Raw genomic sequence first — 113,636 nt, forward strand, 5'->3', positions numbered from 1 at the left:
CCCACAAAGAGCGTGTCCATTCCTTCCTCCTAGGCGCTGCTGAAGGCTGCAGCATCCGGCGCCAGGCCGAACGAGGGCAAGGACATACGGACTTAGCTCCTTGATAGCCGCGAGATCGAGCGGTTTTCCTATCTGCGGAGCCTCACTCGGAGGCGACGTGCTCTCTCCTTGAAGGCGAACTCACCGCCTTCAAGGATATCGCAGACAGTTTTCCGGATGATCTGGTTCTCCAGACCACCGCTCACATAAGTGATCGGAGGAAGGCTGCCGGCCGGATGCGGCCCCGACTCCGCAACGATGATCTGATCGGCGTCGGTGTTGATCACCAGGTTGGCGTTGTGCGTGACCATGATGACCTGCCGCTTTCGTTTGGCCGAGATGAAGAGCCCGACGAGCTCTTCGAACACCGACTTGGGATCGAGATTTTCCTCGGGCTGATCGATGATCAGCGGACGGTCATCCCCCTCGTCCAGCGCCAGGTAAAGCAGCAGCAGTACGATGCCGCGAGTTCCTGGAGACAGTTTGCGGATGTCGATACCGTCATAGGAGATGCCGTATCGGATCTCCATGTGGTCCGTGCTGAAAAGCCAGAGGGCAAACCGCTTCAGCCAAGCGCGCATCTCGACTGTATCGCCGCTCGGAACTGGCGAATGCTGGAGCAAATCCTTCTGGTAGGTGTCACGGAATGCGCTCATCGCTGCGACCACATCCTCGGCGCTTCCGCTCTCCCATGCGGGTCTCAGCTGCGTGCGGGCAGCATCGATCAGTGCTCCCCGGCCGCGGAACGGACCCTGCTTGCGAAGGTCAAGAAGTCCCTCCTCGGCCGTACTCGCCCAACGATCGACGTCGGCCACGCGGGACACCGAGAAGGTGAGCTTCTTCAGCGTGCCGGGCGAAGTCGCTAAGCGCTCCATCAGGGGGCGATAGAGGTTCTCCAGCACCTTCTGTTCGGCGACGAGCGCGGCGAACGCGCGCTCATAGGCAGCGTCCCTTTCGAGGTTCAGCGTCTTGATCCTCTCGGCGGCGCCCTGCGCGTCGGCGAGCCTCTCCTTGGCCGCCTCGAGCGCTGCGGTTTCAATCGTGATCTTCTGCGTGAGCTCGCTATAGCGCCGCTGAATATCCCTGTCGGCGCTGATCAGGCTCTCAAGCCGAGCCATCTCCGCCTCAAGGAGGAGGAGCGGCAATGCGGCCAGGTCGGCATCGGCCGCGATCAAGGGGGCCGTCGGATCCTGTTGAGGAGGGGGCGGCGCGCCGCGAAGTCGCGAGATTTCTCCGTCTACCCAACTCACGTAGGCGACGAGGTTGTCATCGACCGTGCCCTTGTAGTCGAGCAGGAACGCGGCCCACTGCTCTTCGGTCATGAACCCCTCGCGGTGCCGCGCCATCATCGCCCTCAGCGCTTCGGGCGCGCCTGTCGCTCGCATGGCGCCCACCTCGGACTGCACCGCCAGGAAGGCCTGCCGCTGGGCGACTAGCGTCCGGTTCTTCGTCCGCAGAGCTTCAGCTGCACCGAACAGTGCGGTGTGACGCGCGACGTTGGTTTCGCTGTCCTTGGCGACGAGTTTGGCGCGGTCCGTCGTGTAGGCGTTGATGAGGTTCGTCTTCTGAAGGATCTGCGCGTCATACGCGCCCCTGAGCCTGTCCTTCTCATGCTCTAGGCCGATCCGCTCGGACATGGCGGCGATGGCGTCCACCTCCCTCTCCCGCGCGAGACTGTGGAGCCGTGTCCTCCCCTCGCGCAGCTCAGCGAAATCAACCGCTCCTTCCCGCGTGGAATACGGATGCGCCTCGAAGATCACTCGTTCGATCTCCCTAAGGAGGGCATCAGTCATCCCGTTCGCCGAGCAGAGCTCCTCTACGAACTGCTGGGAAAGATAGCGGGCACGGGGATAGTTCAAGGGGTCATCAGCATCTCGCCCGTCCAGGAAACGGGTCGCGCTATCGCCGCCCGCCCAATCGACGGTGATTGTCTCCGCTCCAATCAATGGGCGCGCTCTGGCCAGGAAGGAGGCGCTTACCCCCTTCTGATCTTGCCAAACCGTCGGAGATACGGCGTCGCATCCGGCTGCGATCATGTCGGCCAAGGCCGTCTTGCCGGAGCCCCGCGCACCAATGATCGCGACCAACCCCGGATTCAGCTGAATATCGGGGGTGACCATCCAGTCCGCCCCAACCGTTCGCACCGCTGAGATGACCTGAGAGGGCGTCGCAGCGGCGGGGGGTTCGGCTCCGACGTGCGCTCGCCCCGCCGGGTCGATGCAGGCTTGGCGAAGCGCGTCAAACTCAAGGCCGCCCTTAATCCAGGAGAAGCGGTTGCCGAACGGCGCTCCTACATCGTCGGCCTTGTGGGCGTCGCTCCCGTGAAGGCAGGGTTTCAGCCCATTGTAGCGCGATCGCAGCTCTTCTTCGTTCAACGCCTTCCGGCCGAGCCAGAAGTCGCGCTGGGCATCGCTGCTCGCAAAGATCACATGGGCGAAACGCTCGATCTCCTGGCGAGTCACCTGGTCGGCGGCCTCGCGAACTCCCGCAGTGCCGTCTCCCGAACCACCAGCGACAGCAATGAGGACGTTCGCACGCGCCCAAGCATCCTCGTCCCATACGGTGCGAAGCTGTTCGAAGCTGACCTTGAACTGTGTGGCGCCGTGCTCCAACGCCGCTCGCTCATCTAGTTGAGCCCCCTTGTCGCGACGCCCCAGCCGGATGAGCTCCGATCGCGTGCAGTCGAAGCGATCATCGAAGGCTTTAAACTCAAGCCGGGCTAGAAAACGCTGGATGCGTTCGACGTGGTCCTCGTCTTCGGGACTGACGAGCAGATGCATGTTGACGAAGCCGCTCTTCGCCGCGACGTGCAGGCGCAACTCGACGTTCGGAAAGACCAGCTGAACGTTCGGCAGACGCCCCTCATCCCGGCGCCTGCGAAGCACTTCCTCATAGGTGTCGGTGACGTAGTAGTCCGTGACGGCGACAGCTTCGATCAGAGGCGTAGCCGCCTCCAGCGCCGCAAGGTAGTTCTCCCAGGCGCTCGGCCCGCTGAACTGATTGTTCAGCACAGTCCCCGGCGCATGGATATGCGGCTCCCACCGACGCCACTCCGATCCCCGACCCAGCATTGCCCCTCCGAATGCGTTTTCCCCAATCTAATGCGTGTCTACGGGACAGGCGCAAGTTGAGACACGCAGTTCGCCACAACCGCTCGCGGGATGGCCCAGAGGAAAGTCGAGGGCCGAGCGGCGCCTGACAACCAGGTATCGGTGCGATCAGCCGAGGATGCCTACAGCGATCGGACAGTGATCCGACGGGTGTTCGTCTTCGGGAGCTCCGCCGTACCGATACTCCTCGAACGAGCCCGGAGCGACACGGGCCGTGGCCCGGCCGCCGGTGGCGATGAAGTCGATGAAATCCCGATAGCGCGCCTTGCAGCCCGCCGGGCGATCACCCGAGGCGAGAGTGAGGGTCGAACCTTCCGGATCGCCGTCGTTCAAATCGGCCAGAAACTCGTCGCCTCGACTGGCGAGACGGCGGTTCCAGTCGCCGAGCACGACGAAGGCCTCCCCCTCGCGGGCCCGTGCTTCCGTCCAGCCTTCGAGCACAGGAAGCTGGTCAAAGAGAACCGGGCAATCCGGGTCCGTCGGCGTTCGGCCGGAGTTGCATCCGGATTTCAGGTGAACCGCCAGGAGACGCAGGGGACGGCCTTGGGTCACGTTCACATCGACGCCCCAGCGCAGATCGGGGTTGCCCAGGGCCAGGCCGCTCAGGTCCGGGTTGCGGGTCCAGGCAACGCCCCTGCGGATTGCGAAGCCGACCGCCTGGTTCTGGATGAACAGGCCGGGCTGGCCCCGGCATTCGCCGCTGCGGGTGCTGGCAGGGCGTCCGGACATGACCACGTCGTAGACGGCGGGGTCGAACACCCGTTCCGCCGCGGCCTGGTTCTGGACTTCCTGGAAAGCAATGACATCGGCGCCGAGCGATTCGGCGTGGCGCCGGAGAAGAGCGTAGTCGGCCTCGGTGCGGGGGCTGCAGCCCTCCCCGTCCCGCTCCGCGAGATGCTCCATGTTCCAGCTTGCGACCTTCAGGCCGCCTGCCGGCGGGGTCACCCCGACGCAGCCGGACAGAAGCACGGCCGAGATCGAGAGCGCGATGAAGGGTTTCATGGTCAGGTCCTCGGCTGGATGGTGTGCGGCCCGGCCGACGGCGGGTCGGCGCGGAACCGCGGCCGGACGCGAGGTCGGTCGCGCATCGGCGCTCTGCCGTATCGCATCCCGCCGATTCACGCGACGCATCATCATCAGCCATGGGCGTCGATTGCGTCCGCGCTGGGAGACGCTAGGTTCGTCGCGACGGGTTCCGGCAAGATAGGGACCGACCGGGAGCCGGGGGACGTCTCTGGCGTCGGCGGCGGCCGGTCCTGAAACCCCGGGCTTCCTCGCAGAAGTTCCAGGCCCGTCCCCCATTCCTCATGCCGCCAGGATCGCCGCGGCCGTAGTGCTTTCCTGGAGACGGCGCTCTGCGATCAGCAGGTTGAACAGACCGTCGAGGCCGCGCCGCGCTTCCTCGTCGAAGCCGGCCTAGGCGCGCGGGCGGACATCGCTCTCAGTCCGGTCGCGTAGCTCCCTGTATGGCTCGCCCCGGTCGCCGGCTTCGGCACGGGACAGCACCTGAGTTTCGAACTGGGAGGAGACAAGGATCCTGATGTCGCGATAACGCAGCCCATTTTGGAGGGTGGCGCACGTCGCCCGCGCCGTCGACAGCACGCCCAGCCAGTCGTCCGTCTGGACGGTCACGGCGCCGGGCTGGTCCTCGGGCGAGACCGCATCCTTGAACATGCGGTCCAGCGTCTGGTCGAGCTCGTCGTGGGTCATGAGCGATGCTCTAGGCAGAGTCGGCGAGGGCCTTCCATCGCAAGGGTCGTTCATCCCCAACCGGAGGCTAGGAACGAAGTGCGGTCGATCACTAGAGTGCAGCCATGGCCTATACCGATGACGACGTCACAGAGATGCAGGACCGGTGCGACGACTGGTTGGAGCGGGAGGGCGCGCTAACGAACGAGCTGTTCCGGCTCCAGCTTCAGGTCCCCCGGGCTAGGGAGATGATGACCCACGGCGTCTGCCGACGGCTTTCCGACCTGAAGCACGGGCTCCAGCGGGTCTTCGAAGTGCTGCCGCCGCAGGAGGCCGAACCCACGCGTGAAGCCATCTGGGACGCCACCGCCTTCCTGCAGTCCTTCATCATCAATGTGTTCGGCGTGATGGACAACCTCGCCTGGCTCTGGTGTCTCGAAGCGGACGTGCGAGGCCCGAACGGACGCCCCCTCCACCGCAGCCGGATCGGTCTGACGCCCGACAACGAGGATCTTCGCGGAAGCCTCTCGGCGCGGACAAAGGCCTATCTGACGGGGACGGATGCCTGGTTCGGCTATCTGGAAGAGTATCGGCACTCCCTCGCCCATCGCATCCCTCTCTACATCCCGCCCAAACAACTCGACGACGCGGCCGCGGCGGAGTTCGCGAGGCTCGAGGCCCAGGTCGGCGGTCCGGACTGGGATTGGGGTCGTTGGCCGGAGGTCATCGCCGCACAGCGACGGCTCGGCGTCTTCGAGCCGGTGATGATGCATTCCTTCGGCGAAGGCGCGCGGCCCGTCCGCTTCCACGGGCAGATGATCTGCGACTTCGCGACCGTCATCGAAGTGGCCGAGCATGTTCTCGCCGACCTTCAGGGACGGGCTGCACCCGCCGATCGGGCGGGCTGAAGGACGAGTCTCGGATCTCGGTGGTGCGGGCGGCCGGGGTCGAACCGGCAAGGGCTTTCGCCCGACGGATTTTCGTACCACTTCGACTTTCGCCGCCGCCCTAAGGGCGTTCGTGGTCTGGACTATCCCTTCGTCATAGCCCGAAGGCCTTAGACGCCGCCCGTCTAGTCTCTACACCTTCCCGTCCGAAAACGGGCTTGGCTCGGGATCGCCATCTGACAGGGTTCCCCGACTTTGAGCGGTTCTACGTCCGGGATTTCCCCCGGCGCACTCAATCCTCAGCTTAAGTCCGTTGCGTCTACCAGTTTCGCCACGCCCGCCAGCCGAGCTGGCTCTATACCCGCGTTCGGGTCTCCGAGCCAAGGCGGGCCGCGCCCTTCAACCCTCGGCCTGCCGTCGCATATCTCCAGCCGAGCATCCCCTCTGATCCTCGCCCCTCGCATCGGCCGATACGTCCCCTATATCGGCGATATGCCGGAGCACCGCCGGCGTTTCCAGGTCCAGATTTGAGCTTCCTCGCCTCGTTGCCGCCCGCTCCGCCACCCCCGCAGCCGCCGGGTTGGATGCTCGTGGGGCCGCGCTTCTCGGGCTTCGTCCACCGACTGGGCATCACGGAGCAGCAGGCGGCCGACGGCCAGCGCAAGCAAGCAGGCGTCCGCGCCGCCCTGAACCGATGGTACTACGGCCATGGCGACGCGACGGAAAACAGCCTGTTGATCGGGTCCTGGGCCAAGAGCTTGAGGGTCGCGCCGCCGCGGGACATCGATGTCCTGTTCTGCATGCCGCTCGACATCTTCCATCGCTACGAGGCTCGCGCGGGCAACCGTCAGTCCCAGCTGTTGCAGGAAGTTCGCTCGACGCTGTCGAACACCTACCCCCAGACGGCGATCCGGGGCGACGGCCAGGCGGTCGTTGTTCCCTTCGCCACCATGCCGATCGAGGTCATCCCGGCGTTCCGCCTCGACAACGGCCAGTATCTGATCGCCGACGCCAACGGGGGCGGGTCCTATCGCGCGACCGATCCGTGGGCCGAACTCTCGGTGCTGGAAGCGTCGGATCGGGCCACCTTCGGTGCGACCCGCCGCCTGATCCGGATGGCGAAGCAGTGGCAGCGTCATGCCAATGTGCCGATCAAGTCCTTCATGCTCGAACGGCTGGCCGTCGCCTTCCTCGCGACCTGGCAGCATGCGACCGCGGGCTATGAAGACTGGATGATCCGCGACTTCCTCGCGTTCACGCTCCAATACGTCGGGGGCTCGGTGGAGATGCCCGGAACGGGGGAATGGGCGCCGATCGGCGACGCCTGGGCGTCCCGGGCGCGAACGGCCTTGGCGACCGCCGAGCGGGCCTGCCAGTATGAGGCTGTGAACGCCGACCGGCGGGCGGGCGCGGAATGGCGGTCCCTGTTAGGGCCCGCGATAGGACCTCTGTCATGACCGATGCCGCGATCCCGACCGAAAGCGATCCCCGCAACGCCATTCTGGCGGAAGCCCGCCGCCTGGCCGTGGACGCTCTGTATTCCGAGAAGGGCCATTTCGAAGCGGCCAGCGGCTGGCGAGGCCGCAACTACTGGCTCGGCGTTCCGGCCGCGCTGATCGGCGCCACCGCCGGCGCCACCATCCTGGCGGACATGGACCCGGCCGTCGGAGGATCCCTCGCGCTCGTCGGCGCCGCCATCACAGCCCTGATGACCTTCCTCAATCCGTCCGAACGGGCGTCACAGCACCATCGGAGCGGCGTCTCCTACGGCGTCCTGCGCCGCGCTCTGCGCCAGTTCATCCAGATCGATGTGCAGATGATGGACGACGCGGCGCTTCGCGCGCGCCTGTCCGAACTGACGGAAAAGATCGGCGCGTTGCAGGCTGAGTCTCTCCCGATCCCTTCCGGAGCGCACAAGAAGGCGTTCAAGTCGATCCAGGGCGGATCGGCCGAATACACCACCGAGGAGCTGGCGCTCGCGGGCGGCTAGAGGCCCATCGCATTCAGGAAGGCGCGCACCTGCCCAAAGGCGTCCGTCTGCCACTGCTCCGGTGTGCGGTCGCCCAAGGCTTCACTGGCCTCGACGAACTCCCGGACGCAGGTCGGCCCGTGGTCGTCGACCTCCCGGAACTTGCTGGCGATCTTCTCATAGCCTTGGAGAGCGCTGGCTCGCTCCATCAGAGGACGGCAGGCCTCAGCCAGGGCCTCGGGGCCGCCTGGATAGTTCCTGACGCAGTAGTAGATGTCATAGGCGTCCTTGCGCTTGAAGCGCCCGACAAGGGCATGGCCCTTCATGCCGAGAAGCGCCGGGATCGAGGCCACCGCGATCTTCACGCGGTTCGTCCCGGACCGTCCGGGCATCCGGTCTTCGATCTCGATCAGCGCCTGGAAGTCGATCGCCAGATCGGCTCCATCCGCCTTCTGGACGGCGAAGTCCTCGACCAGCGGTCGCTCCCGCTTCGGAACGACCGCGTCACGCGGCATCAGGAAGTCGACGACGACCTTGATCGGGGCGCCGCCGTCCTCGGCGGGGACCTCCCGGGTCAGCTGGAACGCCCGATCCTCCGGCCCCCGCTCGTAGCCTTGGGCCTGAAGCGCGTGGACCAGGTCCGCGTACTCGGTATCGGCGAGCGCGACGGGGTCGAGCGCGAGATCGATGTCGAAGGTCCCGACGTGGATCATGTCGTCGGGTTCGAGCAACAGCCAAGGCACGGCGCCACCGACCACGGCGAACTTGCCTTCATAGCTGCCGAGAATCTGTCCGATCTCGACCAGCGTCCGGCGGACGGCGGCGGTGCTGCGCGCGGGGTAATCCGCCGCGCTCTGCGGTTCAGGCTTCACCACTGCGACACGCTGGCAAGCAGATGATCCGCCGCCTCCTGTCCTCGTTCGCCACCCGCTCCGAGATCGAGGAAGGTTTGCAGCGGGCTGGTCGTCCAGAGGCCGGGAGCCGGCTGACGCAGGTCGTCGAACAGGTCGGCGTCGTCGGGGATCAGGATCTCGACGTTGGCGCCGCTTTCGACGGGCTTCAGTTGCAGGCCCTCGACCAGAGCCGGCAGGGCGTCAGGCTCGGCGATGAGGTAGGTCATCGGCACACGGGCATAGGGCGCCCACCAGTCGGCCGCCGTGAAGGACATGGCTGCGGCCCGGCCCGTTGGCTGGGCCTCGCGCAGGGCGTCGCGCAGCGCGACCTCCAGTCGCTGGCCGTGCAGGGTCGTGTAATAGCGCCGCCGCTCACCCACGGGTGGCTCGTAGCTCTCCCGCCAGCCTCGCAGGAGGCCCTCCCGATCGGTCAACTGAAGCCCCTCGGAGTCGGCCGTGGCCCATTCGCGCTCGATCAGTGCGCGCCGGACATTGCTGACCTGTCCCAGGCTGACCTTCGCGGCGTCGGCGAGGTCCGTCACCTTCCAGGCTCGACCGGGCGTCTCGAGCAGGCAGCGCAGGACACGGGCCGATTTCGGTGCGAACGGCGACTTGAGCTCGCGAGCGACCGACTTGGGCTTCTCGGCCGTTTGGCGATCGATATAGAGGCCGGGACCGACGATGCGGACGTTACCCGCGAGATCGAGCCAGCCCACGCCGGCCTCGTCGCACAGGCGTCGAGCCGCGTCCGCCATATAGGGCGCGCCGACCAATACGATTGACTTCACCCCTATGGTCTCGGCCGCATGAAGAGCCTGTTCGACGGCGCTGCGGATCGCGCGCGGTTGACCGGAGCTTTTCACTTCCATCAGGATGGTGAAGGCTCGGGATGCGATAGAGACATCGGCGATGATGTCCACGCGCGGGGCGTCGCCCAGCCCCTCGATGTCGAGGGACCGCAGTTCCACCGTGGGAACGACGGCGAGCACGTCACGCAGCTCCCTAGCCAGGGCGCGCTCGGTCTCTTTCACTGAAAGTTCCAGTTTCATCATCACGCTGAAATAGCCCATTTCAGTGAAATAATCAAGTTCGGTGATTCAGGGCTCGGATCAGACGGCATCCGCGTCCACCGATTTACGCTTCGCCGGTTTGGGCTTGCGGACGTTGATCGCGGAGGCGTCCAGCACGTTCTTGATGTGCGAGGCGTAGAACTTCTCGATCATCTCCACGCTGGTCCGGCAGTTTTTGGCGACCTGATAGATGTCCGCGCCCTCCATGAGCCGCATGGAGATATAGGTGTGCCGTAGACTGTAGGCCGTGCGGGGCCGTCCATCCCTGTCCTTCTTCAGGCCGAGCTCGTCGAGGATGGCGTTCAACAGCTCGCGCTGCACGAGGCCGAAGACGAGGTCGGTCGGCTGGCCGTTCTTGCGCTTGAGCACCCGTTCGAACGGTCGAACCGCACCGGGCATGCTCTTGCAGAAGCCCACCCCGCGCTTTCCACGGACTTCGATTTCCAGGATCCGCTCGCCGGTCGCCTCATCCTCGACGATGGACACGTCCCTGAATTCGAGCCGTTGCGCCTCGTCGGGACGCAGACCGGTGTTGACCATGAAGAGCACGAAGTCGTGGAACTGCTCGCACTCCTCGCGCCAGCGCTCCTTCTTCGGGTTCTTCGCGCGTTCGCGGGTCGCCTCGTAAAGGCGTTTGTACTCTTCCGGAGAGAACCAGGCGCGGTGGCTGACCTTGCCGGATGCCCGATACGGATTGCTCATGTCCGGAAGCGCGGCGATCCAGCCCTTGCGGTTGGCGGACTTCAGGATCTGTCGCAGGCAAACCATCTCATTGTGGAGCGTCTGGCGGCTCGGCCGTTTCCATGCCTTGGCCTTGCCGATGCGCTCGCGGCCACCGGAGACATAGCGCACGCGCTCCGGCTCCTCCGGCGGCGTGACCCGATGAAGCCTGTAGTCTTGAATGCGACCAGCCGAGACCTCCGAAATCGGCAAGTCGCCGAAGAAGGGGTTGAGGTAGATGCGGATCACCCTCCCCTTGCTGGCGACGTACTGGGCGTTCCGCTCGCCGAGCGTCATCGCCTCGTACTCTTTCTCGAACGCTGCGGCCGCCTCGCGGAACGTCTTCTCGCCGGGCCGCTTCGGTGAAGTCCGCTCGGGGATGACGATCGGTGTGTCCGGCGCCGAGGGCAGAGCGCCACGTCGCCGTAGCCGGTCTTCAGCGACCCGGTCCAGATACCAATCCTGCGCGAACTCGCGCGCGTAGGCGATGTTGGTTTCCTTGGTCGACTGGCGATGATTGCGACCACTCAGATAGGTCGCGCACTGCCAGTACCGGCTGTTCTCGCGTCGGTAGACGTGCAGCCGACCATCCATGAGCGTGTGGGACTCCACGACATGACCTTCCTGCCGCGAGCGGCAACTGTGTAAGGTATGTGTAAGTCAGTAACCGATCTAACCGATTGATTTAGATACGTAAATCTACGGTAGTGGGTTTTAAGTCTGCTGCGTCTACCAGTTTCGCCACGCCCGCTTGCTGGTCCGGCCCCTATAGACAGAACCGGTTCGGGTCTCCAAGCGATCTAATGCGCGGGGGCGGCCGGGGCGGAGGCCGCGGACTTCATGGCGCGGAAATCGACGTCGGAATCGGCGATCAGCCACAGCAGGCCGGCCCAGGCGGCGACGTTCTGGCTCAGTTGCGCCGGGTCGATTTTGTCCAGCGTGTCGTTGGCCGTGTGGTGCAGGTCGAAATAGCGGGTTCCGTCCTGGGCCAGACCGAAGAAGGGCACGCCCAGCGGACCCATCGGGCCGATGTCCACGCCGCCCTCCGTCTCGACCCGATCCGAGGCCAGGACGCCGATCGGATAAAGCACCCGCGTCGCCGCCTTCTGGAAGTCGGATCCTTGCGCGCCGGCGGGCAGGCGCAGGGCGTAGACGCGGTCGGCGCCGAAATCGCTCTCGCCCGCGATGACGTGCTTGTCCAGGGCCGCGCCCTGACCGCGCGCATAGACCGCGCCGCCGTTTCCGGTCTGGGGCGTCGGCTGGGACACCTCTTCCGAACCGTAGAAGATCACGCGCAGGGTGCGGGCCGGGCGGCGGCCGCTGTCGGCGATGGCCTTGGCGGCGGCGACGGTGATGGCGCCGCCCGCCGCGTCGTCGATGGCCCCCGTGCCCAGGTCCCAGCTGTCCATGTGCGAGCCCAGCACGATGATCTCGTCCGGCCGGGTCGCGCCCGGCAGATCGCCGATCACGTTCTGGCTGTGGGTCTGATAGGTGCGGGCGGTGGAGCTCAGGCGCATCCGCACCGGCTGGCCCATGGCGACCAGACGGCTGACCTGATCGGCGTCGGGCGCGGCCAGGGCGAAGGCGGGAATGGTCGGCTTGCCGTCGACATAGCGGGTCGAGCCGGTGTGGGGCAGACGGTTATCGTCCGAACCTACGGACCGCATGACGAAGGCCGCCGCTCCCTTGGCCGCCGCCACGCCGGGTCCTGCGCCGCGCACGCGGGTCTGGGGACCATAGCCCGAGCCGTCCTGCATGGCGTGCATCTGGCCCAGGTCGACATAGACGATCCTGCCGCGAACGGCTGCGTCGGGGGCGGCCTGGAGGTCTTCGAGCGAGGCGACCCGCACGATTTCGGCCTCGACCCCGCCGCGCGGCGTGGCGGGCGAATGGCCCAGCGCAGCGGCCGCCAGGGTCTGGGCGTTGTCGCCGACGATGGCGGCCGAGCTTTCGCCCCGCTCCCAGCCCACCAGCGGGAAGGTTTCGATGCGGACGTTCTGGAAGCCCTGGCTGCGCAGATAGTCGGCCGCCCAGACGGCGGCGTCCTGTTCGGACTTCGACCCCGCCGGCCGCGCGCCGAAGCGCGTGGTCAGTTGGGTGACGTAGTCCAGGGCGATGTTGGCGCGCATCGCCGCGTCGCGCACGACGACAGCCTGCTGAACGGTGGCCGCGTCCTGGGCGTGCGCCAGGGGCGCGAAGACGGCGAGGCCCAGCGCTAAGGCGCTGGCGGTCGGCAGACGACGGGACATGAGGGCAGGCTCCAGAACGGGAAGAACCGGACCCTATTCAGTGTCAGCCGTTCTGGAAATAGGGTTCGACGGCGCCCTGCAATTTGACCGTCAGGGCCTTGCCCTTGCGGTCGACGCGGTTGCCCAGGGCCAGCCGCACCCAGCCTTCGGAGACGCAATATTCCTCGACATTGGTCTTTTCCTCGCCCTTGAAGCGGACGCCCACGCCGCGTTGCAGCGCCTCGGCGTCATGGTGGGGGCTGGACGGATCGACCGAAAGGCGGTCGGGGGGCGTGTCGGACATGGCGCGGGCTCGGGGTCTCGGGAAAGGCGCGGTGATAGCGGCGCCCGGCGCGGATGCCAACCGAAAGCGTCGGCGGCGCAGGCCCTACTGGACCGTCTGGCGCGGTTGGGCGTTCGGGGCGCCCGAGGGCTGATAGGCCTGGGGACCGGCGGGCGCGGACGAGGTCGCGGCGGCGGGACGGCGCGCGGGCGCGGCCGCCGGCCGCTGGGCGGGGCGCGACGCCGCAGGACGGGGCGTCGAAGCACGGGGCGTCGCCGGGCGGGCGGCCTGAGCGGCGGGCGGCGTCGAGGCGGCGGGCTGGACGGCCGGGGTCGGCGCGGGCGGCGGGGCGGCGGCCTCGGCGGCGGCGGCGCGGGCGGCCATCTGCTGGGCCTGGAAGCGGGCGGCCAGCTTTTCGGTCAGTTCGCGGGCCTGGGCCGGCTGCATCTGCGCCATGATGGCGGCCAAGGTGCGCGGGCGCATGGCGGCGGCGACCGGCAGGCGGACCTTGTCCTCCAGCGTGGCCATGACCGGCGCGGCCTCCTTGGGACGCATGGCCGAATAGACCTGAACCAGCCGGTCGATCTCGGCCTTTTCGCGTTCGTCCACCTGGCCCAGCATCTGCCGCATCTCGGCCTTCAGGGCGGCCATGGCCTGAATCTTGGCGTCCAGCTTCTGTTCGGCGGCGACCATCAGCGGCAGGGTGGTGGCGAAATCCTGATCGCGAGCGTCCAGGGCTGCACGACGCTGGGACAGGGATTGGATGATCTTCAGTTCGGCCGGTGAAATCCCCGCCTGTTGAGCCAATTGTTCGGGCGACAGGGCGGCGCAGGTTCCCGGAAGCGCGGGCTTGGCCGGCGCGCCGACGACGGCGGGCGCGGTCTCCTCGGCCCAGGCCTTGGCGCCCTCGAACAGGCCCGGCGCCACGCCCACGGCGCGCACGGCGACCACCCCGCCGATAGCGATGGCGATCAGGGGCAGAAGGCGGGGGATGCGGGCCATGAAATGCGGTTCCGAACTCAGGCGGCGAACAGGTCGTCGTCCAGATTACGACGCGCGGCGTTGAGGCTTTGTTTGGCGGAATGGTTAGCGGATCGACCGGCGGTCAGGGCCTGGACGATGGCGGCGACATTGTCGCGGCCGGTCTGGACGGCCATCGGGGCGGAAGCGGCGGCGGCGCGGCGGGTGGTCGCCGGCCCGGTCAGACCCTGGATGCGCTCGGCCAGGGCGGCCATGCGTTCGGCGCGCGCCTCGTCCTCGGAGGCAGGGGCGGCGGGGGTCGGAGACGGAGCCGGGGCGGCGGATGGGGCGCGACGCGCCGCTTCCGCCCTCAGCGTCAAATCCTCCTCGCCGAGGCGGGCCGGGGCGGCGGTCGACACGGGCGCGCGGGCGATCAGGACTTCAAGCTGCGCCTTGACCTCGCGCGCCTTGATGATGCGGTCGTGCAGCAGATCGGTTTCCTGGCCCGAGGCGCGCAGAGTGGCCAGGGCGGTCTCGGCCCGGCCGGCGGCGGCGTTCAGTTCGGTCACGGCCTGGGCGAAGGCCAGTTGCCCGGTGCGCAGGGCAGACAGCTTGCGCTCCAGCTTGACGCCATAGCCGACCGCCGCGACCAGCAGCAGCATCAGCACCGCATCCATGATCATTCCGGCCATCAGGATTTTCCTCCTAGGCGGGCGGCGGTCTCGGGATTGACCGGCCCTTCCACGCGCACGGCGATGAACTGTCCCTTGCGGCCCATGCGGCCGGTGGTCAGGGGGATGGAGCCGGCGCGGATCGACACTTCCGAATCCGGCGTGGCGTTCAGCATCAGGGTGTCGCCGACCTTGAGATCCAGCACGTCGGACAAGGGCATCATCTGCTCGTCCAGCACCGCCCGCACCTCGGTCTCGGTGGTCCACATCTCGGTGGCCAGGTGGCCCTCCCAGATGTTGTCGCGGCCGAATTTCTCGCCCATGAACTGCTGCAGCAGCATTTTGCGGATCGGCTCCAGCGTCGCATAGGGCAGCAACAGCTCGATCCGACCGCCGCGATCCTCCATGTCGATGCGCAGCTTGATCAGGATCGCCGCATTGGCGGGACGCGCGATGGCGGCGAAACGGGGATTGGTCTCCAGCCGGTCCAGATTGAAATGAACGGGCGTCAGGGGCTCGAACGCCTGGCGGGCGTCGTTCAGCACGACCTCGACCATCCGCTGGACCAGCACCCGCTCGATGGTGGTGTAGGGCCGCCCCTCGATCCGCAAGGCCGCCGTGCCGCGACGTCCGCCCAGCAGCACGTCCACGATCGAATAGATCAGGTTGGAATCGACCGTCAGAAGGCCGTAGTTGTCCAACTCCTCGGCCCGGAACACCGCCAGTATCGCTGGCAGGGGGATGGAGTTCAGATAGTCGCCGAACCGGATCGAAGAGATGTTGTCCAGCGACACCTCGACATTGTCGGAGGTGAAGTTGCGAAGCGACGTCGTCATCAACCGCACCAGGCGATCGAACACGATCTCCAGCATCGGCAGGCGTTCGTAGGACACCAGGGCCGAGTTGATGATGGCGCGGATGCCCGAACGCTCCGCGCCGTCGTCATCGCCCAAGTCGAAGCCCAGCAGACTGTCGATCTCGTCTTGGTTCAGCACCCGTTCGGACAGGGCGTCGCCCGGATCGCCCAGGCCGCCGAACGGGTCCAGTTGCGCCGCGTCGCTCATGCCTATTGCACCAGCATTTCTTCGATCAGCACGGCGTCGACCTTGCCCGGCGCGGCGATCATGTTGACGCGACGGAGGATTTCGGCGCGCAGCTGATAGGTGCCGGCCGAACCGCTGAGGTCCTCGGGACGCAGTTCGCGCACGAAGCCGGTGAACATGTCCTGCAGACGCGGCATCTCCTCCTGAAGATGGGTCGCCACGGCGGCGTCGCGCATCTCCAGCGTCAGCTTCAGTTTCAGGAAGGTCGGGCGGCTGTCGGCCGACTGAATGTTCATGACCATGTCGGGCAGGGTGTAGAAGGTCACGCCGTCCGGCCCGGCGGCGATGACGCCCAGCGACGGGTCGGCCTCGCCTTCCTTGCCGCCTCCGCCGTGACCGCCGCCCTTCTCTTCCTTCTTTTCGGCCTTCTCCGCGCCATGCCCCTGCTCGGCGGCGGCGCCGCCGTGGGCCTCGGCCGGCTTGGGCTTCATCATGAAGAAGGCCGCCGCCCCGCCGCCGCCCAGCACCAGCAGCGCCACGGGGGCGATGATGAACAGCAGCGGCAATTTCTTCTTCTTGGGCGCGGCGGCGTCGCCATCGGCCCCCGCCGCCCCGTCCTGGACGGCAGGCAGGGCGGCGTCCGCAGCCGCGTCGCCCTTCTTCTTGCCGAACTTGAACATGCGCGCGCCCCGGAGACCCTCTCTGGGGGAAGATCGACCGGGTTTGGTTAACGCCGCGTTTACAATGGGCAGGATTTGCCGGGTCGCCCCCTGCCCGGCGCCGCCAGAACCCGCATTCCGCCTGGATTAACCCTGTTGGCACGGCCGTTGCGAGAATGCGGGCGAAGGAGCACGCCTCTCGTGGAAAACGCCGCCTACATCGGACTGTCACGGCAGATGACGCTGCGTCGCGAACTGGACATCGTGGCCAACAACGTCGCCAACGCCAACACCACCGGCTTCAAGGTCGAGCAGTTGATGCTCGGCGTCCAGGTGGGCCAGCGCGCCAGGAACGACAGCATCCGCCCCTCCGCCAGCTTCGTGCTCGACAACGGCGTCGGCCGCGACTTCGGCCAGGGATCGATGCAGCAGACGGGCCGCAACCTGGACTTCGCCATCTCGGGGGAAGGCGCCTTCTTCACCGTGCGCGACGGCGCGAACGGCCAGGCCTACACCCGCGACGGCGCCTTCACCCTGGACCCGGAAGGCAGGCTGACCACCAAACAGGGCCAGGCCGTGCTGGGCGGCGGCGCCGAGATCGTCCTGGACCCCGATCTGGGCGCGCCCAGCGTCGGCGAAGACGGCACGATCACTCAGAACGGCCAGGTCACGGGCCGGCTGTCGGTGGTGCGGTTCGAAACGCTGGGCGTGCTCGAAAAGGGCGGCGACAGCCTTTACCGCAACCGCTCCAACACCCAACCCATCGAGGCCGCGGACGCCCAGATCCACCAGGGCGCGCTGGAATCCTCCAACGTCAATCCGCTGACCGAAATCACCAATCTGGTCGAGATCAGCCGCGCCTACGAAAGCGTGTCCCGGATGATCGACAACACCAACGACCTTAGCCGCCGCGCCGTCGAGCGCCTCGGCAAGGCCGCCTAAAGGGAGCCCCAAAGATGCGCGCACTTCGCACCGCCGCCTCGGGCATGGCTGCTCAGCAGCTGAACGTGGAGGTCATCTCCAACAACATCGCCAACATGAACACGGTGGGCTTCAAGAAGCAGCGCGCCGAGTTCCAGGACCTGCTCTATCAGAACGTCGAACGGATGGGCGCGCAGTCGTCCAGCGCCGGCACCGTCGTTCCGACCGGCATCCAGATCGGCGCGGGCGTCAAGGCGGGCGCCGTCTATCGCGTCACCGAACAGGGCACGCCCCAGGCGACCGGCAATCCCTATGACATGGCCATCGACGGCAAGGGCTATTTCCAGATCACCCTGCCCTCGGGCGAAATCGGCTATACCCGCGCGGGCAATCTTCAGGTCAGCCCGGAAGGTCAGATCGTCACCGACGACGGCTACCTGCTGGAACCCGCCATCACCATCCCGCAGGACACGACCAAGCTGACCATCTCCAAGACCGGCCTGGTCCAGGTGACGCAGGACGGCCAGACCGCCCCGACCACCGTGGGGCAGATCGAACTGGCCAACTTCTTCAACGAAGCGGGGCTGGAAGCCATCGGCGACAATCTGCTGCTGGAGACGGCGGCCTCGGGTCCGGCCATCGTCGGCACGCCGGGCGACGTGGGCTTCGGCCAGGTGCTGCAAAACTACACCGAGGCGTCGAACGTGGACGCAGTCTCGGAAATCAGCGCCCTGATCGTGGCCCAGCGCGCCTATGAGATGAATTCCAAGGTCATCTCGACCGCCGACCAGATGCTGTCGGTCGCCTCGCAAGTGAAGAGCTGAGCCATGCGCCTGACCCGAACGCTCATCCTTTCGGTCGCCGCCTGCGCCTTCGCCGGCTCGGCATGGGCCGGCCCGATCGTGCTGCGCGCCAATCCGGTCGACGACGACGGCCGCGTCACCCTGGGCGATCTGTTCGAGGGCGCCGGGGCCGCCGCCGACGTCATGGTGGCCCAGCGCGTGGGTCCGTCCGTCGTGCTGGAGGCCGGTCAGCTTCAGGCCCAGGCGCGCCAGGCTGGTCTGGACTGGGCCAATCCCAACGGCCTGCGCCGGGTCGCCGTGCGTCGCGCCGAGGCGCCGGTTCAGGGCATGGCGGAGGCCCCCGCTGCGTCCGCCGCGGTCCAGCCGACCGCCCGCGCCGCCTATCGACCCGGCGCGGTCCAGCAGGTCATCGCCCGCAACGACATGGTGCGCGTCACCTATCAGGTAGGCGGGGTGAACCTGGCCGTCATGGGCAAGGCCATGCGCGGCGCCGGCCTGGGCGAACCCGTCGCCATCATGAACACTGCGTCCAACCGCGTCATCGACGCGGTCGCCTCCGGTCCCGGCCAGGCCGTCGCCGGTCCGGCCGCCGATGTCGCCCGCGCCGCCCCTCAACAGTTCGCCGCCCGCTAGGGACTCCCCGTCATGCGCAAGATCATCCTGACCATCGCCGCCATCGCCCCCCTGGCCGCCTGTTCCACCGTCGCGGAGACGGTGCGCGGCCCCGAACTGGCCCCCATCGGCTATCCGGCCGCCCTGGTCCCGGTGCAGCAGGCCTATCTGCCGGCGCCCCAGACCGCGCCCGCCAGCGCCAACAGCCTGTGGCGCGCCGGCGCCCGAACCTTCTTCGGCGATCAGCGCGCGCGGCATATCGGCGACATCCTGACGGTCAAGATCGACATCGACGACCGCGCCCAGACGCAGAACTCGACCCAGCGGTCGCGTTCCAACGACATTTCAGGCGGCGTCTCTCACCTGTTCGGTCTGGAAAGCAGCCTGGGCCGCATCCTCCCCGGCGGATTCGACCGTTCGAACATGGTCGGGATGGAGGGCGAATCGAAGTCGGCGGGAACCGGCTCGGTCAACCGGGCGGAGAAGGTGTCCCTGACCATCGCCGCCGTCGTCACCGATGTCCTCGCCAACGGCAATCTGGTGATCCAGGGTCGGCAGGAAGTGCGCACCAATCGCGAGGTCCGCGAACTGACCGTCGCCGGCATCGTGCGGCCCGAGGACATCTCCTCGGCCAATGCGATCAACCACACCCAGATCGCCGAGGCGCGCATCTCCTACGGCGGGCGCGGCGACATCAGCCGCGTCCAGTCGGCCCCGGCCGCCCAGAGCCTGGTGGAGCGGTTCAGCCCCTTCTGATCCGCCCGATTGAACCGTCCGCGGATAACCGCGTTTCGTCCTGCTGAAGCCTGTCGGGAGGACGTGCGGCTGTCTGATCTCTTGCGGTTTGGGGCCGGCCCGACGACATTGGGCCAGACGCGGCGATGCGCGTCGTCGGCGGGGGCTGGCGCATGATGCCTATGGTTTCGGCCCTGGCGGCCCTGGCGTTGCAGGCCGCTTCGGGGGGCTGGACCTGGAGCCTCTATGAAGGCGACGGCCCCTTGGTGTTGGCCAACGACATTCCCGACACGGCCGAACTGCGCGCCACGCTTCAATGTCAGCCCGGTTCCGGGGCCGTGACCGTCTCTGTCTACGGCTCGCCCGTCTCGGCCGGCTTCGCCCGCATCACCGCCGGCGGGGCGACGGCGGCCAGCCAGGCGCGGGTCGGGCGCGACGGCAAGCTGGAAGCCGGCATACCCGTCGGACACCCCGCCTTTTCGGCCTTCGTCGCCGACGGCCGCATGACCATAGCCGTCGGCGACGATGTCAGGTCGATCACGGTCGAACGCCCCCATATGGCCAAGCTTCGCCGCTTCGCCGACCGCTGCGCCGGATAGAAGAGATCAAGCATGCGCCTGTCCCGCCTGATCCCGTCCCTGATCGCCGTCTCCGCCGTGGCCGCCTGCGCCACCCATGCGCCGTCGCCGGGCGACGCTTTGTCCGGCGCGTCCGGCGCCCCCGCCGCCACGCCCGGCCTGGACTGGTTCATGAACCGCGACGGTTCGGAGGCCAGCCTGGCCTATGGGGTGGCGAACAGCGACGAGGTGAAGCTGCATCTGCTGTGTCAGGCCGGCACGGGCGCGCTGGAGGTCACGGCGTCCAGCGAGAAGCCGGGCCGGGAAATCCATCTGGAATCGGGCGGCGACACCGAACGCTATGCTGCGACATCGGAGCCGGCCGTCGTTCACGAAGGCGAGTTGCTGACCGCGCACGCCGCGACCAAGGACCCGGTCTTCCAGCGGTTCCGCCGCCTGGGCTGGATCGCCAACTGGGCCGACGGTGAACGCGAAGTCTATGTCGCCCACCCGACCGCCAAGGCCGGGATCGAACGGTTCTTCGCCGTCTGCGGTTGACGCCGCCCCAAGGCTAGGCTTGCACTGCGCCCCTGCACTGGAGGGCGCACGATGAAGATTTCCCACATGGCCTTGGCGGCCCTGCTCGCCTCGGCCTCGCCTGCATTCGTCCTGGCCCAGGCCGCGAGCGCTGCGGTCGCTGCGCCGTCGGACGCCGCACTGAACGTCCTGATCGCCGATTACGAGACCTATCTGAAGTCGGTCGACCCCTTCTCGGCCGGCGGCGAGGGCGACGTGGAGGCGATGGGCCGGGTTCCCGATCTGTCGCGCGCCTTCGAACTGGCCCAACGGGCGCCGCTGGAGGCGTTCGTGCGTCGGCTGGACGCCGTCGACCCGGCAAGTCTTTCCCACGCGGGCGCCATCAACCACGCCTTCCTGCTCTACAGCCTGAAACGCAGCATCGAAGGGCTGGACTACGACGCCGGCCGACTGGCGTTCGACAGCGAGGGCGGGCCGGGAACCTGGGCCCTGTATGTCGGGGGAAGCACGCGGCTGAACTCGACGGCGGAGGCCCAGGCCTATATCCGGCGCATCCGGGGCTTCGGCGGCATCTACGCCCAGACGACCGAAAATGCGCGGCGCGGCCTGGATACGGGCCTGATCCAGGCCAGGTCGGTGACGGAAAGCGCCGTAGCCCTGGCCCGCAACGACGTGGCGATAGCGCCCGACGCCGAGCCATTGCTGAAACCCTTCGACACCCTGCCCGCGACCGTGTCCCAGGCCGACAAGGATCGACTGAGGGTCGAGGGCGCCGCCGCCGTCGCCTCGGTCATCGTCCCGGCGCGTCAGGCCTGGCTGAGTTTCCTGGAAACCGACTACCTGCCCAAGGCGCCGGTCGAACCCGGCATCGGCGCCCGTCCGGGCGGCAAGGCGCTCTACGCCTATCTGGTGCGGGGCCACACCACCACCGACCTGACGCCCGACCAGATCCACCAGATCGGCCTGTCCGAAGTGGCCCGCATCCGCGCCCGGATGGAGACGGAGATGAAGGCGTCGGGCTGGACCGGCGACTTCGCCGGTTTCCTGAACTTCCTGCGCACCGACCCCCGGTTCTATGCCGCCAGCCGCGAACAACTGCTGGAAAAGGCGTCGGAAATGGCCAAGCGCGCGGACGGCGGCCTGCCGGCCCTGTTCGCCACCCTGCCCCGTCTTCCCTATGACGTGCAGCCCGTTCCGCCCCAGATTGAGGCGAACTACACCACAGGCCGCTACAACGGCGGGTCGATGCAGAACGGCGTGGCCGCCCACTACATCGTCAATACGTCCAAGCTGGACCAGCGGCCCCTCTATGAGTTGCCGGCCCTGACCCTTCACGAGGCCGTGCCCGGCCACCACATCCAGATCGCCCTGCAGCAGGAGGCGGCCGGCCAACCCTATTTCCGGCGGCAGGCCAATGTCAGCGCCTTCACCGAGGGCTGGGGCCTGTACGCCGAATATCTGGGCGAGGAGATGGGCTTCTATCGCACGCCCTACGAACGGTTCGGCCGGCTGTCCTACGAGATGTGGCGCGCCTGTCGCCTCGTGGCCGACACCGGCCTGCATTGGATGGGCTGGAGCGAGGAACAGGCGCGCGCCTGTTTCCGCGACAACTCGGCCCTGGCGCCGCACAATATCGAGACCGAGTTGCAGCGTTATATCGGTTGGCCGGGCCAGGCGACCGCCTACAAGATCGGCGAAATCCGCCTGCGCGAAATCCGCGCCAGGGCCGAGCGTGAACTGGGGCCGAAGTTCAATGTGCGGACGTTCCACGACGCGCTGCTGACCGAGGGCCCGTTGCCGCTGGACTTGCTGGACCGGCGCATGGACGCCTGGATCGCGGAGCAGAAGGCGATGTGAAACCTAGGCCCAATCCGGCTCGGGCAAGCCTTTCGACCGCAGGAATTCCGGGTTGAACAGCTTGGACGCATAGCGCGAGCCTGGGTCGCACAGGCAGGTGACGATGGTCTTGCCCGGCCCGATCTCCCGGGCCAGGCGCACGGCGCCGGCGATATTCACCCCGGCCGAACCGCCCAGCGACAAGCCTTCGTGTTTCACCAGATCGAACAACAGGGGCAGGAACTCCGCGTCCTCGATCCGGTAGACGTGGTCGGGCGTGAACCCCTCCAGATTGCCGGTGATCCGCGCCACCCCGATGCCTTCGGTGATGGACGAGCCTTCGCCCGACATTTCGCCCTTGCTGAACCAGTTGAACAGGGCCGCCCCCGCCGGATCGGCCAGGGCGATCGTCACATCGGGCTTCTTTTCACGCAGATAGGCCGAGACGCCGGCGATGGTGCCGCCCGAGCCGACCGCCGAGACGAAGGCGTCCACCCGGCCGTCCGTCTGGGCCCAGATCTCGGGGCCGGTGGCGGCGTAGTGAGCGTCGCGATTGGCGGTGTTGTCGAACTGATTGGCCCAGAGGGCGCCCGCCTCTTGGCTGTCGTTCAATTCGGCGGCGAGGCGGCCCGAATAGTGAACGAAATGATTGGGGCTGGAGAAGGGGGCGGCGTCCACCTCGACCAGGCGCGCGCCCAGCGAACGGATGGCGGACTTCTTCTCTTCGGACTGGGTGCGTGGAATGACGATGACCACCGGATGGCCCAGGGCCGCCCCGACCAGGGCCAGGCCGATGCCGGTGTTGCCGGCCGTCCCCTCCACCAGGGTTCCGCCGGGCTTCAGCGCGCCCGACGCCCGCGCGGTCTGGACGATGGACAGGGCCGCGCGATCCTTGATCGAGCCGCCGGGATTCAAGAACTCGGCCTTGCCCAGGATTTCGCAGCCCGTCTGATCGGACAGACGGTTCAGGCGCACCAGCGGCGTATCGCCGATCAGGTCGATGACGTTAGGCGTGACAAACAAGGCGAAGCTTTCGGAGGAGGTCGAAACGAGAAGGGATCAGGCGGCGGCCTGACGTTGGCCTAAGTGGATGCCGCATTCCACCTTGTCCATGCCCGACCAGCGTCCGGCGCGCGCGTCCTCCCCGTCCTGCACCGCCCGCGTGCAGGGCCAGCAGCCGATGGAGCGATAACCCTGCTCGACCAGCGGATGGCGCGGCAGGTCGTGATCGTCCAGCCAGGCTTCGACATCGGCGGCGTCCCAGTTCGCCAGCGGATTGATCCGCAACACCCCGTCCAGAACCTCGAACGGCTTCAGCGCCGCCCGCGTCGCGGCCTGATAGCGTTTGCGTCCGGTGATCAGGGCGTTGAACCCGGCCGTCGCCCGCGCAAGCGGTCGCACCTTGCGCAGATCGCAGCAGGCGTCGGCGTCGGTCTTCCAAAGGTCGTCGCGGGCGTCCAGCATCGCCTTCTCCCCGGCGTCCGGCGCAACCAGACGCACGTCGGTCAGGCCCAGGACCTTCGTCAGCTGAGTGCGATAGGACAGGGTCTGCAAAAAATGTTGTCCGGTCTCTAAAAAAACCACCGGAACGTCGAGATTTTGTCGAGCAATTGTATCGAGCAGCACCGCCGATTCCGCGCCGAACGAAGAGATGGCGCCGACGCGCAGGCCCAGCGCCGGGTTCAGCGCCGCCTTGACGATTTCGCTCGCGTCCTTGCCCTCCGTCTCGCGGTTCAGCCGGTCGGCCAGCGCCTTGAGGTCGGGATCGTTGGAGGCGGCGCGACGGCGGCGCCAGATGGTCGGCGCGGGGTCGGCCGCGGGCTGATAGGCGGCGCTGAAGGCCTGGTCCATCCGCGCCCAGGCGGCGGCGTCCGCGCCCTCGCCCAGTTCGACGCCGTCGAACCCGGACCGGCGCAGGTGCCGCGCCTGGTCCGGCAACAACTTGCCCGCCGCGATCAGCCGCCCGGCATAGCCCCGCTCGCGCAGGATGGCGGCCAGGGAGAAGCCGCGCCCGTCGCGGAAGGCGTCGAACTCCAGCACCAGCACGTCTTCATCGGCGGCGGCGGCCTCGACCTCGTCCACCGGCGTCGCGACCGACAGGCGCAGACCGTTCTGACGGCCTTCAAGCGTTTGCAGCATCGAGAGTCTCGTAGATGGCGTCGCGGAAGGGATCGGGACCGACGCGGCGGACCGTGTCGATGAACCGTTCGCCCTCGGCGCGGATTTGCAGATAGCGGTCCAGCGTCCGCTGGATGGCGGGCGCGACCTCGTGCGAAGGCAGGCTCTTGCCGACGATGTCGCCCAGCGCCGCCTGTTCGTCGGGCGAGCCGCCGACGGTGATCTGGTAATATTCCTCGCCCTTGCGATCCACGCCCAGCACGCCGATGTGGCCGACATGGTGGTGTCCGCAGGCGTTGATGCAGCCGCTCATGTTTATGCGGACCGGCCCCAGCTTCTCCTGATAGTCCATGTCCGCCAGCCGCTTGGACAGGGCCTGGGCCACCGGGATCGAGCGGGCGTTGGCCAGGCTGCAATAGTCCAGGCCCGGGCAGGCGATGACATCTGTCGCCAGATCGGCGTTGGCGGTCGCCAGTCCCGCCTCACGAAGCGCGCGCCAAACGGTCGGCACGTCGTCCAGCTTCACATGAGGCAGGACCAGGTTCTGCTCGTAGGCGGCGCGCACTTCGTCGAACGAATAGCGTTGGGCCAAGTCCGCCACGGCGTCCATCTGGTCCGCCGTGATGTCGCCGGGCACGCCGCCGACCGGCTTCAGCGACACCACCACCAAGGCGTAGCCCGGCTGGCGATGACGTCGTACATTGTTGCGCGCGAACCGGGCGAAGTCGGGATCGGCCAGCAGGGCGCGGTCGAACGGGGCGCTGGTCTTCGGCAGGTGCTCGAACGCGGGCGGGGCGAAATAGGCCCCGATGCGCGCCAGTTCGTCATCCGGCACGCGCAGGTCTTCGCGGCGCAGCGCAGCGTAGTGTTTGTCCACTTCCTCGCGGAAGGCGTCGATGCCCAAGGAGGCGACCAGGATCTTGATCCGCGCCTTGTGGATGTTGTCGCGTCTGCCCAGCAGGTTCCAGGCCCGCAGGATGGCGGTCAAATAGGCCAGCAGATCCGCCGCCGGAACGCTGGAGGCGATCTCCTGGCCGATATGGGGCAGACGCCCCTGCCCGCCGCCGACGAAGACGCGGAAGGCGGTTCCGCCGTCCTCGCCCTTGACGATCTGCAGGCCGACGTCGTGGGTGCGGATCGCCGCCCGGTCCTTCTCGGCCCCGATCACCGCGATCTTGAACTTGCGCGGCAGGAAAGAGAACTCGGGGTGGATGGTGGACCACTGGCGGATGATCTCGCACCAGGGACGCGGATCCTCGATCTCGTCGTCGGCGGCGCCGGCGAAGACGTCGGTCGTGGTGTTTCTGATGCAGTTGCCCGACGTCTGGATGGCGTGCATCTCGACCTCGGCCAGATCGCTCAGGATCGCCGGCAGATCGGTCAGGGCCGGCCAGTTGTACTGGATGTTGCAGCGGGTGGTGAAATGGCCATAGCCCTTGTCATAGGTGCGGGCGATATGGGCCAGACGCCGCATCTGGCGGCTGCTCATCACGCCGTAAGGTATGGCGACCCGCAGCATATAGGCGTGCAGTTGCAGATAGACGCCGTTCATCAGCCGCAGCGGCTTGAACTCGTCCTCGGTCAGGGCGCCGGACGCGCGGCGTGCGACCTGATCGGCGAATTCCTCGACCCGTTCGCGCACCAGGGCGCGATCGAACTCGTCATACCGATACATCAGCCGAGTCCTCCGGCGACGCTGTGGCCCACGGTCGGTCCGGCCGAGCGGATGCGCTCCTTCAGCCGGTCGCGGCCCGAGGGGACATGGCCGTCCACCTCGACCGCATAGGGATTGACGAAGACATCCGGGCGCCCCGCCAGCTCGGCCAAGACGATGTCGGCCGTCGTCTCGTCCAGCACGGACGCCTGGTCGATGCGGTCCACCGGCTGATTGTCCAAGCCCGCATAGATGACGCGCCCGTCCGACAGGCGGTTGGCGGTGACGATCTTCATGCCGCGACCTCCGCGCGCACATCCAGCTGGGCAGCGGAAAAGGCCGCCGTCTCGCCGACGAACAGCAGGGCCGGGCCGGTCAGACCGGCGCCGCGCACCAGGGCGCCCAGGCCGTCCAGCCGGCCGGTCACCACCCGTTCGTCGGGGCGGCTGCCGTTCTCGACCAGGGCCACGGGCGTCGCTGGCGAACGGCCCGCTTCGATCAGCCTGGCCGCCGTCTCCTCGGCGCGGTCCGCGCCCATATAGATGGCGAGGGTGTGGTTGGGCGCCGCCAGTCGAGTCCAGTCGGCCTCGACGCCCCCCGGCTTGGCCTGGGCCGTCACGAAGGTCACGGCCTGGGCGTGGTCGCGATGGGTCAACGGAACGCCCGCCGAGGCCGCGCAGGCCAAGGCCGCCGTCACGCCCGGCACGACGAAGACCGGCACGCCCGCCGCCCGCATGGCCTCCAGCTCCTCGCCGCCGCGCCCGAAGACGAAGGGGTCGCCGCCCTTCAGCCGGACGACGCGATGACCGGCCTTGACCTCGGCGACCATCAGGGCCTCGATCTGGTCCTGGGGCACGGAATGATCGCCGCGCGCCTTGCCGACATACAGGCGTTTGGCGTCGCGCCGCGCCCGCGCCAGCACGGCCTCGGGCACCAGCCGGTCGTGGATGACGACATCGGCGTCCTGCAGCACCCGCAGCGCCTTCAGCGTCAGCAGTTCGGGATCGCCCGGCCCGGCCCCGACGATATGGACCACGCCCTGTTCCGGCGCGGCCACGTTCAGCAGGCGCAACATCTCGCGGCGCGCCTCGGCCGTCCGACCCTCGGCCGCCAGGGTCGCCGCCGGGCCCCGGAAGGCCTTTTCCCAGAAGCGACGGCGGGCCATGAAATCGGGCACGCTGGCCTTGACCGTGTCGCGCAGTTCGCGCGCCAGCCGCGCCACATGGGCCAGACCGGCCGGCATAACGCCCTCGATGGCGGTGCGGATGTCGCGGGCCAAGATCGGGGCCGATCCGCCGGTCGCCACGCCGATCACCACCTCGTCCCGGTCGATCAGGGCCGGGGTCTGGAAATCGCTCAGATGCGGCTTGTCGACCACATTGATCTGGGCGCCCGCCGCACGCGCCAAAGCGCCCAGCCGGGTCAATTCGTCCGCATCGTCCAGGGCCATGAAGACCAGGCGCGCGCCCGCCAGGTCGCCAGCCTCTGGCGAACGCAGAATCGGCTCCGGCGCCGCCAGAGGCGTTTCGATCTTGGGGGGCGCGCCGTCGGGGGCGAACCACACGACGTCGGCCGGCGTGTTCAGGAACAGTCGCAACTTCGCCAGGGCGGGTTCGCCGCCGCCGATGATGATGACCTTTGCGGCCTCCAGCGGGATGGAGGCGAGAAATACGCGCATCGTCTTGCTTTCAGGGCCGTCGAAAGGGGAAGAAGGGACGACGGCAGGTCGGGAAGCATCGGCGCGATGATCCAGGGCCGCAAACCAGATTGCCTTTGTCTCGCTGATAGGTTTTCTAACGGCGATGGCCCGTCCCCTGCTCCCGCTCAACGCCCTGCGCGCCTTCGAGGCCGCTGCGCGTCATCTGAACTTCTCGCGCGCCGCCGACGAGCTTGCGGTGACGCCGGGCGCCGTCAGCCAGCAGATCCGCCTGCTGGAGGACATCGTGGGCGGGCCGCTGTTCGTGCGCGAGGCGCGGGGCCTGCAACTGACCGATCTCGGCCGATCCTCCGTGCCCCTGCTGCGCGAGGGCTTCGAACGGCTGATGGACGCCTCGGCCCTGTTACGCGAGCCGCCGCGCCGGAAACAGGTGTCGATCAGCGTCGCGCCCGGCTTCGCCTCCAAGTGGCTGATGCCGCGCATGGACGACTTCCACACCGCCCATCCCGAGATCGAGCTGTGGATTTCCGCCGACATGGAGACGGCGGACCTGTCGGAGGGCAAGATCGACCTGGCCGTCCGCTACGGTCCCGGCGACTATCCGGGCCTGACGGTGGACCGGCTGATGACCGAGACGGTGCTGCCGGTCTGCGCCCCGTCGCTGATGGACGGCGACAAGCCCATCCGCAAGCCCGCCGACCTGATCGGACACACCCTGCTTCACGACATGTCCAACGACGGCGACCCCAGCCGTCCCGACTGGGCCATGTGGCTGAAGGCGCGGGGGGTGCGCCATCCCGATCCGCGTCGGGGGTCGCGCTTCAACCAGTCCAGCCTGCTGATCGAGGCGGCGGCGTCCGGGCGCGGCGTGGCCCTGGCCAAACGCACCCTGGCCCAGGCGGACCTGGCGTCGGGGCGGCTGGTCGCCCCCTTCCCGGATGGGTCGGAGGCGGTCGGTTTCGCCTATTACGTCGTCCAGCCGCGCGACCGTCCACCCTCGCCCAGCGCCACCGCCTTCGTCGCCTGGCTGAAGAAGCAGGCCGTGGATCACGACAACACCATGGGCCAACTCTAGGAAATAAGGAGGCTGTCATGGCCGATGGAAAACCGGCGCGCCTGGCCGTGCTGATCGACGCGGAAAACGCTTCGCCGCGCATCGCCGAGGCGCTGTTCACCGAAATCGCCACCCTGGGCGAGGCGTCGGCGCGGCGCGTCTACGGCGACTTCTCCAGCGCCCAGATCGCCGGCTGGACCAAGGTCCTGGCCCGCTGGGCCATCCAGCCCCAGCAGAATTTCGCCAACACCAAGGGCAAGAATTCGGGCGACATCGCCCTGGTGATCGACGCGATGGACCTGCTGCATTCGGGCCGGTTCGACGGTTTCTGCCTGGTTTCTTCGGATTCGGACTTCACCCGGCTGGCGGCGCGCATCCGCGAGGAGGGCGTGGACGTCTATGGCTTCGGCGAACAGAAGACGCCCGAAAGCTTCCGCCAGGCCTGCACCCGCTTCATCTACACCGAAAACCTGACCACCCAGGCCGAGCCGGATGGCGACGCCGGCAGGAAGACGTCCGCCGAACCGGGCCCGGCCAAGCGCAAGCCGTCCGAGGCGGCGCGGCTGATCGCCTCGGTCATCGCCGACATGGACGAGGACGGCGACGGCTGGGTTCCGGCCGGCGCCATTGGCAACCGGTTGCGCAACGCCTATCCCGACTTCGACCAGCGCACCTATGGCTACGCCAAGCTGTCGGACCTGATCCGGGCGACGGGACGATTCGAGGTCGAGACCACCGCCCCGGGCGGCATGCGGATTCGCGACCGGGCCTGAAAGGCGCCGGTCAGGCCCGCGCGGCGCGGCTGGCGGGAACGCCCAGCGCCTGGAGCGCGGTCGCGGCGATATGGTCGGCGTTCAGACCGGCCTGGGCGTACATGGCGGCCGGGGCGTCCTGGTCCTGGAACACGTCGGGCAGGTTCAGGGTGCGGATTTTCAGCCCCGCATCCAGCGCGCCCTTTTCCGCCAGCAGTTGCAGCACGAAGGCGCCGAAACCGCCCATGGCGCCCTCTTCCACCGTGATCAGGGCCTCGTGCCCGCGCGCCAGGCGCAGGATCAGGTCGGCGTCCAGCGGCTTGGCGAAGCGGGCGTCGGCGACGGTGGCCGACACGCCCTTGGCGGCCAGCAGGTCCGCCGCCTTCAGCGATTCCTGCAACCGGGTGCCCAGCGACAGGATGGCGACGGAGGTTCCTTCGCGCACGATCCGGCCCTTGCCGATTTCCAGCGGGGCGGCCAGTTCGGGGATGTCCACGCCCACGCCGTCGCCGCGCGGATAGCGGAAGGCGCTGGGGCGGTCGTCGATGGCCAGGGACGTCGAGATCATCGCCGCCAGTTCCGCCTCGTCCGAGGCGGCCATCAGCACCATGCCGGGCAGCGCCCCCATGAAGCCGATGTCGAACGACCCGGCGTGGGTGGCGCCGTCCGCCCCCACCAGCCCGGCCCGGTCCATGGCGAAACGCACCGGCAGCGACTGGATCGCCACGTCGTGGACGACCTGGTCGTAACCGCGTTGCAGGAAGGTGGAATAGATGGCGCAGACCGGCTTCATCCCGTCCGCCGCCAGGCCGGCGGCGAAGGTTACGGCGTGCTGTTCGGCGATGCCGACGTCATAGGTCCGCTCGGGGAAGGCCTGGCCGAACAGGTCCAGACCCGTACCCGACGGCATGGCGGCGGTGATAGCCACCACGGTCGGATCGACCTTGGCGTGTTTGATCAGCTCGGTCCCGAACACCTTGGTGTAGCTGGGGGCGTTCGAGACGGCCTTGGCCTGCTTGCCCGAGACCACGTCGAACTTGACCACCGCATGGAGCTTGTCGGCGCTGCTCTCGGCCGGGGCGTAGCCCTTGCCTTTTTGCGTCACGACATGGACCAGCACCGGCCGGTCCTCTATGGCGGCCGCCTTCTTCAGGATCGGCACCAGATTGTCCATGTCGTGTCCGTCGATGGGACCGACATAGTAGAAGCCCAGCTCTTCGAAGAAGGTGCCGCCCGTGACCATGCCGCGCGCGTATTCCTCGGCCTTCTTGGCCGCCTGGCGGAAGGGGCGCGGCAGATGCTGGGCCACGGATTTTCCCAGCCGGCGCACGTTCCGATAGGCGCCGCCCGACACCAGCCCGGCCAGATAGGCGCTCATCCCGCCCACCGGCGGGGCGATGGACATGTCGTTGTCGTTCAGGATGACCATCAACTGGCCGCTGGTCGCTTCGGCGGCGTTGTTCATCGCCTCATAGGCCATGCCCGCCGACATCGACCCGTCTCCGATCACGGCCACGACGCGGTTCTTCTCGCCCTTCTGATCGCGCGCGGCGGCGAAGCCCAGGGCGGCGCTGATCGAGGTCGAGGCGTGAGCGGCGCCGAAGGGGTCGTATTCGCTCTCGGCGCGCTTGGTGAAGCCCGACAGGCCGCCGCCCTGGCGCAGGGTGCGGATGCGGTCGCGCCGTCCGGTCAGTATCTTGTGCGGATAGCACTGATGCCCGACATCCCAGATCAGGATGTCCCTGGGCGTCTCGAACACATGGTGCAGGGCCGTGGTCAGTTCGACCACGCCCAGGCCCGCGCCCAGGTGTCCGCCCGTGACCGACACGGCGTCGATGGTTTCGGCCCGCACCTCGTCCGCCAGCTGCTTCAACTGGGCGATGTCGAAGCTCCGCATGTCGGCGGGGACCCTGACGGTGTCGAGTAGCGGAGTGTCGGGCATTTAGGCGTAAGAACCTTGGAGAAGTCTGCGGATCAACCCGCAGGTCGGCCGGATGTTTCGTATCAGGACCGGCGCTTTAGCACAAAGTCCACGCTGGCCCTGAGGATTTCCGCCTCTTCGCCGAACGGCTCCAGGTGGGAGCGGGCCTGCCGCGCCAGATGCGCGACCCTGTGCCGCGCCGCCTCCAGCCCCAGCAGGGTGACGAAGTTGGTCTTGCCCAGCGCCGCATCCTTGCCGCCCGCCGCCTTGCCCATCTCCTCGGCCGAGCCTTCGGCGTCCAGCAGATCGTCGACGATCTGATAGGCCAGGCCCACGTCGTGGGCGAAGCTGATCAGGGCGTGGCGATGCGGGGCCGAGGCGTCGGCGACGATCAGCGGAATCTCGAACGCATAGGCGAACAGGGCGCCGGTCTTCAGCCGCTGCATCCGCGCCACCCCGCCCAGGTCGTCGCGCACGCCCAGAAGGTCGATCATCTGGCCACCCGCCATGCCCCGCGCGCCCGACGCCAGCGACAGCCGCGCCGCCAGTTCGCAGCGCACGGCCGCGTCCTCGTGCGTGTCCTCGTGCAGGAGGATGTCGAAGGCGGCGGTCTGAAGCGCGTCGCCGGCCAGGACCGCCGTCGCCTCGTCATAGGCCCGGTGGACGGTCGGGCGGCCGCGCCGAACATCGTCGTCGTCCATGCACGGCAGATCGTCGTGAACCAGGCTGTAGGCGTGGACGCATTCCAGGGCGCAGGCCGCGCGCAGCACCGAGCGTTCGTCGATGTCGAACAGCCGCGCCGCCTCCAGCGCGAAGAACGGCCGCAGCCGCTTGCCCGGCCCCAGGGCGGCGTAGCGCATGGCCTCGGTCAGCCGCGATTCCGGCCCCTCGGCGCGCGGCAGCAACTCGTCCAGCGCGACCGTGACCAGATCGGCGATCTCGCCCACGCGGTCGATCACCGCCTGTTCGGGCGAATTGGCGGCGATGACGCGGTTCAAGAGGACCGACCGCCCTTCGCCAAGCCGGGACGACGAAGGTTCATTCGAACGACGCCGCCTCGACGCCCCTGGCCTGGCCGTCGGGGCCGACCACGATCTTCTCGACGCGCAACTGGGCCGCCTTCAGCCGCGCCTCGCAATGCGCCTTCAGCCGCGCGCCCTCCTCGTAAAGGGCGATGGATTCCTCCAGCGGGGCCTGGCCGGATTCCAGGCGGGACACGATGGTCTCCAGGCGTTTCAGGGCGTCTTCGAAACTGAGGTCTGCGGGAATGGCGGGGGCGGCGTCGGTCATGACGCGGACCCTAGAGGGGGTCGCCGCCCGCTTCAACGCCCGAAGCGGTCATCGCTTCTCGTAGCGACGCTGGGACCAGTATTTGAAGCCCTGGTTCTGCACCAGTCTCCAGCCGTCGCCCTTCAGGGCGCGGCCGACCATATGGTTGAAGTAGCCGTGGGCGAAGACCAGCACGTCCTGGCCGCCTTCGGCCCGCGCGATCAGTTTTCGCGCCGCCTGCGCGGCGCGCGCCTCGGCCTGGGCGCGGGTCTCCTGGCCGTCGTGATGGTCGAAGGCGTGCCACCAGAAACGCGACACCACCCCCCACCATTTGGGCGACAGCCTGATCCATTCGGGAACCGGCGGCGGCGGCAGCGGCGCCTCGATGAACATGACGTCCGACATCACCTCGCGCCCGGCGGCGACGGCGGCGGCGGTCTCCTGGGCGCGCTGGCGGGTGGAAGCGTAGATGGCGCCCGCACCCTGGGCCGCCGCGATCAGTTCGGGGGGCGGGGTCTGGCCGGCCAGCAGGCCGCCGACCTCGTATCTGGCCCACCAATCGCCATACTGGCGCGCCGTGATCAGGCATTTGCGCGACAGGGCCGGCTCGCCGTGCCGCGTCAGGATGATGGCGCCGGGCCGGACGCCGGCCATGGCGCCGACCGAAGGCGCGGCGGGAGACGAAGCCGCCGGCGGTTCGGTCGAATCGAGGGACAGTGCGGGGGCTGACATGACAAGCGGACGGACCTTTGATTTCAAGGCTTTATGCGTCCTCAGTCCTCCCCAAGCGCGGCGACGTGTGCGGCCGGCGAACGGCCCGATCCTTCAAGGTGGTAGCCCCCCTCGCGCGCGGATACAACCTTGCCTGAACACCTCTGTCGCGCGGCGCGCACGACGGCGCGGGCGGCCTGTGCGAAATCCCGCCCCCCGGGCGACGGAAGCGCCTTGCGCCCGGCCGATCGCGAACCGATGTGCAGGGCGACCAGACATCCCCAGGAGAGCGCCATGAAGGCTATCGGCACGACCGGCCCCCGTCCCGCGACCGACCCCGCCGCCCTGACGGCGTTCGATGCGCCCGAACCCGTTTTGCGGCCGCGCGACCTGCTGGTTCAGGTGGAGGCCGTCAGCCTGAACCCGGTCGACGCCAAGGTCCGCAACAGCCGCCAGCCCGAGGCGGGTGAGACCAGCATACTGGGCTATGACGCGGCCGGCACCGTGATCGGCGTCGGCGAAGAGGTCAGCCTGTTCAAGGTCGGGGACGAGGTCTTCTACGCCGGTCAGATCGACCGTCCCGGCTCCAACGCCGAACGGCAGGCGGTGGACGAACGGATCGTGGGACCGAAGCCGACGTCCCTGACCTTCCCCGAGGCCGCCGCCCTGCCCCTGACCGCCATCACGGCTTGGGAGTTGCTGTTCGACCGGATGAAGGCCGGGCGCGACGAAGACGAGACCCTTTTGGTGCTCGGCGGGGCCGGCGGCGTCGGCTCGGCCCTGATCCAGATCGCGCGGGCCGCCACCGGGCTTCGGGTCGTCGCCACGGCTTCGCGGCCCGACACCCGCCAGTGGTGCCTGGACCTGGGCGCCCACGCCGTGATCGACCACTCCGGCCCGATCGATGAAGCGCTGAGCGCCGCCGGCGAGCGGCCGCCCCGCTACATCGCCGCCCTGACCCATACCCAGTCCCACTTCGAGGCCCTGGCCCGCGCCGTGGCGGCGCAAGGGGTGATCGGCGCCATCGACGACTTCAGGGGACTGCCGATCGAGCTGCTGAAGCCCAAGGCCGCCGGCTTCGTCTGGGAGTTCATGTTCACCCGGCCGGTGCAGCATACGTCGGACATGATCAAGCAGCACGAACTGCTGGCCGAGGTCTCGCGGCTGGTCGACGCGGGCGCGATGCGGAGCACCCTGACGGAAAACCTGGGACCGCTGTCGGTCGAGACCCTGCTGGAAGGCCATCGTCGGCTGGAGAGCGGGACGACCATCGGCAAGATCGTTCTGGACGGCTTCTGACCCCTCGCTCTAAGGGCGGATCATGACCGCGCCCGTGATCCGCCCCGCCCACCCCGACGACGCCGCAGCCTTGGGCGCCTTGGGCCGCCAGACCTTCGTAGACACCTTCGTCACGGGGTTCGGCATTCCTTATCCGCAAGCCGATTTGAACGCCTTTCTCGACGCCAGCTTCGACCTGGAGCCGACCCGGAGGAAGCTGGCCGAGCCGGGCTGCGCCTGGTGGGTGGCCGAACGCGACGGCGAACTGATGGCCTTCGCCAACGCCGGCCCCAACGGCCTGCCCCATCCCGAAGCGCGGACCGGCGATCTGGAGTTGCGCCGTCTCTATGTGGCCAGGACCGCCCAGGGCCTGGGCCTGGGCACGGCGCTGCTGACCGTGGCGCTGGGCTGGATGCGGACGAACACCGCAGGCGCCCTGTGGATCGGCGTCTGGAGCGGCAACGCCAAGGCTCAGCGCCTTTACGCCGCCCACGGCTTCGAAAAGGTCGGTGAATACGACTATCCTGTCGGCGCCTGGCGCGACCGCGAGTTCATTCTGCGCAGAGGCTGAACCGATTGATCTTCCAGCCGCTAGGCCTGCATGGGCGAGATTCGCATCGGCACGTCAGGTTGGGCCTACAAGGACTGGAACGGCCCCTTCTATCCAGACGAGGTCAAGGCCAAGGATCGCCTGGCCCATATTTCACGCCGCTTCACGACGCTGGAGATCAACGCCAGCTTCTATCGCATGCCCACGGACAAGGCGGTGGCCGGATGGCGCGAACAGACGCCAGACGATTTTGTCTTCGCCTGGAAGGCTTCGCGTTACATCACCCATAACAAGAAACTGACCGACCCGGCCGACAGCCTGGCCTATATGTTCCAACGGGCCGAGGGGCTGGACGGCAAGTTGGGACCGATCCTGTTTCAACTGCCGCCCAATCTGCGACGGAACGACCAACGGCTGACCGACTTCTTGAAGGCGCTGCCGCACAGGGGTCGCTTCGCTTTCGAGTTCCGCCATTCCAGTTGGCATGACCCCGCCGTGCTGGACCTTTTGCGCGACCATGGCGTCGGCTTCTGCATCTCCGACCATCACGACGCGCCTTCGCCGTGGGCGGCCACTGCCGACTTCGTCTATCTGCGCGGGCATGGCCCCGGAGGGCGGTACCATAGCCGATATGGCGAGGCCGCCCTCAAGGACTGGGTCGATCACATTGGGCGCTGGCGCAAGGACCACGACGTTTTCGTCTACTTCGACAACGACATCAAAAGCGCGGCGCCGGCCGACGCCCAGCAACTGATCGAAATGCTGTCGCCGACCTGATAGGGTCTGACCCATGCTGCTGCCGTTTTTCACCGCCCTGCGCGACGCCAAGGTTCCGGTGTCGATGAAGGAATGGCTCCATCTGATGGAGGCGTTGGATCGCGATCTGGCGGGGCGGGAGGTGGAGACCTTCTATCATCTGTCGCGCGCGGTCCTGGTCAAGGACGAGAAACACTATGATCGGTTCGACCAGGTCTTCGGGACGGTGTTCAAGGGAGTCGAGACGGTCGGGGCGGGCCAAGACCCGACTGCGGACATCCCCGAGGACTGGCTGCGGCTGCTGAACGAGAAATATCTGACCGACGAGGAAAAGGCCCAGATCGAGGCCCTGGGCGGGTTCGACAAGCTGATGGAGACGCTGAAACAGCGGCTGGAGGAGCAGAAGGAACGCCACGCCGGCGGCAACCGCTGGATCGGCACGGGCGGGACCAGTCCCTTCGGCCACGGCGGCTACAATCCCGAGGGCGTTCGCATCGGCGGGCCGGGAAGGCATGGCCGGGCGGTCAAGGTCTGGGAGAAGCGCGAGTTCAGGAACCTGGACGACACGGTCGAACTGGGCGCCCGCAACATCAAGGTCGCCCTGCGTCGCCTGCGGCGCTTCGCACGCCAGGGCGCGGCCGAGGAACTGGACATCGACGGCACCATCGACGGCACGGCTCGCCAGGGGTGGCTGGACATTCAGATGCGGCCCGAGCGGCGCAATACGATCAAGGTCCTGCTGTTCCTCGACATCGGCGGCTCGATGGACGGTCACGTCAAGCTGGTCGAGGAACTGTTCTCGGCGGCCCGGACCGAGTTCAAGAACCTCGAGTTCTTCTACTTCCACAACTGCCTCTACGAGGGCGTCTGGAAGGACAATCGGCGCCGCCACACGGAAAAGATTCCGACCTGGGACCTGCTGCACAAATATCCGGGCGATTGGCGGGCCATCTTCGTCGGCGACGCGACCATGTCGCCCTACGAGATCACCATGCCCGGCGGCTCGGTCGAGCACTGGAACGAGGAGGCCGGGGCCGTGTGGATGAAGCGGGCGCGGGATCAGTGGGAACGATCGGTCTGGCTGAACCCGGTCCACGAACGCTATTGGACCTACACCGCCTCGGTCGGCCTGCTGCGCGAGGTGATGGACCAGCGAATGTATCCGCTGACGCTGGACGGACTGGACAAGGCCATGCGGGCCCTGACAAGGTAGGCGACGCGCCGGGGCGAGCCGCAGGCGCGACACAGGGGTTCGACCGATGATCGCCGCCGCCTTCGCCCTTGTCCTGATGCAGGAGGCCGCGCCTTCCGTGGTGTGGGAGACCTCCGCCGCCGAACCGCCGGCGACCGCAGCAACCGCCGTCGCACCGGCCACGCCGCATTCCGTGCCCGCCTGGGGCCTGGCCGATCCGTTCGGGTTCGAGCGGGCGCGGTGCAGTCCGCTGGTGCGCGGCGCGAAATCGATGGAAACCTGCCAGACCGAAGTGCGCGCGCAACTGGCCACGGCTCTGGGGCCGGACCTGCCCGAGGCGCTGCGCCCCGCCGGCATGGCCGGAGACTGTCAGATGATGCAGGCGTCGGCCGGCGGCAGCGCCTATTCGATCCAGTGCGGGCCGCAGTCGCGGGCGGCCAGCGCGCCATCCGGGCTGCGCGAGATGGACTGCCGTCCCCGCCCGGTCGAAGGCGGCTTCAGTTCGGAATGCCGCCCCGTCGATGAAACCGGCAAGAAGGGGCTGTCGCTGACCCTTTGGGGCGACAAGAACGACTGACCACACATGGCGAAACGCCGCCCGCTTTCGCGGACGGCGCTTCCCGTATTCGGCATGTCAGGCTGAGATCAAGCCTTGTCGCGCAGGCTGTCCTTGGCGCCGCCGACGGCGTTCTGGACCTTGCCTTCGACCTGGTCGGCCTTGCCTTCGGCTTGGAGCTTGGTGTCGCCGGTCATCTTGCCGGCGGCTTCCTTCACCTTGCCGCCGATATTCTTGGCGGCGCCTTCGATGCGGTCATGATCGGCCATCGTCTTGTCTCCTGATCCAGCGCCGCCGGGACAGCGGCGCGCGTTGATCAAAAAACGGAAACGCCAAAGCCTTGTTCCGTAAGGCTCAGCTTGGCCGACGCAGCCAGACCGCCACGGCCCAGGCGTGCGAATCGTGGCGCAAACGGGACAGGGCGACGGTCGGATCCAGCCATACCAGCGTGTGATCGTCCTCGCACTTGGCGGCCGGATCCTCGGCCACGACGCGGGCGGTCCAGAAACCGCCGACGTTGTTCACCGGCTCCTCGGTCGAGCGCACGAAATACTGCCCGGCCTCGGCGATTCGGTTCAGGGGCGCGATCGTCAGCCCGGTTTCTTCCAGGAACTCGCGCCGCAGGGCCTCGACCTCGGTTTCTTCCAGGTCCAGCCCCCCGCCCGGCAGGTCGAAATAGGGGCCGGACGGCCGCTCCACCCGCACGCAGGCGATCAGCCCGTCGCGTTCGGCCACGCCGAAGGCGACGGTGCGATGGCGGTAGTCGATACCAGGCTTTCGGACGCCGAACTGAAGCATGACGATGTCGACCTTAAAGGTCGAAGGCCAGCCTGGCGCGCACGCCCTTGTGAGCGCCGTCGAATTCGACCGCCGAGCGCAGGCCCGAGGCCATGGCCGAGATGATCTTGGCGCCCAGGCCCGTGCCCTTCGGGGCGCCGTCGCCCATGCCGGGACCGTCGTCCTCGACCGTCAGGACGACGCGATTGTCGCCCTCATGCTCCAACAGTATGCGGATTTCGCCGCCCTGGCCGGGGGCATAGGCGTATTTGACGGCGTTCGTGACCAGTTCGGTGACGATGACGCCGATGGAGACGGCCTGATCCGTGGTGACGGAAAGGGGCGCGGCCTTCAGCTTCAGGCGCGGCGAACCCTGATCCGGCCCGATGGACTTGGACAGTTCGTCGATCAATCCGACCAGATAGTCGTCCATGGCCACGCGGCTCATGTCGCCCGAGGTGTAGAGGCGTCGATGCACGTGGGCGACCGCCTCGATCCGCGCCTGGGATTCGCGCAGGGCCTCCTTGGCGGCATGGTCGGCGATATGGCGCATCTGCAGCGACATGAAGCTGGACACCAGTTGCAGGGAGTTGCCGACCCGGTGGTTCACCTCGCGCAGCATGGCCTCGGCCCGGTCGCGCGCCAGACGAATCTCCTCCTGCGCCTGGTCGTTCTCGCGTTGAAGGCGCCGCCGCAACAGGGCGTCCTCCAGCGCGGCGCGCAGCAGGGAGGTGAAATCTTCGGACACGTCCTTGATGACATAGTCGGCTGCGCCGGCGCGCAGGGCGGCCACGGCGATCCGCCCGTCCTGGGCGCCCGTCACATAGACGACCGGCGGCGGCGCGCTCAGCGCCAGGATGTCGGGCAGCACGTCCAGCCCGTCGCGCGTCGGCATATAATGGTCCAGGGCGCAGACATCGTACTCATGCCGCTGCAACAGCTCCAGCCCCGCATCGCCGTCCGGCGCGCAGGTGACGGCGTAGCCGTGGCGCCCCAGCTCCTTCTCGACCAGCCGGGACAGGCCCCGGTCGTCGTCGATGTAAAGCAGGCGGATCAGCGGGTTCGCCTCGATCACTCGATCTCCGGCGCCTGGATCACCGACAGGAACAGCCCCAGTTGGCGGATCGCGCCCGCGAAGGACTCATAGTCCACCGGCTTGGTGATGTAGACATTGCAGCCCAGGTCGTAGCAGCGCTGGATCTCCACCTTGTCGTCCGTCGTGGTCAAAACCACCACGGGGGCGCGCCGCAACCGCTCATTGCCCTTCACCTTCTCCAAAATGTCGGTTCCCGACATATCCGGCAGGTTGAGGTCCAGAAGGATCAACAAAGGCCCATTGGCCAGGATTTCGTCGCTGAACAGATAATCCAGCGCCGCGCCGCCCTCATCGAAATGCTTGATTTCGTTGTTTATGTTCGCGCGACGGATGTTCTTTTCGATCAGCTTGGCGTGACCGTGGTCGTCTTCGACCATGATGATTTTGACAGGCTGCGTCACGACGCGACTCCAGGTTCGGCTACGATCAGTCGTTTGGGGAATTTCAGCAGGAAAGTCGAGCCCTTGCCAAGCTCGGATTGCACGTCGATCGTGCCGCCCAGCCGCCGGACGCTGTTGCGTACGAAGGCCAGGCCCAGCCCCTCGCCCGCGCGATCCTGCCGGCCGGACCGCCGAAACAGCTCGAAAATCCGCTCATGATCGCGGGGCGCGATGCCGCGGCCGTTGTCGGCGATGCTATAGACGACCCAGCCGCCCGGCACGTCCTCGCCCGTGACGACGATTTCGCCCGGCCGGTCGTGGTCCAGATATTTGACGGCGTTGTCGATCAGATTGCCGATGATCTGCTCCATCGAAATCCGGTCGCTTTCGATTTCAGGCAGGGGCTGAACCTCGATGCGGGCGCCCGAGGCTTCGGTCTGGTGATGGACGCTCTTGGCGATGCCTTCCGCCATCGCCGTCATGTCCAGCGTCTCGGGCAGCAGATTGCGCCGGCCTTCGCGAGACAGCTTCAGGATGGCGTTGATCAGCCGGTCCATCTTCTCGGTCGAGGCGCGGATGAAGCCGATGGCCTCCGGCACGTCCTCGCGGACGGCGGTGACGACCTCGGCGTCGACGGCGCGCGTCTTCTCCGCCTCTTGGATGGCCTTGTCGATGACCTTGCCGGCCTGCTCAAGCTCGGAGGTGTAGCCCATGACGTTGACCAGGGGCGCGCGCAGGTCGTGGCTGACGATATAGGCGAAGCGCTGAATCTCCTCGTTGGCGCGCATCAGATCCCCGGTCCGTTCCTTGACCTTGTCTTCCAGGCTGGCGTTCGCGGCGTCCAGCACGGCGCGGGCGCGTTCGATTTCGGCGACATAGCGCCGAACCATCCAGGCCGACAGCAGCGCCAGCAGGATCACCAGAACGCCGGCGATGGCGTTCATCGCCACCGTCAGCAAGGCGAACCGTTCCGACCGCTTCTGGAGGTCGGCTATCTTGCCGGACTTCAGAACGTCGAAGGCCTCGATGGCGATCCTCAGATCGTCCATGTAGCGTTTGCCCTCGCCCGAGCGCACGGTCTGGATCGACTGGCCGATCCGCCCCTGGGCCGCCAGGGAGATGGTGCGATCCATCTCGGCCCATTTCAGGCCGGCGAGGCGATGGATTTCGTCCACCGCGCCCCTCAACGCCGGATCGGCGACGGCGGCCTGGTCCAGAAGGGCCAGGGCCGGCTGCATTTCCTCTCGCGCAATGCGGTAGGGCTGCAGGAAGTCCCCGCGTCCGGTCAGCAGGAAGCCGCGCTGGGCCGTTTCCGCGTTCAGCATGGAGATCAGGGTGGTCCGCGACGCTCGCCGCATCTGCTGGTCGTGCTCGATGGTGCGGTTCACGGCCGCCGTCCGCTGGATCATCACGAAGGTCGTGGCGTTGACCAGGATCAGCAGGCCGAAGGCCAGGATCAGAGTGGCCGACATCGACCGCGCCAGCGACGGCGTGCGTACGAAATTCTGAAAGCGCGACCATTGCCGCCGAGCTGTGGGGATCATGGCGCGAAGCTTTAGCGGGACGCGATCCGGCGTCAAACCTCATTATGGCAAGGCGGCCGGCGCCCGCGTCGCGCTCAGACTTGGCCCAGGGTCCGCAGCCGGGCCTTGGGATGGATTTCGTTCTGGCTCATGACCACCGTCTGGCCGCGGAAGCGTTCGATGATCGAACGAACATAGGGCCGGGTCATGGGGCCGGTCAGCAGCACCGGGTTCTCGCCCGACATGGCGATACGCTCGAAGGTGTCGCGCACGGCGCGGATGAAGTCCTGAAGCCGCGACGGGGCCATGGCCAGTTGCTTGTCCTCGCCATTGCCGATCAGGCTTTCAGAGAAGGCGGCCTCCCATTCCGGCGACAGGGTGACGATGGGCAGCGCCCCCTCCCCGTCCTTGTTCTGCCAGCACAGCTGACGCCCCAGGCGCGCGCGGACGTGTTCGACCAGGGTCGTGACGCTGGAACTGTGCGGCGCCGCCTCCGCCAGGCCTTCCAGGATGGCGGGCAGATCGCGGATCGACACCTTCTCGCGCAACAGGGCCTGGAGCACCCGCTGCAGGGTCGTGACCGTGACCACGCTGGGGATCAGTTCCTCCACCAGCTTCTTCTCCTCGGCGCCCAGGTCCTTCAGCAGCTTTTGCACCTCGGCATAGGACAGCAGGTCCGCCATGTTCTCCTTCAGGATTTCCGTCAGGTGGGTCGTCAGAACGGTGGACGGATCGACAAGGGTGTAGCCTCGGAACGTCGCCTCTTCCCGCAGGCCTTCCTCGATCCACGTCGCCGGCAGGCCGAAGGCGGGCTCGCGCATATGTTCGCCGGGCAGTTCGACCTGACGTCCAGACGGGTCCATCGCCATCAGATGGCCCAGGCGCACCTCGCCCGCCCCGCTCTCCATCTCCTTGATGCGGATGGCGTAACCCTGGGTCGGCAGGCGCATATTGTCCAGAATGCGGACCTGGGGAATGACGAAGCCGTACTCCTGGGCCAGCGACCGGCGCAGGGCGCGGATCTGGTCGGTCAGCCGCCGTCCCTCCAGGTCGTTGATCAGGCTGAGCAGCGAATAGCCCAGCTCGATCTTGACCTCGTCGATGGTCAGGACGTTGGCGATCGGCTCCTCGGCGTCCTCTTTGGGGTTGGCGGCGGCCTCGGCGGCGGCGCGCTCGGCCTCGGTCGGCTGGGGCTTCAGCCGGTTGCGGCCCAGACGCCAGGCCATGAAGCCCGAACCGATGGCCAGGGCGGCGAAGGGGATCAGCGGCATTCCGGGGATCAGGCCGATCAGGCCCGCCGCCCCCGACACCACGCCCAGCGACACGGGGTTGGTGGCCAGCTGCGTCACCAGGGCCTTGTCCGCCGTGCCCTCCACGCCCGCCTTGGACACCAGGAAGCCGGCGGCGATGGAGATGATGATGGCCGGAACCTGCGTCACTAGGCCGTCGCCGATGGTCAGCTGGACATAGGTGTTGGCGGCCTCCATCGCCGGCATGCCGTGCTGCAGCGTGCCGATCAGAATGCCGCCGATCACATTGATGAAGGTGATGATCAGGCCCGCGACCGCATCGCCGCGCACGAATTTCGAGGCGCCGTCCATCGCGCCGAAAAAGGTCGATTCCTGCTCCAGCTCCTTGCGGCGGGTCTTGGCCTGGTCCTCGGTGATCAGGCCCGACGACAGGTCGGCGTCGATGGCCATCTGCTTGCCGGGCATCGAGTCCAGGGTGAAGCGGGCGGACACTTCGGCGATCCGGGTCGATCCCTTGGTGATGACGACGAAGTTCACCACCAGGATGATCGAGAAGATGATCACCCCGATGATGAAGTTGCCGCCCATCATCAGCTGTCCGAAGGCGTTGATCACCTGGCCGGCGGCCTCGTGCCCCTCCTGGCCATGCGTCAGGATCAGCCGCGTCGAGGCCAGGTTCAGCCCCAGGCGGAACAGGGTCGAGACCAAGAGGACCGTCGGGAAGATGGCGAAGTCCAGCGGCCGCTTCATCATCACGGCCGTCATCAGGATCAGCACGCTGGACACCAGCGAGATCGCCAGCAGCAGGTCCAGAAGCATCTTCGGAACCGGCAGGATCAGCAGCATGATCACGCCGATCACGCCGACCGCCATCAGCACTTCGCCGCGGTTCAGCCAGCTCAGCACATCGCGCCCGGTCGGCCGCGCCATGCCGTCCTTCATCAGGACGGGCGCGTCAGTCACGGCCCATCGCCCTGAAGACGCGGCGGGTCGCCTCGGAGATCACGGCGTCCCGCTGGTCCTCCGTGGCGTGGGCCGCGCCGGTGAAATAGGTCGCCAGCACGATGGGCGAACCGGACAGGGGAATGGCCATGCCGATGTCGTTGCCGGTCCCGTTAGCCCCCGTGCCGGTCTTGTGGGCGATGGTCCAGCCCGCCGGCGCGCCGGCCCTGATGCGGTTCGGGCCGGTCGGCGAGGCCGTCATCCAACCCTGGATCATCTGGTCGTGCTCGGGCGTCAGCCGGTCGCCGAAAGCCAGTTCGCGAATGTTCGCCACGGTCTGGTCGGGCAGACAGGTGTCGCGCGGGTCGTTGGGCAAGGCGGTGTTCAGGTCCGGCTCCAGGCGCGAGATCAGGGTGGTGGTGTCGCCGAACCTGGGCCACCACGAACGCCATACGGCGATTCCGCCCATTTCGCGGATCAGGATATTGGCGGCCGGATTGTCGCTGACCTCGACGGCGGCCTGCATCAGTTGGCGGATCGTCAGGGTGCGGCCGACAGCCCTTTCGGTCACGGGCGCGTGGGGGATCAGGTCGGCGCGCACCACCGCCACGGCGCGGTCCAACTGCTCCTCGTCCCGCTGAACCCGCTCCAGCGTGGCCGCCGCGAGGAAGGCCTTGAACGTCGAGCAGAAGGGGAACCGCTCCTGGCCCCGCCAGGAGACGCGGCGCTGACTGCCGATGTCGAACGCCGCGACGCCCAGCCGTCCGCCATGGCGCGCTTCCAGATCCGACAGCAAAAACTCGGGCTGGTCGTCTTCGGCCTCGGGCGTGTCGCGACGCGGATAGCAGCCGGCCAGCGCCAGCGCGCCCGCGCCGCCGATCAGCGTCCTGCGATCAAAGCCCCGCCGCATCCGTCAGGCCGCATAGCCCGAGGCCGCGACCCCGCTCTGCGGCGCCGGGATGGCCGCGCCTTCGTCGGCGTATTCGTTCAGCTTGTTGCGCAGGGTGCGGATCGAGATGCCCAGGATATTGGCCGCATGGGTGCGGTTGCCCAGGCAGTGGGTCAGGGTGTCCAGGATCAGCGTCTTCTCCATCGCCGCCACGGTCTGGCCCACGAAGCTGCGGGTCACGGCGTCCGCCGCCTGGGCCGCGCGGGCGGCGACGCCGCCTTGCGGCGCCTCATAGGCCCGGCCCGCCGTCAGGGACCCGCCCGTTCCCGACAGCGGCTGGCCGTCCGGCAGACGGATGGCGTCCACGTCGATTTCGGGTCCGGTCGCCAGCAGCACCGCCCGGTGCATGGCGTTTTCCAGTTCGCGCACATTGCCGGGCCAGCGATGGGCGGCGATGGCCTGGCGCGCTGCGGCCGACATGGGGCGCGCCGGCACGCCGTTGGCGGCGGCGTATTTCTTGATGAAGTGATCGGCCAGCACGCCGATGTCGCCCGGCCGCTCGCACAAGGACGGCAGGCGCAGGTTCACCACGTTCAGCCGATACAGCAGATCCTCGCGGAACGTCCCTTCGGCCACGGCCTTGGCCAGGTCGCGGTTCGAGGTGGCGATGATGCGGATGTTGACCGAAACGGGCTTGGAGCCGCCCACGCGGTCGATGACCCGTTCCTGGATGGCGCGCAGCAGCTTGGCCTGGAGCCGGGCGTCCATCTCGCTGATTTCGTCCAGCAGCAGGGTGCCGCCGTCCGCCTCTTCGAACTTGCCGATGCGGCGCGCGACGGCCCCGGTGAAGGCGCCCTTCTCGTGGCCGAACAGTTCGGATTCCAGCAGGTTGTCGGGAATGGCGGCGCAGTTGACGCTGATGAAGGGCTTTTCAGACCGGCGCGAATGTTCGTGCAGATACCGCGCCATCACCTCCTTGCCGACGCCGCTTTCGCCGGTGATCAGGATCGAGGCCTCGGAGCGGGCGACCTGATCGGCCAGTTGCAGCACGGCCTTCATCGACGGATCGGCCGAGATCATCGGCTTTTCGTCGTCGGCGACGGCCGACAGGACGGCGGCGATCAGCTCGGCGTCGGGCGGAAGCGGGATGAATTCCTTGGCTCCGGCCTTGATCGCGGCGGCGGCCTCTCGCGCATCGGCGTCGACGCCGAAGGCCACCACCGGAATGGTGATCCGCTCGGCCTCGTTGGCGGCGATCAGGCCGGCGATGTCCAGTTGATAGTCGACCATCAGCAGGTCCGCGCCCTGCCCGCGCCGCAACTGCTCGGTCGCCTGATCGGCGCGTTCGACATGGTTGACCTTGGCGCCGTGCGCCATGGCCATCTTGACCGCCGAAGCGAGCTGGCCGCTCAGTCTGCCTACCACCAGAAGACGCATCGTTCTTCTCCTCTAATCGCTGTTTCGAACCGCGTCGCCCGTCAGGCGCCGCTGTCCTCGGTCTTGATGATTTCCGTCATGGTCACGCCCAGACGATCGTCGACGACGACGACCTCGCCGCGCGCGATCAGGCGGTTGTTGACGAAGATGTCGATGGCCTCGCCGACCTTGCGGTCCAGCTCCAGCACCGAGCCCTTGTTCAGTTTCAGCAGTTGGGCCACCGACATGTGCGACTTGCCCAGCACGGCCGAGATGTTGACCGGCACGTCGAAGACGGTGGCCAGGTCGGCGGCGGTCTTTTCGCCCGCGTCGTCGATGGGCGGCGGGCCGGAAAGGGCGGAGAATTCCTCCAGGGCCAGGTCGTCGGACGCCATCAGAACATGCTCCTGTCGACGGGAAGGGTTTCGGCGTGTCCGGCCTCCGCCGCCAAGGCGGCCGTCAGGGCCTCGGCGACGCGCTGGGCGGACATCTGCGGATCGTGGTCGGCGCGGCCGTCCGCCCATTCCAGCTGGAAGGCGGCGGGATGCAGGCCCGGCTCGTCGCGGAAGGCGACCGCCCCGGTGAAGCCGCTGTCGGCGCAGGCTCGTTCGATCAGGCCCCGCGCGGCCTCGTCCAGGTTCGAGGCGCGCACCACCAGGCGCGGCGAGGCGTCGATCTCCTGGGCCAGGATTTCCAGCGCGGCCTTCAGCGGCGCCTGGGGAAAGCGCTCCAGCGCGGCGCCGGCGATGGCGCGGGCGGCGGCCAGGGCCAGGGCGGCCGACTGCTCGCGATGCGCCTGGGCCGCCGCCCGCAGGGTCGGCATGGCCGCAGCGGCGGCCTGGGCCACGCTGGTCAGGGCCAGGGCGCGGATGTTCTCGATCTCGGCCAGGGCTTGCTGACGCGCCTCCAGACGCCCTTGCGCCACCAGGGCGTCGACCTCGGCGGGGAGATAGGCGCGCTTGGCGGGCGTCCAGGCGCCGGGGCGCACCACGGCGCCGTCGGCGTCGAACTCGGTATCGAAGGCGAAGGGGCGGCGATGTTCGGCGGGCGCGGTCATGTCAGTAGATCAACTCGTCGTCTGCGCCCTGGCCGGCCAGCATGATGTCGCCCTTGGCGGCCAGATCCTTGGCCACCTGGACCATCGCCATCTGGGCGGCGTCGACATCCTTTAGGCGCACCGGGCCCATCGATTCCATGTCCTCGCGCATGATCTTGGAGGCCCGCTCGGACATGTTGGAGAAGAACATCTCGCGCAGTCCCTCGGAGGCGCCCTTCAGCGCCAGGCCCAGCGAATCCTTGTCCACGCTGCGCAGCAGGGTCTGTATGCCGCCGGGGTCCAGCTTGGACAGGTCCTCGAACACGAACATCAGGGCCCGGATGCGTTCGGCGGATTCCCGGTTTCGCTCTTCGAGGGCGCCGATGAACCGGGCCTCGGTCTGGCGGTCGAAGCTGTTGAAGATGTCGGCCATCATCTCGTGGCTGTCGCGCTTCGACGTGCGGGCCAGGTTCGACATGAATTCGGTGCGCAGCGTGGCCTCGATCTTGTCCAGGATCTCGCGCTGCACCGGCTCCATGCGCAGCATCCGCTGGACGCATTCCAGGGCGAAGTCCTCGGGCAGGCTGGTCAGGACGCGGGCGGCGTGGTCGGTGCGGACCTTGGACAGGATCACCGCCACCGTCTGGGGGTATTCGTTCTTCAGATAGTTGGCGAGCACCGCCTCGTTCACATTGCCCAGCTTGTCCCACATGGTGCGGCCGGCGGGACCGCGAATCTCCTCCATCAGACCGTCGACGCGATCCTTGGGCAGAAAGGCGCTGAGCAGCTTCTGCGTCTGTTCGTAGCTGCCCATCACCGAGCCGGAGCCGGACAGGCCCGAGACGAATTCGATCATCAACGCCTCGACCGCCTCGGCCGTGACATTGCCCAGGGTCGCCATCGCCTGGGAGATCTCCTTGACCTCGTCGTCGTCCAGCCGCTCCCACAAGGCGGTGTGCTCCTCGCCCAGCGCCAGGAGGATGACGGCGGCCTTCTCCGGCCCCGTCAGCTTGTTGGGGTCCTCGACGGCGGACTTCTTGTTGACCAGCTTCGCCATCAGCCTTCGGCCACCCAGGTGCGCAGGATGCCGGCCGCCTCATCGGGATGCGACTGGACGAAGTCGGCGACCTTCTTGACCGAGGACGCCTTCACCTGACCCTCGATGCGGGCGATGTCGATCTTCTGCTCCATCTCGCTGGGCGGGGGCAGCTGGACCATCTGCGGCTGGCCGTCCGGCCCGATGATGGTGGTCGTCACCGGCGTCACCGACGCCCCTTCGGACGAGACCAGCGCCGGCAGGTTCGTTCCGCCCGCCGCCGTCTTCAGCAGCGGTCGCAGCACGAAGAAGATCAGCAGGACGCCGGTGATCAGCAGAACCAGCAGCTCCACGCCCCGCATGATGTCGTTCTTGGAGAAGTCGAACATCGAAGAGGCGCCGTCCAGCCCGCCGGCGACGCCGGTGTCGTGGTTGAAGCGGACGTTGACGACCTCGATCTTGTCGCCGCGGCTTTCGTCGATGCCGGCGGCGGCGGCGACCAGCGACTTGATCTGGTTGATCTCCTCGGTGGTGCGCGGGGCGTAGGTCGCCTCGCCCTTGCCGTCCTTGGCCGGCGTCCACTTGCCGTCCACGGCGACGGCGACGGCCAGCTTCTTGACCTCGCCCGGCTCCTTGGTCGTGGTGGTGGTGGTGTTGGAGATTTCGTAGTTGGTGGTCTCGGCGTTCTCGGCGTTGGTCGAGCCGACTGGGGTCGTCGCCGGCGCCGCGCCGCCGGGGATGTTGTTGGTCGCCGTCACCCCGCCATCGGGTTGGCCGGTCGTGTCGCTGGACTGGGAGCCGTTGGTGGTGGTCGAGCGCACCACCTGGCCGTCGGGATCGAACTTCTGCTCCTGGGTGGTCGAACGGCTGTGGTCGATGTCGGCCGTCACCTGCACGCGCGCGGCCCCCACGCCGACAACGCCCTCGACGATGTCCTTGATGCGGGCCTGAAGCTGGGCTTCGGTATTGCCCTTGGCCTCCTCGGCCGAGGCGGAGTTGAAGCCCTGGTCGTCGCCGCCGGCGGCCAGGGTGCGATTGTTCTGGTCGGCCACGGTGACGCGGTCGGGCTTCAGATTCGGCACGGACGACGCCACCAGATTGCGGATCGCCCGCACCTGGTCGCCGGTCAGATCGCGTCCGCCAACGCCGACCAGGACGGCGGCGGTCGGTTCTCCGGCGGCGGAGGTGAACATTTCGCGGCGCGGCATGGTGATGTGAACGCGGGCGGCGGTGATGCCGCGCATCGACATGATGGTCCGCGACAGCTCGCCCTGCAGGGCGCGCTGCTCGTTCAACTGCTGCTGGAACTCGGTCTGGCCCAGGACCGATTGGTTGTCGAACAGCTCGTAGCCGACCGAGCCGGACGTCACCAACCCCTTGCCCGCGACCAGCATCCGGGCCGCGCCCACCTCGTCGCGATTGACCATGATGGTCGAGCCGTCGCCCTTGGACGAATATTTGATGTTGGCCTGATCCAGGGCGGCGGTGATCTCGCCCGCCTCGCGCAGGTCCAGGTTGGAATAGAGCAGCGCGTCCGGGGCCTGGCCCATGCGCAGCATGACGGCAACCAGCACGGCGGCGACGCCGGCGGCGACGCCGAGCACCGCCGCCAGGCGGCCGATCCCGAACTTCTGCAACGCCGCCGTAAAGCCGCCCACGCGATCCCGCCCCAAACTCGCGGGAAATGCTCGCGCCCCGCTAGGCAGAAAATGCCGCCTGGATGGTAAACGTCGCGTTAAGAGTGAGGCTTGGCCGGCCGCCGCTCCAGTTGGGACAATACGGCCGGCGCCCCGGACGGCAGCGGCGCCTGGGGATCGCGCAGCCAGGCGGCGACGTCGCGATAGACGATCTCCGCGTCCAGATCGCGATCCAGCAGGTGCCAGCCGTGCGGATACCAGGCGGTCCGAAGCATTCCGCCTTGCGCTTGGGCGCGACGCAGGGCCGCGCGCATCTGATCGGGCTTCACCACCTCGTCGTTGGCGCCGTACATCAGTATGGCGTCCCCGCGGATGCGGCCCAGAGTCCGCGCCGAGGTCTCCATCAGGTCGACCAGGCCGTAGATGGTGTCGAACCGGGTCGCCAGAATGCTCATCGGATCGCGCCCGTTGCGGACCAGCTCCAGCGTATTGGACGAGGCGTGAATGCCCCGAGTGATGAAGGACGGCGGCTCCAGCGCCACATTCCCCAGCGCCCGCGCCGCCAGATTGATCGCCAGGCTGTTGAACGGCCCCTGCGACGACCAGCCCCAGACGCCGGGCGCCAGCAGGACCACGCGATCCGCATCCGGCGGATCGTCGGAGGCGAAGGCGGCGACCGCCACCGAACCGCCCATGCTTTCGCCCACGACGGCGACCACGGCGCCGGGATGGCGGGCGCGGGCCATGGCCACGGCCTCTCGCACATCGTCGGTCATCCGCCGTCGGCCCGCCCAGACGCCTCGCCCCGGCGCGCCGCCGAAGCCGCGCTGATCGAAGGCCCAGGTCTCGATCCCCTGTTCGGCCCACCACGGCCCGGCCAGGCGAAAACTGGCGTTGTGATCGTTCATGCCGTGCAGGGCCACGATCACCGCCCAGGGCGCGCGATCCTTTGGTCCCCATTGCAGCAGCGGCAGTCGCGCGCCGTCCGACATGACGAGGGCCTTGTCCTCGACGTGCGGTCCGACGAAGCCCGGCGGCGGCGTCAGAGGCGGCTGGATATGGGGCGCGGCGCAGGCGGAAAGGGCCAGGGAGGCGGCCAGCGGCGCCAATCTTTTCAGATCAGGCCGGCGAAAGCCGGGACCGAGCACTTTGGACGAAAGGCGGTCAAACAGCGTCGTCATCGTTCGTCCCACGCACAGCCTCGCTAAAGAACCGGGTCCCGGCTTTCGCCGGAATGAGCGGACATTGAAGGGGCGAGGATCCCGCGCACCCGTTCCCGCAGATAAGGCACGACCTCGGCCTCGAACCACGGGTTCTTCCTCAGCCAGGCGGTGTTGCGCCACGATGGATGCGGCAGGACCAGAACATCTGGCGCATGGTCGCGCCAGGCCCGCACCGTCTCGGTCATGTTGCGCCCCGCCCGCCCGCCCAGCGCCCAGGCCTGGGCGTAGCCGCCGACCAGCAGAGTCAGCGCCATGCGCGGCAGGGCCTCCAGCAACTGCGGCCGCCACAGGTCGGCGCACCGTGTCGGCGGAGGATGGTCGCCGCCTTTCGGGGCCGTGCCGGGATAGCAGAAGGCCTGGGCCGCTACGCCGATGCGGCGGTCGGCGTAGAAGGTCTGGTAATCCACGCCCATCCAGTCGCGCAGCCGGTCGCCGGACGGATCGGTGAACGGCAGGCCGCTTTCATGCACTCGACGCCCCGGCGCCTGGCCGCAGATCAGCAGGCGGGTCTCCGCAAACACCCGAACCACCGGACGCGGCGTATGCGGCAGCACGCCGGCGCAGGCGCGACAGGCGCGGATTTCGTCCAGAACGGCGTCAAGATTTCTCACGACCCGCTCATCCCCGCGAAAGCGGGGACCCAGATCTTTGGGCGCTCCGTTTTCGCCGATCTTCAGCGATATCGATCCCAAACGCCTTGCCTCACAAAGGACTGGGTCCCCGCTTTCGCGGGGATGAGCGGGAAGTTTAATCCTCGATCTCGTCGTTCGCCGCCGGCGGACGACGGCTCAGCGCCAGGGCGGTCTCTTCGGGCGTGGCCTGACGCAGGCGCGTGACGCCCTTGAAATCGTCGGGATCGACCGCCTTGCCCTTCTTGGTGATGGTCAACTGGCCCTGGCGCATCAGGCCCAGGGCTGCGGCGCGCACCTTGGGCAGCATCCGCCGCCACTGTTCGGGCTGTAGCGTCTTGGCCACTTCGGCCGGCTCGATGCTCTGGCCCGGCTCCAGCGAGGCGATTTTATTCAGGATTGCGGTTTCGATCGGATCGCTCATTGCGCCTATATGCTGCACCGCACGCCCAGAAGTAAGGCCGTTACCTCTATGCCGAAGAAAATCACCATCACCGAAGGCGAATTCGCCGGCTGGCAGACCTACGACCTGCACGACACCTTCGACACCGTGGTCGGCCCCTTCTACGGCCGGCCCGACCCCGACGGCCAGATGCGCTGCGCCTTCCGCGCAGAGCAGAAGCACATGAACGCGGGCGGACGGATGCATGGCGGCTGTCTGATGACCTTCGCCGACATCGCCATGTTCCAGATCGCCTATCAGGAGATGGAGGGCGCCTCGGGCGTCACGGTGCAACTGGACTCCACCTTCATCGACGGCGGCTATGTCGGCGAACTGATCGAGGCGACCGGCCAGGTGACGAAGGCGGGCAAGAGCCTGATCTTCGTGCGGGGTCAGATCACGACGGGCGAGCGACTGCTGATGACCTTCTCGGGCGTGATCCGAAAGTTCACGCCGCGCGGCTGAACCGCGTCACGACCGCCAGCAGAAAGGCGAAGGCCGCCGCCGGCCACAGGGCCGCCAGCCCCAGCCGGCCGAAGGTCAGGGCTCCCACGACCGCGCCGCCCGTCAGCCCGGCCCACAGGATCAGATAGGGGCCGAACCCCCAGCGGTCGCCGCCCATGACCGCCGCCGCCAGGCTCTGACCCAGCTTGACCAGCGTGCCGGTCATATAGGTCAGGCTGACCGCCACCTCGCCATTTCGCAGGAAGACCGAATTCTCGGCCGCCATCGCCATGACCATCAGGCCGATGGCCACGGGCTTATGGCCCGCCCAGGACGCCAGCGCTGCCAGCGTCAGCAGGCCGCCCTCGAACGCCAGCACGCGGCTGCGCGAACGTCCCTGCCGCCCGCGCGCGATCAGGGCGCCGAAGAAGGATCCCATGACGAACAGGATCAGAATGCCGGCCAGGCCGCCCGCCGCCGCCCATCGCCCTTCGGCCAAGCTGGCCGCCAGACGGGTCGAGTTGCCGCTCATGAACGAAACGAACACCCCGCCCAGTTGCAGAAAACCCAGGCTGTCGACATAGCCCGCCAGCACCGCCAGCGACAGCGCCAGCGCCCGATGGGGAGGCGGCAGGGCGCGCACGGCGGCTCAGACCCCGGCCTTGGCCGCCGGCCGCGCGCGGCAGGTGTCCAGCCAGCGCGCCAGGTTTTCGAACTCGGCCGGCGGGCTGTATTTGACCACCCGTGCGAAATCCAGCCCCACCACGCCCACGATGTCGGCGATGGTGAACCGGTCCAGCGCCAGGAAGGTCCGGGTCGCCAGATGGGCGTCCAGCGTGCGCATGAACCGTTCGGCCGACAGGCGGTTGTATTCGGCGACCTGGGGCATCTGGGTCGCCTCCAGCGCCGCCAGCGCGGGGTGGGTGTGGCGCACGTTCAGCATGATCGGCGTCGCCAGATAGAATTCGCACCGGCGCGTCCACATCTCCACCTCGGCCTGTTCCAGCGGGTCCCGGCCGAACAGGTTCGGCTCGGGATGCAGCGCCTCCAGATAGCGGCAGATGGCGATGGATTCCGACAGGATCGTCCCGTCGTCCAGTTCCAGCGCCGGCAGGTGGGGCACGCCGACGCGATCGCGGAAGGCGGGCTTCTTGTGCTCGCCCGTCATGATGTCGATCTCGACCATCTCCACGTCGGCCACGCCCTTCTCGGCCATGACCCAGCGCACCCGTCGCGGGTTCGGCGCACGATTGGAGGTGTAGAGTTTCATGACCCGGCCTCGTCGGCCTTCAAGGCCGTCGATCCCAAGGCTAGCCCCCGAAGACGGCGGCGGGCAAGGCGCCCACGACGGCGGCGGTCATCAGCGTGGCCAGGAAGCCGGCGAACAGCCCCTTCCAGATCATGCCCAGCACCTCTTCGCGTCGTTCGGGCATCAGCACCGACAGGCCCGTCACCGTGATGCCGACCGAGCCGATATTGGCGAAGCCGCACAACGCATAGGTCATCAGCATCCGCGTCCGCTCCGTCATCTCGGCGGCCGGCACCTTGCCCAGGTCGATGAAGGCGACGAATTCGGTCAGGGTCAGTTTGACGCCCAGCAGCCAGCCGGCGACATCGGCGTCCTTCCACTCCACGCCGATCAGCCAGGCGACGGGAGCGAAGACCCAGCCTAGCATCCGCTCCACCGTCAGCGGCGCGTCGAACACCGTGAAGCCGCCCAGCATGACGTTGACCAGGGCCACCAGGGCCACGAACACGATCAGCACCGCCGAGATGTTCAGCACCACCATCAGGCCGTCGGACGTGCCCTTGACGATGGCGTCGATGGCGCTGTCGTACTTCAGCGCGGAATCGTAGTCGGCCACCGCCCCGCCCATGCCCGGCTGTTCGGGTATGATGATGCGCGCCAGCAGCACCCCGGCCGGCGCCGAGACGATGGAAGCGACCAGCACATGGCCCGCCGCATTGGGCAGGACCGGCGCCAGTATGGTCGCATAGGCCACCATGGTCGAACCGGCGACGGTGGCCAGGCCGACCACCATCATCAGGAAGATTTCCGACCGGGTCAGCTTGTCCAGATAGGCGCGGATGACGATGGGGCTTTCGATCATGCCCAGGAAGATGTTGGCCGCCACCGCCAGGGCCGAGGCGCCGCCCAGACCCATCGTCTTCTGGAACAGAAAACCGAAGCCCAGGGTGATCCACTTCAGGATCCGCCAGTGCCACAGCAGGGCCGAAAGCGCGGAGATCACCAGGATCAGCGGAAGCACCTGAAAGGCGAAGGTGAAGAGGGCGCCCTGGTTCTGCACCGCATAGGGCTGGTCCCCGCCCGCCAGATAGCCGAAAACGAACTTGGTGCCCTCGGTCGTGGCGACCGCCAGGCCGTCGACCGCCCCCGTCACCGCCGCCAGAACGGCCTGGGAGCCAGGAATGGCGAACAGAGCCAGCACCAGCAGGGCCTGGACCGCGATGGCCCCGATGGTCAGCCGCCAGGGAAAGGCGCGCCGGTTCTCGGAGATCGCCCAGCAGACGGCGACGATGACGACCACGCCGAGCAGGCTCTGGAGGTTCAGAATACTGAACATGAAAGACGACCCCCGTATCCGGCGCGTCGGCCGGTCCTCATTCGCTTCAATGACAAACCAGCGTAGCTGGCAAGCGAAACGAAAAAAGGGCGGCCCCTCCAGGACCGCCCTCATCTTGTCTTCGCGCGCAGGTTTAAAGCTGGCCGCGCACCAGCTTGCCGTAGTGGTCCATCAGGTCCAGCGACAGGGCGCCGGGCGTGAAGCGGTATTCGCCCGCTTCCGCGACCGGCGTCACCTCGACGGCGGTGCCGGTCAGGAAGCATTCCGAGAAATCGGACAGTTCTTCCGGCAGGATGTCGCGCACCACGACCTCGACGCCCTTTTCCTGGGCGATCTCGATCACGGTCTGGCGGGTGATGCCGTCCAGGATGTGGTCCACCTTGGGCGTATGGATGACGCCGTTCTTGACGAAGAAGACGTTGGCGCCGGTGGCCTCGGCGACATAGCCGCGCCAATCCAGCATCAGGGCGTCGGCGAAGCCGCGCCGCTCGGCCGCATTCTTGGACATGGTGCAGATCATGTACAGGCCCGCCGCCTTGGCCGTGGTCGGCGCCGTCGTCGGATCGGGCCGGCGCCACTTGGACCATTCCAGGCGCAGGCCGCGCTTCTTGACCTCGGGGTCGAAATAGCTGGGCCAGTCCCACACGGCGATGGCCAGATGGACCTTGTTGTTCAGGGCCGAGACGCTGGTCTGCTCCGGCCCCAGATAGGCGACCGGGCGCACATAGCAGTCGGTCAGGCCGTTCTTGGCGCAGGTTTCGTTGCACAGGGCGTCGATTTCGGCGACGCTGTAGGGTATCTCGAAATCGAGCAGGTTCGCGGACCGCTTCAGGCGCTCCGAATGCTGGGTGAGCTTGAAGATTTCGCCGCCATACATACGCTCACCCTCGAACACCGACGAGCCATAGTGGAGCGCGTGGGTCAGAACGTGCGTTTTCGCTTCCCTCCAAGGAATGAAATCGCCATTCACCCAGATCCAGCCGTCACGATCGTCGAAAGGAACGAAGGCCATTGAAATACGTCTCCCGCGAAACTGACGGTCTTAGAGCCTCACGAATCGTTCAGGTCAACGCCCGGAGCGGGGGAAACGTCGTATGAGCATGACGGAATCGCGTCCGCATGGCCGTTCCGGCCCCATCGCGGGGCCGGGTGTGGGTCGCCACCTGCTGATCGTCGACGACGACGACCGCATTCGCGAGCTGCTGAAGGAATTCCTGGCGCGCGAGGGCTACCGCGTCACCGGCGCCGCCCACGCCGCCGCCGCCAAGCGGATGATGGAGTTGATCGAGTTCGACCTGGTCGTTCTGGACGTCATGATGCCGGGCGAGAGCGGCCTGGACCTGACCACCTGGGTCCGCAACAAGGCCGAGTTGTCCAAGACGCCGGTGCTGCTGCTGACCGCGCGCGGCGATCCCGAGGATCGGATCGAGGGCCTGTCGCGCGGCGCCGACGACTATATGTCCAAGCCGTTCGAACCGCGCGAACTGGCGCTGCGCATCGACGCCATCCTGCGCCGCACCGGCGGCAAGCCCATCGGTCCCAAGGAGATCAAGCTCGGCGCCGCCGTCTTCGATATGGAGCGGCTGGAGCTGACGCGCGACGGCGCCCCCCAGCGCCTGACCGAAGCCGAGGCGCAGCTGCTGAAGACCCTGGCGCTTCACGCCCATGCGCCGGTCGAGCGGATGAGCCTGTCGCCCGACACCGCCGACATCACCGGCCGCGCCGTCGATGTCCAGGTCACGCGCCTGCGCCGCAAGCTGGAGACCGATCCCAAGAACCCGCGCTATCTCCAGACCGTGCGCGGCGTCGGCTATATGCTGGCGCCCGACTGATCGATGCGGCTGCTGCCCGCCTATCTGTGGCCGCGTTTCCTGAAGCGGCGCCTGCCGACCTCGCTGTGGGGCCGGTCGCTGCTGATCATCGTCCTGCCGGTGCTGGTCATGCAGATGGCGGTGACATGGGTCTTCTTCGACGCCCACTGGCAGACCGTGACCGCACGCCTGTCCGAAGGCCTGGCCGGCGACATCGCCTGGGCGGTCCAGAGTTATGAGGACGATCCCACTCAGGCCAACCTGGACAAGCTGGCCGACCGGGCAGAGCGGTCCATGTCTCTGTCCATCGTGCTTCAGGAAGGCCGCACCCTGCCGACCGAGACGCGGCGCGGGGCCATCGGGGTGGTGGACCGGGTGCTCGACCGCGCTCTGGATGCGCGGCTGGACCGGCCCTACTGGTTCGACACGACCCGCTACCCCGCCTATGTCGACATCCAGGTCCAGGAGCCGCAAGGGGTGCTCCGCATCATCGCCCCGCGCGAGCGGGCGGTGGCGACCCAGGCCCATATCTTCGTCCTGTGGCTGGCGGTGGCGACCGTCCTGCTTATGGGCGTCGCCATCCTGTTCATCCGCAACCAGGTCCGGGCCATCGAACGGCTGGCCGATGCGGCCGAAGCCTTCGGGCGCGGCGAGACGGTGCCCCGGTTCAAGCCGCATGGCGCGCGCGAGGTGCGCGCCGCCGCCGTCGCCTTCATGGCCATGCGCGACCGCATCCAGCGGTATATCGACCAGCGCACCGCCCTGCTGGCCTCGGTCAGCCACGACCTGCGCACGCCCTTGACCCGTCTGCGGCTGGAACTGGCCCTGGCCCCGCCGTTCAAGCGCCAGGCCGCCATGCGCGGCGATCTGGACGAGATGGAGCATATGATCGACGAATATCTGGACTTCGCGCGCGGCGAGGCGGGCGAACCGCCCAAGCCCGTCTCCATCTCCGATCTCTTGCAGGTGGCGGGCGAGGATGCGCGGCGCGCGGGCGCTGTGGTCGACGTATCGGTTCCCGAGGGGATGACCGCCTCGGTGCGCCCGCTGGCGTTCAAACGCGCCGTGGTCAACCTGGCCGGCAACGCCGCCTCGCACGGCGAGCACGTGCGCTTGTCGGCGCGCGCCCTGGCGTCCGGCGGGCTGGAGGTGGTGGTGGAGGATGACGGTCCCGGCATCCCCGAGGCCATGTATGACGAAGCCTTCCGTCCCTTCTCCCGGCTGGACGAATCCCGAAACCAGAACCGCAAGGGCGTGGGCCTGGGCCTGGCCATCGCCCGCGACGTGGCGCGCGCGCACGGCGGCGACGTGACTCTGGATCGGAGCGAACTGGGCGGGCTTAAGGCGACCGTGCGCGTGCCGGGCGCGGTCTCCATCGTCGAAAACGCCTGAACCGCTCGGATTCCTGTGCGCCGGCCCTAGCGAAATCGACGGATCGGGCTCATCTTGGTTGGGACAGGGGCAAGGAGATCACAGATGATGCGTAAACTCGCCTTCTTCGCACCGCTGGCGGCCACGCTCGCCGCCGCCGCCATCGCGCAAGCGCAGGCGCCCGCCGTCAATGTCGTCATCGGCCCGGACCTTCAGCGCGAGGTCGAGAAGTTGGGCGACCGCGAGGTCAACGACCAGGTCGCCAGCCTTCAGGCCGAGGTCGGCAAGGCCCTGGCCCAGCGCTACCCCGGCGCGACGGCCAATCTGGTTCTGGTCGATCTGAAGCCCAATCGGCCCACCATCGAACAGGTTCGGCGCACGCCGGGTCTGGACCCGATCCGCAGCGTCTCCATCGGGGGCGCCGCCATCAAGGGCGAGATCGTGCTGGCCGATGGCGAGACGCGGCCGGTGGACTACGCCTACTTCTCGCCCGATCTGCGCGACGTCTGGGGCTACAGCGTCTGGCGCGACGCGGATCGCGCGTTCGAGCGGTTCGGCGCCCAGATCGAGCGCGGGCGCTTCTAACCGCGCCGGCTCAGGCGCCCATCTCGCGGTTGCGGCGGACCGCCGCCGCAACCGTGTCGATCAGCATCGTCTTCAACCGCTCGTTCTGGTCAAGGGCGTCCAGGCCCGCACGCGTCGATCCGCCCGGCGAGGCGATGCGGCCGATCAAGGCGTCCAGGGCGTCGTCGCCCATCGAATCCGCCGCCGAACGCAGTGTGGCGCGCGCCAGGACATCGGCGGTCGCCGCATCGAGCCCCGCCGCCTCTCCCGCCCGCGCCAGGGCGTCGGTGAAGGCGTAAAAATAGGCCGCGCCGGATCCGGCCACCGCCGTCGCGGCGTCCATCAGGGTTTCGTCCTTGAGCACCACGGTCTCGGCCATCGGGGCGAACAGCTCGCGCCCCACCGCCTCCGCCCGCGCGTCCGCCGACCAGACCGAGGCCACGCCGCGCCCGCGCGACACCCCTGTCGTCGGCATGACCCGCACGATGGGCCAGCCGCCGATCCCTTCCGCCAGCGTGGGGGCCGCGACGCCCGCCATCACCGACAGGATCACCGCCCGATCGTTCAGGAAGGGCGCTATCGGCGCCATGACATCGCGCCAGATCGCCGGCTTGACCGCCAGGACCACGACACGCGCCTGCGTCAGGGTCTCCAGCGGCGGATTGATCCGCGCGCCCCTGGTCCGCGCCGCCTCGGCGGCAGGCTTTTCCGAAGGACTTAGAACGATCAGGTCTTCGGCCGCGACCGTTCCGGTCAGCAACCAGCCTTCCAGAATCGCCGAACCCAATCGGCCGCAACCGACCAGAACGATAGGCCCCTGGGCAATCATCAGGCGGTGCCGACGGTCTCGAACAGGCAGGCGTCGATGGCCTCCTGCGGCTTCTTGTTGCCGCGCACCATGAAGTCGAAGGCCGGATAATAACGATCCGAGGCTTCGATGGCCGCGTCGATCATCGAGGCGGCCTGGGCCAGGGTCGGGCGTTCGCCCATCGGCAGGGCCAGCGAATGGCGGAAGACGATCTCGCCGTCTTCGGCCCAGACCTCGAAATGCCCCATCCAGGTGCGCTGGTTGATCAGGCCGACCAGTTCATAGGCGGCCGTCTTGCGGCTCTTGGCCACCTTCAGGTCCAGGGCGCAGCACAGCTGAAGGCAATCGCCCTCGGGCCGCCAGGCGAACCACAGCTCGTAGTCCTTCCAGTCGCCGGCCAGGGCGAAGGCCAAGTCGCCGTCGTCCGTACGGTCGAACGGCAGGTTCTCGGCCGTCAGAACATGCTCGACGACCTCAAGCGGGTCGAACGGCACGTCCGTTTCCTCTGGCCGGGCGATATCCATCAATAGTCTCGATTCGAGCTGCGTCCGCGAGAATCGCGGGCGTTAACAGAACGGTAAGCCTGTTCGCAGATTCGGCTCAACCGGCTGCGTCCCCGGGTTGAGTTCCATCTGTGGACGTTCCCTTCACAGGCTTGGCGGCCGGCTTTCCTGCCGGTTTCTGGGCGGCCTTCAGCTCTGCGATTTCGGCGCGCAGGGCGGCGATCTCGTCCTTCAGCACATCGAACTCGTCGCGGCGGACCAGGTCCATCTCGGCGGCGATCCGGTCGGCCTGGGCGCGCCAGGCGGTCTTGGCCTCTTCGCCTGCGGCCTGGGCCAGACCCATGGCGCCGGTCGTCAGCTTGGCGAATTCGTCCAGGATGGGATTGCGGGTCTGCATGGCGGGCTCCGACCGTGACGTCGTTAACGAAGGTTCACCGACTATGGTGAACGAAACCTTTCTTTCTGCTGCTTCGGCCGCGCCATCAAGCCGTCGCGATCCTTCTTCACAGGCGACGGGCGTTGCGACGCTTGCTAAACCCCTGTCGAAGACAGGCCAGCACAGGAAGCCCCCTTGCCCTTTCCCGAATTCGATCCGGTCCTGATTCATCTGGGGCCGCTTCCGATCCGCTGGTACGCCCTGGCCTATGTCGCGGGCATCGTGCTGGGCTGGTGGTATGCGGCGCGCCTGGCCAAGACCCAGCGGCTGTGGGTGCCGGGCAAGGCGCCGATCACCTCGAACCAGCTGGACGACCTGGTGCTGTGGATCGTGCTGGGCATCATCCTGGGCGGGCGGCTGGGCTACGCCCTCTTCTACAAGCCGGTCATGTACGCCCAGCTGTTCACCGGCCAGACGTGGGGCGAGCGGCTGGAGCTGTTCCAGCTCTGGACCGGGGGCATGAGCTTCCACGGCGGCTTCCTGGGCGTCGCCCTGGCCATCGTCCTCTATGCTCGGTCGCAGAGGATCGACATGCTGCGCCTGGGCGATCTGGTGGCGCCGGTCGTGCCCATCGGCCTGATGTTCGGCCGCCTGGCCAACTTCATCAATGGCGAGTTGTGGGGTCGCGAGACGACCGTTCCCTGGGCCATCCGCTTCTGCAACGCCCGCATCGAACAGATGTACGGCTTCTGCCCCGCCGGAAACGCGCCCCGCCACCCCAGCCAGCTTTACGAAGCCGGTCTGGAGGGGATCGTGCTGTTCTCCATCCTCTCGCTGGCGATCTGGAAGTTCGATCTGCTGAAGAAGCCGGGCTACATCACCGGCCTGTTCCTGGTCGGTTACGGCGTCTGCCGCGCTGCGCTTGAGAATGTGCGCGCGCCCGATATCGGCATGCCCGACTTCCCGCTGGGCCTGACCATGGGGATGATGTTGTCGATCCCGATGATCCTGGTCGGCGCCTGGCTGATCTGGCGCGCCTGGAGCCGCCCGCCCGACGCAGCATGAGCGCCGCCGACACCCTGAAGGCGCGTCTGGCGCGCGAGATCGCCCTGACGGGACCGATGACGGTCGCCGACTATGTTACACGCTGCCTGCACGATCCGCGGGACGGCTATTACGCCTCGCACCCCTCGCTGGGCGAAGGCGGCGACTTCATCACGGCCCCCCTGGTCAGCCAGATGTTCGGCGAACTGATCGGCCTGTGGGCGGTCGAGACCTGGAATCGCCTCGGCGCGCCCGAGCGATTCCGCTTGGTCGAGGTCGGTCCCGGCGACGGCACGCTGATGAGCGACGCTCTGAAGGCGATCACGGGGGCCGCCCGTTTGGCGCCGGGCTTCCTGGAAGCCTGCGACCTGATCCTGATCGAACCCAGCGCGCCGCTGCGCGATCTCCAGGCCAAGGCCTTGGCCGGCGCGGACCTGTCGCCGCGCTGGGCGCGCGATCTGGGCCGGATAGACACCGACGCCCCCGTCATCCTGATCGCCAACGAAGTGCTGGACTGCCTGCCCGCCCGCCAGTTCGTCCGCACCGAGGGCGGCTGGGCCGAGCGCCGCATCGGCGTCGACGAACGGGGCGAACTGATCTTCGGCCTGACCGCCATCACCGGCGGCTTCGCCAAGCCGGATTTCGACGTTCCGCCCGGCGGCGTGGTCGAGATTTCGGAGCAGCAGGCGATCTTCGGCCGGGAGCTGGGCCTGCTGATGAAGGCCGCTACGGGTGCCGCCCTCCTGATCGACTACGGCCGCGCCCGGCCCGAGGCGGGCGACACCTTGCAGGCCCTGTATCGCCACCGGAAGGTCGATCCCCTGGCCGACCCCGGCGCGGCGGACCTGACGCAATGGGCCGACTTCCCCCTGGTCATGGAGGCCGCCGTGCGCACCGGCGCCGACGTCACCGGCTGTCTGGCCCAGGGGGACTTCCTGCGTCGGCTGGGCATAGAGGCCCGCGCCCAGGCCCTGAAGGCCGGCCGACCGTCCGCGGCGGCCGTCATCGACCGCCAAGTGCATCGCCTGACCGCCGACGACCAGATGGGAACCCTGTTCAAGGCCGCCGCCATCTTCGCGCCCCGCACTCTGGTCGTGCCGGGCTGGGAGGTCTGATAGAAGGGGGCATGAGCGATCTGGCCCCTATCACCCATCCGCTGCTGACCGCCGCCGGCGTCGCCCACGGCTTCTTCACCCGCACGGGGGGCGTCTCGACCGGCCTTTATCGGGGGCTGAATGCGGGCGTCGGGTCCAAGGACGACCCCGCCGCCGTGGCGGAGAACCGCCGCCGCGTCGCCGCCCATTTCGCCGCCACGCCCGGCCATCTGAACGGCTGCTATCAGATTCACTCCGCCGTCGCCCGCGTCGCCGAGGGACCCTGGAACGGCGACCGGCCGGAAGGCGACGCCGTCGTCTCGACCGAACCGGGCCTGTTGTGTTCGGTCCTGACCGCCGACTGCGCGCCGATCCTGATGGCCGATCCCGACACGCGCATCGTCGCGGCGGTTCACGCCGGATGGAAGGGCGCCCTAGGCGGCGTGATCCATTCGTCTGTCGCCGCCATGCAGGCCCTGGGCGCCGAGCCGCGCCGCATCCTGGCCGTCGTCGGCCCCTGCATAGCCCCGGCCAGCTATGAGGTCGGCGTCGATTTCCAGGACCGTTTTGTCCATCACGATCCCGCCAGCAAACGGTTCTTCCGGCCCGGCGACACGGCCGACAGGCGCCGGTTCGACCTGCCCGGCTTCGTGCTTTGGCGCTTGCAGCAGGCCGGCGTCGACCAGGCGGCCTGGACGGGCCACGACACCTGCGCCGACGCCGAACGCTTTTATTCGAACCGCCGCGCCTTCCAACAGGGCGAGCCGGATTTCGGGCGGCTGATTTCGGTGATCGGGGTTTAGCCCGCCTGCGCCAGTTCGGGCACGCGCGTCACTTCGCGCCAGGCCTGGGGATTGGCCAGCAGTTGGCGGACCAGCTTGTTGTTCAGCGCGTGTCCGGCCTTGTAACCCTCGTACCGGCCCAGCAGCGGCGCGCCCAGCACATACAGGTCGCCGATGGCGTCCAGCGCCTTGTGACGCACGAACTCGCGTTCCATCCGCAGGCCGCCGGGGTTCAGGATGTCGTCGCCGTCGATGACCACCGCGTTCTCCAGCGACCCGCCGCGCGCCAGCCCCGCCTGACGCAGGGCCTCGACCTCATGGGCGAAGCCGAAGGTGCGGCAGGCCATGATCTCGCGGCGGAAGGTCGGCTCGTCCACGACGAAGTCGATGACCTGATTGCCGATGGCCTTGGACGGAAAGTCGATCTCGAACCGCATTTCGAACCGGTCGCACGGCATCAGGGCGGCGTGTTTGTCGCCCTCCACCACATGGACCGTCTCCAGGATTTCGATATAGCGCTGCGGCGTCGGCTGCGGGCGGAACCCCGCCCGGTCCAGCAGTTGTACAAAGTCCAGAGCCGAACCGTCCAGGATCGGCAGTTCCGGCCCATCCACTTCGACGACGGCGTTCGACACGCCCAGGGCCGAAAAGGCGGCCATCAGATGCTCTATGGTCGACAGGCGAACGTCGTCGCCATTGGCGATCATGGTGTTCAGCCGAGCGTCCACCACAGCCTCGCCCGAGACCGGGATACGGTTGTCGCGATCGGTCACGTCGGTGCGCACGAAGACGATGCCCGCGCCGGACGGCGCAGGCCGAACCGCCAGCCGCACCCGGCGGCCCGTGTGCACCCCGACGCCGGCGATGATGGCCGGCGCGACGATGGTGCGTTCGTGATGGTCGTTTCTGACCGACAACCGAAAACTCGCTCTTTCAATGCGCCCCGCAAATCGCGCGGATTACGCCCCGACTTCCGTTTAGCGGCCGCGCCGCAACGACAAAACCAAAGTCCGGTTTCGGATTGTTTCGGTCCGAAACGCCCCACGCTCCCTCCGAACACGAACGCCGAACGCCCCGAGGCCTGCGACCTCGGGGCGTCCTGATCGACCCTATGTCAGGATCGGGGTCTCTTAGTTGGCCAACCGGCGGAGAAAGGATGGGATTTCCAGGTCGTCATCGGCCTGTCCCGCCTCCGGTTCCGGTTGCGGCGCGGCCTGGGCCGAACCGCGCGTCTGATGCCCGTGCTGGGGCGCATAGCCCATGTCGGCCTGCGGCTGGGCGCGCTTGCCCCGGCCGAACAGGCTCCAGCCGCTGCGACGATGGTCGCGATCGTCATAGCCGTCATCGGCATGCGGCTGGTGCTGCGGTTGCGCCGCCGAGCGCTCGCCATACAGGTCGCCCTGCGGCGCGCGCGCCGCGGCGGGCGCGCGGGTCTCGTATTCCTCGACCCAGGGATCGACGATGGGGTCCAGGGCGCGCGGCTGCGGTTCGGCGACGCGGATCACCGGCTCGGGGCGCGGCTCCGGCTCGCGGGCGGGCGGGGCCTGAAAGGTCGGCACGACCGGCGCCGGCTCGATGCGCGGTTCGGGGGCGCGCGGCGCCTCGGCGCGGGCCGGCTCGCGATAGGTTTCGCGCGTCGACTCGGGCGGACGCGAAGCCTGCGCGCCGTAATGCCCGCCGGCCGCGCGACGCGCCTCGTGGGTGGCGAGCGGCGCGTTGGAGGAGGCCTGGGGCGCGATCGGCTCGATCCGGCGCACCTCGCCCTCGTCCATGCCGGTGGCCACGACCGACACGCGGATCTTGCCGTCCAGCGCCGGGTCGAAGGCGGCGCCGAAGATTATGTTGGCGTCGCCGTCCACCTCGGCCGAGATGGCGTTGGCGGCCTCGTCGACTTCCAGCAGGGTCATATCCAGACCGCCGGTGATGTTGACCAGCACGGCCTTGGCGCCCTTCAGGCTGGTTTCGTCAAGCAGGGGGTTGGCGATGGCGTTCTGGGCGGCCAGCAGGGCGCGGTCGTCGCCGGTCGCCTCGCCCGTGCCCATCATCGCCTTGCCCATCTCGGACATGACGGCGCGCACGTCGGCGAAGTCCAGGTTGATCAGGCCCGGCAGGATCATCAGGTCGGTGATCGAGCGCACGCCCGAGTGCAGCACCTGGTCGGCCATGCCGAAGGCGTCGGCGAAGGTGGTGCGTTCGTTGGCGACGCGGAACAGGTTCTGGTTCGGAATGACGATCAGGGTGTCGACATAACGCTGCAGTTCGGCGACGCCTGCATCGGCCAGACGCATCCGGTGGCGGCCTTCGAAGGTGAAGGGCTTGGTCACGACGCCGACGGTCAGGATGCCGCGGTCGCGCGCGCATTTGGCGATGACCGGTGCCGCGCCGGTGCCGGTGCCGCCGCCCATGCCGCAGGTGATGAACACCATGTGGGCGCCTTCGAGGTGCTGATGGATCTCGTCGGCGGATTCCTCGGCGGCGTTCATGCCGACCTCGGGGTGGGCGCCCGCGCCTAGGCCTTGGGTGATCGTCTCGCCCAGTTGGATGCGGCGATCCGTCTTGGCAAAGCTGAGGTGTTGCGCGTCGGTGTTGGCCACGACGAACTCGACGCCCTCCAGCCCGGCGTCGATCATATTGTTCACGGCGTTGCCGCCGGCGCCGCCGACGCCGAACACGACGATGCGGGGCTTCAGTTCAGTATGTTGCGGCTTGACCAATGAGAGCGACATTTTCGTGTTTCCGACCTGCTGACCCGCCCCTTCCAACCAACCGACCGCCCCGCCGAATCGCCTTGGTTATGAGCGCGTTAAGGATTGCGCCCACGAAGGTTAAGAGAAGGTTACGGCGATAATGTGAGTCGATACCGGCGCGCAGGTCTTTTTCCGGCTCTGCTTGGGATTTCTTTGGCGAAAAAGAAAAGAGGCGGCCCGAAGGCCGCCTCCAAGATTGAGGATCGACAATAGGATTAGAAGCTGCGCCCGATCCGAACGAAGCCGCGACGGCCCCGCATGTCGTAGCCGTTCAGGGCCGCGGTGCCGTTGCGCCACAGGTTCGGCGAAGCCGCCGGCGGCTTTTCGTCCCACAGGTTGTTGATGCCGACTTGGAAAGTCCAGTCGTTCACCTCGTACCGAACCGAAGCCGAGTGAACGGCCGTGAACTCGGTGTAGCCCTTGTAGAAGACACAGTAGTTGTTCGGCGCCGAGCAGTCCGAGCTGCCGATGCCGTTGGGCAGGTCGGCGTAGCGGGCGTTGGCGAAGATCGAACCGCCCAGATAGTCGTCGCCCAGGTCCGAGCCCTTGCCGATGGCATCGATGCCATAGAAGTAGGTGACCGGACCCGAGTTCAGGGTGAAGTTCAGGTTCCCCGAGTAGGCGGGGCCGTTGTAGTTGAAGGTGTTGCCCAGCACGTCTTCGTGGATGCCGCCGAGAACGTTGCGTTCGTCCTTCAGCTTCCAGGTGTGCTGGCTGTTGATCGAGAAGGTTCCGAACGGCAGCTCGCGAACATACCGGATAGCCAGGTCGATGCCGGTGTTCATCTGTTCGGCGACGTTGACGTAGCTGTTGTCGACGCCGGTGATGTAGAAGTTGACCGGATCACGCGTGAACAGCGAGCAGAAGTCGGTGTTGCCGCGCAGGCACTGCTCGATGATGTTGTAGGCGCCGAACTGATCGACCGCATCCTTGATCGTGATGTCGAAGTAGTCAACCGCGATGCTCAGATTGGCGAACGACGGGGTCCAGACCACACCGAAGTTCACGGTGTCGGCGGTCTCAGCCTCAAGGTTGTCACGCCCGCCGATCGAAGCGATCGGCACGCTCGACCCGCCCGTGGCGACGTAGTCGTCGGGAATGCCGAGAGCCGCGCAGGCGCCCTGGATCTCGGTATCGACGCCGCTGTCGCCATAGTTATAGCAGGGATCGACAGCCGATTGGCCGCCATAGGCGATCTGCGAACCCAGGAACTGTTCGTACAGCGCCGGGGCGCGGAACGAGGTGCCGGTGCTGGCGCGCAGGCGATACTCGGGCGTGACCTGGTAGTTCAGGCCCACCTTATAGGTGCTGCTCGTGCCGTAGCTGTCATAGTCCGAGATGCGGCCCGACACGTTCAGGGTCAGAGACTCGGCGAAGGGCAGATCCTTCAGCAGCGGAGCGTCGAACTCGACGAAGGCTTCACGGATATCGTCCGAACCGGCCGTACGGCCGGCGCTGGAGAACAGGGCCGTGTTGCGATTGCGCGCCTGATAGCCGGGCGTGTCGTCCAGTTCCTCGTGGCGGATCTGGAAGCCCATAGCGAAGCCGACATCGCCCGCCGGCAGGGTGAACAGGCGATCCGTGCTGATGACGCCTTCCACATAGTAGTGGTCGTAGGTCGTCGTGCCGTCTTCGTTGACGAACAGGAAGTCACGCTCTTGGTCGGTGAACTCGCCGCGCAGCACACGTTCAGAGGTCCACGGCACGCCGTTCGGCAGAGCCGCGCAATCGAACCCGGAGAAGTTGCCGCCCAACGGATTGTTGGTACAGGCAACGTTTGGGCTCATCGTGGCCAAGAAGCGGTCCAGATAGAGGCGCGGACCGTTGTTGTAGACCGCGTCGGACAGCGAATATTGGCCATACAGGTCGTAGCTCCAATCACGGTTGAACGTGTTGAAGTCGCCACGCACGCCAACGACGCCGCGATAATAGTCCACCCGCTGGTGGGTGTTCGATTCATAGATCGAAACCGGCACGACGTTATAGCCGAACGGGTTGTTCGGGTTGCTAGCCGGCAGGACGTTCGGCGCGCCGTTCAGCGTGCTGCGCTGAGCGAAGTTCGGGAACAGCTGAGCCGAGCCGTACTGCGAGGAATCGCGACGGTTGAACAGCAGTTCCGTATAGATTTGCGCGTTCGGCGTCAGGTCATAGCCGGCGTTCAGAGCGACCGTGGTGCGCTCGACCGGGCTGATAACCGATCCGCGCTGCCACAGGGCGTTGTCCGATGGGGTGTACGGGATGGTTTCCGGATAGCCGTTGCGGCCCCAGCGCACCCAACCTGCGAACGGCGAGTTGTTGCCCTGAGCAGCGGTCGGATAGGTCACGCCAGGCATGGCGCGGATCAGGTTGAAGCCGTTGTAGGGCCCGCCCGAAACCTGGACATAGTTGCTGTTCTGGTTGTAGCACTTGTACTCGCCCGTGCGCGGGTCGGTGTAATCGACGCGCTCGCCGCCCTCTTCATCGTACAGGTAGTCCTCGGTGCACGAGGTCATGTCACGATCGCTGCGACGCAGGATGTTGGCGCGGTAGTACTCGACACCGCCGTTGATATAGCCGCGATCGAAGACCTTACCGAAGGCGCCGTCGACACGATAGACTTCGCCGCCCGTCTCGAAGGGTTGGTTGGCGTAGAAGTTGATTTCGCCGCCATCCAGAGTTTGGGTGGTGATAATGTTCACCACGCCCGCCACGGCGTCCGAACCGTAGGTCGAGGAGGCGCCGTCCTTCAGGATGTCGAAGCGTTCGACCAGCGACTGAGGAATGACGTTCAGGTCGAAAGCCGCGACCGAGCCGCGCGTACCAGCAGGACCGGCGCGACGCCCGTTCAGCAGCGTCAGGGTACGCTGGGTGCCCAGACCGCGCAGCGAGAGCGACTGCGTGCCGCCACCCGCCTGGCCGGGAAGGATGTAACCAGTGATCTGGTCGTTAATCTGCGTGGAGGCGGCCGCGAGGCTCGAGCCCAGCAGGGCCGAGGCGGCGTCGGCCGTGCCGCGCAGTTCCGACTCTTCCTTCGTGATCACCTGCAGAGGCGACGGGCTGGTGAACTGCGGGTTACGGATACGCGATCCGGTGACGACGATGTCGGTCACGGACGTGGGTTGCCCGGCCTGCGATTGCTGGGCCGTGGAATCGGTCGATTGCGCAAAACTCGGCGCGGCAATCGCAAGGGCGCCAGCCAGAACGCTGGAACCCAACAAGATCGCTCGTTTCAGATGCATTTAAAGCTGCCCCCAGAAAACAGATGTTGGAACGCGGAAAGACCCATCCGACGTTGGCGGAAAGCGCTAGAGCCGGCGCCGCGTTCTCGCAATAGAGAAGCCACAGGATCGCCCAAATGGTGGCAGGTATGTAACAAACACATCACACCTGAGCGAAGGCTTTCGTCACAGGTTATCCCTGAGCCACCCCGCCACGCGTCCCACGACATTGCCGCGATGCACCTTCGGCGCATCCGCAGCCGTAATCTGCCGCGCCATCAGCTTCCTCGCCGACACCGCCTCGCGCGGGCCGTAGGCGGCGCGGAGGAGGACGCCGGCGGTGGCGCAGAAGGCGGGGCCGGAGGCGGCGTCGGCCAAATGCGGCGCGCGTTGGGGCTTTCCAAGGCGGACGGGGCGGTCGAAGACGCGCACGGCCAACTCGCGCACGCCATTCAACTGGCTGGCGCCGCCGGTCAGGACCAGGCCCGCGCCCGGCTCCAGGCCGACGCCGGCGGTCTTCAGCCGGTCGCGGAGGAGTTCGAGCGTTTCCTCGACGCGCGGGGCGATCACGGTCTTCAGCATGGCGCGCGGGACGATGACGGGGCCGGCCGAGGCTTCTTCGCCGCGCGGCGGGGCCTCCAGCATTTCGCGGTCCTCGTTGGCGCTGGCCATGGCCGAGCCGTGCAGGGTCTTCAACCGCTCGGCGCCGGCCTTCGACGTCGACAGGCCGCGCGCAATGTCGGAGGTGACGTGGTCGCCGCCGACGTTCAGGCTTTCGATATGCAGCAGGGATCGCCCGCCCCAGACCGCGGCGCTGGTCGAGCCGCCGCCCATGTCGATGCAGACGGCGCCCAGGTCCATCTCGTCTTCTTCCAGCGCGGCCAGGGACGAGACGACGGGCGCGGCGGCCACGCCCTGCAGGTCCAGGTGCGCCAGTTCAAGGCAATGGCTCAGGGTCGTGAAGACGTTCTCGGCCATCGAGACGACCAGCAGATCCAGCCCCAGCGACCCGCCCCGCATCGAACGGGGATCGTGGACGCCCCGCGCCCCGTCGACCGACCAGGCGATGGGCAGGACGTGGATCGGGCGGCGGTTGGGCAGGCGGATCTGGGCCAGGGCCATGCCGATGGCGCGCGCCAGGTCGGCGTCCCCGACCGGATTGGCGCCCAGGGACACCCGCGCCTGCACCCGGTGGCTGGCCATCTGGCCGATGGCGGTGGTGACGACGACGCCGGAGACCGGGCTCTGGGCCGCGCGCTCGGCGCGTTCGACGGCGTGGCCGATGGCCTGGGCGGCCTCGTCCATATTGATGATGGCCCCGCCCTTCACGCCCTTGGACTGGACGTGGCTGGCGCCGGCGACGCGGATGGTGCGGTCGGCGTGGCGCACGCCGTCGGGCTTCATGATGAAGCACGACACCTTGGACTGGCCGATGTCCAGGGCGGCGACCACGGGCGCGCGCCCGGCGCGGGGGTCCAGGCCCCGACCCTGATCATTGGCTGCGCGCGGCTTTCCCGACATCCGGTTCTGGTCCTTAAGCGTCGCCGGCGGGTCGCACCGCGACCTCGTCCGGGGTTCTGAGATCGACCCGGGCGAAACCCAGGTCTAGCAGGCGTTCGCGCTGGTCCAGCGCATCGAGGCGGATCAGGGCCGCCTCCTGTTCGGTGGCGGGCAGCTGGATCAGGCTGCCGTCCTTGAGCCGCAGGTCCCAGCGTCGCTCGTCCACGCGGACCAGGGCGTCGATCTTGTTCATCAGGCGCGGACGCTGGGCCAGAAGCGGCAGGATTTCGCCGGCCGCCGCATCGGCGCCCTTGCCCACGACCAGCGGCAGGGTCGGATAGCGGCGCGCGTCGGCGCCCGCGATCACCTGGCCGCGCGCGTCGATGACCTTGATCTGCCCGGCCTCCTGCCAGACGGCCAGGCGGTCATGCTCCTTGACCTCGACGATCAAGGTGTCGGGCAGCAGGCGCACGACCCGCGCCGACTTGACCCAGCCCACGCCCTGCACGCGGTCGCGGATGGCGTCCAGCTTCAGGCTGGTGATCGGCTGGCCGGATTGAAGGCCCAACGCCTGTCGGATCGCCGGCTCGGCCTCGGCCGAGGCGCCGGTGACATGCACCCGCTTCAGCGTCAGCCCCATGCCGGAGGTCAGGCTGTCGATCCCGTGAGAGACCGAGGCGCCGATCCGCTCGGCCCGCGCGCCGGTCGCCAGCACCCCGACCAGCAGCAAAGCGCCTGCGCCCAGCGCGATGACGGCGGTGCGGGACGAGATGTCGACACGGCCGATGGCGGCCATCTTGGCGGGAATGGCCGACGCGTTAGGGTTTGCGCCGCGGGAACGTCCGCCGCCCCTGGGCGCCGCGCCGCGTCCCGGGGCCTGGGCGGAACCCTGTCGCCGACCGCCGCGAACTACCGCGGGCATGAGGCGTCCTCCACCATCCACCGAACCAGATCGTCATAGCTCATTCCGGCATAGGCGGCCTGCTCGGGCGCGAGCGAGGTCGGGGTCATGCCGGGCTGGGTATTGACCTCCAACAGGACCAGATCGTCCTTAACGTCGTCATAACGGAAGTCGGACCGGGATACCCCGCGGCACCCCATGGCGGCGTGCGCCAGCTCGGCCTGACGCAGGGCCGCCTCGAACACATGCGGCGGCAGGACGGCCGGCAGGACGTGGACCGACCCGCCCGGCGCATACTTGGCCTCGTAGTCGTAGAAGCCCTTGGCGGGGGTGATGTCGGTCACGGTCAGGGCGCGCGGGCCGGACGCCTCGCCCAGCACGGCGACGCACAGTTCCTTGCCGGGAATATAGGGTTCGACGACGACCTGATCGCCGTAGGCCCAGCCGGGCTCGCCCACCTCGGCGACCGGGCGATTGGCCCCTTCGCGCACCAGGAAGACCCCGACGGAAGAGCCTTCGGCGTTGGGCTTGACCACATAGGGCGGGTCGATGACGTGACGGCTGGCGACCTCGTGGCGGTCGAACAGGCCGCCGCCCGGCACCTTGACCCCCGCCATCCGCAGCACGGCCTTGGACTTTTCCTTGTCCATCGCCAGGGCCGAGGCCAAGACGCCGGAATGGGTGTAGGGAATGCGCAGCGTTTCGAGCACGCCCTGGACGCAGCCGTCCTCGCCCCAGGCGCCATGCAGGCAGTTCAACACCACATCGGGCCTGATCAAGCCGGACAGCACATTGGCCAGGTCCCGCCCGGCGTCCACGCGGCTGACGCGCACCCCCTGCCGCTCCAGCGCCTGGGCGCACTGCTCCCCCGACGACAGCGATACCTCTCGCTCGGCGGAAAGGCCGCCCATCAGGACGGCGACGTGAAGGTCTTTGAAAGCACGGGCCATAACGTCTCCGATTGCGGCCTACATGTTTAACAGGCCGTCAACCCTTCTCGCATCGCGCTCAATTTTGCGGAGGATTTTTAGGCGGGCCGTCCGATCCGCCTGATCTCCCAGTCCAGCTGAACGCCGGTCTTCGCCAGGACGTCAGCGCGGACCGCCTCGCCCAGCCCCTCGATGTCGGCGGCGGTGGCTTCTCCGGGATTGATCATGAAGTTGGAGTGCAGGTCGCTGAACAGGGCGCCGCCTCCCGTTTCGGCATGCAGCTTGCCGCGCCATCCGGCCTCGTCGACCAGTTTCCACGAGGAATGGCCCTTGGGGTTCTTGAAGGTGGAGCCGCCCGTCTTCTCGCGGATCGGCTGGGTGGTCTCGCGCCGGCGGGTGATCTCGGCGATCCGGGCGGCCACGGCCTCGGGGTCGTCCGGCGTTCCCCGATAGGTCGCCTCGACCCAGATGATCTCGGCCGGCGCCTGGGAATGGCGATAGGTGTAACCGAAGTCGGCCAGGGCGTAATCGATCCGCCGCCCCTGACGGTTAAGGCCCCAGGCCGAGACCAGCACATCCTTGGTCTCGGAACCATAACAGCCCGCATTCATCGTCAGTGCGCCGCCGATGGCGCCCGGGATCCCCGCATAGAACTCCAGCCCGGCGATCCCCGCCTTCGCGCTGGCCTTGGCCACCATGGAATCCAGAGCCCCCGCTCCGGCCGTGATCGTCAGCCCGTCCGCCACGACCTGCGCCCACGCCCTGCCCGCCAGGCGGATCACCACCCCATCGACCCCGCCGTCGCGAACGATGACGTTCGACCCGACGCCCAGCACCGTCACCGGGACGGCCGGGTCCAGCGCCTTCAGGAAATCGGCCAGATCGTCGGCGTCCGCCGGAATGAACAGGACCTCGGCGGCGCCGCCCACCCGAAACCAGGTGTAGGGCGCCAACGGCTCGTCCCGCAGCAGCTTGCCGCGCACCTCCGGCAGATTATCGCGCCAGCTCATTCCACACTCCGCTCATCCCCGCGAAAGCGGAGACCCAGTTCTTCCACACACCCCGGCGGCGGACGCCGCTCGGCGCACACGATTCCAAATCCGCTCGCCCAAAACACCGGGCCCCGCTTTCGCGCGGACGAGCGGGGATTTCTAGCCCAGCGCCTCCAGCTGCCCCGGCAAGCCATAGGCCCAGCTGGTGATGTCGCCCGCGCCCAGCAACACGACCACGTCGCCCGACTTCGCCTCGTCCTTGATCAGACGCGGCAGGACGGCGGCGTTCTCCAGCGCCTGGACCTGACGGTGGCCGTAGCGGCGCACGCCATCGGCCAGGGCGTGCTTGTCCACCCCTTCGATCGGTTGTTCGCCGGCGGGATAGACGTCGGCGACGATCACGCTGTCGGCGTCCGAGAAACTGGTCGAGAACTCGTCCATCAGGTCGCGCAGGCGGGTGTAGCGGTGCGGCTGGACCACGGCGATGACGCGGCCTTCCGCCACCTGGCGCGCCGCCTTCAAGACGGCGGCGATCTCGACCGGGTGATGGCCATAGTCGTCGACGATGCGCACGCCGTTCACGACGCCCGTGGTGGTGAAGCGGCGCTTGACCCCGCCGAAGCCGGCCAGGCCGCTGCGGATCGCGTCGTCCGAAACGTCCAGCTCGCGCGCCACGGCGATGGCGGCCAGGGCGTTCGACACATTATGCCAGCCGGCCATGGGCAGGTGCAGGCGCTCGATCCGGCGGGTCTCGTCGTTCTGCCCCCCGCCCTGAATGACGACGTCGAACCGGGCGCCGTCCGGTCCCATCTGGCAGTTGTCGGCCCGCACCATGGCCTGAGGATTGGTCCCATAGGTCACGAGCCGCCGGTTATCGATGGAGGCGACCAGCTTCTGCACCTCGGGGTGGTCCAGGCAGACCGCGGCGAAACCGTAGAAGGGAATGTTCTCGACGAAGTCCACGAACGCCTTACGCACCGCGTCGAAGTCGCCGTAGTGGTCGAGATGTTCCGGGTCGATATTGGTGACGATGGCGACGGTGGACTTCAGGCGCAGGAAGCTGCCGTCCGACTCGTCCGCCTCCACCACGATCCAGTCGCCGTCGCCCACCTTGGCGTTGGTGCCATAGGCGTTGATGATGCCGCCGTTGACCACCGTGGGGTCCAGGCCCGCCGCATCCAGCAGGGTCGCCACCATCGAGGTCGTGGTCGTCTTGCCGTGGGTGCCCCCCACCGCGATGGAGAATTGCAGCCGCATCAGTTCGGCCAGCATCTCGGCCCGGCGGACCAGGGGGATGCGCCGCTCGCGCGCGGCCTTCAGCTCCGGGTTCTCGGCCTTGACCGCCGTCGAATAGACCACAGCCGACACGCCTTCGCCCAGATGGGCGGCGTCGTGGCCGATGAAGATCTTGGCGCCCAGCTGTTCCAGCCGCTCGATGTTGGCGCTGGCCTTGGCGTCCGAGCCCTGAACCGAATAGCCGATCTTCAGCATGATCTCGGCGATGCCGCTCATGCCGATGCCGCCGATGCCGACGAAGTGGACGGGACCGAGGTCGAACGGAACGGGGCGAAGGCGTGCGATCATGCTGCGTCATAACCGCCGCCTCGCCTCCTGCGAAGGGCGCGCCGCGCGCGGAGCGAACTTTTCTGGATGCGACGCCCGACGCCTTGCGCGCGACCGAACAGAACCATTCGCAAACCCATGGCGTTAGCAGGGAGATGCGCGCCACGCCCTGTGCGCGCCGGCTTCCCGAAAGGTTTTCAGATGGCCAAGACCCCCGCGCGCGCCCCGGCGTCCGAGACCGGCGACGGCGGCGAACTGCACCAGATCGCCTCCGCGCCCGACGCCCGCACCACCACCAATCATGGCGCGCCGATCAGCGACAACCAGAATTCGCTGAAGGCCGGACCGCGCGGCTCGACCCTGCTGGAGGACTTCATCCTTCGCGAGAAGATCCAGCATTTCGACCATGAGCGAATCCCCGAGCGGATCGTCCATGCGCGCGGCTCGGCCGCCCACGGCTTCTTCGAATTGACCGACAGTCTGGCGGACTACACCACCGCCAAAATCCTGACCGAGGTCGGCAAGCAGACCGAGGTCTTCACCCGCTTCTCCACCGTGGCCGGCGGGGCCGGCTCGATCGACACGCCGCGCGACGTGCGCGGTTTCGCGGTCAAATTCTACACCACCGAGGGGAACTGGGACCTGGTCGGCAACAACATCCCGGTCTTCTTCATCCAGGACGCGATCAAATTCCCCGATCTAATCCATTCGGTGAAGATGGAGGCCGACCGCGGCTATCCCCAGGCGGCCAGCGCGCACGACACCTTCTGGGACTTCATCGGCCTGATGCCGGAATCGACCCACATGATCATGTGGGCCATGTCGGACCGCGCCATTCCGCGCTCCTATCGGATGATCGAGGGCTTCGGCGTCAACACCTTCCGCCTGGTCAACGCCAAGGGCGAGGCGACCTTCGTCAAGTTCCACTGGCGGCCAAAGCTGGGGACGCAATCGACCTGCTGGGACGAGGCGGTCAAGATCGCCGGCGCCGATCCCGACTATCACCGCCGCGACCTGTTCGAGGCCATCGCCCAAGGCGATTTCCCCGAGTGGGAGTTCGGGGTGCAGCTGTTCACCCAAGAAGAGGCCGACGCCCTGCCCTTCGACATTCTGGACGCCACGAAATTGGTGCCCGAAGAGGACTATCCGATCCGCGTCGTCGGCCGCATGGTCCTGAACCGCAACCCGGACAACTTCTTCGCCGAAACGGAACAGGCGGCCTTCCTGCCGACCAACATCGTGCCGGGCATCGACTTCTCGGAAGATCCGCTGCTGCAAGGCCGGCTGTTCTCCTACCAGGACACCCAGTTGTCGCGCCTGGGCACGGTCAACTTCCACCAGATACCGATCAACCAGGCCAAGGGCTGCCCCTTCCAGAACTTCCAGCGCGACGGCCAGATGCAGACCCAGGTCTTCAAGGGCCGCGCGAACTACGAGCCCAACAGCCTGGCCCAGGCAGGAGAGGAAGGCGGCCCGCGCGAGGATTCCAAAGGGGGCTTTCGCACCGCGCCCATCCCGGTCCAGGGCGAGAAGGTGCGTCTGCGCGCCGAGACCTTCGCCGACCACTACAGCCAGGCGCGGCTGTTCTTCCGTTCGCAGACCGAGATCGAACAGGCCCACCTGGCCAGCGCCATCGTCTTCGAACTGTCGAAGGTCTCCCTGGCCCATGTCCGCGAACGGATTCTGGCCAATCTGCAGAACGTGGACGAAACCCTGGCCCAGCGTGTGGCCGACGGGCTGAACCTGCCCCTGCCTGCGGCCTCGGAGCCCGCTGTGGCGCCGATCGACCTGGAGCCGTCGCCCGCCCTTCGCATCGTCGGCAAATATCCCGACACCCTGAAAGGGCGAAAGGTCGCCGTCCTGGTGGCCGACGGATCGGACGGAACGGTCGTCGATGCGGTCAGGGCGGCGGTGGAAGGCGACGAAGGCTCGATCTTCATCGTCGCGCCCAAGATCGGCGGGGCCAAGCTCAAGGACGGATCGACCCTGGCCGCCGACGGCCAACTGGCCGGCAGCCCGTCGGTCCTGTTCGACGCCGTCGCGGTCGTCCTGTCCGATGACGGCTGCGCGACGTTGATGAACGAAAGCGCCGCCGTCGACTTCGTCAAGGACGCCTTCGGCCACCTCAAGGCCATCGGTCATACCCCCGAGGCCCAGCCCCTGCTGGACAAGGCAGGCGTTGAGCCGGATGCGGGTGTGATCGACCTCGCCAAGGACGCCGACGGCTTCCTCGCCCCCGCGCGCACCCGTCAGTGGGACCGCGAGCCCAAGGTCCGAATGCTGGCCTGACGACGACGTAACCGGCGCGATGCGTCGCGCCGGTTACTCCACCTTAACCACAAGGATTCACCATCGCGGCTCTCAATGTTTCGGGGCCGCGTTTCCATGTCCGATCTGAAGACCCCTGTCCTGGCCAAGGACGTCATTCACCGTGGCGACTGCATCGAGGTGCTGAAAAGCCTGCCCGACGCCTCGGTGGACATGGTCTTCGCCGACCCGCCCTATAATCTTCAGCTGGGCGGAGACCTGCTGCGTCCCGACAACTCCAAGGTCGACGCCGTGGACGACGACTGGGACAAGTTCGGCAGCTTCGCCGAATACGACGCCTTCACCCGCGCCTGGCTGGCGGAATGCCGTCGGGTGCTGAAGCCGGAAGGCTCGATCTGGGTGATCGGCTCCTATCACAACATCTTCAGGCTGGGATCGGCGATCCAGGACCTGGGCTTCTGGGTGCTGAACGACATCATCTGGCGCAAGTCCAACCCGATGCCGAACTTCAAGGGCACGCGCTTCACCAACGCCCACGAGACCCTGATCTGGGCCGCCCGGTCGCGCGACCAGAAGCGTTACACCTTCAACTACGACGCCCTGAAGGCCTTCAACGAAGACACCCAGATGCGCTCCGACTGGACCTTCGCCCTGTGCACCGGCGAGGAGCGGATCAAGGACGCCGACGGCAAGAAGGCCCACCCCACCCAGAAGCCCGAGGCCCTGCTGCACCGCGTGCTTCTGGCGGCGACCCGCCCGGGCGACGTGATCCTGGACCCCTTCTTCGGCACCGGCACCACCGGCGCCGCCGCCAAGCGCCTGGGTCGCAGCTATATCGGCATCGAACGCGACGAGACCTACGCCCAGGTCGCCGAGACCCGCATCGCCTCGGTCCTGCCGGCCCGGCCCGAGGACCTGGTCGTCACCACCTCCAAACGCGCCGAGCCCAAGGTGCCGTTCGGCGCCCTGGTCGAGGCGGGCCTCCTGCACCCCGGCGACCGCCTGTACTGCCCCAAGGGCGAGCGCGAGGCCCGCGTGCGCGCCGATGGATCGCTGGTCCACGGCTCCCTGACCGGCTCCATCCACAAGCTGGGCGCCCTGCTGGAGAATGCGCCCGCCTGCAACGGCTGGACCTATTGGCGGTTCAAGACGGACCAGGGTTTGAAATCCATCGACGCCCTGCGATCCGAGGTGCGCGCCGCGATGTGATTTCGCCTGCGACCCGCTGTCGCAGCAATCACATCAATGACTTAGGATCGAGTGTGTACGATTCCACACGCCGAATAGGCATAGCTTCGCTGTAACCCGCCGAAACTGTTGCGAAAAATCCACCCTCGCGGTGGAACTTCGCAGTTGCGAGAACATTGATGTCCGTGGCCCGCAAGAGCGGGGTTCGGAGCATTTCATCATGAAGATCGCGCAGATCACCCCGTTGTATGAAGCTGTCCCGCCGAAGCTGTACGGCGGGACCGAACGCGTGGTCGCGCATCTAACGGACGCCCTGGTCGATCTGGGCCACGACGTCACCCTGTTCGCCAGCGCCGACGCCCAGACCAAGGCGCGCCTGGTGCCCGTCCGCGATCAGGCCATCCGGCTGGATCCGGCGCCGTTGAAGTCCGACCTGGCCGCACACCTGTCCATGCTGGGCGAGGTGCTGGACCGCGCCGACGAATTCGACGTCATCCATTTCCACACCGACATGGTCCATTTCCCGCTGTTCCAGATGTATGCGGACAAGACCCTGACCACTCTGCACGGTCGGCTGGACATGAAGGACCTGCCCGGCGTCTATGCGCGCTGGAGCGAATTCGGCTTGGTCTCCATCTCCGACGATCAGCGCAAGCCCCTGCATTTCGCCAACTGGAAAGCCACCGTTCATCACGGCATGCCGGGCGATCAATATGTCTTCTCGCCGAAGTCCGAGGGCTATCTGGCCTTCCTCGGCCGCATCTCGCCTGAAAAGCGGCCCGACCGCGCCATAGAGATCGCCACCAAGCTGGGCAGGCGGCTGAAAATGGCCGCCAAGGTGGACGCCGCCGACAAACGCTATTGGGAAGAGACGATTCGCCCTCTGGTCGACTCCAATCCTCTGGTCGAATTCATAGGGGAGATCGGCGACCACCAGAAGTCCGCCTTTTTGGGCGGAGCCGACGCCTTGCTGTTTCCCATCGACTGGCCGGAACCATTCGGCCTGGTGATGATCGAGGCCATGGCCTGCGGCACGCCGGTCGTCGCCTTCCGCTGCGGCTCGACGCCCGAGGTGATCGAGGACGGGGCCACCGGCTTCCTGGTCGATACGATGGAACAGGCCGTCGCCGCCGCCGGCCGCGTCCATCTGCTGGACCGCGAGGCCGTGCGGGCCCGGTTCGATCTTCGGTTCTCGGCCACCGCCATGGCCCGCCGCTATCTGGACGTCTATGGCGACCTGCTGGCGCGGCGGCCGTTCGCCGAGGCGCCGCTGGACGAAGTGGTCACGCCCCTGCGATCGCGCGGCGAGGATCGCAGCTTCGCGGCCCTGGCCTGACGGCTTTCGTCGGCCAGTCGCGACGGCGCTTCGACAATCCGATAAATAAGGGGCGGCGGAGGTGAACTCTCCGCCGCCTCATCAGTTGACCATCCAAGCGGCCCTTCAGCGCCGCATTCGGGTGGGACACGTTCGGCCGAGACCTCACAGCCACGGGGAAAAGACCGCATGGACGACGCCTACACCACGCTATTGTCCGCCGGCGACTCGGTCGAGGCGTCCGGCCTCGAACAGTTGATGGCGCTGAAGGACGGCGACACCTTCCTGGTGGCCGACGGCTGGGGGGACATGAAGGGCGGCGCGGACGGCCTGTTCGCCGACGACACCCGCGTGCTGTCGCGCTGGATCATGACGGTCGGCCTGTTGCGGCCATCGCGGCTGTCGTCGGGCGTCAGCCAGGACAATGTCTTCTTCTCGTGCCACACGACCAACCGCCCCCTCCCGCCGATGGGCGGAAGGTCCGCCCCGGCCGGCGTCCTTCATATCGAGCGTCGCCGCTTTCTGTGGGGGCGCCGGATGTTCGAGCGGGTGCAGATGGTCAATCACGGGGTGGAGGACATCCTCCTACCCCTGGCCTTCGATTTCGGCGCCGACTTCGCCGACATCTTCCAGGTGCGCGGCACGCCTCGGGCGAAGCGCGGCGCGATCCACCCGCCGACGACCGACGGCCGGCGCGTCACCTTCCGCTATACCGGCCTGGACGATGTGGATCGCATCGCCTGCCTGGCTTTTTCCGAACCGCCGGCCCGCCTGACGCACCAGCGCGCCGAGTTCATGTTCAGCCTGCCCAAGGGCCGCACCCTGGACCTCTATATCGAGTGCGGCGTGGATTCCTGCGAAGCGCCGGACGAGCGGCGCTGGCGGCTGAACGCCATCCAGGCGCGGCTGGCCATGCGCGCCAAACGCCGCCGCGGGGCATCGGTGCGGGGACCGCGCAGCCCGCGCTTCAACGACTGGCTGGATCAGTCGCGCGCCGACATGGCGTTGCTGACCACCGACCTGCCGACCGGCCCCTACCCCTACGCCGGCACGCCCTGGTTTTCGACCCCGTTCGGTCGCGACGGCATCATCTCGGCCTGGCAGATGCTGTGGCTGGACCCGTCGCTGGCCCGGGGGGTGCTGACCTACCTGGCGTCGCGCCAGGCCGCCGAGACCTCGCTGTTCCAGGACAGCCAGCCCGGCAAGATCATGCACGAGACGCGCGGCGGCGAGATGAGCGCCCTGCACGAGGTGCCGTTCGGCCTCTATTACGGCGGCGTCGACACCACCTGCCTGTTCGTGGCCCTGGCCGGCGCCTACGCCAACCGCACCGGCGACCTGGACCTGATCCGCAGGCTCTGGCCCAATCTGATCGCCGCCGCCGAGTGGATGCGGGACTATGGCGATTCGAACAACGACGGGCTGATCGACTATCAGCGCGGCGCCGACACCGGCCTGTCGAACCAGGGCTGGAAGGACTCGGAGGATTCCATCTTCCACGCCGACGGGCGCTTTCCCAAGGGGCCGATAGCCTTGCTCGAAGTCCAGGGCTACGCCTTCGCCGCCTGGAAGGCGCTGGGCGAACTGGGCGAGCGGCTGCACGACGAACGTGCGCCCGAATGGCGGATGCGCGCCGAACAGGTCCGCGCCCTGGTCGAGGACAAATACTGGATGGAGGACGAGGGATTCTACGCCGTGGCCCTGGACGGCGACGGTCGCCAGTGCCGCGCCATCGCCTCGAACGCCGGCCATCTTCTGTTCACCGGCCTGCCGTCGCTGGAGCGGGCGCGGCGGGTCAGCAAACGCCTGCTGTCGGCCGCCTTCCGCACCGGCTGGGGCATCCGCACGCTCGAGGTCGGCCAGGCCCGCTTCAATCCGATGAGCTATCACAACGGCTCGGTCTGGCCCCACGATACGGCCATGGCCGCGGCCGGCATGGCCAACTATGGCGAGCGCGACGCCGTGGCCCAGATCCTGGCCGAAATCTACGCCGCCGCCGCCCACTTCCACCTGCGGTTGCCGGAGCTGTTCTGCGGCTTCCCCCGCACGCCCGGCGAACCGCCCATCGCCTATCCGGTCGCCTGCCTGCCCCAGGCCTGGGCCGCCGGTTCGGTCTTCCTGATGCTCCAGGCGACGCTGGGGCTGCGCATCGACGCCTGGACCGAAACCGTCGATCTGGCCGATCCCGTGCTGCCGGTCGGCCTGGACCGGCTGAAGATCACGGGGCTGGAGGTCGGCGCCTCCGTCGTCGATCTGAACATCCAGCACCTGGAAGGCCGCGCCGTCGTTATCCCCCGCCACAAGCAAGGCAAGGTCGCGGTCCGCACCCTGCGCTGATCAGGCGGCGTTCTTAGCCAACCAGTCCCGCAAGGCCTGGTTCATGCGCGTTTGCCAACCGGGCGCGCCCTGAGCCGCGGTCAGGGCGATCAGTCCAGCAAGTGCGGTCAGACCTTTGCGCATCGTCATGCCTTATCAAGGGCCAGGGGTCTGGCGCGTGTCAACGCCGCGCGGTCAGGCGGCGTAGTATTTGCGGTAGGCCTCGTGAGGATAGGCGCCATAGCTGTGACCGTGAAGGGACCGGCCGCGGGCGTCGACCTGGGTCAGGCAGACGCCCAGGAGACGCGCGCCGGAAGCGTGCAGGATGCGGGCGGCGGCGGAGACGGCGCGGGCGGGCGTGCGGCGCCATCGGGCCAGCAGCAAGACGGCGTCGGCCCTGGCCGACAGGACACGGGCGTCGGCCATCACCAGCACGGGCGCCGTGTCGATCAGGACCAGGTCGAAGGCCTGGCGCAGTTCGGCCAACAGGGCGTCCATCGGCGGGGCGGCGAAGGCGTCGTCGGCCGACAGGCCCGAGGCGGCCAGCGGCAGGACCTGCATGCCCGAGGCGGGGTCCGTCGCCAAGACGGTTCGCCAGGCCGCCGCGCCGTGGAGCACCTCGGCCAAACCGGCGTCGGGATCGAGGCCCAGCATCCGGGTAGCGCCGCGTCGGCGCGGATCGCCGTCGATCAGCAGGACTCGTGCGCCGGAACGGGCCGCCACGCGCGCAAGGCACAGGGCGGTCGTGGTCTTGCCTTCGCCCGGCAGGGCAGAAACGACCGCCACGATCCGGGCGCTCGGGGCCGCCAGAGGAATGACCGGCGCAGCCGGCGGGGACAGGCCGGCGCGAAGGCCGCGCATGGCCTCGGCGAAGACCGAGGTCGGGCGCTGGACGACCAGGTCGATGGGATGAAGGTCGCGCTCGTCCGGGGCGGCGACCGTGTCGGCCAGGGGCAGGGCGCCCAGCGGATCGAGACCCAGCCTGCGCTCGACGTCCTCTGGCGTGGACAGGCCCTGCTGAAGCGCATTGGCGGCCAGGACCGCGCCGACGCCGGCGCCCAGGCCAAGCACGACCGCCAGAGCCAGGCTGATCGCAGGCTTGGGCGCGCTGGGCGCCGTGGGCGGGGTCGCGCGCGAGACGATGCGGGCGTCGGCCTGTTCGACCCCGGTCTGGGCGTCCGTCTCGCGGTATCGGTCCAGGAAGGCGCGATAGATGGCGCGCGCGGCCTCGGCCTCGCCCTCGAGTTCGCGCAGGCGGATGGAGGCGGCGTTGTTGTCGGCCAGGGAACCGCGCGCCACGTCCAGGCTGGACTGGACCGAGGCCGTGCGTTGGCGGGCCACCTGGGCCTGGGCGTCCAGATTGGAGACGACGCGGCGGATCTCGGCCTGGATCTGGGCGTCGATGTCGGACAGTTCGCTGCGGGCGCGCGCCAGGTCGGGATGCAGCGGACCATAGCGGACCGACAGATCCGCGACGCGGGTGCTGATGGCCGCGCGCTGGCCGCGCAGGTTCTGAACCACCGGCGAGTTCAGGGCCTCGCCCACATCGTCGCCGTTCGATCCGGCCGCCATCTGGGCGCGGGCGGTCCTTAGCCGGGCGTCCTGTTCGGCCTGAAGGGCGCGGGCGGCGGCCAGTTGCTGATTATAGACGGAAATCTCCTGTTCGGTCAGGGTCGCGCCCTGGGCGCTGAGCAGGCCGTGGTCGATGCGATAGGCCGAGACGGCGGCGTCCGCAGCCTCGACCTGACGTCGCAAGTCCTCCAGCCGGGCGCCGAGGAAGGCGTTGGCCTGGCTGTTGGCGTCGAACTTGGCGGTCAGTTGGGCGCGCAGATAGCGGTCGGCGAAGGCGTTGGCGATGCGGGCCGCTTTCACGGGATCGTCGGCGGTGAAGCCGACCGCCATCGAATAGGTCAGGCCGACGCGACGCACGGTCAGGCGCCGGCCGACGGCCTCGATCACCCGCTGGCGCTCTACGGCCGGGTCGGACGCGGGCGGCGCGCGGCCGGTCAGGCGGGCGAGGAGGTCGGGACGCAGCGAGCGGTTGAAGGCCGGATCGCGGACCAGGCCCAGGTCGTCCACGACGGCGGCCGCCAGCTGCGGGGATTTCAGCACCTCGACCTCGGTGTCGACGATGGCGGCCTCGGCGTCCAGGGCGGACAAGACGGCGGGTCCGGCGACCACCTGCGCCTTGCGGGTGTTGATCTGGAGGTGGGTGGCGGCGGTGTAGACAGGCGGGCGGGCCAAGAGCGCGACCAGCACAATCAGCCCGACCAATCCGGCCGCGCCGACGAACAGGCCCGCGCGCCGACGCAAACCCTCGATCCAGGCGGCGATGTCGATGTCGCCGGCGGCCGCGCGGACGGCGGCTCCAGGCGAAGGGTCGGTCAGGGTCATCGCGCCGTCGAACGGTGATCGTCATTCCCAGTGGTGCGGCGTCCCGCCTGGGTTGTCAATCGGCCGTGGGCGGATCAGAAGCGGGCGACGGCGCCCACGGTCATCCGTACCGTCCGATAGCGCGGACCGCGCGCGGCGCCGTCGGAGGCCTGGTCCATCAAGCTCAGTTCGGCTGTCAGGCCATGACGTCGATTCAGGCGATAGTCGGCGGCCAGGCTGGCGCCGCGCCGCCGATCGGTGCGGTCGCGGCCGACATAGGCGTCTTCGACATGGTCGATCCGGGCCGTCAGGATCAGGTTGCGCAACAGTTCATGATCGACAGCCAGCGACAGGTCGCTGCGCCGGGCGCCGGCGGCGCCGACCACGCCCGTATCGGCGACCGCGCGCGCCGCAGCGGCGGAGACGGTGGTCAGGGCGGTGGGAAACCAGGTCAGGCGCGCCCGGCCGCTGAATCCTTCCAGGTCGCCGAACGCCGGGTCTTCGAACATCTGGCGCCGATAGCCGGCGGCGATCTCTCCCCGGATCAGGCCGCCCCGTTCGAAATCCACGCCCGTCAGGGTCTCTCGCCCGGTCGATGAGCGGTCGGGCCGCCCGTCGACGCGCCGATAGTCGCGGTCGTCGCCGGCGATCTGCAAGAAGACGGCCGCGCCGGGCGACACGGCGTAGTCGGCGCGGCCGCTCAGGCTCAACGTCGTGCGGTCGCGGTCGTCCTGCTCGACCGGGCCGCCCGCCGCATCGACGTCGTCGCGGTAGTCGATACGCCGTATGCCGGCGTGGGGGGCCAGGCGCAGGCGGCCGTGCGTCGTCTGGGCCGTCAGCCGAGCCGCCGCGCTGTCGAAGGCGACGGGGCGGACCGTCAGGGGATCGGCGCCGGCGGCGGTGCGGGCCTCATGCCCCTGTTCCAGATCGACGTCCACGGCCAGATGGGTGTCGCGGGTCACGTCCAGTCGGCCCGCGCCGCCCAGCCGCCAATCGGAGGTGTTTTCGCTGGCGAGGTCCAGGCTGCGGTTCATGTCGAGCCGGGCGTAAGCCTCGATCCGATGCCGGTTCCAGTCCGAACGGGCCGTGATCTCCGGGGTCAGGCGCAGGGAGACGGCGGCGCGGGCGTCGGCCTCGGCGGCGAAGACATTGTCGTCATGAGTCGCCGTCGCCTGAACGCTCGGCCAGAGGGTGAAGGCGCCGGCGCGCAGGCCCAGGGCGTCATAAGCGGGCTGCGCCCGGTCGCGAACGGCCTGGCCGCGCTGGCGAAAGAAGGGATCGGCGGCCTGAAAAGCGGCCTGCGCGGCGGCTTCGACCGGGGCGACGACCAAACCCAGCGCGGCGATGGCGAGAAGGGCCGCGCGTCCCATAGCCCGCAGGTCAGCCGTTCTGATACTGGCGCCACCAGACGACGAACTTCTCCAGCCCGTCCTTCAGCGGAACCTGGGGCCGATAGCCGCAAAGGGCGTTCAGCTTGGAGACGTCGGCATAGGTGGCGGTGACGTCGCCGGGCTGCATCGGGCGCATGATCTTCTTGGCTTCGACGCCCAGGGCGCTCTCCAGGGTCGAGATCATCTCCATCAGGCCAACGGGCTGGCTGTCGCCGATGTTGTAGATTTCGTGCGCGCCCTGGGCCGGCGGGCGGTCCAGCACCCCCACGATTCCGTCCACGATGTCGTCGATATAGGTGAAGTCGCGCGCCATCCGGCCTTCGCCATAGACCTCGATGGGCTCGCCGCGCACGATCTTCTGCGTGAAGCCGAAATAGGCCATGTCGGGACGGCCCCACGGGCCATAGACGGTGAAGAAGCGCAGGCCCGACTGGGGAAAGCCGTAGAGTTTGGCGTAGCTCTGGCTCATCAACTCGCACGACCGCTTGGTGGCGGCGTAGAGGGAGACGGGGTGGACCGTCGGATCGTCTTCGCGAAAGCCCGAACCCTCCAGCGGCCGGTCGCCATAGACCGAACTGGACGAGGCGTAGACCAGATGCTCGACCCCGCCGTGGCGCGCCGCCTCCAGCATCGACAGATGGCCCGCCAGGTTCGACCGCTCATAGGCGAAGGGGTTCTCCAGCGAATACCGGACCCCCGCCTGGGCGGCCAGATGGACGATCCGTCGAACGCCCTCGTCCGCGACCAGAACGCGCATCCGCTCGTGGTCGGCGATGTCGGCGCGCACCATGCGGAAGCCTTCGCGCCCTTCCAGGCGGGCGGCGCGGGCCGCCTTCAGGCGCGGGTCGTAATAGGCGTTGAAGACATCGACGCCGATCACCCGTTCGCCGCGGCTCAGCAGGCGTTCGGCGACGTGCATGCCGATGAAGCCGGCCGCGCCGGTGACGAGGATCGGCGACCCCATCAGCCGCGCCCGACGCCCATATAGCGGAAACCCCGGGTCTTCATGTCTTCGGGCCGATAGATGTTCCTCAGATCGACCAGCACCGGCTGTTTCATCAGGCGCTTGATTCGGTCCAGATCCAGGGCGCGGAACTGATCCCATTCGGTGACGAGGACGACGGCGTCGGCGCCGGCGACGGCGTCATAGGCGTTCTCCTTCATCTCCACGTCGGGCAGCAGCTTGGCCGCCTCCTGCATCCCCTCGGGGTCGAAGGCCTGGACCTTGGCGCCGGCGGCGATCAGGGCGGGGGCGATGTCCAGGGACGGGGCGTCGCGCATATCGTCCGTGTTCGGCTTGAACGTCAGGCCCAACAAGGCGACGGTCTTGCCCGCCACGCTGTCGCCAAGGGTCGTCTCGACCCGTCCGGCCATCGCCTTCTTGCGCGCGTCGTTGACCTCGACCGTCGCCTCGATCAGCCGCGTCGGGGCGCCGTACTGCTGGGCGGTACGCACCAGGGCGATGGTGTCCTTGGGAAAGCAGGAGCCGCCATAGCCGGGGCCGGCGTGCAGGAATTTCGAGCCGATCCGCTTGTCCAGGCCGATGCCGCGCGCGACCTGCTGCACGTCGGCGCCCACGGCCTCGCACAGGTCCGCCATCTCGTTGATGAAGGTGATCTTCATGGCCAGGAAGGCGTTGGCGGCGTATTTGATCAGTTCGGACGTGCGCCGGCCCACGAACAGCAGCGGACTCTCGTTCAGGTTCAGCGGGCGATAGAGTTCGCTCATGATCTTCTGGGCGCGCGACCCGACCTCGCCATCCATGTCGTTGACGCCGATCACCACCCGATCGGGGCGTTTGAAATCGCCGATCGCGGCGCCCTCGCGCAGGAACTCGGGGTTGGAGACGACGGCGAAGTCGGCGTTCGGATTGGCCTTCCTGATGATGGCCTCGACCTCGTCGCCGGTGCCGACCGGGACGGTGGACTTGGTCACGACCACGGTGAAGCCGTCGATCAGACCGGCGATCTCCTCGGCCGCCGCATGAACGTAGGTCAGGTCGGCATGGCCGTCGCCGCGCCGGGTGGGGGTGCCGACCGCGATGAAGACGGCGTCGGCGCTGCGGATGGCCTCGGCGCCGTCCAGGGTGAAGAACAGCCGTCCCTCGCGCACGTTTGCGGCGACCAGATCGTCCAGCCCCGGCTCGTAGATCGGAATCTCGCCCCGCTCCAAACGTTCGATCTTGGACGGGTCCTTGTCGATACAGGTGACGACATGGCCGAAGTCGGCGAAACAGGCCCCGGACACCAGGCCCACATAACCCGTCCCAATCATCGCTACGCGCATCGACATCCCTCATCAGCGGCGAGCCGACCTTTAGCGGGCGAGCGCCGCAGGGGACAATAGGCGTTTGGCCCAAGCTCTCGGACCGTCTTTCGCCGTCATTCCGGTTTCGTCCCGCCGACGAACCTGGAATGACGACCTGAGACAAGCTCAGAGCACGCCGATCATGGAGGCGACCAGCGGGTGACGCACGATGTCCTGCTCGGCCAGGCGCACCACGGCGATGTCGGGCACCGCCTCCAGCCGGGCCGAAATGTCCGACAGCCCCGAGATGCCGGGCAGCAGGTCCGACTGCTGAGGATCGCCCGTCACCACCATGGTCGAATGCCAGCCCAGGCGGGTCAGCAGCATCTTCAGCTGGACGTAGGTGCAGTTCTGGGCTTCGTCCACGACGATGAAGGCGTTGTTCAGCGTGCGGCCGCGCATATAGCCGACCGGGGCGATCTCGATCAGACCCTCGGCCATCAGCGCCTTCACCCGCTTCATCGACAGGCGATCCGACAGGGAGTCGTACAGGGGGCGCAGATAGGGCGCCAACTTGTCCTCCATGTCGCCGGGCAGGAAGCCGATGGACTCGCCCGCCTCGACCGCCGGGCGGCTCAGCACGATGCGCCCGACCTTGCCGGCCTCCAGCGCCTCGACCGCCTTGGCCACGGCCAGATAGGTCTTGCCCGTGCCTGCGGGCCCAAGCGCCATGACAAGGTTGTGGTGGTCGATGGCCTCCATCAACTCGCCCTGGCCATCGGACTTGGGTTTCAATGTCTTCAGATATCCTTGCTCCCGGTCGTCGTTGGACGGATAGGGCGACCAGCCTGACCGCGCGTTCTGCGGGGCGTGGAGCCGGCGGACTTTCGATTCCTCCAGGAAGTCTCGCGAATCCAGGATTCCGTTTTCCCGCGTTTGACGCTTGGTTGCAGCACGCTTGGTCATGGACGCCTCCAGGGCATGAAAAAAGGCGGACCCGAACGGGCGCCGCCTTGGATGGTCTTGGGGAGGAAAAGGTCGCGGCCTTGAGACCAGCCGCCCGGATCCAATGCAGGGCCGTCTGCAACGGGATGTTCCCGCCGCCGAACCGCCGAACCAGGATCCCAACGCGCCACGCAAAAGCCTCGACGACTGACCGGACCGCGCTTGATCCGGTTTCGGATTCGAGGCCGAAATGGCGACCTGCGAATCGCATCAACAGAATGATGCTATCGTGGTTAGCGATCCGTTAAAGCCCTCGTTTTTCAAAGATTAGGTGGTGTTCTGATGACTGTCTACGCATTGGGCGACAGCAAACCTCAGCTTCCGCCCGAGGGCGAATACTGGGTGGCGCCGAGCGCATCGGTGATAGGGAACGTGATTCTGCACGCCAACGCCAGCGTCTGGTTCGGCGCGACCCTGCGCGGGGACAACGATCCGATCGTCGTGGGGCCGGACAGCAACGTCCAGGACGGCGGCGTGCTGCACACCGATCTCGGTTCGCCGCTGACGCTGGGGCGCGGCGTGACGGTGGGGCATCAGGCCATGCTGCATGGCTGCGAGGTGGGGGACTACAGCCTGATCGGCATCGGGGCGGTGGTTTTGAACGGCGTCAGGATCGGCCGGAACTGCATCATCGGCGCCAACGCCCTGATCACCGAGGGCAAGGTCATTCCCGACAACAGCCTGGTCATGGGCCAGCCCGGCAAGGTGGTGCGCGATCGCGACCCGGCCCACATCGCCGTGCTGCAGATGTCGGCCGAGCATTATGTGCAGAACTGGAAGCGGTTTGCGGCGGGGCTGCGGCCTTTATGAGGCGCTGAGCACGGCCCGCGCCTGGGCCGCATCGGCCTCGATCTGCGTCTTCAGAGCTTCCAGGCCGTCGAACGCCTCTTCGCCGCGCAGCCAGGCGACCAGTTCGGTCTCGATAGTCTGACCATACAGATCGCCGGCGAAATCGAGCAACCAGACCTCCAGCAGCGGCGTCTCCAGCGCGTACATGGGCCGCACGCCCAGGCTGGCGACGCCGTCGATCACGCGCCCGTCCGCCAGACGGCTGCGCGTCGCATAGACGCCGTAGGCGGGCCGCATATAGTCGCCCAAGGCCACATTGGCGGTCGGCACGCCGATGGTGCGGCCGCGCTTGTCGCCGTGGATCACCTCGCCCCGTATGGCGAAGGGACGGCCCAGGATGGCGGCGGCGCGGGCCATGTCGCCGGCCTTCAGCGCCTCGCGCACGGCGCTAGACGACAGTTTCAGCCCGTCGGCGTCGTCCAGGCGCTGAACCACCGACACGGTGAAACCAAGCCGCTCGCCATAGGCGCGCAGGGCCTCGGGCGACCCCGATCGGCCCTTGCCGAAGGTGAAGTCGAAGCCGACGGCGGCGTGGCGCACGCCCAGCCCCTGCGCCAGCACCCGCTCGGCGAACGCGACGTCGGTCATGCCGGCCATCTCGGCGTCGAACGGCAGCAGATACAGGATGTCGACGCCCAGCGGCGCCAGGGCTTGGGCCATCTGGTCGGCGGTCATCAGGCGAAAGGGGGCCGCATCCTTCTGGAACCAGCGGCGGGGATGGGGATCGAAGCTGACGACCCCTGCCGGCGCGCCCAGTCGATCGGCCGCCGCCTTCGCATCGGCGATGACGGCCTGGTGGCCCCGATGCACGCCGTCGAAGGCCCCGAGCGCGACGGCGGCGCCCTTGAGGGCGTCCGGCAGGTCGCGCCAGTCGCGAACGACCTGCATATCAGCGCTGGGACGGTTTGCGCCGGCGCGGGACGCGGACCACGGCGACGCCGTCCATGATCATGGTCTCGCCCACGAAGCCTTCGCAGCTCAGCTTGACCCGCGCGCTGTCGGCCTCGACATCGATCACCGTGATCAGGATGCGCACGACATCGTCGATCCGCACCGGCTGATGGAACGCCAGAGTCTGGGAGATGTAGATCGAGCCCGCGCCGGGCAGGATCGTGCCCACCACCGCCGATCCGAAAGAGGCGCTCAGCAGGCCGTGGGCGATCCGGCCGCGATAGGCGGTCTTGGAGGCGAAGGCCTCGTCCAGGTGAACCGGATTGAAATCGTCCGACGCCTCGGCGAACAGGCGAATGCGGTCCTCCGTCGCCACGACGATTTTCTCGGCCGCCATGCCGACGTGAAGTTCGTCCAGGATGTAACCACCGGACGGATGCTGCTGAACCAATTCGACCATGCAGCGCGGCGTAGCGGGCATAGGCCGTCTCGGCCTTCAGCAACTCGGCGGCGCGGGCCGGATCCAGCGTCCCGTCCGCTCCCTTGGCCTGGTCGCCGTGGATTCCCTGCGCGATGAACAGGCAGTCCAGCCCTTGCGCATTGGCGCCCATGACGTCGGTCACGACGCCGTCGCCGATGCACAGAACGCGGGAACGATCGACGGGCCGGCCCGACAGGCCTTCCGCCTCCTTGATCGCCAGGTCGTAGATGGGGGCGAAGGGCTTGCCGGCCATGACCACCCGTCCGCCCTGCGACGCATACAGATCGGCCAGGGCGCCGCCGCAATAGATCAGCTGGTCGCCGCGCTGGACCACCCGGTCGGGGTTGGCGCAGATCAGTTCGATGTCGCGTGCGGCTCCGACGGCGAACCGCTCGCGATAGTCCTCCGGCGTCTCGGTCGTGTCGTCCACCGGGCCGGTCACGGAAATGAAGGCGGCGTCCTCGGCGCTGGCCGCCCGCTCCAGCCCCAGGCCGGCGTACAGGGGCGCGTCGCGTTCGGGGCCGACGATCCACGCCGGACCCGGCGCCCGCTTGGCGAGTTCCGCCCGCGTCGCATCGCCCGAGGTGACGAAGGCCTTCCACGCCTCGCGCGGCACGCCCAGCCCGTCCAGCTGTGCGACCACGTCCGAGGCCGGACGCGGCGAATTGGAGATCAACACCACATGCCCGCCCTCGCGATTGAACCGCGCCAGCGCCTCGCACGGCGCCGCCCAGCTCTCGCGCCCATTATGGATCACCCCCCACACGTCGCAGAGCAGGATGTCATAGTCGCCGGCGACGGCGGCGAGATGAGGCAGGGGGCGGGGAAGGGTCATCGGGCGGTGGTAGCCGCTAGCGCCCAGCGACGAAAGCCTCCCTGTCGCGAACCGATGGACCAGACCCCTCAACCGTCCAGCTTGTCGTGCGTTAGAAGGTCATGCCGCCCGAAATCATCGCCCTGACCCGTCACGTTCGCGCCCTGTGGCATCGGTTCGATTGGCTGCCGGAATGGGCGGTGATCGGACTGGTGCTGTTGGTCTTCGTGGGCGGGGGCTGGCTGACGCACAAGGTCGTCTTCGCCGTTCTGCGCCGCGTGGTCAGGAACAAGGATGTCTTCTGGCGCGGGGTGGTCGAACGGGCGCGGGTCAAGCTGCGGGTGCTGATCATAATCATCGGCGTCGGCATCGGCGTGACCGTATCGCCGATGGCGCCCGAACCCTCGGCCGACATCCGCGCGGTGCTGCTGTTTCTCTTCATCCTGACGCTGGGCTGGCTGGCGTCCGGGGTGCTGGACATGTGGTCCGTCATGCACCTGAAGCGATACAACATCGCCGTCGAGGACAATCTGCTGGCCCGCAAACACCTGACCCAGACCCGAATCCTGCAGCGGGTGGCCAAGGTGATCCTGTTCATCGTCACTGTCGGCCTGGCTCTGATGACCATCGCCGGTTTCCGTCAGTGGGGCGTCAGCCTCTTGGCCTCGGCCGGGGTGGTCGGCATCATCGCCGGCCTGGCGCTTCAGCCGATCCTGACGAACATGGTCGCCGGCATCCAGATCGCCCTGACCCAGCCGATCCGCATCGACGACGCCGTCATCGTCGAGAACGAGTGGGGCAATGTCGAAGAGATCACCTCGACCTATGTCGTGGTCAAGCTGTGGGACTGGCGGCGGATGGTCCTGCCCCTGTCCTATTTCATCACCAAACCCTTCCAGAACTGGACGCGCGAGAACGCCCGGCTGATCGGCACGGCCTTCTTCTACGTCGATTACGAGGCGCCGATCGACAAGCTGCGCGAGGCGTTCGAGGGAATCGTGAAAGCCTCGAAACTGTGGGACGGCGATGTGCAGGTGATGCAGGTGACGGACATCACCGAACGCGTGTTGCAGGTCCGCTGTCTGGCCAGCGCCCGCTCGGCGCCCGTCGCCTTCGACCTGCGCTGTGAAATCCGCGAGAAGCTGATGGCCTTCATGCGCGACGAGTGCCGCGAAGCTCTGCCGCGCGACCGGATCGAGTGGCCGCAGGGAGAAGAGCGGCCGATCAGTCCGCCAGAGCCGACCGGCCCTGGCTGATCGCCTGGTCCAGGGTCAAGGTGCGGGCGGGCGGCGTCTCGCCGCAGGCCACGGCCAGCAGTTCGGCGGCGTCGCCGCCGGGCGCCGCGGCATAGGGCGGGGCCGTTTCGGGCGTCGCGGGGCCTTCGACGCCGTCGTCGCGCAGGGAAGCGAAATCCAGCCGGTCGACCGTCCTTGTTCGGCAGTCGAAGACCCAGCGCGACCAGCCGCCGATGTAGAGGACGTCGCCCACGTGGAACCCCTGTTCCGCCACCTGGAGGCTGCGCATCCGCGCGGCGTCGCCCTGGCGCACGATGGAGGCCACGTCCGCATATTGCGCGAAACGCCCCACGCCGGTCTGGACCAGGGCGGGATCGGACAGGGCCAGCAACATCGCGATCATGCGACCAAGGTCTCGGCCTGGTGCAGGTCCACGCTGACCAGCTGGCTCATGCCGCGTTCGGGCATGGTGACGCCGTAGAGGCGGTCCATCCGGCTCATGGTGACGGGGTTGTGGGTGATGACGATGAAGCGGGTGTCGGTGCGCGACCGCATCTCGTGCAGCATCCGGCAGAAGCGGTCGACGTTGGCGTCGTCCAGCGGGGCGTCCACCTCGTCCAGCACGCAGACGGGGGCGGGGTTGGCCAGGAAGACGCCGAAGATCAGGGCCGCCGCCGTCAGGGCCTGTTCGCCGCCCGACATCAGGCTCATGACCGACAGCCGCTTGCCGGGCGGGCAGGCGTAGATCTCAAGCCCCGCCTCCAGCGGATCGTCGCTTTCGACCAGCTTCAGCTCGGCCTGGCCGCCGCCGAACAGGGCCTCGAACAGGCTCTTGAAGTTGGCGTTGATGACGTCGAACGCCGCCACCAGCCGCTCGCGGCCCTCGGCGTTCAACTCGTCGATGCCGTCGCGCAGTTTGGCGATCGCCTGGGTCAGGTCGATGCGCTCGGACTTCATGCTGTTCAGCCGGTCGCCGTATTCGACCGCCTCGTCCTCGGCGCGCAGGTTGACGGCGCCCAGGGCCTCGCGCTCGCGTTCCAGCCCGTAAAGCAGGCTCTCGGCGCCGGCCGCGTCGGGGGGGCGGGCGACGGCGTCGTCGGTCAGCTTCCGGCCCAGGTCCTCCGGCGACATCTGGGCCGTTTCGCGCAGGGTGGTCTCGGCCTCGATCAGTTTCTCGGCGGCGGCCTCGGCGCGGGCCAAGAGGCCGGCTCTGGCCTCGCGGGCTTGCGACGCGGCGGTCTCGGCGGCGCGGCTGGCGCGGTCGGCGTCACCCGCAGCCGTATCGGCCGCCGCCATGGCGTCGGACGCGGACTGCTTCCTCTGTTCGGCGGCGGCCAGCGTATCCAGCAGCTTGCCGCGCTGTTCGGCGAAGCCCTGGGGGGCGATCTCGGCCTGTTTCAGCAGGGCGGCGGTCTTTTCCGCGTCCTTGGCCAAGGCGGCGATGCGGGCGGCGCTGTCCTTGGCGCGGCCGAGCCAGCCGTCGCGGGCGCGGGTCAGGCCGCCCAGCCGCTGTTCCCGCCCCTGACGGTCGCGAGCCTCGGCGTCGCGGTCGGATCGGGCGGCCTGGGCGGCGGCGCGCGCCGTGTCGGCGGCGACGCGGGCGCCGGCCAACGCCTCGCGCAGCCCGGCCAGGGTTTCGGACGGCGCATCCGTCGTCCGGGCGGCTTCAAGCGCCCCTTCCGCCTCTGCGACCTCGGCCGCCAGGCGGGCCACGGTGTCGTCCAGCGCCTGGGCGCGGGCTTCGCGCCGGGCCTGGTCGCGGGCCAGTGTCTCGACACGGTCGCGGGCGGCGGTCGCGGCCTTGTCGGCGGCGAAGGGTTTGAGGCGCGCAGCCTTCATCGCGTCCTCGGCGGCGCGAAAGGCGTCGGTGGCGGCCTTCTGCCGGGCCTGGGCCTGTTCCAGGGCGGGCTTGCCCTTGTCGATCTCGGCCTCCAGTTCAGCCAGTCGGGTGCGCTGGGCCAGGCGGACGGCGGCGGGGCGCGGGGCCTCCGCGCGGCTGACGAAGCCGTCCCAGCGATAGAGGTCGCCCTCGGTCGTCACCAGCCGGGCGCCTGTGGGCAGGCCCGGAGCCAGCCGGGCGGCGTCGGCCCTCGCCGCGACGCCGCACAGGGCCAGGCGGGCGGTCAATTGGTCGGGCGCCTGCACATGGGCGGACAGGGGTGAAACGCCCGCGGGCCAGACGGGGGAGGGAACATCCGCGCCGCCCCAGTAGGCGGCGGCCCGCGCGTCCAGCGCCGCGTCCAGATCGTCGCCCAGGGCGGCGGCCAGGGCGGCCTCGTAGCCCTTGTCGGCGCGGACCTTGTCGAGGGCGGGCGGATGGTCGCGCTTGCCCGTGACCAGCAGCTGGGCCAGGCCGCGCGCTTCGGTCTGGAGGCGACCCAGACGGTCCTCGGCGGCGCGGGCCGCGGTGCGAGCCTCCTGCTCGGCGCGGGCCAGGTCGCCGCGTTTCGCCTCGACGGCTTCGACGGCTTCGCGCGCGGCGGCCAATTCGCCCCGGGCCGCCTCCAGCGCCTGATGGGCGGTCTCGAGCTCCGGCGTTTCCAGCGGCCCCAGGGCCTCGCGTTCCCGCTTCGCCTGATCGTGCTGGGCCGTGACGCGGGCCAGTCGGGTCTCGGCGTCGCGCTTGCGAGCCATTTCGGCGTTGGCGCGGGCTTCGACGGCGGCCAGGGTTCCGGCCAGACGCTCGACCTCCCCATCGGCGGCCTTGCGGGCGTCCTCGGCGGCTTGGAGGGCCTTGTCCAGTTCGGGGCCGCGTTCGGGGGCGGCGGCGATCTCGGCCTTCAGCCTGGTCAGTTCGTGGTCCAGTCGGTCCAGTTCGCGTTTCGCGTCGGCGGCCATAGTCTCTTCGCGTTCGACGTCGGCGGCGATGCGCGCGGCCTCGGCCTTCAGCCGATCGACCTCGGCGCGGGCGGCCTGTTCGGCCATGTCCAGCCGGTCGCGTTCCAGGCTGGCCCGATGCAGCAGGGCGGAGGCGACGGCGTCCTCTTCCCGCGCCGGTTTCAAGGCTTCCTGGGCCGCCAGGGCGGCGGTCTGGGCGGCGGCGGCGGCGGTCGTGGTCTCGGCCACGGCCTGGTCGGCCTGGCGCAGTTCGGCGGCGGCGGCCTCGGCGGCCAGGCGCGCGTCGTTCCAGCGGACATAGAGCAGGGCGGCCTGAAGGGCGCGGATCTCGGCGGAGATCTTCTTGTACTTTTCGGCTTGCCGGGCCTCGCGCTTCAGCCGGTTCAGCGCCGTCTCCAACTCGCGGCCGATGTCGTCCAGGCGTTCGAGGTTGGTCTCGGCGGCCTTCAGGCGCAACTCGGCCTCATGCCTGCGGGTGTGCAGGCCGGCGACCCCACCCGCCTCTTCCAGGATGCGACGGCGGTTCTGGGGCTTGGCGGCGATCAGTTCGGAAATTTGGCCCTGACGCACCAGGGCGGGCGAGTTGGCGCCGGTCGAGGCGTCGGCGAACAGCAGCTGGACGTCGCGGGCGCGGACCTCCTTGCCGTTGATCCGATAGGTCGAGCCCTGGCCCCGGTCGATGCGGCGCGACACCTCCAGCACCGGCGCGTCGGTAAAGGGCTGGGGCGCGCGGCACTGCGCATTGTCGATCGTCAGGCTGACTTCGGCGTGGCTGCGCGGGGGGCGGCCCGCCGCGCCGGCGAAGATGACGTCGTCCATGCCCTGGCCGCGCATGGCCTTGGCCGAATTGGCGCCCATGACCCAGCGCAGGCTTTCCAGCACATTGGACTTGCCGCAGCCGTTGGGTCCGACCACGCCGGTCAGGCCGGATTCGATCTGGACCTCCGCCGCATCGACGAAGGATTTGAAGCCGACCAGCCGGAGCCGCTGGAACTGCATGGCCTTAAGCGATCACCGACGCAGCAGCGGGTCGATGGCCGCCGACAGGGCCTCCAGCGAATGGTCCATGACGAGCGTCCCGTTGACGAAGAAGCTGGGCGTGCCGGTGACGCCCGCCGCCTGGGCGCCGGCGATCTGACCATCCAGGGCCGCGCGCGTCTCGGGCGCGCTGAGGCAGGTCTCGATCTCTGCGCGGGTCCGGCCGCTGGCGGCGACCCCGGCGGCGAACCAGGGCTGGGCGCCCGTCGCGACCAAGTTGGCCTGATCGCGCATAAAGACCGCCGCCACGTCGAAATACTTGCCCGGAGCGGCGCACAGGGCCACGGCGGCGGCCGCTGCGGCGACGTTGGCCGGCGCCGTCGGCAGGTTGCGGTGGACCAGCCGGACCTTGCCCGTGTCGATATATTTGGCCTTGAACGCCGGCAGGACCGTGTTGTGGAAATCGGCGCAGTGCGGGCAGGTGAAGGAGGCGTATTCGATCACCGTGACCGGGGCGTCCGCCCGGCCCAAGACATGATCCTGGGCCGTGACGGGCGGCGGCGCATCGGCGGCGACCGCGGACGCCGCCGCGCCCATCGACAGGGCGGCGGCTAAGGAGAGGGCCAGGACGGCGCGCCGGATCATCGACGGCGGTCCTACTTGGCCAGTTCGGCGTCTATCGCCGTGGACAGATCGGCCAGGCTGGCGCCCTCGCCGCCAGGGGTCAGGACCTGCTGGTCGTTGACGTAGAAAGCCGGGGTGCCGGTCACGCCCTGGGTGCGGGCGAACTGGACGCGCTTCTCCATGGCGGCGACGGCGTCCTTGTCGGTGACGCAGTCGTTGAACTGCTGCTCGGACAGGCCGGCGGCCTGGGCGGTGCGAAGCAGCCAGTCGCGCGGCGAGGAGGTCAGCATCTCCTGCTGGGTGGCCATCAGCTGGTGAACCACATCGAAATATTTGTCCGGGCCGGCGCAGCGGGCGACCAGGAAGCCGGCGGTGGCGGCGTCGACCGGCGGGGTCGGCAGTTCGCGGAAAACGTAGCGCACCTTGTTGGTGTCGACATATTTGGCCTTGAAGGCCGGCCAGGTGTTCTTCTGCCACAGGGCGCAGTGGGGGCATGTGACCGAGGCGTATTCGACCACCGTGACCTTGGCGCCTTCCGGCGCGCCCAGCGCCATGTCGCCTTCGGCCGCGCCCTTGGCGCCGCCGCAGGCGGCCAGAGCCATGGTGGCCAGGGCGGCGCCGGTGATGGCCGCGCGGCGGCTCATGCGGGCGAAGCGGGATTCAGTCTGGGCCATGGGGCTTCCTCGATCGGATCGTTGGCGAAGGGTGGCGCGATTCCCCCGGAACGGCGCAATCCTGAACTAGTCGAGAACAGGTGCGGCGAAGTTTTGTCAATCCTGCCCTTCGGCGCGTGAAAGCGCGGCCCGGCCCAGCAGCGCCAGGGCCGCGCGCAGTTCGTCGGGGGCCGAGGCGATGGAGGCGGCCAGGTCGGCCTCCGCCTGGGCGGGCAGGGGCGGCGGCTTGGCGCTGCGCCTGGGGCGAGCGGCGGCCTCTTTCAATGGGGCGACGGGGCCTTGGGCGATGCGCAGCCGATCCACCGACCCGGCGCCGAGGAACAGATTGACGCGGGCCAAGATGTCCTCGGACTGATGCTGGACCAGAAGGGCCGCGGCGCCGGCGACGCGCAGCTCCAGCACGCCGGGCTGGCCGCCCTTGCCCTTGGTCAGCTTCTGCGGCCGGGTGACGCGGGCCAGGCGGTCGCCGACGATCTCGCGCCAGCGGGGCTCCAGGGCGGCGGCGCCGCGCCCGAACTGCTCGTCCAGCTTCTTGATCAGAGGCGTCAGCGCCTTGCCGGCGCGCGGCGCGGGACGCGGCGCCGGGCGGGTGCGGCGGCGAGACAGGATCTCGCGGACCTCGGCGTCTGTGGGCAGGGTGCGGCGCATGGGCCTATATAGCGCGATCCCATGCCTGACGTCTCTCCCGACATCGTCTTCGTCCGCTCCCGGCTGCTGGCCTGGTACGACGCCCATGCGCGCAGCCTGCCTTGGCGGGCGACGGCGGGGGCGGCGCGGACCGAACCCTATCGCGTGTGGCTGTCCGAGGTGATGCTGCAGCAGACCACGGTGCCGCACGCCACGCCCTATTTCCACGCCTTCACAACGCGCTGGCCCAGGGTCGAGGATTTGGCGGCGGCCGAGGACGCCGAGGTGATGGCCGCCTGGGCGGGGCTGGGCTACTATGCCCGCGCTCGCAACCTGCTGGCCTGCGCGCGAGCGGTGGCGGGCAGGCATGGCGGCGTGTTTCCCGATACGGAGGCGGGGCTGCTGGCCCTGCCGGGGGTGGGCGCCTACACCGCCGCCGCCGTCGCCGCCATCGCATTCGACCGGGCGGCCAATGTGGTCGACGGCAATGTGGAACGGGTCATGGCGCGGCTGTTCGCGGTCGACGCCCCGGTTCCGGCCGCGCGGCCGGAGTTGCGGCGGTTGGCGGGGCTGTTCGTCACGGACGAGCGGCCGGGCGACTGGGCTCAGGCGTTGATGGACCTGGGGGCGACCGTCTGCCGACCCAAGTCGCCGGACTGCGCCATCTGTCCCGTCTCCGACCAATGCCGGGGTCTGGCGACGGGAGAGCCGACGCGGTTTCCGGTCAAGGCGAAGAAGGCGGACCGGCCGCGGCGCCGGGGCCTGGCCTATGTGCTGTTCGACCGCGACGGCCGGGTGGCGGTCCAGACGCGGCCGGGCAAGGGGCTGCTGGGTGGCATGCTGGGCCTGCCGACCAGCGACTGGACCGCCGAGGAGCCCTCAGGTCAGCCGCCCGTCCCAGCCGACTGGCGCACGGCCGGGGCGGTGGAGCACGTCTTCACCCACTTCAGCCTGACCTTGACCGTCCTGGTCGCGCAGGTCCAGTCGGCCGACGACGCCTGGCGCTGGATGGCGCCCGAGGCCGCCCGCGCCGCCCTGCCGACCGTCTTCGCCAAGGCGCTGGACCGGGCCTTGTCTTGAACCCCCAAGAGCGCCGAGAAGGTTTCCACCACCATCCGCTTTGACGCCAGATATTCTGGCCGCGTTCAAACACGGCGGCGCAGACGCCTTTGGTCGCCCAGAGTCTGGACCAGGCCTACGCCATCGTCGATTTCCAGACTTCGCGCTCAGGCCGCGACATCGCCCAGACGCTGCAAAGCCACCTGGCCCGTCAGGACGTGACGGTCGCGGTCCGCAACCAGGCCGTCGCCCGGATTCCCCGCGCGCCGGGACGCTTCACCCTGGTCGATCCGGCGGCCCCCGGCGGGTTCGGTCTGGAAGGCCCGACGACGCGCGCCCCGGCCGGCTGGCTGCGCCCTGTGCGCGCCGCGGTCTGCGACGGCGCCAGCTGGCGCGCCGATGTCGCTCCTCGCCGCCCGGGCCGCCTCGAGCAACGCTACACCCTGTGTCTGTTCCCCTATCGCGACGGGCGGCGTCGGGGACACCAGTTGGACATCTACGCCGCCACCGTGTTTCACGGCGACCAGGGCGCCGTCGCCCCGCCCCTCGACGCAGAAACGCCAGAGACCTTCATGCGCGGCGCGGTCCAGGCGATCGAGCATCTGACGCGCGTGCGGGGCGTCTGGATCGAGCATCGCAAGGCTGACCGCGACCGCCCCTTCACCCAGGGCGACGACGCGCTTTCCGCCCAAACTCAATAGCCAAGCTCTGGAGCCCTGAACGCAATCGCGCCCCCGGCCCATGACCGGAGGCGCGACTGGCTTCGGATCAGAACTTGACGCTGAATCGTCCGAAAATGCGATTGTCGTAGTACTCGTCCTTGTACAGGCCGGTATAGCCCATCTCGAACGCCGTCCGTTCGCTCGCCTGGATGTTGAAGGACAAGCCGCCTGAGACCACGTCGTCGCCGGGGTTGGCCCCTTGGATCAGGAAGCGCGGGCCATCGGCGAAGGCGGCGTCGAACACCGGACCGTCGCCGTTCAGATCGTGGGTGTAGGCCAGGTGGGTCACGGCCGACAGGCGCGGCCGGCCCTGGCCGCCCGCAAGCACGGTGCGGGTGCGGAAGCCGGCCGTCAGCAGATCGGCCTTCTGCTTCACCTTGCCGGACAGGGCGGCGTCTCCGCCCGTCTCGGCGACATCGGCGTCGTATTCGACATGGCTGTAGGCGCCATAGGGTTCGAACACCGTGGCGCCGACCGCGCGGCTCCAGGACACCTCGCCATAGGCCTGCCAGACGTCGCCGTCATAGTCGCCGACCAGGGCGTTGGAGAAGGCGTTCAGCTGGGCCGTGCGATCGGTGCGGACATCGGCGTTGGCCCACGATCCACCCAGGCGGATCTGGAAGTCGCCGACGCCGGCGCCGCCATAAACGCCGATCTGTTCGCTGTTGACCCGCCCCGTCGAGCGCAGACGCGGCGAACGCAGTTCGGAGCGGGTTTCACCCAAGGCGACGCCGATGTGCAGATCGTCCGACAGCGCCTTGTCGGCCCCGACCATATAACCCGAGGATTCGCTGCGGAAGCTGGCGACGCCGTCGTGCGACGAACCCCGACCGTCGCCATAGACGCCGCTGCCCCAGACCGAGACGCCGTTGCCGACATAGGTCTGGCCGCCTTCGCCGCCACCACGATCCGACATGGCCTCGCGGATCGTGCGCGTGTCCGACACGGCCAGGCCGCCGAGCGAGGCGTGCACCTCGCCGGTCAGCCCGCCGAGCGCCCCTTGAACAGCCGGAACGCTGGCATCCAACAGGGCGTTCTCCAGCGACAGGTCGCGATTGGCGCCGGCGGTGTTGTTGATCATGGCGTCCAGGGCGCCGCCGACCGAGGTCTGGTTCGGATTGCCGCCCAGCGAAGCCACGGTCACGTCGTTGCGCCGCACCGTCAGCACCACCCCGTTCGTCGAATAGGTCAGCACCGGCGCCAGGAAGGCCAGATCGCTCTGAGCCCCCGTGAAGGTCCCGGTCACGGCGCCCGTCGAGTTGATGATGTTCATGCGTGTGCGCAGATTCCACTCGCCGTTGTCGGCCTTCAGAATGACCTGCCCGCCGTCGATGCGGGTCGCCCCGCCTACATTCAGGCGCGAATAGGCCCCGCCGTTCACGCTGGACCGTATCCACAGGAAGGAGCCGGGCTTGAAGTTCACATCGCCCGCCACCGTCAGGGTTCCGAACGGATTGGCGCCGTCGCCGGGCGAGACGACCCCGCCGCTTTCCGCCGTCAGGTTCAGCAAGCGGCCCGTGCCGCCGATCATGCCGACGCCGCCGACCGTGGCGCTGGAGCGCAGCAGGCTGCCGTTGACGGTCAGGAGGCCGCCCTCGACCCGCGTCGGACCGCTGTAGTCGTTGGCGCCCGTCAGGATCAGCTGCCCGCCGCCCTTCTTGACCAGGCCGCCGATGTCGGCGCCGAAGTTGACCAGAACCTCGGGCGAATAGCGGTCGCGCGCATCGCCGATGTTGTTGCTCCAGATATCGACCGTGCCCACGGCGACGGTGACGTCGCGGGTGTCGCGAAGCGCCGTCGGGCCGCGCAGGGCCACGTCCATCTGCGGCGCGCCCCAGCCCGAGCGCAAGTCGACGCCCGGCGTATCCAGGTCCCTGGAGCTGGACACCAGAATATCCGAGATCAGGGCCGTCGAATATTCCGGGAAGTTCTCCATCAGCAGGGCGCCGAAGCCCGAGATGTTCGGCGCCGCCATCGAGGTGCCGGTGTAGGCCGCATAACCCGCGCCGGTGTAGTCGATGTACTGACCCAGCACGCGCTGCAGTTCGGCGTCGGCGTACTCCAGCACGGCCCGGGAGAAGGCCGGCGTCAGGATCGCCATGTTGTTGGTCGAGGTCAGCAGTTGGCCAAGGATCGAGGTGAAGCCGTCCGGGTCGCCCAGCCGCGCGCCCGAGATCAGGGTGATGGCCGCCGCCTGCCGGCCGACCTCGCGCCGCGCCGCCTCCTCGTCGAAGTTCGCCCCGCCGGCCTGACGGGCGGCCAGATAGTTGTTCAGGACGCCCAGGAATTGGTTGATCGAGGCGTTCTGCAGGGCGGAAACCGTAGTGGCCGAATACAAACCCGCATAGTTGGCCCGGGGATACAGCGCGAGGATGCCCCGCCAGTCCATTTCATAGGCCGGCACGGACGAGACGACGGCCGAACCCGGCCCGGCGACGCACCAGGTCGCCGTCTGGCCGCAGAAGCTGGTCGAGGGATCGGCGGCGGTGAAGCTCGAATAGTTGGCGACCGACAGCCAGTTGGAGCGCAGGCGCGGGTCCGACAGCGGCGCCGCCGCGTCGATGCTGGCGTGCACGCCATAGCCGTTGCCGGCCGAGAAGACGACCAGCACGTCGTTGTCCAGCACCGGCTTGTAGTAATCGCCGTAGTTGCGGTTGAAGGACGCCAGCACCGTCGGCAGCGAGGCGTTGAACGGCAGGGTGGTCGAGCTGCCCCAGCTGTTGTTGATGATCCGCACCTCGCCCGTGTTGGCCAGGTCGACGATGTTCTGGTTCTGGGTGGCGACGATCTTGCCGTCGATGATGGCGTCCTTGTACCAGAGGAAGTCGCCGGCCGAGAAGTTGGCGGTGGCGGCGTACAGCTTGGCGTTAAAGGCGTTGCCGAACATCGGCTGGCCCGCCACCCGATCGCCCGCGATGGTGCCGGAGACGTGGGTGCCGTGGCCTTCCCACTGGCGACGCGGATTGATCATGCCGTCATTGCCGTAACCGGCGACCACCTGGGTGTGCAGGCCCGTGACCTTGCCCGGCGATCCGAACAGCGGGTGGGCCATGTAGACACCCGCGTCATTGACCCCGACCGTCTGTCCCCGCCCGGTCAGCCCCATGGCGTAGGCGTGCTCCAGCCCCAGAAAGGCTTTGGAATAATCGACCGAGAATTGCGCGTCGGTCCGCCACGACGCCAGCGCCGTCTGATAGTTGGTCGTGCGCGTCCCGTTGGCCATGTAGAATCCGCCCGCAGGCGGCGTGGGCGCGGTCGCCGTCTGGGCGCTCGCCGCCGTTCCCGCCAGCATGGCCACGCCGGCCGTCGCGGCCAGAAGGCCGAGTTTGAAACTGAAAGCCACTATAAGTCCCCCTACGGCATCCGCCGAACGCTTAAGCTTGCAACCCCACGGCGCAATTCAGACGCGTAATCGGCACGTCCGACCGCCATTCGTCAACCACATTTCAGCCACAAGCCATTCCGTCGCATCATCTTTACGGGGACGAATCCCAAAGCTGGGAAGCGCGGTTCAGATCAGGCGTCGGCCCATCGCCAGACTGGCGCCGGGCTCGTAGGCGCCGGGGCGGCGGCGGGTCAGGGCCAGGGCGAAGCCCATGGTCAGGCCCATGGCCAGCATGGAGGAGCCGCCGTAGCTGATGAAGGGCAGCGTCATCCCCTTGGTCGGAATCAGGTTCAGGTTCACCGCCACATTGATGCAGGCCTGAAGGCCGATCAGCATGAACAGGCCCGCCGACGCCGTCTGTTCGAACGGGTCGGTCAGCTTCATGGCCCGACGCATGCCCCGGATGACGATGAAGGCGTAAAGGCCGATCATCGCCAGGCTGAGCACCAGGCCGAACTCTTCGGCGCCGACCGAATAGATGAAGTCGGTGTGCAGGTCGGGCACCCGGCGCTTCATCACCCCCTCGCCGACGCCGCGTCCCAAGAGGCCGCCCGCGCGAATCGCCTCCGACGCGCTGTCGATCTGGTGGGTGTCGGTGGTCTCGGGCGAGAAGAAGCGGCTGAGGCGGTCGCGCATATGGCCGAAGACGAAATACAGCGACACCAGACCCGCCATGCCCAGGCTGGCCAGGACCGCCATCCATTTGAACGGCACCCCGGCCATGAAGAAGACGGCCATGAAGGTGGTGGTGATCAGCAGCGTCTGGCCGATGTCCGGCTGGATCAGCAGCAGACAGACCGTCAGGGCGTAGAAGCCGAATGCAATGGTGACGCCGGGCACGCCCTGGCCCTTCTGCGCCTCGGCGAACATCCAGGCGGCGAAGACGATCAGGCCGGGCTTGGCGAACTCGGACGGCTGAAGGCTGAACGGCCCCAGATTCACCCAGCGCGCGGCGCCCTTGACCGTATCGCCGATGAACGGCAGGGCCGCCATGACGACGATGGCGCCGAACAGGGCCAGGACGGCGATGCGCCGCACCCCCCGCGGCGACATCAGGGAGGTCGTCAGCATGACCATCAGGCCGACGCCGGCGAAGACCATCATCCGCCAGGAATAGTGGAAGGGATCGGTGATCGATTCATCGGCCAGGATGGCCGCCGGGCTGGAGGCGAAGCTGAGCGACACCCCCAGCGCCATCAGCGCCAGGGCCGCGCCCAGCAAGCCGCGATCCACGGTCCAGAACCAGCGCGCGATCAGGCTCTGGTCGTTGCGGGAGAAGGCGGGGGTGTAGTGGGCGCTCATGCCACGATCTCCGGGGCGGCGGGCAGGTTCAGCACGGCCGCGCGAAACGCCTCGCCCCGCGCCTCGAAGTCTGGAAACTGATCGAAACTGGCGCAGGCGGGCGACAACAGGACGATCTGCTCCCCGCCAGCGGCGGCGGCGTCGGCCGCCGCGGCGGCGACGGCGGCGTCCAGGGTCCGGGAGACGACGTGGGGCGTCTCGCCCAAGGTCTCGGCGAAAGCCTCGGCCGCCTGGCCGATCAGATAGGCCTTGGCCACGCGCGGGAACAGATCGGCCAGAGCGTCTATGCCGCCGGCCTTGGGCACGCCGCCCGCGATCCAGAAGACGGAAGGGTAGGACGCCAGGGCCTGTCGCGCCGCGTCGGCGTTGGTGGCCTTGGAATCGTTGACGAAACGGACCGAGCCGACCTGGCCGACCGTCTCCATCCTATGGGCCAGACCGGGGAAGGTCAGCAGCCCCTTGACGGCGGCGGCGTGGGAGACGCCCAGCGCCCGGGCGGCGGCATAGGCGAAAGCGGCGTTCTGGGCGTTGTGACGGCCGGGCAGAGAGCGGGCGGGCGTGAGGTCGGCAAGGACCGCGCCTTGCGACCAGATCGCTCCGGGCACAGCCTCCACACCGCTCATCCCCGCGAAAGCGGGGACCCAGTCAGGACGCTGATCCCACCCATCATGTGCTGACGAAAGCACTGGGTTCCCGCTTTCGCGGGGATGAGCGGAGGAAGAAATGACGATCACACGTTGGGACAGTTGGGTTGCGATCCGCCTGCCCCAGTCCTCGTCCACACCGATCAGCGCCACCGCATCGGCCCCCTGGGCCGCGAAGATGCGCGCCTTGGCCGCCACATAACCTTCCATGCCGCCATGACGGTCCAGATGGTCGGGGCTGACGTTGGTCAAGATCGCCACGTCGGGGGCGAAGGTCGTGGTCAGGTCCAGTTGGTAGCTCGAGACCTCGATCACATAGACGGCCTCCGGCGTCGGCTCGGGCAGGGCCAGGACGCCGATGCCGATATTGCCGCCGACGTGGACCGTCCAGCCGGCGGACCTCAACACCCAGCCGATCAAGGCGGTGGTGGTGGACTTGCCGTTGGTGCCGGTGACGGCGACCACCTTCGGACGCCGCCCTTCCGGCAGGGCGGCCAGGGCGCGGGCGAACAGTTCGATGTCGCCGATCACGGGCACGCCGGCCCCTCTCGCGCGGTCGACGGTCCAGTGCGGTTTGGGGTGGGTCAGGGGCGCGCCAGGCGACAGCACCAGGGCGGCGAAACCGGACCAGTCGGCGGCGGTCAGGTCCTGGACCTGAAACCCTTCCGCCTCGGCCTGCATCCGACCCGAGGCCCCGTCGTCCCACAGGATCGGGATGGCGCCGCCGGCCTGGAGCGCGCGCGCGGCCGTGATCCCCGACCGTCCCAGGCCAAAGACCGCGACCCGCCTGCCCTCGAAACCGGGAACGGGGATCATGCCATGACTCCGTCATCCTCGGCCCTGTGCCGAGGATCCAGAAACTCAGTCGTCAGACGCCCTGCCCCGATGCCCGACACCGGGAGCCGGGATCCTCGCCACAAGGGCGAGGATGACGAATGAGAGAGCGTGCTCACCGCAGCTTCAACGTCGACAAGCCGATCAGGGCCAGCGCGCCGGCGATGATCCAGAAGCGGATGACCACGGTCGATTCCGGCCAGCCCATCTTTTCGAAATGGTGGTGGATCGGCGCCATCAGGAAGATGCGCTTCTTGGTCAGCTTGTAATAGCCGACCTGGATCATCACGGAGGCGGCCTCCATCACGAACAGGCCGCCGACGATGCCCAGCACCAGTTCGTGCTTGGTCATGACGGCGATGGCGCCCAGAGCCCCGCCCAGAGCCAAGGAACCGGTGTCGCCCATGAAGATCTTGGCCGGGGGAGCGTTGTACCACAGGAAGCCTGCGCCCCCGCCGATCATGGCGGCGCAGAAGATGGCCAGTTCGCCCGCGCCGGGGACGTGGTGGATTTGCAGATACTGGGCGAAGACGAAGTTGCCGGCGAGATAGGAAATCACCCCGAAGGCGCCCGCCGCCATCATCACCGGCACCGTGGCCAGGCCGTCCAGCCCGTCGGTCAGGTTCACCGCATTGGAGAAGCCGACGATGGTGAAGGCGGCGAAGGCCACATAGAACCAGCCGATGTTCAGCAGCACGGCCTTGAAAAAGGGAAAGGCGATCGAGGTCTCCAGCCCCGGCGAGGTCGGCGACACCGTCATCCACAGCACGGTCAGGACGCCCGCGATCACGGCGACGACCGTCTGGGCCAGCAGCTTCTGCTTGGACGTCAGACCGGCCGAGGTCTGTTTCGTCACCTTGGCGTAGTCGTCGATGAAGCCCAGCACGCCGAAGGCCGCCGTCACGCCGGAGACGATCCAGATATAGGGATTGGTCAGGTCTCCCCATAGCAGGACGGCCACGCCGATGCCGGCCAGGATCATCAGACCGCCCATGGTCGGGGTGCCGACCTTGGACAGGTGGGACACCGGGCCGTCGTCGCGGATCGGCTGGCCCCGGCCCTGTTTGGCTCTGATCCAGTTGATGAAGCGGCTGCCCATGGCCACGGCGACGATCATGGCGGTGGCCAGGGCCAGGGCCATCCGCACCGTCTGATACTGGACCAGGTTCAGCAGCGGATACTGGTGCGCGATGTCGGCGTAATAGAGGTACAGAAGATAGAACATGGGTGTCCCCTATCGCGTCGCGGGCGCCGTGTCGCGGCCTTGCAAATCCGCCAGCGCCTGGGCGACCAGCGAGGCCTTGGAGCCGTTGGAGCCCTTGACCATGACGACATCGCCGGGCGCGACCAACAGATCGGCCTCTGCGGCCAGTTCGGCGGCGGTCTGGCGCCACAGGCCGCGACGCGACGCCGGCAGGGCGTCGTAGAGCCAGCGCATCTGCGGCCCGGCGGCGTGAACCAGATCGAGGCCCGCGGCGTCGATGGGACCGGCCAGACCTTCGTGCAGGCTGCGGCTCTGGTCGCCCAGTTCCAGCATGTCGGTCAGGACCACGACGCGACGGCCGGTCGCGGGACGGGCGCTCAGGCTCTTGAACCCCGCCGCCATCGACAGCGGATTGGCGTTGTAGCTTTCGTCGATCAGGGTGAAGGCGCCGTCGGCCAGGGCGACCTGGCGCGTCTGCCCCCGCCCGGCGAGGGGCTGGAACTCGACCAGGGCCTGAAGACCCATTTCAAGCGGCACATCCAGCGCATCCAGCATGGCCAGGACGCACAGGCTGTTCAGGCCCCAGTGGGCGCCCGATTGAGCCAGACGGTATTGCAGCGGCTTGCCGAACAGTTCGGCGGTGACGGTCGCCCCTTCGGCATCGGGACGGAAGTCGACCAATCGCGCGTCATGACCGGCCAGGGTTCCAAAGACGACGAGGCGCGCGTTCGCCGCCCGGGCGGCCTCGGCCAGCACGCCGGCGAAGGCGACATCGCCATTGGCCACGGCGGTTCCGCCGGGAGCCAGTCCCTGGAAAATGGCCGCCTTCTCGCGCGCCACGCCGGCCTCGCCGTCGGCGAAGGCCTCGATATGCACGGGGCCGACCGTGGTGACGCAGGCCGCGTGGGGGGCGACGAAGCGCGACAGGGGCGCGATCTCGCCCGGCGCATTCATGCCGATCTCGAACACGGCGCGCTGGGTCTCGACCGGCATCCGCGCCAGGGTCAGGGGCACGCCGATGTGGTTGTTGTAGCTCTTGATCGAGCCGTGCGCGGGACCGGCCAGGTCGAGCCCGGCCTTGACGGCCTGGGTGACGCTGGTCTTGCCGACGCTGCCGGTGACGGCGCCGCGCTTCACATGGGGTGCGCGCTCGCGGGCGGCGACGCCCAGGGCTTCGAGGCCGTGCAGGGTGTCGGGCACGACGACGCAGGGACCGCCCTCGATCGGGTGTTCGACCAGGGCGGCGGCGGCCCCGGCGGCGAAGGCGGCGGCCGCGAACGCATGCCCGTCGCGCGCGCCCTTCAGCGCCAGAAACAGGTCGCCGGGCGCGATCTCGCGGCTGTCGTAGGTGACGCCGGCGATCGGGCGGTCGTCGCCGTGCAGCACGCCGTTCGTGGCGGCGGCGACTTCGGCGGCCGTCCAGAGCGGGCGGGCGGAGGATTCAGGCATTCAGCGACAGGGCCTCGGACGCGACGGCGACGTCGTCGAAGGGGTGGGTCACGCCCGCGACGATCTGACCCTGTTCATGCCCTTTTCCGGCGATGACCACCACATCTCCGTCGCGCATCATTTCCACCGCCGTCTCGATGGCCGCGCGGCGGTCGCCGATCTCCATCGCCTCCGGGCAGCCGGCGCGGACCTCGGCGCGGATGGCGGCGGGGTCTTCCGAGCGGGGATTGTCGTCGGTGACGATGGCGACATCGGCCAACCGTCCGGCGACGGCGCCCATCAGGGGGCGTTTGCCGCGATCCCGGTCGCCGCCGGCGCCGAAGACCACGATCAGCCGCCCGGTCGCATGCGGGCGCAGGGCGTTCAGCACCGTCTCCAGCCCGTCGGGCGTATGGGCGTAGTCGACATAGACCTCGCCACGCCCGCTCTCCGCGCCGATGCGTTGCAACCGCCCCTGGGCGCCGGTCAGGCCTTCCAGCGCGCCGATCACGGCGTCGGCCGCATCGCCCGCCGCGATGCACAGGCCCGCCGCCACCAGGGCGTTCGAGGCCTGGAAGGCGCCGGCCAGAGGCAGCAGGATGTCTCGGACTTGGCCGCGCACGTCCAGGGTCAGGCGCTGGCCTTCCGGCGTCGCGCGACGGCCGATCAGCGCCAGGTCGCGGCCCCGCTCGCCCACGCCCATGACGCCCAGCCCGGCCATGATCGAGGCGGCGGCGAAGGCCGAATAGGCGTCCGAATCGGCGTTCAGCACAGCGGTGCGGCCCCGCGGCAGCAGGGTCTCGAACAGGCGCATCTTGGCGGCGCGATAGTCCTGCATCGTGCCGTGATAATCGAGGTGATCCTGGGTCAGGTTGGTGAAGGCGGCGGCCTTCAGCGCCACCCCGTCCAGCCGGCGCTGGTCGATGCCGTGCGACGAGGCCTCAAGCGCGACATGGGTCACGTCCTTTCTGGCCAGTTCCGCCATCAGGCGCGCGGCCTCGGCGGCGTCGGGGCTGGTCAGGCCGGGGCCGGTCAGGGCGTAGGTCTTGCCGCCCTTCTGGCCGACGACGCCCAGGGTGCCCATGCTGGCCGACTTGTGACCCACCCCGGCCCAGATCTGGCGGCAGAAGGCGGCGACCGAGGTCTTGCCGTTGGTGCCGGTGACGGCGACGCAGGTCTTGGGCTGGGCGCCGTAAAAGCCCCGCGCGGCGATGGCGTAGGCCCGGCGCACGTCGCCCGACGTGACCAGGACCGGCGCCGCCTCATCGGGCGTGTCGGACGGGGCCAGCACGGCGGCCGCGCCCTGGGCCAGGGCCTGGGGGATGAAGGCGCGGCCGTCGGCGGCCGTGCCGGGCAGGGCCACGAACAGGGCGCCGGGCGCGACCTTGCGGCTGTCGGCGGTGACGCCGGTGATGACCGGATCGGCGGCCACGTCGCGGCGCAGCAGATCGGACAGGCGCAGCGCGCTCACAGCCCGTCCCCCGCGACATCCTGATATTCCGGGACCTTTTCGCCCAGGGCCGTGCGCCAACGGTCCTCGCGGCGCTCGACGCCCAGGAAGCCGGCGATGCGGTCGGCGACGTTCCTGACGGCGGGCGCGGCGACATAGGCGCCGGTCTTGGGATAGGTCCCCGGCTCGTCCATGACGATCAGTATGGCGTAACGCTTGCCGTTCAGCGGGCCGTCGACGGGGAAGACCGCCGCGAAGGAACCCAGGGCGTGGCTGGGGTCGTAGCGGCCGCCGACCAGCTTGTTGGCCGATCCGGTCTTGCCGCCCACGCGCAGGCCCGGCGCATCGGCGAAACCGCCCGAGCCCTTGACCACGTTGCGGCGCAGCAGGTCCAGTATGGTGCGGGAGGTTTCCTCGGTGACGACCTGCTGGGGCTGGACGCCGCGCGCGCCGCCCTTGCGCAGGCTCAAGGGGATCATCCGCCCGCCGTTGGTCAGGGCGCCCATGGCCTGGATCATCTGGGCCGGGGTGATCATGATGCCGTAGCCGAACGACAGCGAAGCCAAGGTCGAGTTGTCCCAGCGGCGCGGCGCGACGGGCTTGGCCGATTCCTTCAGCTCGATCCGCGCGGCGTCCAGCAGGCCCAGCCGCTGGAAATAGCTGCGCATCACGTCCGGCCCCATCTGCACCGCAAGTTGCGACGTGCCGATGTTGGAGGAGTGCAGATAGACCTCCTCCAGGGTCATGACCCGGTTCTGAGCGTGGAAGTCCTTGATCTTGCGGTCGCCGATCTGGAAGGCCTGGGAGGCGTCGAACAGGGTGTTCATGTCGGCCCGGCCGGTGTCCAGGCCGGCGGCGACGGTGAAGGTCTTGAACACCGACCCCATTTCGTAGTGGCCCGAGACGGCGCGGTTCAGGGTCGCGCCGTCGGGCGCGGCGCCGCGATCGGCCGAGTTGAAGGTCGGCCATGACGCCATGCCCAGCACCTCGCCGGTCTGGACGTCGGTGACGATGCCTACGGCGCCCTTGGCCTGGTTCTTGATCGCGGCGGCGGCCAGTTCGTTCTCCAGCACGCCTTGGACGCGCAGGTCGATGGACAGGGGAAAGGCCTCGCCTCGCTGGCCCGCCGCGCGGATTTCGTCGTTGAAGGCCAGTTCGGCGCCCGACACCCCCTGCCCGCCCGTGTCGGCGTCGCCGATCAAGTGCACGGCCGAGGTTCCCAGCGGATAGGCGCGGCGGTCCTCCGGTTCGAACGTCACCCCGCCCAGCGCCAGGTCATGGACGGCGGCCTTCTCCTGCGGCGTCAGGCCGGTCAGGGCGATCAGGCGGCGGTCGCCGGCCAGCACCCGCTTCAGACGGTCGCCGGAGATACGCGGCAGGGCGCGGCGAATCTGGCGATAGGCCAGGTCGCGATCCCACACCTCGGCCGGATCTATGTAGAGGCCGTAGTGGACGATGTTGGTGGCCAGCAGTTCGCCGTTGCGGTCCGTCAGGTCGCCGCGCACCAGGGCGTCGGGGTTGAGGCCGGCGCCGCGCCCGCCCGCCGGAGCCAGCAGGGCCTTGTAGGAGGCGCCCAGCGCCAGCCCGGCGAAGACGCAGGAAAAGACGATCAGGATCAGGAAGATGCGGACGCGCGTGTCCTCTTCCGGCCGGGCGTCGGCGCGGGCGCGTTCGAACCCGTGCTCCAGCCGCCAGACCAGTTCCGACAGCCAGCGCCAGAACGGCGACAGCCGCCCCTGCAGCCGTTCCTGGAAGTCGGCGCCCGGCGCGGGGCGATGATAGCGATGATCCTGGACGCTCATTGCGGCGTCTCATGAGCGGGCGCGGGCGCGGCGTCGTCGGAAATGGCGGAAGCGGCGGGCGGCGCAGCGGGCGCGGCGGCCGGTTTGGCGTCGGCGGCCGGTTTCAGGGCGGTCAGTTGATCCTCCCCCGCCTGGCGATGGACGTCGACCGGCGCCATGCCGATCTGGCGCGACAGGGCCTCCAGACGCGCGGGCTGCTCCAGCCGGGCGACTTCGGCGCGCAGCAGGCGCACCCGCTGGCCGTTCTCGCGGATGTCCTGTTCCAGCTGGGCGATGCGGCTGCTTTCGCGCGCGGCGGCCGCCTTGGCCGCATAGACGGACACGATCATGATCGCGACCAGGGCCACGCCGATGATCTCGACCCAGCGCACGCCGCGCACCTTCCAGTCGAACAGACGCTGAAGGACCGAGCGGGAATAGGTGAAGAAGGGCGCCGTGGTCATGCCGCAGCCCCTGCTCTGATCGGGCCGTCGATCCGGCCCCAGGCCGGGGCGTCGGTGCGGACGGCGGCGCGC

105 protein-coding genes and 1 pseudogene (1 of these 106 running past the window's edge) are annotated in these 113,636 nt (G+C 68.2%); 32 read left to right on the forward strand and 74 right to left on the reverse strand.

Features of this window, described 5'->3' with window-relative positions; translation table 11 throughout:
• Positions 1-128 precede the first annotated feature (128 nt).
• The 3 genes from DI624_RS01945 to DI624_RS01955 form a co-directional block, all read right to left on the reverse strand.
• Entirely contained in the window at positions 129-3,110 is a 2,982-nt protein-coding gene (locus tag DI624_RS01945; RefSeq protein ID WP_367142069.1) for a TrlF family AAA-like ATPase, read from the reverse strand.
• A gap of 147 nt (positions 3,111-3,257) precedes the next feature.
• Positions 3,258-4,151: an endonuclease/exonuclease/phosphatase family protein gene (locus tag DI624_RS01950; RefSeq protein ID WP_291535714.1), complete on the reverse strand. Its 894-nt coding sequence runs from the start codon at positions 4,149-4,151 to the stop codon at positions 3,258-3,260.
• Between the two features lie 414 nt (positions 4,152-4,565).
• Positions 4,566-4,859 carry a hypothetical protein gene (locus DI624_RS01955; protein ID WP_291535715.1) on the reverse strand — a complete coding sequence of 98 codons (294 nt, stop codon included), beginning with the start codon at positions 4,857-4,859 and terminating at the stop codon, positions 4,566-4,568.
• 104 nt (positions 4,860-4,963) lie between these two features.
• On the opposite strand from DI624_RS01955, the gene DI624_RS01960 reads away from it, so the two are divergent.
• The 3 genes from DI624_RS01960 (at position 4,964) to DI624_RS01970 (ending at position 7,715) form a co-directional block, all read left to right on the forward strand.
• Entirely contained in the window at positions 4,964-5,746 is a 783-nt protein-coding gene (locus DI624_RS01960; RefSeq protein ID WP_291535716.1) for a hypothetical protein, read from the forward strand.
• Between the two features lie 506 nt (positions 5,747-6,252).
• A complete protein-coding gene (locus tag DI624_RS01965; RefSeq protein WP_291535717.1) occupies positions 6,253-7,182 on the forward strand; it encodes a hypothetical protein in 930 nt (309 codons plus the stop codon).
• Positions 7,179-7,715, forward strand: a complete 537-nt coding sequence (locus DI624_RS01970) for an SLATT domain-containing protein (RefSeq protein WP_291535718.1) — start codon at positions 7,179-7,181, stop codon at positions 7,713-7,715. The genes DI624_RS01965 and DI624_RS01970 overlap by 4 nt, the downstream gene beginning before the upstream one ends.
• Here the strand turns inward: DI624_RS01970 and DI624_RS01975 are convergent.
• The 9 genes from DI624_RS01975 to DI624_RS02015 form a co-directional block, all read right to left on the reverse strand.
• Positions 7,712-8,566: a nucleotidyl transferase AbiEii/AbiGii toxin family protein gene (locus tag DI624_RS01975; RefSeq protein WP_291535719.1), complete on the reverse strand. Its 855-nt coding sequence runs from the start codon at positions 8,564-8,566 to the stop codon at positions 7,712-7,714. The genes DI624_RS01970 and DI624_RS01975 overlap by 4 nt on opposite strands.
• Positions 8,563-9,657, reverse strand: coding sequence for a hypothetical protein (locus DI624_RS01980; RefSeq protein WP_291535721.1), 1,095 nt, complete (start codon positions 9,655-9,657; stop codon positions 8,563-8,565). Before DI624_RS01980 ends, DI624_RS01975 begins: the two co-directional genes overlap by 4 nt.
• A gap of 39 nt (positions 9,658-9,696) precedes the next feature.
• Positions 9,697-10,989 (reverse strand): site-specific integrase, encoded by a 1,293-nt coding sequence (locus DI624_RS01985; RefSeq protein WP_291535722.1) that lies wholly within the window; start codon positions 10,987-10,989, stop codon positions 9,697-9,699.
• 188 nt (positions 10,990-11,177) lie between these two features.
• A complete protein-coding gene (locus tag DI624_RS01990; RefSeq protein WP_291535723.1) occupies positions 11,178-12,626 on the reverse strand; it encodes a M20/M25/M40 family metallo-hydrolase in 1,449 nt (482 codons plus the stop codon).
• 43 nt (positions 12,627-12,669) lie between these two features.
• The gene (locus DI624_RS01995; protein WP_291535724.1) at positions 12,670-12,909 is read right to left on the reverse strand and encodes a DUF3297 family protein; all 240 of its coding nucleotides are present in this window, start codon (positions 12,907-12,909) and stop codon (positions 12,670-12,672) included.
• Between the two features lie 84 nt (positions 12,910-12,993).
• Positions 12,994-13,890: a hypothetical protein gene (locus DI624_RS02000; protein ID WP_291535725.1), complete on the reverse strand. Its 897-nt coding sequence runs from the start codon at positions 13,888-13,890 to the stop codon at positions 12,994-12,996.
• A 17-nt stretch (positions 13,891-13,907) separates the two neighbouring features.
• Positions 13,908-14,540: a DUF6468 domain-containing protein gene (locus tag DI624_RS02005; RefSeq protein WP_291535726.1), complete on the reverse strand. Its 633-nt coding sequence runs from the start codon at positions 14,538-14,540 to the stop codon at positions 13,908-13,910.
• On the reverse strand, positions 14,540-15,583 hold the full coding sequence (gene fliM, locus DI624_RS02010; protein WP_291535727.1) for a flagellar motor switch protein FliM: 1,044 nt from the start codon (positions 15,581-15,583) through the stop codon (positions 14,540-14,542). Before fliM ends, DI624_RS02005 begins: the two co-directional genes overlap by 1 nt.
• Positions 15,584-15,585: 2 nt before the next feature.
• Positions 15,586-16,242, reverse strand: a complete 657-nt coding sequence (locus DI624_RS02015) for a flagellar basal body-associated FliL family protein (protein ID WP_291535728.1) — start codon at positions 16,240-16,242, stop codon at positions 15,586-15,588.
• A 180-nt stretch (positions 16,243-16,422) separates the two neighbouring features.
• Here DI624_RS02015 and flgF point away from each other — a divergent pair, with 180 nt between their 5' ends.
• The 7 genes from flgF to DI624_RS02050 all read left to right on the forward strand — a co-directional run bounded on the left by flgF (position 16,423) and on the right by DI624_RS02050 (position 22,243).
• The gene (gene flgF, locus DI624_RS02020) at positions 16,423-17,163 is read left to right on the forward strand and encodes a flagellar basal-body rod protein FlgF (protein WP_291535729.1); all 741 of its coding nucleotides are present in this window, start codon (positions 16,423-16,425) and stop codon (positions 17,161-17,163) included.
• Between the two features lie 14 nt (positions 17,164-17,177).
• Positions 17,178-17,966 (forward strand): flagellar basal-body rod protein FlgG, encoded by a 789-nt coding sequence (gene flgG / locus DI624_RS02025; protein ID WP_291535730.1) that lies wholly within the window; start codon positions 17,178-17,180, stop codon positions 17,964-17,966.
• 3 nt (positions 17,967-17,969) lie between these two features.
• Complete coding sequence (locus DI624_RS02030) at positions 17,970-18,578, forward strand: flagella basal body P-ring formation protein FlgA (RefSeq protein WP_291535731.1); 609 nt, start codon at positions 17,970-17,972, stop codon at positions 18,576-18,578.
• 12 nt (positions 18,579-18,590) lie between these two features.
• Positions 18,591-19,313: a flagellar basal body L-ring protein FlgH gene (flgH, locus tag DI624_RS02035; RefSeq protein WP_291535732.1), complete on the forward strand. Its 723-nt coding sequence runs from the start codon at positions 18,591-18,593 to the stop codon at positions 19,311-19,313.
• A gap of 125 nt (positions 19,314-19,438) precedes the next feature.
• Positions 19,439-19,891 carry a hypothetical protein gene (locus DI624_RS02040; RefSeq protein WP_291535733.1) on the forward strand — a complete coding sequence of 151 codons (453 nt, stop codon included), beginning with the start codon at positions 19,439-19,441 and terminating at the stop codon, positions 19,889-19,891.
• Positions 19,892-19,903: 12 nt separating this feature from the next.
• Positions 19,904-20,407, forward strand: coding sequence for a hypothetical protein (locus DI624_RS02045; protein ID WP_291535734.1), 504 nt, complete (start codon positions 19,904-19,906; stop codon positions 20,405-20,407).
• A 51-nt stretch (positions 20,408-20,458) separates the two neighbouring features.
• Complete coding sequence (locus DI624_RS02050) at positions 20,459-22,243, forward strand: DUF885 family protein (RefSeq protein ID WP_291535735.1); 1,785 nt, start codon at positions 20,459-20,461, stop codon at positions 22,241-22,243.
• Between the two features lie 3 nt (positions 22,244-22,246).
• Here DI624_RS02050 and DI624_RS02055 read toward each other — a convergent pair whose 3' ends face one another.
• The 5 genes from DI624_RS02055 to cysG are packed head-to-tail and all read right to left on the reverse strand — an operon-like array spanning position 22,247 to position 27,672.
• Positions 22,247-23,245, reverse strand: coding sequence for a cysteine synthase A (locus DI624_RS02055; RefSeq protein WP_291535736.1), 999 nt, complete (start codon positions 23,243-23,245; stop codon positions 22,247-22,249).
• A 36-nt stretch (positions 23,246-23,281) separates the two neighbouring features.
• Positions 23,282-24,361 (reverse strand): phosphoadenylyl-sulfate reductase, encoded by a 1,080-nt coding sequence (locus DI624_RS02060; RefSeq protein ID WP_291535737.1) that lies wholly within the window; start codon positions 24,359-24,361, stop codon positions 23,282-23,284.
• Positions 24,345-26,015, reverse strand: a complete 1,671-nt coding sequence (locus DI624_RS02065; RefSeq protein ID WP_291535738.1) for a nitrite/sulfite reductase — start codon at positions 26,013-26,015, stop codon at positions 24,345-24,347. The genes DI624_RS02060 and DI624_RS02065 overlap by 17 nt, the downstream gene beginning before the upstream one ends.
• The gene (locus DI624_RS02070) at positions 26,015-26,290 is read right to left on the reverse strand and encodes a DUF2849 domain-containing protein (RefSeq protein WP_291535739.1); all 276 of its coding nucleotides are present in this window, start codon (positions 26,288-26,290) and stop codon (positions 26,015-26,017) included. Before DI624_RS02070 ends, DI624_RS02065 begins: the two co-directional genes overlap by 1 nt.
• A complete protein-coding gene (cysG, locus tag DI624_RS02075; RefSeq protein WP_291535740.1) occupies positions 26,287-27,672 on the reverse strand; it encodes a siroheme synthase CysG in 1,386 nt (461 codons plus the stop codon). Before cysG ends, DI624_RS02070 begins: the two co-directional genes overlap by 4 nt.
• A 124-nt stretch (positions 27,673-27,796) precedes the next feature.
• On the opposite strand from cysG, the gene gcvA reads away from it, so the two are divergent.
• A complete protein-coding gene (gene gcvA / locus DI624_RS02080) occupies positions 27,797-28,726 on the forward strand; it encodes a transcriptional regulator GcvA (RefSeq protein ID WP_291535741.1) in 930 nt (309 codons plus the stop codon).
• A gap of 17 nt (positions 28,727-28,743) precedes the next feature.
• Entirely contained in the window at positions 28,744-29,478 is a 735-nt protein-coding gene (locus DI624_RS02085) for an NYN domain-containing protein (protein ID WP_291535742.1), read from the forward strand.
• 10 nt (positions 29,479-29,488) lie between these two features.
• Here DI624_RS02085 and dxs read toward each other — a convergent pair whose 3' ends face one another.
• The 4 genes from dxs to DI624_RS02105 all read right to left on the reverse strand — a co-directional run bounded on the left by dxs (position 29,489) and on the right by DI624_RS02105 (position 33,379).
• The gene (dxs, locus tag DI624_RS02090) at positions 29,489-31,399 is read right to left on the reverse strand and encodes a 1-deoxy-D-xylulose-5-phosphate synthase (protein WP_291535743.1); all 1,911 of its coding nucleotides are present in this window, start codon (positions 31,397-31,399) and stop codon (positions 29,489-29,491) included.
• Between the two features lie 62 nt (positions 31,400-31,461).
• Positions 31,462-32,337 (reverse strand): polyprenyl synthetase family protein, encoded by an 876-nt coding sequence (locus tag DI624_RS02095; protein WP_291535851.1) that lies wholly within the window; start codon positions 32,335-32,337, stop codon positions 31,462-31,464.
• Positions 32,338-32,416: 79 nt separating this feature from the next.
• Positions 32,417-32,668, reverse strand: a complete 252-nt coding sequence (locus DI624_RS02100) for an exodeoxyribonuclease VII small subunit (protein ID WP_291535744.1) — start codon at positions 32,666-32,668, stop codon at positions 32,417-32,419.
• 48 nt (positions 32,669-32,716) lie between these two features.
• The gene (locus tag DI624_RS02105; protein ID WP_291535745.1) at positions 32,717-33,379 is read right to left on the reverse strand and encodes a histidine phosphatase family protein; all 663 of its coding nucleotides are present in this window, start codon (positions 33,377-33,379) and stop codon (positions 32,717-32,719) included.
• 273 nt (positions 33,380-33,652) lie between these two features.
• Between DI624_RS02105 and DI624_RS02110 the strand changes: the two genes are divergently transcribed.
• Genes DI624_RS02110 through DI624_RS02130 form a run of 5 tightly spaced genes read left to right on the forward strand, consistent with a single transcriptional unit; the run spans position 33,653 to position 37,711 of the window.
• Complete coding sequence (locus tag DI624_RS02110; protein WP_291535746.1) at positions 33,653-34,657, forward strand: zinc-binding alcohol dehydrogenase family protein; 1,005 nt, start codon at positions 33,653-33,655, stop codon at positions 34,655-34,657.
• Positions 34,658-34,679: 22 nt separating this feature from the next.
• Positions 34,680-35,207, forward strand: coding sequence for a GNAT family N-acetyltransferase (locus DI624_RS02115; RefSeq protein ID WP_291535747.1), 528 nt, complete (start codon positions 34,680-34,682; stop codon positions 35,205-35,207).
• Positions 35,208-35,237: 30 nt separating this feature from the next.
• A complete protein-coding gene (locus DI624_RS02120) occupies positions 35,238-35,963 on the forward strand; it encodes a DUF72 domain-containing protein (RefSeq protein WP_291535748.1) in 726 nt (241 codons plus the stop codon).
• Between the two features lie 13 nt (positions 35,964-35,976).
• Positions 35,977-37,155 (forward strand): VWA domain-containing protein, encoded by a 1,179-nt coding sequence (locus DI624_RS02125; RefSeq protein WP_291535749.1) that lies wholly within the window; start codon positions 35,977-35,979, stop codon positions 37,153-37,155.
• A gap of 46 nt (positions 37,156-37,201) precedes the next feature.
• Positions 37,202-37,711, forward strand: a complete 510-nt coding sequence (locus tag DI624_RS02130; protein ID WP_291535750.1) for a hypothetical protein — start codon at positions 37,202-37,204, stop codon at positions 37,709-37,711.
• A gap of 68 nt (positions 37,712-37,779) precedes the next feature.
• Here DI624_RS02130 and DI624_RS02135 read toward each other — a convergent pair whose 3' ends face one another.
• The 15 genes from DI624_RS02135 to DI624_RS02205 all read right to left on the reverse strand — a co-directional run bounded on the left by DI624_RS02135 (position 37,780) and on the right by DI624_RS02205 (position 51,948).
• Complete coding sequence (locus DI624_RS02135; RefSeq protein WP_291535751.1) at positions 37,780-37,959, reverse strand: CsbD family protein; 180 nt, start codon at positions 37,957-37,959, stop codon at positions 37,780-37,782.
• 85 nt (positions 37,960-38,044) lie between these two features.
• On the reverse strand, positions 38,045-38,488 hold the full coding sequence (locus DI624_RS02140) for an NUDIX domain-containing protein (protein WP_291535752.1): 444 nt from the start codon (positions 38,486-38,488) through the stop codon (positions 38,045-38,047).
• A 13-nt stretch (positions 38,489-38,501) separates the two neighbouring features.
• On the reverse strand, positions 38,502-39,542 hold the full coding sequence (locus tag DI624_RS02145; RefSeq protein ID WP_291535753.1) for a histidine kinase dimerization/phosphoacceptor domain -containing protein: 1,041 nt from the start codon (positions 39,540-39,542) through the stop codon (positions 38,502-38,504).
• On the reverse strand, positions 39,539-39,964 hold the full coding sequence (locus DI624_RS02150; RefSeq protein WP_291535754.1) for a response regulator: 426 nt from the start codon (positions 39,962-39,964) through the stop codon (positions 39,539-39,541). Before DI624_RS02150 ends, DI624_RS02145 begins: the two co-directional genes overlap by 4 nt.
• Complete coding sequence (locus DI624_RS02155) at positions 39,961-41,487, reverse strand: CHASE3 domain-containing protein (RefSeq protein WP_291535755.1); 1,527 nt, start codon at positions 41,485-41,487, stop codon at positions 39,961-39,963. The genes DI624_RS02150 and DI624_RS02155 overlap by 4 nt, the downstream gene beginning before the upstream one ends.
• Positions 41,488-41,561: 74 nt before the next feature.
• The gene (gene flhA, locus DI624_RS02160) at positions 41,562-43,658 is read right to left on the reverse strand and encodes a flagellar biosynthesis protein FlhA (protein WP_291535852.1); all 2,097 of its coding nucleotides are present in this window, start codon (positions 43,656-43,658) and stop codon (positions 41,562-41,564) included.
• 13 nt (positions 43,659-43,671) lie between these two features.
• On the reverse strand, positions 43,672-44,568 hold the full coding sequence (bla, locus tag DI624_RS02165) for a class A beta-lactamase (RefSeq protein WP_291535756.1): 897 nt from the start codon (positions 44,566-44,568) through the stop codon (positions 43,672-43,674).
• A 3-nt stretch (positions 44,569-44,571) separates the two neighbouring features.
• Positions 44,572-45,984, reverse strand: a complete 1,413-nt coding sequence (locus DI624_RS02170; RefSeq protein WP_291535757.1) for a sigma-54-dependent Fis family transcriptional regulator — start codon at positions 45,982-45,984, stop codon at positions 44,572-44,574.
• A gap of 41 nt (positions 45,985-46,025) precedes the next feature.
• On the reverse strand, positions 46,026-46,358 hold the full coding sequence (gene fliN, locus DI624_RS02175) for a flagellar motor switch protein FliN (protein ID WP_220675444.1): 333 nt from the start codon (positions 46,356-46,358) through the stop codon (positions 46,026-46,028).
• A complete protein-coding gene (locus tag DI624_RS02180) occupies positions 46,358-47,020 on the reverse strand; it encodes a flagellar assembly protein FlbE (RefSeq protein ID WP_291535758.1) in 663 nt (220 codons plus the stop codon). Before DI624_RS02180 ends, fliN begins: the two co-directional genes overlap by 1 nt.
• A 1-nt stretch (position 47,021) precedes the next feature.
• On the reverse strand, positions 47,022-48,056 hold the full coding sequence (fliG, locus tag DI624_RS02185; RefSeq protein ID WP_291535759.1) for a flagellar motor switch protein FliG: 1,035 nt from the start codon (positions 48,054-48,056) through the stop codon (positions 47,022-47,024).
• Positions 48,056-49,693 (reverse strand): flagellar basal-body MS-ring/collar protein FliF, encoded by a 1,638-nt coding sequence (gene fliF, locus DI624_RS02190; protein ID WP_291535760.1) that lies wholly within the window; start codon positions 49,691-49,693, stop codon positions 48,056-48,058. Before fliF ends, fliG begins: the two co-directional genes overlap by 1 nt.
• 77 nt (positions 49,694-49,770) lie before the next feature.
• A complete protein-coding gene (locus DI624_RS02195) occupies positions 49,771-50,853 on the reverse strand; it encodes an alpha/beta fold hydrolase (protein ID WP_291535761.1) in 1,083 nt (360 codons plus the stop codon).
• Between the two features lie 23 nt (positions 50,854-50,876).
• Positions 50,877-51,506, reverse strand: a complete 630-nt coding sequence (locus tag DI624_RS02200) for a uracil-DNA glycosylase family protein (RefSeq protein ID WP_291535762.1) — start codon at positions 51,504-51,506, stop codon at positions 50,877-50,879.
• Between the two features lie 136 nt (positions 51,507-51,642).
• Positions 51,643-51,948, reverse strand: coding sequence for a DUF3253 domain-containing protein (locus tag DI624_RS02205; protein ID WP_291535763.1), 306 nt, complete (start codon positions 51,946-51,948; stop codon positions 51,643-51,645).
• A 48-nt stretch (positions 51,949-51,996) separates the two neighbouring features.
• Between DI624_RS02205 and DI624_RS02210 the strand changes: the two genes are divergently transcribed.
• A complete protein-coding gene (locus tag DI624_RS02210; RefSeq protein WP_291535764.1) occupies positions 51,997-52,431 on the forward strand; it encodes a PaaI family thioesterase in 435 nt (144 codons plus the stop codon).
• Here the strand turns inward: DI624_RS02210 and DI624_RS02215 are convergent.
• From DI624_RS02215 to DI624_RS02230, 4 genes are all read right to left on the reverse strand, one after another.
• A complete protein-coding gene (locus tag DI624_RS02215) occupies positions 52,415-53,053 on the reverse strand; it encodes a YoaK family protein (protein ID WP_291535765.1) in 639 nt (212 codons plus the stop codon). The genes DI624_RS02210 and DI624_RS02215 overlap by 17 nt on opposite strands.
• Before the next feature lie 6 nt (positions 53,054-53,059).
• Positions 53,060-53,680, reverse strand: a complete 621-nt coding sequence (locus tag DI624_RS02220; protein WP_291535766.1) for a glutathione S-transferase — start codon at positions 53,678-53,680, stop codon at positions 53,060-53,062.
• A gap of 40 nt (positions 53,681-53,720) precedes the next feature.
• A complete protein-coding gene (locus DI624_RS02225; RefSeq protein WP_291535767.1) occupies positions 53,721-54,995 on the reverse strand; it encodes a nucleoside transporter C-terminal domain-containing protein in 1,275 nt (424 codons plus the stop codon).
• A gap of 133 nt (positions 54,996-55,128) precedes the next feature.
• Positions 55,129-56,007 (reverse strand): branched-chain amino acid aminotransferase, encoded by an 879-nt coding sequence (locus DI624_RS02230; protein WP_291535768.1) that lies wholly within the window; start codon positions 56,005-56,007, stop codon positions 55,129-55,131.
• A gap of 88 nt (positions 56,008-56,095) precedes the next feature.
• On the opposite strand from DI624_RS02230, the gene DI624_RS02235 reads away from it, so the two are divergent.
• From DI624_RS02235 to DI624_RS02245, 3 genes are all read left to right on the forward strand, one after another.
• Positions 56,096-56,827, forward strand: coding sequence for a response regulator transcription factor (locus DI624_RS02235; protein ID WP_291535853.1), 732 nt, complete (start codon positions 56,096-56,098; stop codon positions 56,825-56,827).
• A gap of 3 nt (positions 56,828-56,830) precedes the next feature.
• Entirely contained in the window at positions 56,831-58,198 is a 1,368-nt protein-coding gene (locus tag DI624_RS02240; RefSeq protein WP_291535769.1) for an ATP-binding protein, read from the forward strand.
• Positions 58,199-58,282: 84 nt separating this feature from the next.
• The gene (locus tag DI624_RS02245) at positions 58,283-58,762 is read left to right on the forward strand and encodes a hypothetical protein (protein WP_291535770.1); all 480 of its coding nucleotides are present in this window, start codon (positions 58,283-58,285) and stop codon (positions 58,760-58,762) included.
• 10 nt (positions 58,763-58,772) lie between these two features.
• Here the strand turns inward: DI624_RS02245 and DI624_RS02250 are convergent, their stop codons facing one another.
• The 3 genes from DI624_RS02250 to DI624_RS02260 form a co-directional block, all read right to left on the reverse strand.
• Positions 58,773-59,570 (reverse strand): pyrroline-5-carboxylate reductase dimerization domain-containing protein, encoded by a 798-nt coding sequence (locus tag DI624_RS02250; RefSeq protein ID WP_291535771.1) that lies wholly within the window; start codon positions 59,568-59,570, stop codon positions 58,773-58,775.
• Positions 59,570-60,073, reverse strand: a complete 504-nt coding sequence (locus DI624_RS02255; protein WP_291535772.1) for a YbjN domain-containing protein — start codon at positions 60,071-60,073, stop codon at positions 59,570-59,572. Before DI624_RS02255 ends, DI624_RS02250 begins: the two co-directional genes overlap by 1 nt.
• A 76-nt stretch (positions 60,074-60,149) precedes the next feature.
• On the reverse strand, positions 60,150-60,449 hold the full coding sequence (locus DI624_RS02260) for an accessory factor UbiK family protein (protein ID WP_291535773.1): 300 nt from the start codon (positions 60,447-60,449) through the stop codon (positions 60,150-60,152).
• A gap of 174 nt (positions 60,450-60,623) precedes the next feature.
• On the opposite strand from DI624_RS02260, the gene lgt reads away from it, so the two are divergent.
• Genes lgt through pgeF form a run of 3 tightly spaced genes read left to right on the forward strand, consistent with a single transcriptional unit; the run spans position 60,624 to position 63,369 of the window.
• Positions 60,624-61,493, forward strand: a complete 870-nt coding sequence (lgt, locus tag DI624_RS02265) for a prolipoprotein diacylglyceryl transferase (RefSeq protein ID WP_291535774.1) — start codon at positions 60,624-60,626, stop codon at positions 61,491-61,493.
• Positions 61,490-62,587, forward strand: a complete 1,098-nt coding sequence (locus DI624_RS02270) for an SAM-dependent methyltransferase (protein ID WP_291535775.1) — start codon at positions 61,490-61,492, stop codon at positions 62,585-62,587. Before lgt ends, DI624_RS02270 begins: the two co-directional genes overlap by 4 nt.
• Positions 62,588-62,598: 11 nt before the next feature.
• Positions 62,599-63,369 carry a peptidoglycan editing factor PgeF gene (gene pgeF, locus DI624_RS02275; RefSeq protein ID WP_291535776.1) on the forward strand — a complete coding sequence of 257 codons (771 nt, stop codon included), beginning with the start codon at positions 62,599-62,601 and terminating at the stop codon, positions 63,367-63,369.
• Here pgeF and lpxC read toward each other — a convergent pair.
• The 8 genes from lpxC to murC all read right to left on the reverse strand — a co-directional run bounded on the left by lpxC (position 63,366) and on the right by murC (position 75,198).
• Entirely contained in the window at positions 63,366-64,265 is a 900-nt protein-coding gene (gene lpxC / locus DI624_RS02280) for a UDP-3-O-acyl-N-acetylglucosamine deacetylase (protein ID WP_291535777.1), read from the reverse strand. The two genes, pgeF and lpxC, sit on opposite strands and share 4 nt — an antisense overlap.
• 213 nt (positions 64,266-64,478) lie before the next feature.
• On the reverse strand, positions 64,479-66,074 hold the full coding sequence (ftsZ, locus tag DI624_RS02285; RefSeq protein WP_291535778.1) for a cell division protein FtsZ: 1,596 nt from the start codon (positions 66,072-66,074) through the stop codon (positions 64,479-64,481).
• A 236-nt stretch (positions 66,075-66,310) separates the two neighbouring features.
• Positions 66,311-69,184, reverse strand: coding sequence for a TonB-dependent receptor (locus tag DI624_RS02290; protein WP_291535779.1), 2,874 nt, complete (start codon positions 69,182-69,184; stop codon positions 66,311-66,313).
• A gap of 294 nt (positions 69,185-69,478) precedes the next feature.
• On the reverse strand, positions 69,479-70,813 hold the full coding sequence (gene ftsA, locus DI624_RS02295; protein WP_291535780.1) for a cell division protein FtsA: 1,335 nt from the start codon (positions 70,811-70,813) through the stop codon (positions 69,479-69,481).
• Positions 70,814-70,826: 13 nt separating this feature from the next.
• Complete coding sequence (locus tag DI624_RS02300; protein ID WP_291535781.1) at positions 70,827-71,714, reverse strand: cell division protein FtsQ/DivIB; 888 nt, start codon at positions 71,712-71,714, stop codon at positions 70,827-70,829.
• Positions 71,702-72,643, reverse strand: a complete 942-nt coding sequence (locus tag DI624_RS02305; RefSeq protein WP_291535782.1) for a D-alanine--D-alanine ligase — start codon at positions 72,641-72,643, stop codon at positions 71,702-71,704. The genes DI624_RS02300 and DI624_RS02305 overlap by 13 nt, the downstream gene beginning before the upstream one ends.
• A gap of 77 nt (positions 72,644-72,720) precedes the next feature.
• Positions 72,721-73,632, reverse strand: a complete 912-nt coding sequence (gene murB / locus DI624_RS02310) for a UDP-N-acetylmuramate dehydrogenase (protein WP_291535783.1) — start codon at positions 73,630-73,632, stop codon at positions 72,721-72,723.
• 141 nt (positions 73,633-73,773) lie between these two features.
• On the reverse strand, positions 73,774-75,198 hold the full coding sequence (murC, locus tag DI624_RS02315; protein WP_291535784.1) for a UDP-N-acetylmuramate--L-alanine ligase: 1,425 nt from the start codon (positions 75,196-75,198) through the stop codon (positions 73,774-73,776).
• Between the two features lie 180 nt (positions 75,199-75,378).
• Between murC and DI624_RS02320 the strand changes: the two genes are divergently transcribed.
• From DI624_RS02320 to DI624_RS02335, 4 genes are all read left to right on the forward strand, one after another.
• Positions 75,379-77,466: a catalase gene (locus DI624_RS02320; protein ID WP_291535785.1), complete on the forward strand. Its 2,088-nt coding sequence runs from the start codon at positions 75,379-75,381 to the stop codon at positions 77,464-77,466.
• Between the two features lie 96 nt (positions 77,467-77,562).
• A complete protein-coding gene (locus DI624_RS02325) occupies positions 77,563-78,654 on the forward strand; it encodes a site-specific DNA-methyltransferase (protein ID WP_291535786.1) in 1,092 nt (363 codons plus the stop codon).
• Positions 78,655-78,853: 199 nt separating this feature from the next.
• The gene (locus DI624_RS02330; RefSeq protein ID WP_291535787.1) at positions 78,854-79,969 is read left to right on the forward strand and encodes a glycosyltransferase family 4 protein; all 1,116 of its coding nucleotides are present in this window, start codon (positions 78,854-78,856) and stop codon (positions 79,967-79,969) included.
• 168 nt (positions 79,970-80,137) lie between these two features.
• Positions 80,138-82,285 (forward strand): amylo-alpha-1,6-glucosidase, encoded by a 2,148-nt coding sequence (locus DI624_RS02335; protein WP_291535788.1) that lies wholly within the window; start codon positions 80,138-80,140, stop codon positions 82,283-82,285.
• On the opposite strand, the gene DI624_RS02340 is transcribed toward DI624_RS02335, so the two are convergent.
• The 6 genes from DI624_RS02340 to DI624_RS02365 form a co-directional block, all read right to left on the reverse strand.
• Positions 82,286-82,414: a BrnA antitoxin family protein gene (locus tag DI624_RS02340; protein WP_291535789.1), complete on the reverse strand. Its 129-nt coding sequence runs from the start codon at positions 82,412-82,414 to the stop codon at positions 82,286-82,288.
• 45 nt (positions 82,415-82,459) lie between these two features.
• Entirely contained in the window at positions 82,460-84,658 is a 2,199-nt protein-coding gene (locus tag DI624_RS02345; protein WP_291535790.1) for a polysaccharide biosynthesis tyrosine autokinase, read from the reverse strand.
• A 74-nt stretch (positions 84,659-84,732) separates the two neighbouring features.
• The gene (locus DI624_RS02350) at positions 84,733-86,007 is read right to left on the reverse strand and encodes an outer membrane beta-barrel protein (RefSeq protein ID WP_291535791.1); all 1,275 of its coding nucleotides are present in this window, start codon (positions 86,005-86,007) and stop codon (positions 84,733-84,735) included.
• 10 nt (positions 86,008-86,017) lie between these two features.
• Complete coding sequence (locus DI624_RS02355) at positions 86,018-86,995, reverse strand: NAD-dependent epimerase/dehydratase family protein (RefSeq protein ID WP_291535854.1); 978 nt, start codon at positions 86,993-86,995, stop codon at positions 86,018-86,020.
• Positions 86,992-88,314: a UDP-glucose/GDP-mannose dehydrogenase family protein gene (locus tag DI624_RS02360; RefSeq protein WP_291535792.1), complete on the reverse strand. Its 1,323-nt coding sequence runs from the start codon at positions 88,312-88,314 to the stop codon at positions 86,992-86,994. Before DI624_RS02360 ends, DI624_RS02355 begins: the two co-directional genes overlap by 4 nt.
• Before the next feature lie 147 nt (positions 88,315-88,461).
• Complete coding sequence (locus DI624_RS02365) at positions 88,462-89,253, reverse strand: PhoH family protein (RefSeq protein WP_291535855.1); 792 nt, start codon at positions 89,251-89,253, stop codon at positions 88,462-88,464.
• Positions 89,254-89,562: 309 nt separating this feature from the next.
• On the opposite strand from DI624_RS02365, the gene DI624_RS02370 reads away from it, so the two are divergent.
• The gene (locus tag DI624_RS02370) at positions 89,563-90,090 is read left to right on the forward strand and encodes a gamma carbonic anhydrase family protein (protein ID WP_291535793.1); all 528 of its coding nucleotides are present in this window, start codon (positions 89,563-89,565) and stop codon (positions 90,088-90,090) included.
• Here the strand turns inward: DI624_RS02370 and DI624_RS02375 are convergent.
• The 3 genes and pseudogenes from DI624_RS02375 to DI624_RS02385 form a co-directional block, all read right to left on the reverse strand.
• A complete protein-coding gene (locus DI624_RS02375) occupies positions 90,085-91,017 on the reverse strand; it encodes a bifunctional riboflavin kinase/FAD synthetase (RefSeq protein ID WP_291535794.1) in 933 nt (310 codons plus the stop codon). The genes DI624_RS02370 and DI624_RS02375 overlap by 6 nt on opposite strands.
• 1 nt (position 91,018) lies before the next feature.
• Positions 91,019-91,480 carry a MaoC family dehydratase gene (locus tag DI624_RS02380; RefSeq protein WP_291535856.1) on the reverse strand — a complete coding sequence of 154 codons (462 nt, stop codon included), beginning with the start codon at positions 91,478-91,480 and terminating at the stop codon, positions 91,019-91,021.
• A 7-nt stretch (positions 91,481-91,487) separates the two neighbouring features.
• Positions 91,488-92,336, reverse strand: a pseudogene (locus DI624_RS02385) (TIGR01459 family HAD-type hydrolase); the annotation flags it as partial.
• A 101-nt stretch (positions 92,337-92,437) separates the two neighbouring features.
• On the opposite strand from DI624_RS02385, the gene DI624_RS02390 reads away from it, so the two are divergent.
• The gene (locus DI624_RS02390; RefSeq protein ID WP_291535795.1) at positions 92,438-93,571 is read left to right on the forward strand and encodes a mechanosensitive ion channel family protein; all 1,134 of its coding nucleotides are present in this window, start codon (positions 92,438-92,440) and stop codon (positions 93,569-93,571) included.
• On the opposite strand, the gene DI624_RS02395 is transcribed toward DI624_RS02390, so the two are convergent.
• The 5 genes from DI624_RS02395 to DI624_RS02415 form a co-directional block, all read right to left on the reverse strand.
• Entirely contained in the window at positions 93,540-93,953 is a 414-nt protein-coding gene (locus DI624_RS02395; RefSeq protein WP_291535796.1) for a hypothetical protein, read from the reverse strand. The genes DI624_RS02390 and DI624_RS02395 overlap by 32 nt on opposite strands.
• The gene (gene smc, locus DI624_RS02400; RefSeq protein ID WP_291535797.1) at positions 93,950-97,387 is read right to left on the reverse strand and encodes a chromosome segregation protein SMC; all 3,438 of its coding nucleotides are present in this window, start codon (positions 97,385-97,387) and stop codon (positions 93,950-93,952) included. Before smc ends, DI624_RS02395 begins: the two co-directional genes overlap by 4 nt.
• Positions 97,388-97,399: 12 nt before the next feature.
• The gene (locus DI624_RS02405) at positions 97,400-98,011 is read right to left on the reverse strand and encodes a thioredoxin domain-containing protein (RefSeq protein WP_291535798.1); all 612 of its coding nucleotides are present in this window, start codon (positions 98,009-98,011) and stop codon (positions 97,400-97,402) included.
• 11 nt (positions 98,012-98,022) lie between these two features.
• On the reverse strand, positions 98,023-98,664 hold the full coding sequence (locus tag DI624_RS02410) for a DsbA family protein (protein ID WP_291535799.1): 642 nt from the start codon (positions 98,662-98,664) through the stop codon (positions 98,023-98,025).
• Positions 98,665-98,760: 96 nt separating this feature from the next.
• Positions 98,761-99,312 (reverse strand): DUF721 domain-containing protein, encoded by a 552-nt coding sequence (locus DI624_RS02415; RefSeq protein WP_291535800.1) that lies wholly within the window; start codon positions 99,310-99,312, stop codon positions 98,761-98,763.
• Positions 99,313-99,333: 21 nt separating this feature from the next.
• On the opposite strand from DI624_RS02415, the gene mutY reads away from it, so the two are divergent.
• Together mutY and DI624_RS02425 are read left to right on the forward strand one after the other, a co-directional pair.
• Positions 99,334-100,371, forward strand: a complete 1,038-nt coding sequence (gene mutY / locus DI624_RS02420; protein WP_291535801.1) for an A/G-specific adenine glycosylase — start codon at positions 99,334-99,336, stop codon at positions 100,369-100,371.
• An 89-nt stretch (positions 100,372-100,460) separates the two neighbouring features.
• Positions 100,461-101,051: a hypothetical protein gene (locus DI624_RS02425; protein WP_291535802.1), complete on the forward strand. Its 591-nt coding sequence runs from the start codon at positions 100,461-100,463 to the stop codon at positions 101,049-101,051.
• Between the two features lie 67 nt (positions 101,052-101,118).
• On the opposite strand, the gene DI624_RS02430 is transcribed toward DI624_RS02425, so the two are convergent.
• From DI624_RS02430 to rsmH, 9 genes are all read right to left on the reverse strand, one after another.
• Positions 101,119-104,415 carry an autotransporter domain-containing protein gene (locus DI624_RS02430; RefSeq protein WP_291535803.1) on the reverse strand — a complete coding sequence of 1,099 codons (3,297 nt, stop codon included), beginning with the start codon at positions 104,413-104,415 and terminating at the stop codon, positions 101,119-101,121.
• 168 nt (positions 104,416-104,583) lie between these two features.
• A complete protein-coding gene (locus DI624_RS02435; RefSeq protein ID WP_291535804.1) occupies positions 104,584-105,759 on the reverse strand; it encodes an FtsW/RodA/SpoVE family cell cycle protein in 1,176 nt (391 codons plus the stop codon).
• Positions 105,756-107,219 (reverse strand): UDP-N-acetylmuramoyl-L-alanine--D-glutamate ligase, encoded by a 1,464-nt coding sequence (gene murD, locus DI624_RS02440; RefSeq protein ID WP_291535805.1) that lies wholly within the window; start codon positions 107,217-107,219, stop codon positions 105,756-105,758. The genes DI624_RS02435 and murD overlap by 4 nt, the downstream gene beginning before the upstream one ends.
• A 133-nt stretch (positions 107,220-107,352) precedes the next feature.
• Positions 107,353-108,462, reverse strand: a complete 1,110-nt coding sequence (mraY, locus tag DI624_RS02445; RefSeq protein ID WP_291535806.1) for a phospho-N-acetylmuramoyl-pentapeptide-transferase — start codon at positions 108,460-108,462, stop codon at positions 107,353-107,355.
• A 9-nt stretch (positions 108,463-108,471) separates the two neighbouring features.
• On the reverse strand, positions 108,472-109,890 hold the full coding sequence (gene murF, locus DI624_RS02450) for a UDP-N-acetylmuramoyl-tripeptide--D-alanyl-D-alanine ligase (protein WP_291535807.1): 1,419 nt from the start codon (positions 109,888-109,890) through the stop codon (positions 108,472-108,474).
• Positions 109,883-111,340: a UDP-N-acetylmuramoyl-L-alanyl-D-glutamate--2,6-diaminopimelate ligase gene (locus DI624_RS02455; protein ID WP_291535808.1), complete on the reverse strand. Its 1,458-nt coding sequence runs from the start codon at positions 111,338-111,340 to the stop codon at positions 109,883-109,885. Before DI624_RS02455 ends, murF begins: the two co-directional genes overlap by 8 nt.
• Positions 111,337-113,121, reverse strand: a complete 1,785-nt coding sequence (locus DI624_RS02460; RefSeq protein WP_291535809.1) for a penicillin-binding protein 2 — start codon at positions 113,119-113,121, stop codon at positions 111,337-111,339. The genes DI624_RS02455 and DI624_RS02460 overlap by 4 nt, the downstream gene beginning before the upstream one ends.
• Complete coding sequence (locus DI624_RS02465; protein WP_291535810.1) at positions 113,118-113,564, reverse strand: cell division protein; 447 nt, start codon at positions 113,562-113,564, stop codon at positions 113,118-113,120. Before DI624_RS02465 ends, DI624_RS02460 begins: the two co-directional genes overlap by 4 nt.
• Positions 113,561-113,636, reverse strand: partial view of a 16S rRNA (cytosine(1402)-N(4))-methyltransferase RsmH gene (rsmH, locus tag DI624_RS02470; RefSeq protein ID WP_291535811.1) — the 3' end only. It continues 908 nt past the right edge of the window; 76 of the gene's 984 nt are visible here — the last part of the coding sequence; the start codon falls outside the window, past its right edge; its stop codon occupies positions 113,561-113,563. Before rsmH ends, DI624_RS02465 begins: the two co-directional genes overlap by 4 nt.

The sequence above is a fragment of the Brevundimonas sp. genome (assembly GCF_003248455.1).
Lineage (GTDB): Bacteria > Pseudomonadota > Alphaproteobacteria > Caulobacterales > Caulobacteraceae > Brevundimonas.

Excerpts from the sequence above, each read along its gene's own strand:
- murC (WP_291535784.1), bottom strand. The coding sequence starts at position 75,198 with ATGATCGCACGCCTTCGCCCCGTTCCGTTCGACCTCGGTCCCGTCCAC.
- DI624_RS01990 (WP_291535723.1), bottom strand. The coding sequence starts at position 12,626 with ATGTCCCGTCGTCTGCCGACCGCCAGCGCCTTAGCGCTGGGCCTCGCC.
- fliG (WP_291535759.1), bottom strand. The coding sequence starts at position 48,056 with ATGGCGAAGCTGGTCAACAAGAAGTCCGCCGTCGAGGACCCCAACAAG.
- DI624_RS01945 (WP_367142069.1), bottom strand. The coding sequence starts at position 3,110 with ATGCTGGGTCGGGGATCGGAGTGGCGTCGGTGGGAGCCGCATATCCAT.
- DI624_RS02210 (WP_291535764.1), top strand. The coding sequence starts at position 51,997 with ATGCCGAAGAAAATCACCATCACCGAAGGCGAATTCGCCGGCTGGCAG.
- DI624_RS02360 (WP_291535792.1), bottom strand. The coding sequence starts at position 88,314 with ATGCGCGTAGCGATGATTGGGACGGGTTATGTGGGCCTGGTGTCCGGG.
- DI624_RS02070 (WP_291535739.1), bottom strand. The coding sequence starts at position 26,290 with ATGAAGATCGTCACCGCCAACCGCCTGTCGGACGGGCGCGTCATCTAT.
- DI624_RS02100 (WP_291535744.1), bottom strand. The coding sequence starts at position 32,668 with ATGACCGACGCCGCCCCCGCCATTCCCGCAGACCTCAGTTTCGAAGAC.
- DI624_RS02105 (WP_291535745.1), bottom strand. The coding sequence starts at position 33,379 with ATGTCAGCCCCCGCACTGTCCCTCGATTCGACCGAACCGCCGGCGGCT.
- DI624_RS02195 (WP_291535761.1), bottom strand. The coding sequence starts at position 50,853 with ATGACGACGCTGTTTGACCGCCTTTCGTCCAAAGTGCTCGGTCCCGGC.
- murD (WP_291535805.1), bottom strand. The coding sequence starts at position 107,219 with ATGATCCCCGTTCCCGGTTTCGAGGGCAGGCGGGTCGCGGTCTTTGGC.
- DI624_RS02155 (WP_291535755.1), bottom strand. The coding sequence starts at position 41,487 with ATGATCCCCACAGCTCGGCGGCAATGGTCGCGCTTTCAGAATTTCGTA.
- DI624_RS02390 (WP_291535795.1), top strand. The coding sequence starts at position 92,438 with ATGCCGCCCGAAATCATCGCCCTGACCCGTCACGTTCGCGCCCTGTGG.
- pgeF (WP_291535776.1), top strand. The coding sequence starts at position 62,599 with ATGAGCGATCTGGCCCCTATCACCCATCCGCTGCTGACCGCCGCCGGC.
- DI624_RS02015 (WP_291535728.1), bottom strand. The coding sequence starts at position 16,242 with ATGTTCAAGTTCGGCAAGAAGAAGGGCGACGCGGCTGCGGACGCCGCC.
- smc (WP_291535797.1), bottom strand. The coding sequence starts at position 97,387 with ATGCAGTTCCAGCGGCTCCGGCTGGTCGGCTTCAAATCCTTCGTCGAT.
- DI624_RS02410 (WP_291535799.1), bottom strand. The coding sequence starts at position 98,664 with ATGGCCCAGACTGAATCCCGCTTCGCCCGCATGAGCCGCCGCGCGGCC.
- DI624_RS02370 (WP_291535793.1), top strand. The coding sequence starts at position 89,563 with ATGACTGTCTACGCATTGGGCGACAGCAAACCTCAGCTTCCGCCCGAG.
- DI624_RS02045 (WP_291535734.1), top strand. The coding sequence starts at position 19,904 with ATGCGCCTGTCCCGCCTGATCCCGTCCCTGATCGCCGTCTCCGCCGTG.
- DI624_RS02170 (WP_291535757.1), bottom strand. The coding sequence starts at position 45,984 with ATGCGTCTTCTGGTGGTAGGCAGACTGAGCGGCCAGCTCGCTTCGGCG.
- DI624_RS02260 (WP_291535773.1), bottom strand. The coding sequence starts at position 60,449 with ATGCAGACCCGCAATCCCATCCTGGACGAATTCGCCAAGCTGACGACC.
- DI624_RS02135 (WP_291535751.1), bottom strand. The coding sequence starts at position 37,959 with ATGGCCGATCATGACCGCATCGAAGGCGCCGCCAAGAATATCGGCGGC.
- DI624_RS02255 (WP_291535772.1), bottom strand. The coding sequence starts at position 60,073 with ATGGATATCGCCCGGCCAGAGGAAACGGACGTGCCGTTCGACCCGCTT.
- bla (WP_291535756.1), bottom strand. The coding sequence starts at position 44,568 with ATGCGGCGGGGCTTTGATCGCAGGACGCTGATCGGCGGCGCGGGCGCG.
- DI624_RS02065 (WP_291535738.1), bottom strand. The coding sequence starts at position 26,015 with ATGTATCGGTATGACGAGTTCGATCGCGCCCTGGTGCGCGAACGGGTC.
- murF (WP_291535807.1), bottom strand. The coding sequence starts at position 109,890 with ATGCCTGAATCCTCCGCCCGCCCGCTCTGGACGGCCGCCGAAGTCGCC.
- DI624_RS02340 (WP_291535789.1), bottom strand. The coding sequence starts at position 82,414 with ATGACGATGCGCAAAGGTCTGACCGCACTTGCTGGACTGATCGCCCTG.
- gcvA (WP_291535741.1), top strand. The coding sequence starts at position 27,797 with ATGGCCCGTCCCCTGCTCCCGCTCAACGCCCTGCGCGCCTTCGAGGCC.
- DI624_RS02050 (WP_291535735.1), top strand. The coding sequence starts at position 20,459 with ATGAAGATTTCCCACATGGCCTTGGCGGCCCTGCTCGCCTCGGCCTCG.
- DI624_RS02030 (WP_291535731.1), top strand. The coding sequence starts at position 17,970 with ATGCGCCTGACCCGAACGCTCATCCTTTCGGTCGCCGCCTGCGCCTTC.
- DI624_RS02380 (WP_291535856.1), bottom strand. The coding sequence starts at position 91,480 with ATGGTCGAATTGGTTCAGCAGCATCCGTCCGGTGGTTACATCCTGGAC.
- DI624_RS02435 (WP_291535804.1), bottom strand. The coding sequence starts at position 105,759 with ATGAGCGCCCACTACACCCCCGCCTTCTCCCGCAACGACCAGAGCCTG.
- flgG (WP_291535730.1), top strand. The coding sequence starts at position 17,178 with ATGCGCGCACTTCGCACCGCCGCCTCGGGCATGGCTGCTCAGCAGCTG.
- DI624_RS01960 (WP_291535716.1), top strand. The coding sequence starts at position 4,964 with ATGGCCTATACCGATGACGACGTCACAGAGATGCAGGACCGGTGCGAC.
- DI624_RS02180 (WP_291535758.1), bottom strand. The coding sequence starts at position 47,020 with ATGACCGCGCCCGCCGAACATCGCCGCCCCTTCGCCTTCGATACCGAG.
- DI624_RS02110 (WP_291535746.1), top strand. The coding sequence starts at position 33,653 with ATGAAGGCTATCGGCACGACCGGCCCCCGTCCCGCGACCGACCCCGCC.
- DI624_RS02240 (WP_291535769.1), top strand. The coding sequence starts at position 56,831 with ATGCGGCTGCTGCCCGCCTATCTGTGGCCGCGTTTCCTGAAGCGGCGC.
- DI624_RS02205 (WP_291535763.1), bottom strand. The coding sequence starts at position 51,948 with ATGAGCGATCCGATCGAAACCGCAATCCTGAATAAAATCGCCTCGCTG.
- DI624_RS02330 (WP_291535787.1), top strand. The coding sequence starts at position 78,854 with ATGAAGATCGCGCAGATCACCCCGTTGTATGAAGCTGTCCCGCCGAAG.
- mraY (WP_291535806.1), bottom strand. The coding sequence starts at position 108,462 with ATGTTCTATCTTCTGTACCTCTATTACGCCGACATCGCGCACCAGTAT.
- fliN (WP_220675444.1), bottom strand. The coding sequence starts at position 46,358 with ATGGCGTCCGACGACCTGGCCCTGGAGGAATTCTCCGCCCTTTCCGGC.
- DI624_RS02085 (WP_291535742.1), top strand. The coding sequence starts at position 28,744 with ATGGCCGATGGAAAACCGGCGCGCCTGGCCGTGCTGATCGACGCGGAA.
- ftsZ (WP_291535778.1), bottom strand. The coding sequence starts at position 66,074 with ATGTCGCTCTCATTGGTCAAGCCGCAACATACTGAACTGAAGCCCCGC.
- DI624_RS02405 (WP_291535798.1), bottom strand. The coding sequence starts at position 98,011 with ATGATCCGGCGCGCCGTCCTGGCCCTCTCCTTAGCCGCCGCCCTGTCG.
- DI624_RS02115 (WP_291535747.1), top strand. The coding sequence starts at position 34,680 with ATGACCGCGCCCGTGATCCGCCCCGCCCACCCCGACGACGCCGCAGCC.
- DI624_RS02130 (WP_291535750.1), top strand. The coding sequence starts at position 37,202 with ATGATCGCCGCCGCCTTCGCCCTTGTCCTGATGCAGGAGGCCGCGCCT.
- DI624_RS01980 (WP_291535721.1), bottom strand. The coding sequence starts at position 9,657 with ATGGGCTATTTCAGCGTGATGATGAAACTGGAACTTTCAGTGAAAGAG.
- ftsA (WP_291535780.1), bottom strand. The coding sequence starts at position 70,813 with ATGTCGGGAAAGCCGCGCGCAGCCAATGATCAGGGTCGGGGCCTGGAC.
- DI624_RS02345 (WP_291535790.1), bottom strand. The coding sequence starts at position 84,658 with ATGACCCTGACCGACCCTTCGCCTGGAGCCGCCGTCCGCGCGGCCGCC.
- mutY (WP_291535801.1), top strand. The coding sequence starts at position 99,334 with ATGCCTGACGTCTCTCCCGACATCGTCTTCGTCCGCTCCCGGCTGCTG.
- DI624_RS01995 (WP_291535724.1), bottom strand. The coding sequence starts at position 12,909 with ATGTCCGACACGCCCCCCGACCGCCTTTCGGTCGATCCGTCCAGCCCC.
- DI624_RS02040 (WP_291535733.1), top strand. The coding sequence starts at position 19,439 with ATGCGCGTCGTCGGCGGGGGCTGGCGCATGATGCCTATGGTTTCGGCC.
- DI624_RS02245 (WP_291535770.1), top strand. The coding sequence starts at position 58,283 with ATGATGCGTAAACTCGCCTTCTTCGCACCGCTGGCGGCCACGCTCGCC.
- DI624_RS02270 (WP_291535775.1), top strand. The coding sequence starts at position 61,490 with ATGAGCGCCGCCGACACCCTGAAGGCGCGTCTGGCGCGCGAGATCGCC.
- DI624_RS02320 (WP_291535785.1), top strand. The coding sequence starts at position 75,379 with ATGGCCAAGACCCCCGCGCGCGCCCCGGCGTCCGAGACCGGCGACGGC.
- DI624_RS02005 (WP_291535726.1), bottom strand. The coding sequence starts at position 14,540 with ATGGCCGGAATGATCATGGATGCGGTGCTGATGCTGCTGCTGGTCGCG.
- DI624_RS02305 (WP_291535782.1), bottom strand. The coding sequence starts at position 72,643 with ATGGCCCGTGCTTTCAAAGACCTTCACGTCGCCGTCCTGATGGGCGGC.
- DI624_RS02125 (WP_291535749.1), top strand. The coding sequence starts at position 35,977 with ATGCTGCTGCCGTTTTTCACCGCCCTGCGCGACGCCAAGGTTCCGGTG.
- DI624_RS02325 (WP_291535786.1), top strand. The coding sequence starts at position 77,563 with ATGTCCGATCTGAAGACCCCTGTCCTGGCCAAGGACGTCATTCACCGT.
- DI624_RS02395 (WP_291535796.1), bottom strand. The coding sequence starts at position 93,953 with ATGATCGCGATGTTGCTGGCCCTGTCCGATCCCGCCCTGGTCCAGACC.
- murB (WP_291535783.1), bottom strand. The coding sequence starts at position 73,632 with ATGAGCTGGCGCGATAATCTGCCGGAGGTGCGCGGCAAGCTGCTGCGG.
- DI624_RS02225 (WP_291535767.1), bottom strand. The coding sequence starts at position 54,995 with ATGTTCAGTATTCTGAACCTCCAGAGCCTGCTCGGCGTGGTCGTCATC.
- DI624_RS02250 (WP_291535771.1), bottom strand. The coding sequence starts at position 59,570 with ATGATTGCCCAGGGGCCTATCGTTCTGGTCGGTTGCGGCCGATTGGGT.
- DI624_RS01970 (WP_291535718.1), top strand. The coding sequence starts at position 7,179 with ATGACCGATGCCGCGATCCCGACCGAAAGCGATCCCCGCAACGCCATT.
- DI624_RS02000 (WP_291535725.1), bottom strand. The coding sequence starts at position 13,890 with ATGGCCCGCATCCCCCGCCTTCTGCCCCTGATCGCCATCGCTATCGGC.
- DI624_RS02335 (WP_291535788.1), top strand. The coding sequence starts at position 80,138 with ATGGACGACGCCTACACCACGCTATTGTCCGCCGGCGACTCGGTCGAG.
- cysG (WP_291535740.1), bottom strand. The coding sequence starts at position 27,672 with ATGCGCGTATTTCTCGCCTCCATCCCGCTGGAGGCCGCAAAGGTCATC.
- flgH (WP_291535732.1), top strand. The coding sequence starts at position 18,591 with ATGCGCAAGATCATCCTGACCATCGCCGCCATCGCCCCCCTGGCCGCC.
- flhA (WP_291535852.1), bottom strand. The coding sequence starts at position 43,658 with ATGAAGGACGGCATGGCGCGGCCGACCGGGCGCGATGTGCTGAGCTGG.
- DI624_RS02120 (WP_291535748.1), top strand. The coding sequence starts at position 35,238 with ATGGGCGAGATTCGCATCGGCACGTCAGGTTGGGCCTACAAGGACTGG.
- DI624_RS02460 (WP_291535809.1), bottom strand. The coding sequence starts at position 113,121 with ATGAGCGTCCAGGATCATCGCTATCATCGCCCCGCGCCGGGCGCCGAC.
- DI624_RS02465 (WP_291535810.1), bottom strand. The coding sequence starts at position 113,564 with ATGACCACGGCGCCCTTCTTCACCTATTCCCGCTCGGTCCTTCAGCGT.
- fliM (WP_291535727.1), bottom strand. The coding sequence starts at position 15,583 with ATGAGCGACGCGGCGCAACTGGACCCGTTCGGCGGCCTGGGCGATCCG.
- DI624_RS01950 (WP_291535714.1), bottom strand. The coding sequence starts at position 4,151 with ATGAAACCCTTCATCGCGCTCTCGATCTCGGCCGTGCTTCTGTCCGGC.
- DI624_RS02220 (WP_291535766.1), bottom strand. The coding sequence starts at position 53,680 with ATGAAACTCTACACCTCCAATCGTGCGCCGAACCCGCGACGGGTGCGC.
- DI624_RS02415 (WP_291535800.1), bottom strand. The coding sequence starts at position 99,312 with ATGCGCCGCACCCTGCCCACAGACGCCGAGGTCCGCGAGATCCTGTCT.
- dxs (WP_291535743.1), bottom strand. The coding sequence starts at position 31,399 with ATGCCCGACACTCCGCTACTCGACACCGTCAGGGTCCCCGCCGACATG.
- DI624_RS02350 (WP_291535791.1), bottom strand. The coding sequence starts at position 86,007 with ATGGGACGCGCGGCCCTTCTCGCCATCGCCGCGCTGGGTTTGGTCGTC.
- DI624_RS02300 (WP_291535781.1), bottom strand. The coding sequence starts at position 71,714 with ATGCCCGCGGTAGTTCGCGGCGGTCGGCGACAGGGTTCCGCCCAGGCC.
- DI624_RS02230 (WP_291535768.1), bottom strand. The coding sequence starts at position 56,007 with ATGGCCTTCGTTCCTTTCGACGATCGTGACGGCTGGATCTGGGTGAAT.
- DI624_RS02060 (WP_291535737.1), bottom strand. The coding sequence starts at position 24,361 with ATGCTGCAAACGCTTGAAGGCCGTCAGAACGGTCTGCGCCTGTCGGTC.
- DI624_RS02235 (WP_291535853.1), top strand. The coding sequence starts at position 56,096 with ATGACGGAATCGCGTCCGCATGGCCGTTCCGGCCCCATCGCGGGGCCG.
- DI624_RS02375 (WP_291535794.1), bottom strand. The coding sequence starts at position 91,017 with ATGCAGGTCGTTCGCGACTGGCGCGACCTGCCGGACGCCCTCAAGGGC.
- DI624_RS01955 (WP_291535715.1), bottom strand. The coding sequence starts at position 4,859 with ATGACCCACGACGAGCTCGACCAGACGCTGGACCGCATGTTCAAGGAT.
- DI624_RS02140 (WP_291535752.1), bottom strand. The coding sequence starts at position 38,488 with ATGCTTCAGTTCGGCGTCCGAAAGCCTGGTATCGACTACCGCCATCGC.